This window comes from Novosphingobium sp. SG751A (assembly GCF_013149295.1).
In the GTDB taxonomy this organism is placed as follows: domain Bacteria; phylum Pseudomonadota; class Alphaproteobacteria; order Sphingomonadales; family Sphingomonadaceae; genus Novosphingobium.
In genome coordinates, this window is the sequence record NZ_JABGCB010000005.1 from 225,354 (window position 1) to 337,455 (window position 112,102).

Consider the following 112,102-nt stretch of genomic DNA (forward strand, 5'->3'; position numbering starts at 1 on the left):
TGACGCACCAGATGGTGGTGGATCGCGGCCGTTGCCAGCAGGGCAGGCATCGGGATGCGATCCGGCCCCTGCGCACGGTCGGACAGGATCAGGATGTTGTGATCGGCCAGCACCGCTTCGGTCGCGGCCCAGCACATTTCCTTGATCGCCTGCTCCAGACCTTCTGCGCCCGCCTTGGCATCCCAGGTGGTGTCGACGGTTGCGGTGCGGAACGCGCCGTCAAGCGCGGCTTCCACGCTGCGGATCTTGGCCACGTCTTCGTTGGTCAGGATCGGCTGGTCGATTTCCAGACGCTTGTGCGTGCCCGCTTCCTTGCCCAGCAGGTTGGGACGCGGACCGATCATCGACACCAGCGACATCACCAGTTCCTCGCGGATCGGGTCGATCGGCGGGTTGGTCACCTGCGCAAAGTTCTGCTTGAAATAATCATAGAGCAGACGCGACTTGCGCGACAGCACGGCAATCGGCGTATCGGTGCCCATCGAGCCGATCGGATCGTCGCCATTGCGGCCCATCGGTTCGAGGAACTTGGAAACGTCCTCCTGCGTATAGCCAAAGGCCTGCTGGCGATCGAGCAGCGTGGTGGTTTCCACCGGCAGCTGGGCCAGTTCAGGCTCGACAACATCAAGATCCTTGATGTTGTACTGGGCCGATTCCAGCCATTCTTCATAAGGCTCGGCATTGGCGAGGCTGGCCTTGATTTCCTCGTCTTCGATGATGCGACCCTGTTCAAAGTCGATCAGCAGCATGCGGCCCGGCTGCAGGCGCCACTTGCGCACGATCTTCTCTTCCGGAATCGGCAGAACGCCGCTTTCCGAAGCCATCACCACGATATCGTCGTCGGTCACGAGGAAGCGGGCAGGGCGCAGACCGTTGCGGTCCAGCGTCGCGCCGATCTGGCGGCCATCGGTGAAGGCCACGGCGGCCGGACCGTCCCAGGGCTCCATCAGCGCGGCGTGATATTCATAGAACGCACGGCGCTTGGCATCCATCAGCGGGTTGCCCGCCCATGCCTCGGGGATGAGCATCATCATCGCGTGGACCAGCGGATAGCCGCCCGCCACCAGCAATTCGAGCGCATTGTCGAGGCTGGCCGTGTCGGACTGACCATGCGGGATGATCGGCCACATCTTGTCGAGGTCGGGACCAAGCAGTTCCGACTGCATCGAGCGGCGGCGCGCGTTGATCCAGTTCACGTTGCCGCGAACAGTGTTGATTTCGCCGTTATGCGCGATGAAGCGGAACGGATGCGCCAGCTTCCAGCTCGGGAAGGTGTTGGTCGAAAAGCGCTGGTGAACCAGACCCAGCGCCGAAACGCACAGCGGGTTGGTCAGATCGGGATAAAAGCTGCCGACCTGCGTTGCCAGCAACAGACCCTTGTACACGATGGTACGGGTCGAGATGCTGGGCATATACAGTTCGGTCAGGCCCGGCAGACCATGCTTTTCGGCCAGAGCGGCCAGCGGGTTCTGCGTCTGCTTGCGGATGGCCAGCAGCTTGCGCTCGAAGGCGTCCTGGTCGGCGCAATGCTCACCCCGGCCGATGATGCACTGGCGAATCACCGGCATCGATTCGAGCACAGCCTTGCCCAGACCGTCGATGTTCACCGGCACATCGCGCCAGCCGATCAGGGTCTGGCCTTCCTTGGCGATGAACTTCTCGAAATATTCGACCACGAAATTGCGGCTGCCCTCATCACGGGGCAGGAAGCACATGGCCACCGCATAATCGCCGGGCTGGGGCAGGGTCAGACCTGCGCCCTTTGCCCAGTCGCGCAGCAGCGCATCGGGGATCTGAATCAGGATGCCCGCACCGTCGCCCAGCAAGGGGTCGGCGCCCACCGCGCCGCGGTGGTCAATGTTTTTCAGAATTTCCAGTGCCTGCGTAATAATGGCATGGCTTTTCTCGCCTTTGATATGGGCAACAAAACCTACGCCGCACGCATCGTGCTCGTTACGCGAATCATAGAGGCCCTGGGGCTCTGGAAATCCCATCGATTATCTATCCCAATCTCGCGCCCTCTGCCGTCTCTCTGGCAGGGCGCAACCTGAACCCGTGTATTTGGAGCGCGAATCCCCTGCCCGCGCAGGCGCGGGGGAGATGACGCATCATGCCCCATGGCGTCAGAACGCAGCTTTTGCAACCGCGAAAGGTCACAAATGGCGTATTTGGCGCGTTTCTGACGAAAGGATTTGCCGTTTACGCGCCATTTGTCGGTGTAATCATGCGCTGCGGCAAGGGGTGGGGAAATTATTTAACGTCGCGCAGAGAGGCCAGTGCAGCGCGCAGCGCATCGCCCGTACCATCGGGGGCAGAGGCCAGAGCAGGCTCACAAGTGGTTGTTTTGGTTTCCTGCGAGGCGTTCTGATGGCGCTGCAAGGCGCGGGCGAGCCGTTCGAGCAGCTCAACATGGCTGAGCGAATCGAGCGAGGCCGAGGCAATATGTTCGGCGGCGCTTGGCCCTTCGAGCGTCAGTGAAGGGAAACCCGCGCAGGTCTTGGGTGCGGGCGGCGTGACGGGCGCTGCTGCGATGGGCTCCGCCACGATGGGATCCGCCTCGAGAGTGGCGACTCCGGCGCCCACCATTTCCAGCACAGCCATCTCTACCGGAGCCCGCTCGGCCACCGGCGGCGGCATGGGCGCATCAAAGGCGGTGATCGATTCGGTCACCGGCTCCACCGGGCTGGGGTCGATCTTGAAGAAGCGGAAGGGCTGAATGACCGGCGCTTCGGCCACCGGCTCGACCTTGGTCGGCGCAGCTTTCTTCTGGGCCTCGATGGCTGCCTGCTCCACTTCGACTACCGCCTGCTGCGGCTTCCAGTCCCACGAGGGTTCTTCGGCCGGGGGCGGAGGCGGGGGCACATCATGCAGCACCTGCCACGTTTCAGCCACCGGCGGGGGCGGCGCATAGCTGGGGCCCGATGCCGTTTCGGCCATCTGCGGCCCGGAAGCGGTTGTTTCGGCGGCCGCCTGTTCGGACGGCTCATTGTCGAAACCATGCGCGCCCAATTCGGCATGGGCCTGAATCGGCTGGCGCGCGGGAAAATCGGGGTGAGAATCGGCGCTGCGGCGGCGAAGGGGGGCCGAATCCTGGGCCTTTTCGCGCCGGGCCTGCTGCCATGCGGTCTGCGAAAACGCCTTGCGCGGGGCCAGCATCCGCACCGCCGCCCAGCCCAGCAAAGCGCCCACCAGACCAAAAGCCACCGCCAGCAACAGCCGGGCCGTCGTCCCCAGCGGGGGCGTTGCCATCGGCAGGATCAGGTCGAGCTGCGCGGAAAGCACGATGCGCTCGATCAGTTCTCCGCGAACCGCCAGCGTCGAGAGCGCGAAGGTAGCCGCCAGCCACACCGGCACAACCGTCGCGAACAACGGATGTTGGGTGATGCCTTGCCAGCCCTGTCCCGCAGAAGTGTGCTTCGTTGCCAAAGTCGCGCCCTTACGTCCTGCCCGTTGCGTGTCCGGAGTTTGCTTTCCCCGCGTATTCCGGGGCGAATCGGGGTATCATGCCGCCTCGCTTGCCGAATTTACACCATTAACGGGTGCCAGCATTTGGTAAACATTGAGATAACGCTTGGCATTGGTTGCCCAGTCATGCGCATTTTCCACATGAGCGCGCCCCGCCGCAAGCCTTTGCGGCCAATTTGAGCGATCCGAAAGCAGCCCGGCCAGCGCTTTTGCGCAGGCGGCCGGATCGTCGGGTGTGAACAGGGTGCCCGTTACGCCATCGCTCATCAATTCGCGGTGGCCGCCCACGTCGCTGGCCGCCACCAGCTTGCCCTGCGCCATCGCTTCCAGCGGCTTCAAGGGCGTGACCAGATCGGTCAACCTGCTCTTTTTGCGGGGATAGGCCATGATGTCGCACAGCGCATAGTAACGCTCGACCTGTGAATGGGGCACGCGGCCCATGAAGCGGATTGCATGGGCCGCGCTCGATCCGGCGGCGCGCTCGCGCAGCGCTGCCTCCATCGGTCCGCCGCCCACCAGCAGCAGGCGGGCATCGGGATGGACCGCGATCAGGCCCGGCATTGCGTCGATTAGATCGTCAATGCCTTCGTAATCATAAAAGCTGCCGATAAAGCCGATCACCGGCCCGTCTCCCAGCCCCAGTTCATCGGCCAGTGCCGATTCGCGCGCCACCGGTTGGCCAAACATGGCCAGATCGACGCCATTGGGCATGATGGTGATTCGCGCCGGATCATTGCCCCGCGCGACCAGATCGCCCTTCAGCCCCTGACAGATCGTGACCACCGCGTCCGCACCGCTCACTACGTGGTTTTCCAGGCTGCGGGTCAGCCTATATTTGATGTCGCCCGCGCGCCCGGTGCCATTGCCCACGGCCGCATCTTCCCAAAAGGCGCGGATTTCATAGACCAGTGGAATGCCCAGTTTCTTTGCCACGCGCAGCCCCGCCATCCCGCATAGCGCGGGCGAATGAGCATGCAGCACATCGGGTCGCCATTCGCGGCAAACCTGCTCCACCGCGCGGGAAAAAGCGCCGATTTCGCGCCATTCGCGCAGGCCCGCCGGGCCCTTGGCCTCGCCGCGCGTGCGGTAAAAGGTCAGGCCTTCGGCTTCTTCGCAATCGGGGCCATCGGCATAATGACGCAGCCCCGTGACGCCGCGCACCTCCAGTCCAAGTCCCTCCTGCGCCTTGAGAATAGCGCGGGTGCGGAACGTATAGCCGCTGTGCAGCGGCAGCGAATGGTCGAGCAGGTGCAGGATGCGTGTCATGGCGCATTTCCTAGGTGATAAAGGCTTAACGTCCCGTCAACTGCTGCTTGCTATGGCTTTGCAATAAGGCCTCGACGCCGCCGATTCTTGGCTGGATCCATGAAGGGCGAAGTAAAGGCAAAGAGGGCATCTCTTCGATGATTGACTATTTCTCGATCGCCTTGACTCATGGACTGCTGGTGCTGGTCTGTCTGCGCCTGTTGATGCGCGCCGATCTCGACCGTGACCCCGCGCCTGAGGAAGAAGTGCCATTGGAAGCCGAGCCCGAGAAGAAGGCCAAGTGGAGGGTGCGCCGTGCTTGATCTTTTCCTCACCGGCTTTGTTGGCCTGATCCTGCTGATGGGGCTGCGCCGCCCGTTTATCTGGGTGCTGGCGTTTCTCTATGTCGATATCGTCGCGCCGCAAAAGATCTCCTATGCGCTGCTCACCAATGTCCAGCTCTCGCTGGTGGTGTTCTTTCTTGCGGTGGTCGGCTGGCTGTTTTTCGACAACAAGCAGGGCGCGCGGGTCAGCGGCCGTCAGGTGTTGATGCTGCTTTTGCTGATCTATTGCTATTTCACCACGCAATCGGCCGATTTCCCCGTCGAGGCGGCGGATAAATGGTCGTGGGTGTGGAAATCTCTGGTCTGGGCGATGTTCCTGCCGCTGGCGCTGCGCACGCAATTGCGCATCGAGGCGGCCGCGCTGGTTATGGTCCTGTCGGCCGCCGCGCTGATCCTTGATGGTGCGCTCAAGACCATGGCAGGCGGCGGCGGTTACGGCACGCTCAAGCTGTTCATCAACGATAACAATGGCCTGTATGAAGGCTCGACCATTTCCTGCGTGGCGATTGCGATCATTCCGCTGGCGCTCTGGCTGGCCAAGGACGGCACGATCTTTCCCGCCAACAGCCGGACGCGCCTGTTTGCCTACGGGCTGGCCTTTGCGGGCCTGTTGATCCCGATCGGCACCGAGGCGCGCACGGGCCTGCTCTGCGCGGGTCTGCTGGCGGTGCTGATGATGCGGGCGGTGAAATATCGCTGGCTCTATGTCGGCGGTCTGGCGCTGGCGGCCTTGCTGGTTCAGCCTTTGCTGCCCAACAGTTTCTCCAACCGCATGGGCACGATCCAGAACAACCAGTCCGACCAGTCGGCGGCCACGCGCCTTGCGGTGTGGAAATGGACGATAAATTATGCCGCCGAACACCCCTTCGGCGGCGGCTTTGACGCCTTCCGCGGCAACAAGCTGGAAATCGTGACCAGCGAGGACGATGGTTTCGGCAGCAATTCAACCAAGATCATGGATCAGGGGCGCGCCTTCCACTCGGCCTATTTCGAAATGCTGGGCGAGCAGGGCTGGCCGGGTCTGGCGCTGTGGCTGACGCTGCAGATCAGCGGTTTGATCCAGCTTGAGGGCGTGCGCCGCCGGTTGCGCAAGAGCGAGGCTCCGTCTGACCGGCGCTATGCCGATCTGGCGCTGGCGCTTCAGCAGGGGCACTTCGTCTATCTGCTGGGCGCGGCGTTTGTGGGCATTGCCTTCCAGCCCTTCGTTTACATGCTGATCGCGCTTCAGATCGCGCTGGTGCAACAGGTGCGGCGCAAGACTGCGCCCGTGGCTGTGGTCCATCGTCAGATGCAGGTGCCGGGCAAAATGACGGCAGGCTCACCGACGACTCCCGGCGCCCCGGCCGGCGCCAACTGAACGCCGGAACATGGGGGCGGCGCTGATGGACAGGACGCAGCAGGTCGCCGCCCTGCCCGGCGCGCGGGCGCTTGCGCCCCAGCTTGACGCGCTGACGGGCTTGCGCGGGCTGGCGGCTTGGTATGTCGTGCTGTTCCACACCCGCGTCACGCTGAAGGCCGCGGTGGGACCGATGGCCTATGCCTTGCTCAGCCATGGCTATCTGGCGGTTGATCTGTTCTTCATTCTCTCGGGCTTTGTGCTGTGGCATTCCTGCGCGGAAAATCCGGCCTATCGCGGGGCGCGGGGGATGATGCGCTTCTGGCTGCGGCGGATCGCGCGGATCTGGCCTTTGCATATGGTGCTGCTGGGCGGCTTTGTCGCGCTGGTGGGGCTGCTGGCGGCCACGGGGCGCGATACCAGCTTTTATCGCTGGGGCGAATTGCCGCTTCATGTGTTGCTGATGCAGAACTGGGGCATGACCATCGGGCTGATGTGGAATGAACCGGCATGGTCGATTTCCTGCGAGTGGGCGGCCTATCTGCTGTTTCCCTTTACGGTGATGGCCGCGCCGTGGCGTTATTGGTCTACGCGGGCGCTGGTGGCGCTGGGCTGCGGTTTGCTGGCGGGGCTGTGGGCCTATTTCGCGCTGCATGGCTCGGACGATTATCTGGGATATGAAATCCAGCGCACCGGGCTCATGCGTTGCCTGCTGGAATTCTGGACGGGCAATGTGCTGCGGATACTGTGGGCGCGCTGGCGCGATGTGCCTGATATCTGCACCGGAGCCTGGGCGGCGATGATCGCGCTGCTCGAAGGGGGCGTGGTGCTGCATCTGCCCGAGGCGTCCTATGTGCCGGGCGTCTTTGCTGCGCTAATTCTGGCGCTCTCGCTGGAGGATCGCACGCCTGCGCGGCTGCTGCGTTCAGGCCCGCTGCACTGGCTTGGCGAGATCAGCTATTCGACCTATCTGGCCCACTTCCTGCTGTTTATTGTCTTCAAGATGCTTTTCGTCGGCCCCGATCTGACCGTGGGGCTGGGCAAGCTGGGCCTGTTCCTGATGATCGTGCTGGTGGCCTCGGCGGCGCTCTATCGGCTGGTGGAAAAACCGGCGCAGCATTGGCTGCTGCGCCGGGGAGAAGCGCGTTTAGCGGCCTGACCGGCCCAGCACCAGATCCATGGCCGTGGCAAAGGCCCGCGCATTGTCGGGGTGAACCATCAACAGGTCGCTTTGTTCGCGCGGCAGGCTGTGGACGATTTCCAGCGGCTTGTCCTCGTAATGCAGCGCGTCGAGCCAGTCATAGCTGTTGAACATGCGGATCGGCACATAACCGGCGGCCACGAAACGGTCGAACAGGGCGAGCCATGCGCCATCCTCATCGGGCGTTGCCTCGACGGCCAGCGTCGGGCGGCGGGAAAAGCGGTCGATCTGGTCGAGGAACTGATTGAGCACCGGCACTTCGGCGCCCTCGATGTCGATCTTGATGAACGAGCAATCCGCGCATTCGCTGGCGCTCAGCACCTGATCGAGCGGCATGGCCCGCACCTTGGCCCCGCCGGTGCGATGCGCGCCGGGCAGCAGGCTGGTCATGCCGATGTTGCTCTGCGGCCCTTCGTAAATGGTCAGCTCGCCCGCCTGCGCAGCGACGGCGCATCCGCGCACATCGACATTGGTGGCCCCGTTGCGCGCGCTGTTGGCCCGCCCATATTCGGCCAGACGCGGCAGCGCCTCTATCGCGATCACCCGCCCGTCGGGCCCGGCCAACTGACTGAACATCAACGTATAATAGCCGATGTTCGCGCCAATATCGACGATCACTGTCCCCGGTTCGATCAGATGTTTCATCAGCGCCGTCATATGCGGCTCCCACAGGCCGAAATGCAGGATGCTGGCCTGAATGAGATCGCCCGCCTCGCAATCGAAACTGGCGCCAAACACGGTGGTGGCGCGGCTGCGGGGAAAGAAGCGATTGTACACGCGTTTGTAAAAACGCAGCAAGGTGCGCTCGCCCCAAGGCACGCTGGCAATGGCTTTGAGCACAAGGCCCGGATTGGGTTTTAATTCATTCGCGGCGATGCTGGTGCCGCCCATTGCCAAGGAAACAGCCACGTCACTCTCCTGTTATTAGGTGAGGACGTGGCTATCATGGGGGTATTTACTGGTGTAGACTCGTTAACCATCCCGCATTTTTACTGTGCCGAATCGTAACACGGGCCTTTTTACTTGGAATGGTGTTAAATCAACGCGATGCGTGCGCGGCCATCCATTCCTCAACCACCGGGGCAATTCTTCCGCGCCATTTGCTGCCGTTGAAGATGCCGTAATGGCCCACGCTTTCGGCCAGCAGATAGCGCTTGTTCGCCTCAGGCAGGTTATGCGCCAGCGTCAGCGCGGCGCGGGTCTGGCCGATGCCGGAAATATCGTCGCGCTCGCCTTCCACCGCCAGCAGCGCCGTATCGGTGATCGCGCCCAGATCAATCGGCTTGCCGCGATGGACAAATTCGCCCTTGGGCAGCGAATGTTTCTGGAACACATGCTCGATGGTCTGGAGATAGAAATCCGAGGTCATGTCGCAGACGCTGCGATATTCCTCGTAAAAGCCCTTGGTCGAATCCGCGCTGTCGTCATCGCCTTCGACCAGATGCTTGAACATCTGCCAGTGGCTCATCATGTGCGAATGCAGGTTCATGCTGATGAAGCCCGCGAGTTGCAGGAAGCCGGGATAGACCTTGCGCCCGGCGCCGGGGTAATGCAGCGGAACCTGGGCGATCACATGATGCTCGAACCAGCTGAGCGGCCGGGTAACGGCCACGTCATTGACGCTGGTGGGCGCCTCGCGCGTGTCCACCGGTCCGCCCATCAAGGTCAGGCTCAGCGGACGGCAGGGGTGCTTGTTGGCGCCCATGATTGCCGTTGCCGCATAGGCGGGCACCGAGGGCTGACACACGGCCAGCATATGCGTGTTCGGGCCGATGAATTCGAGATAGCCGATCAGATAGTCGATATAATCATCCAGATCGAAGCGCCCGGCCTCCATCGGCACCATCTTGGCGTCGGCCCAGTCGGTGATGTAAACCACCGCGCGTTCCATCATCCGCGCCACTGTCCCGCGCAGCAGCGTGGCATAGTGGCCGCTCATCGGCGCGACGATCAGCAATTTGGGCGCATCGGCGGGCAGGCCGTCGTGGCTGAAGCGCAGCAGATTGCCGAAAGGGCGGTGCTGGACGATGGCTTCGGTCACGCCATGCGAGACGCCATCGACCGTCACGGTTTCAATGTCGAACGTGGGTTTGCCCCGCGGCATGGCAGCGTGAGAAAAAACATCCAAAGCCGAGGCCATCACCTGTCCCAGACCCAGCGCCGCCATCGGATTGGCCGGATTCGTCAACGTTTCGGCCATGACCGATGCCCAGGCGCTGGCGCCTGAAAGAAGGCTGCGTTGCATTTCATAAGCGTTGTATAACATCAACTTATCCTTTGCGCGGCGTCATAGAGGGGGAATACGCCAACGTCTTGTTGTCATACATATCGCCATATTCCTTCAATGTTGCAATCCGACCATGGCTTAGTATTCAGTAGTCGGAGCAATATGACGGCCTCATCTTGCTAACCATTCTTTGCTTGCCCGGTTCCAAACCGCCTAAAAATCCTATAGGGCGCTGGCCCATGTCTGCGAGCCAAGCTGAAGCCCCCGTTTCCCCCGCCCCCATGGCATCTGGCGCGCCAGATGGCGCTTCTGGCGAGGAGGCCGTTTCCCCCAAGCCGTCGAAGGATCTGGGGCCGCTGCGCATGGTGTGGCGCGCGGCGGTGGCCTATCCGGGGCGGCTGGCGATGGCGGGGGCGGCACTGATCGTCACCTCGGCCACTACGGCCAGCGTGCCTTGGGGTTTCCGGCAGGTGGTGGACAAGGGCTTTTCGCGCGGCAGCGATCCGGCGACCATCGACCGCTGGTTCGAAACCCTGCTGGCCATGGTGGTGGTGCTGGCCATCGGCACAGCGGTGCGCTTCTTCAATGTCTCGTGGCTGGGCGAGCGCGTGGTGGCCGATGTCCGCCTTGCGGTTCAGCGCAATTTGCTGCGTCAGCCCCCCAGCTTCTTTGAGGAAAACAGCCCCAAGGAAATTTCCAGCCGCATGACCGCCGACACGGCGCTCATCGAACAGGTGGTGGGCACGACGGTTTCGGTGGCGCTGCGCAATGCGATCACGGCGATTGTCGGCATTGCGATCCTCTTCTTCCTCGCGCCCAAGCTGACCGGGATGCTGGTGATCGCCATTCCGGTGGTGGTGGGGCCGATTGTGTGGTTCGGGCGGCGTCTGCGCCGCGAATCGCGATCCAGTCAGGACCGCATCGCCGACATCGGCGCGATGGTGACCGAGGTGCTGGGCGCCGCCCGCATCGTGCAGGCGTTTAACCAGGAGACACGCGAGAGCGACCGTTTCTCCGCCGCCGTCGAGCGCAGCTTTGGGACGGCGCTGCGCCGGATCAAGATCCGCTCGACCATGACCAGCGTGGTGACGCTTTTGGTGCTGGGTTCGCTGGTGCTGCTGATGTGGCGCGGGGCGGCGGGCGTGGCCAGCGGCGAGATTTCGGGCGGGATCATCGCCCAATTCGTGCTGACCGGCGCGCTGGTGGCCGGGGCCTTCGGTTCGCTCACCGAGGTTTACGGCGATCTGGTGCGGGCCGCCGGTGCGGCAAGCCGTCTGTCCGAATTGCTCAATGAACGGCCCGCGATTGCGCCGCCCGCCAAGCCGATTGCTCTGCCCAGCCCGGCGCGCGGCCAGATCAGCTTTGAGAACGTGACCTTCCGCTATCCCTCGCGGCCCGAAGTGGCGGCACTGGCCAATTTCGACCTGAAGGTCGAGCCGGGCGAGACGGTGGCGATCGTCGGCCCTTCGGGGGCAGGCAAATCGACGATTTTTCAGCTGGCCGAGCGATTCTATGATCCGCAGGGCGGGGCGATCAAACTGGACGGCGTGCCTCTGACGGGCGCGGATCCGGCCGAGATCCGCCAGCGCATGGCCCTTGTGCCGCAGGAGGGCGTGCTGTTTGCCGCCAGCGCGCGCGACAATCTGCGTTACGGCAATTGGGGCGCGTCGGATGAGGCGATCTGGGAGGCGGCCCGTGCGGCCAATGCCGAAACCTTCCTGCGCGAATTGCCTGAAGGTTTGGACACATTCCTTGGCGAAAACGGCGCGCGCCTGTCAGGCGGCCAGCGTCAGCGCATAGCGATTGCCCGCGCGGTGTTGCGCGATGCGCCGATCCTGTTGCTGGACGAGGCAACATCCGCGCTGGACGCCGAAAGCGAGCGTCTGGTGCAGGATGCGCTCGACCATCTGATGCAGGGCCGCACCACGCTGGTCATTGCCCATCGCCTTGCCACCGTGCGTCAGGCCGACCGCATCGTGGTGATGGAGGGCGGGCGCATCGTCGAGCTGGGCCGCCACGAGGAATTGACCCAGGCGGGCGGACTTTATGCCCGCCTTGCAAGTTTGCAATTTGACGAACGCGCCTTTGCAGGCGAAGCGTGATCTTCCTCTCCCGCCAAAATTAAGGACAATTCATGCCCTTGCTAGTCACCGCCATCCTGCTCGGCATTGTCGAAGGTCTGACGGAATTCCTGCCGGTTTCTTCCACAGGCCACCTGATCCTTGCCGCCAAGCTGTTCGGCTATGACGATGCGCAATGGTCGGTGTTCAACATCGTGATCCAGTTGGGCGCGATTCTGGCGGTGGTGGTGCTGTATTGGCGCACGTTCTGGGCGGTGGGTCTGGGGCTGATTCGCGGCGAAAAGACCGCGATCCAGTTTGTCATCAACCTGCTGGTGGCGTTTATTCCCGCCGTGGTGCTGGGGCTGATCTTTAAAAAGAAGATCGACATTCTGCTTGAAAGCCCGCTGGTGGTGGCATGGGCGCTGGTGGTGGGCGGCGTGGCGATCATCGCCATCGAACGTTTTGCCAAGGGCGGCGATTATGTCGGCATCGGTCAATTGCCGGTGTCCAAGTGCTTTGGCGTGGGGTTGATGCAATGTCTGGCCATGGTGCCGGGGGTGTCGCGTTCGGGCGCGACGATCATGGGCGCGCTGTGCATGGGCATCAACCGTTCGACGGCGGCCGAATTCAGCTTCTTCCTTGCCATCCCCACCATGCTGGGCGCGACCGTGCTGCAATTGGCCAGCCATCGCCATGAACTGGCGGCGGGCACCTCGGCTGTGGGCTTCAGCGAGATCGCGGTGGGCTTTGTGGTGTCCTTTGTGGTGGCGCTGGCCGTCATCAAGGGCTTTGTCACCTATATCAGCCGCCGTGGCTTCACGCCTTTTGCGATCTATCGCATCATTGCGGGCGCGGTGGCGATCTATGCGTTGAGCCATGTGGGGTGATTTGCCAAAAAGACGGATAAGTGTTTCAGCAGGTTTGTAGTATCCTGAGCCGGAAAGGATTCGCGCGATGACCCTGCTTGCCCTTTTGCTTATCGGTGCTGTTGTCGGCCTGTTGACCGGAGCCTTGCTGCGCCGCGTGGGTTTGATCACCCGGCTGGCCGATATGGGTTTTGGCCTGATTGGGGCCTTTGTGGTGGGGGCTATGGGCTCCGGTGCGCTGTTGCAGGGGCTCGACCCCACCTATGCCGCCTTTGCCGCCGCAGGGGCCGCAGGGCTGGTTGTGCTGATTCATGTCGCCTCGGCGCTGCTTCGGCCCGTTCACGCCAAATATTACAAGCGCCGATAGGCAAGTCGCGCTTGACTCTGCGCCCCGGCTAAAGCATGGGGCCACCCTCTTGTTGGGCGGCGCATAAGGTGCCGCTTGGCTCATGTGAATTTTGCCCTGGTTGGCGCGCCGCTGTTTCAGCGATGCAAGGACCGGGTCTGGAATAATTAGGAAAGTGTCATGGCAAAGCCCGCAACCGTCAAGATCCGTCTGGTTTCCAGCGCCAACACCGGCTTCTTCTATGTGACCAAGAAGAACCCGCGCAACACCACGGAAAAGTTCAGCTTCCGCAAGTATGATCCCGTTGCCCGCAAGCACGTGGAATTCAAGGAAGCCAAGATCAAGTAAGATTCGAGCAACATAAGATTCACGGGCGGTTCAAGCCAGCCTCGCTATAAGTGCGGGTATGAACAAAGCTCAGATCTTATCGAATCACTTGGCGCCGCGTCGCAAGATGCTGCGCCTGGCCATGGGGCTGCTGGTTGCGGGACCGGCGGCCCTTTCGCTTGTGGCCCCAACCCCCGTGATGGCCAATGCAGGCGGGGCCGGCGGCTCGGCCGCACATGCTTCGACTCAGGTCGATCAGGCCGTTGCCGCCCTGCGCGGGATCGAGACGCTGCGCGCCAATTTCGTGCAGCGGTCCGATTCCACCGGCCAGCAGGTGAGCGGTGTGCTGAGCCTGAAGCGGCCTGGCAAGATCCGCTTTCAATATCAGCGCGGCTATCCGGTGCTGATCATTTCGGATGGCAAGGCGCTGACCATTGTCGATTCGGAGGTCAAGCAGACCCAGCGCTGGCCGATCGGCAAGAGCCCGATGGGCGCGCTGCTGAACCCGGCCAAGGACGTGGCGCAATATGGCACGCTGCTGCCCAGCCTCGACCCCAATGTCACCAATATCCGCGTAACTGATCGGGGCCACCCCGAATATGGCGTGATGACGCTCAGCTTTGCCCATAAGGCCGGCGCGCCGGGGGGGCTGGAACTGGTGGGCTGGCAGACCATGGACGCGCAGAATCGGCGGACCACGATTATCCTTTCGGGTCACCAATATGGCGTGGATCTGGGCGACGATCTTTTCAAATATCTCGACATCCGGCCCAATTTCCGCCGTTGATACGCTTAAATTTCACACTTGTGACAATCTGCGACAATGCTGGCGATCTCGTTCATAGGGCAGCAAGGCAAGCAGGCCTATACCGGTTTTCGACAAGACGGACGAGCCGGTGGGTTTTCCCCCCTGTTGCCCACCCCTCTCAATGAGATCCGCCTGTCAGCGTGACGAACGCACACACGGACCCTCGCTCCCCATGCCCCCGGGGAGCGAGGGTTTTCTTTTTACCAAATATGAAAATTCGGCACTGCCCCTTTTGCGCATGATGTTCTAAAGCCCTGCGCCATGATCTCTATCGCTACATGGAACATCAACTCGGTGCGGCTGCGTATGCCGCTGGTCGAACGCTATCTGAAGGAGCATGGGCCTGATGTTCTGTGCCTTCAGGAAATCAAGACGGTGGCGGAACTGTTTCCAGCCCAAGCCTTTGCCGATCTGGGCTATACCTATCAGGCGGTGCATGGGCAGAAGGGCTATCACGGCGTGGCGACGGTGTCCCGCATCCCCTTTACCGAGGTGTCGCGCCACGACTGGCAGGCCAATGGCGAGGCACGCCATGTCGGCGTTCGGTTGAGCGACAGCGGCGTGGTTGTCGAGAATGTCTATATCCCGGCGGGCGGCGACGAGCCGGACCGCACGATCAACCCCAAGTTCGGCCAGAAGCTCGATTTCCTTGAACGCATGACGCAATGGGCCGGGGCGGTCAAAGACCCCACGATCATCCTTGGCGATTTCAACATCGCCCCGCTGGAAAGCGATGTGTGGAGCCACAAGGCGCTGCTGAAAGTGGTCAGCCATACGCCGATCGAGGTTGAGACGCTGGCCCGTTTTCAGGCTGCGCATGATTTCGTCGATATCGGCCGCCAGTTGATCGCCGCGCCCGAACGCTATTATTCCTGGTGGTCGTACCGCGCCAAGGACTGGCGCGTGAATGACAAGGGGCGCCGCCTCGATCACATCTGGGGCTCGCCCAGTGTGGCGGCGCAGGCCCGCGCGCATCGCGTGTTCGAGGACGCCCGCGACTGGACGCAATGCTCTGACCACGTGCCGCTGATTACCGAGTTCGATCTGTAATGAGCGCGACGCGGCGGGTTGCGCGGGCGCTGGATGCGCTGCGCCATGGCTGGGCGGTGCGGGTGGGGCCTTGGGTGCTGCTGCCGGCCGAAACCGGCTTTGGGGCCGGGGTGGCCTCGGGTCACATGCTGATTTCCGCCGCGCGGGCGACCACGCTCAAACTGGCCAACCAGCGCGATGCGGCAGAGCCGGAAAGCCCGGTGCTGATTCGCGGGGCTGAAGGGTTTGACCTCTCGCTGGCCCGCGCGATGGGCGATCCCGCGCTCGATCTGGCCAATCCGCTCAAAGGCCCGTTTTTGGCGCAGCCGATTGCCGATCATGACAGCGCGGTGGCTGCGATGGAACTGGCGCGGCTGGCCGGTGTCCTGCCCGCCTTCCTCGTCGATCCCAGTGGGGTGGAGGAGGCGCAGGAGGTTTCCGCCGCCGATCTGGAGGACTGGAAAGACCCGCGCCACCTGAGCATCGCCTCGCGCGCGCGCTTGCCCGTCTCGGTGTGCGAGAGCGCCGAGATCGTCGCCTTCCGCGCGCTGGATGATCTGCGCGAGCATGTCGCCCTCGTACTGGGGCGGCAGAGCGCGGACCGGGTGCCTTTGGTGCGGCTGCATTCCGAATGCCTGACGGGCGATGTGCTGGGCAGCTTGAAATGCGATTGCGGGCCGCAACTGGACGCCGCGCTGGCCGCTATGGCGGATGAGGCGAATGATGGCGGCTGGGGCGTGCTGCTCTATCTGCGTCAGGAAGGGCGGGGCATCGGCCTTGTCAACAAGCTGCGCGCCTATCAGCTTCAGGATCAGGGTTTTGACACGGTGGACGCCAACCAGCGCCTCGGCCTGCCCAATGAGGCGCGCGATTTTCCCGTGGCGGCGCGGATGCTCGAACTCTTGGGCGTGCATGGCATTCGCCTGATGACCAACAATCCGGCCAAGGTGGAAACACTGAAATCGGTGGGCGTGAATGTGATTGAGCGGGTAGCCCATGCCTTGCCCGCCAATCCGCATAATGCGCGCTATCTGGCCACCAAGCGGGACCGGTCCGGCCATTTTCTTTGATGAATTCTCGTCATAGGCTCTATCATCGCACGCTGACTATCGCCGGATTTTGATCGGCGTATGATGCCCGGCAACGAATTGCCGGGAGGATAAGTCATGCCCAAGCTCACCGTGAATGGCGAAAACCGCGAGGTGAAGGCCTCGCCCGATACGCCGCTGCTCTATGTGCTGCGCGGCGAGCTGGACGTGATGACGCCCAAGTTCGGCTGCGGGCTGGCGCAATGCGGGGCCTGCTCGGTGCTGGTCGATGGCGAGGAGGTGCGCGCCTGCATCACGCCGATTTCCGCGCTGGAGGGCAAGGAGGTCACCACCGTCGACGGCCTGCCTGCGCGCTGGAGCAAGCAGAAGGGCCTCGCGCCCAACCCCGACCGGTTGCATCCGGTGCAACAGGCATGGGTCGATGAACAGGTGCCCCAATGCGGCATCTGCCAGTTTGGCATGATGATCAAGGTCACCGAACTGCTCGAACATAACCCCAAGCCCAGCGATGCCGACATCAAGGCGGCGCTGACCACGTCGGGCCCTTCGCCGCATCTGTGCCGCTGTGCGTCCTATGCGGCCATTCTGGACGGCGCGCATCGCGCGGCAAAACTCATGGCAGGGGAGGCGTAATCATGACTCAAGTGATGGAAACCCCCGACCAGTTCGACATTCACGGCGCCTCGCTTTCCCGCCGGGGTTTTATCGGCGCGGGCGGCGTTTTGCTGGTGATGCTGGGCCTGCCTGCCGGCCGAGCGCTGGCTCAGAGCAACTCACTCGACGCCGCCAAACCGGCCAGTTGGATCGAGATCCACGCCGACTCCACCGTGACCATGCGCACCGGCAAATGCGATTTCGGGCAAAGCTCGATCTACACCGCCTATCGCCAGATCGTGGCCGAGGAACTGGGCATGAGCGTCGAGGCGATCACCACGGTGATCGCGGGCGACACCGACCGCACCCCCGATGGCGGCGGCACCTTCGGCCTGCTGCGCAATGCCTCGGTCAATATGCGCAAGGCCGCGGCCTATACGCGCGAGGCGGTGCTGGAACTGGCCGCCCAGCGTTTCGGCGTGCCGCGCAGCGCGCTGACCATTACCAAGGGCGTGATTTCCGGCGGCGGCAAGAGCGCGACCTATGGCGAACTCATCTCCGGCCAGACCCTGCGCCTGACGATCCCGGTCGAAGGCTCGCTGACCGATTTTCGCGGGCTGGTGGTGACGGGCAATCCGCCGATGAAAAGCCCCAAGGATTATACCGAGGTCGGCAAGCCCATTCCCAACCCGATCATCGCGCCCAAGGTTTCGGGCAAAACGCAATGGGTCGGCGATGTGAAGTTGCCGGGCATGCTTCACGCCCGCGTGATCCATCCGGCCACGCTGGGCTCGACGCTGGTGACACCGGGGCGGCTGGACGCGGCGCAGTTTCCGGGGGCCAAGCTGGTTCAGGTCGGCAATCTGCTGGCCGTTGTCTCACCCGACGAATGGCAGGCGGTGATGGCCGCCCAAGCCGTGGCCGCCGAAACGAAATGGAGCGACTGGGCCGCCTTGCCCACCTCCGAAAAACTGGCAGAGCATTTGCGGACCAAGGTGGACTGGAGCATCGTGCCCCCCACCAAGGGCGCGACCAAGGGCGACACCCAAACCCCCGCCGCCAAGCGCCACAGCGGCGCCTATTTCATGCCCTTCCTCAAGCACGCGCCCATCGGCCCCTCGGTCTCGCTGGCCGATGTGCGGCCCGACGGCTCGGTCATGGTCCATACCCATACGCAGAACGCCCAGTTCCTGCGCGCCGCCATCGCCCGAATGCTTTCCACCGGCGAGGACAAGGTGGTGATCCGCACCTATCCGGGGCCGGGCCATTTCGGGCGTTCCAATGGCGGCAATGCGGGGTCTGAGGACGAGGCGGTGCTCTTGTCGCGGGCGCTGGGCGTGCCGGTGCGGGTGCAATGGATGCGCCATGACGATATGGGCTGGTCCACGCAAAGCTCGGCCATGGTGGCCGATCTTGCCATCGGTCTGGGGCCGGACGGGCGGATGCTGACCTATCAGGCCACCCATTCCGGCCCGCCGATGCAGGATGATCGCCCGATCGGCGCTTTGCTGGCCGGATTGCCGACCATTTCCGCGCCCACGCCCGACAATCCCTCGCCGATCCATACGGCCAAGATGGGGATTGCCGACCGCTGGATCTATGGCGCGGTGCCTCATGTTTCCGAGGTCGGGCGCGGCACCTATCAGATTGGCGAGCGCGAATCGCCGCTCAAGGTCGGTCTGCGCGACCATTCGATGCGCACCCCGATCCAGTTCCAGCAGAATTTCCCCCGCGAGGTGGCCATCAGCGAGGCGGCGATGCTGGCGGGCAAGGACGCGCTGCAATTCCGTATAGACCATACCGAGGACCCGCGCGTCCGGGCCGTGCTGGAGCGGCTGCGCGAGGAATCGGGCTGGGACAATCGTGCATCGCCTGCCGCCAAGGCCAAGGGCGCCAAGGTGCTGCGCGGGCGGGGCGTGTCGATGATGCTGCGCGACAATGGCTATTGGGCCTGCGCGGCCTTTATCGCCGTCACCTTCGCCACGGGCGAGGTGAAGGTCGAGCGCATGGTGCTGGTGGCCGATCCGGGCATTGTGGTGAACCCGCTGCAATTGAAGCGTCAGGCGCAGGCCGGGTGCCTGATGGGCATTTCCGAGGCGCTGCATGAAGAGGTCAGCTTTGATACCGGCGCAGTCACCAGCCTCGACTGGTCAACCTATCCGATCCTGACGGCGGCGCAGATGCCCGATCTGAAAGTTGTGATCGCGCCCTATGCCGGGGCCGATGTCTATGGTCAGGGTTCGGAAAGCGCCAATGCGCTGGCCGCGCCCGCGATGGCCGGGGCGTTTCTGGACGCCACCGGGCGGCCTGCACGGCGCATCCCGCTGCGGCCGGACTATGTGAAGGCGATGTTGGCCTAATCCCGATACCGCCCCTAATCCCGATACCGAAGGGCCTCGACCAGCAGGGCGAAAGCCGGCGAGGCCTGACGGCGGCTGGGATAATAGAGGTGGTATCCGGCAAAGGGCGGGCACCAGTCCTCCAGCACCCGCACCAGACTGCCCGATGCCACACTGTCATGCACAATGTCATCCACCGTCATGGCCAGCCCCATGCCCGCCTCGGCGGCCTGCAAGACCATGCTCGATCCGCCAAAGGTCAATTGCCCCTCGACGCGGACATTCATCACCCGGCCCTCTTTTTCAAATTCCCAAGCATAGAGGCCCCCGCTGCTGGCCATGCGCAGGTTGATGCAATTGTGCTGGGCCAGATCCTGCGGGGTCTGGGGGATGGGATGGCGGGCGAAATAGTCGGGCGAACCCACACAGGCCATGCGCAGCGATGGCCCGATGCGCACCGCGATCATGTCGCGCGCAATCGCCTCGCCCAAGCGGATGCCGGCGTCAAAGCGCTCCTCGACAATATCGACAAAGCCATTGTTGATGCTCACCTCGACGTTGATGTCGGGATATTGCGGCAGGATCCGCGTCAGTGCGGGCCAGAGCAGCGTCTTGGCGGCATGTTCGGAGGCGGTGATGCGGATATTGCCCGCAGGCCGCTCGCGCATCTGGGTGATCTCGCCGATCCCGGCGCTGATCTGATCGAGCGCGGGGCCGATTACGGCCACCAGCCGCTCGCCCGCCTCGGTGGGCGAAACCGAGCGCGTGGTGCGCGTCAGCAGGCGCACCCCCATCTTGGCCTCCAGCCGCCGCATCGTGTGGCTCAATGCCGATTGCGACACGCCCAACTTGGCCGCCGCGCGGGTAAAGCTGCGCTCTTCCGACACCACCAGAAAGGCTGCCAGATCGGCCAGATCGGTGCGATCAACCGCCATGCCCGACTTTCCCTTCCCCTTTGCCGTTCAAACCCAGACAGGCATAAGCCGCCATCCCGCCAAAGGCGATGGTCAAGGCCATCGGGCGCGGGGTGCCATCAGCGAAAAAGCTGATGAGGGCCGAGCCGATCATGCCGCTGCCATATTGGGCCGCGCCCATCATGGCCGAAACGGCACCTGCCTGCCGGGGATGCTGGGCCATGGCGCGGGCCATCGAATTGGCCACGATCAGGCCCGAGGCCGCCACAAACACGAAACAGCACAGCGCCAGCGCGACCATCCCGCCCCATCCTGTGGCGGCCACGATGGCCATCGCCAGCCCCGAGGCCGCCGCAAGGCCCACGCCCCAGCGCATCAGCGCCCAGCCGCCATAAAGCGGCAAGAGCCGCACATTGGCCATGTTGGCCGCCATGATGCCCAGAATGCCAAGCCCGAACACCACGCCAAAGGCCTGCGCCGGGACATGGTGATAGGTGATGAAGGCCAGCGGGCTGCCCGCGACATAGGCATAGACGCCCACGTAATAGAAGCCCCCGATCAGCGCGCAGGACAGCACCCGCCGGTCCACCGCCAGACGGCGATAATCGCCAAAGGCCTGTATCAGCCCCCCTTGTGATCGGCGCTCCACCGGCAGCGTTTCCGGGATCGTGGCAAGGCCCAACCCGGTGGTAATGCCCACCGCCACCAGCAGCCAGAAAATCGCCCGCCAGCCCGCCCAGAGCAGGATCTGGCCCCCCAGCAACGGCCCGACCAGCGGGGCAATCGCCATGACTGTAATCAGCGTCGAGAGCATCTGGCCCGATTTTTCCGGGCCATAGAGATCGCGCACCATCGCGCGCGACAGCACCACCCCCGCGCATGCCCCAAGCGCCTGAAGCACGCGCCAGCCAATCACCGCCGCCGCCGACCCGGCCATGGCGCAGCCCGCCGAGCCGATCACGAATAGCACCAGCCCGATGGCAATCGGCCCCTTGCGCCCAAAGCGGTCGCCCGCCGGGCCCCAGAACAATTGCCCGGAGGAAAAGCCCACCAGATAGGCCGCGATGGTCCATTCCATTGCGCCGGGGCCGACATGAAACGCGCGCGCCATCGTCGGCATCGCGGGCAGATAGAAATCGGTCGAGATCGAGGCAAAGCCCATCAGCGCGCAAAGCACGGCCATCAGACGCAGCGGATTCTGGCCTTCCTTGATCCCGACCCTATTGCTCACAGGCCGGTCATCGCTTCGGCCGCCGGGGTATAGCGCGCGCCATGGACCTCGATCCCCGCCAACAGCAGGCCGATCTGGGCCAGATCGGTGGCGGACAGGGTGACATTGGCGGCGCCAAGGTTTTCCTCCAGCCGGTGCAGCTTGGTGGTGCCGGGGATGGGGACGATATAGGGGCGGCGGGCCAGCAGCCATGCCAGCGCGATCTGGGCCGGGGTGGCGCCATGCTGGGCGGCGATGGCCTTCAGGCCGTCGACCAGCGCCAGATTGGCGGCTAATGCATCGGCCTGAAACCGGGGCAGGGTGGCGCGGAAATCGCCCTGCGACACGTCCGAGGTGCTGGTGATCGCGCCGGTCAGGAAGCCCTTGCCCAGCGGCGAATAGGGGACAAGCCCGATGCCCAGCTCATCGCAGGCGTCGAGAATGCCGTTGCTCTCGACCTGTCGGGTCCAGAGCGAATATTCGTTTTGCACCATGGCCACGGGCTGCACCGCATGGGCGCGGCGCAGGGTGGCGGCGGAGGGTTCGCTCATGCCGAAATGCTTGACCTTGCCCTCGGCGATCAGGTCTTTGACCGTTCCGGCCACATCCTCGATGGGCACATTGGGATCGACGCGGTGCTGATAAAACACATCCAGCGCATCGACGCGCAGGCGCCCCAGCGAGGCTTCGGCCACGGCGCGGATGCGGTCGGGGTGGCTGGATGTGCCGCGCATCGCGCCGGTTGCCGGGTCGATGTCGAAACCGAACTTGGTGGCGATCACCACCTTGCCCTTGAAGGGTTCGAGCGCCTCGCCCACGGTTTCCTCATTGGTCCATGGGCCATAGACTTCGGCGGTGTCGAAGAAGGTCACGCCGCGCTCGACCGCCGCGCGGATCATGGCGACGCCATCACCGCGCGAGAGCGTGTTGGCATAGCCGAAATCCAGCCCCATGCAGCCATAGCCAAGGGCGGATACTTGCGGGCCGTTCTGGCCAAGCTGGCGGATTTTCATAAGCCGGTCACTCCGAAAGGGTGGGGTATGACGGAGCCTGTACACCAAACAGCTTATGAGGATTAGTCAGGGGTGGCGGCATGTGGTTATGAACATTGTTCACGAAAGGTGAGGGAGTCTTTCCCACATGCCGCCTTGGAAAATTAAAGCCCCATGATTTTCCGATTGAGCTCGCGATCCTCGCCGCCCGAGGCGAAATCGTCGAAGGCATGTTCGGTGACGGGGATGATGTGCTTGGCGATGAAGGGGGCGCCTTCTGCCGCACCCACTTCGGGGTGCTTGAGCGCGCATTCCCATTCCAGCACGGCCCAGCCGGCATAGTCATATTGGGCCATCTTGGAGAAGATCTGCGTGAAATCGACCTGACCGTCGCCAAGGCTGCGGAAGCGGCCGGGGCGGTTGAGCCAGCTCTGATAGCCGCCATAGACGCCGCTGCGGCCCGACGGGCGGAACTCGGCATCCTTCACATGGAAGCACTTGATGCGTTCGTGATAGATGTCGATAAACTGGACATAATCCAGACATTGCAGCACGAAATGCGAGGGATCATACAGGATGTTGGCGCGAGGGTGGTTGTTCACGCGTTCGAGGAACATCTCGAAGGTCACGCCATCGTGCAGATCCTCGCCCGGATGGAGTTCGAAACCGACATCGACGCCGTTTTCGTCAAACACATCAAGGATCGGCTTCCAACGGCGGGCCAATTCGTCAAACGCATCCTCGACCAGACCGGCAGGGCGCTGGGGCCAGGGATAGACATAGGGCCATGCCAGCGCGCCGGGGAAGGACGCATGGGTGGTCAGGCCCAGGCGCTGCGAAGCCTTGGCGGCAAAGTGCATCTGCTCGACAGCCCATGCCTGACGCGCGGCGGGATTGCCGCGCACATGCTCGGCGGCGAAACCGTCGAATTGTGCGTCATAGGCGGGGTGAACCGCGACCAACTGCCCCTGAAGGTGGGTGGAAAGTTCGGTGATCTCCAGCCCCTTATCGGCCAGCATCCCCTTGATGTCGTCGCAATAGGTCTGGCTCTCGGCCGCTTTGGCCAGATCGAACAGGCGCCCGTCCCAGCTCGGGATCTGGATGCCCTTATAGCCCAGACCCGCCATATAATCGGCAATGGCGGGCAGCGAATTGAACGGCGCGGCATCGCCTGCGAATTGGGCGAGGAAGATGCCGGGGCCTTTGATGGTCTTCATGAAATCGGTTCCTTAAACCGTGAATTTGGTCCAGCCCGCGCCTGCCTGAGACAGGGCCACGGACTGTTCGATCAGCGCCATGCCGCGCAGGCCATCGGCGATGCCGGGGACGAGCGAGCCTTCCTCGCCCCGGATCTGGCGCGCGAAATCGCGATAGAGATTGGCGAAGGCTTCGAGATAGCCTTCGGGGTGGCCGCCGGGGGTACGGCTGGCGCGGACGGCATCGGCGCCAAGGCCGGGGTCGCCCGCCTGCACCAACTCGCTGCGGCCGTCATCGTGATAGATCCAGAGCATGTTCGGATCTTCCTGACGCCAGCGCAGGGCCGCCTTTTCGCCATAGATGCGGATGGTCAGGCCGTTACGCTCGCCCACCGAAATCTGGCTGGCGAGCAAGGCGCCGCGCGCGCCATTGGCAAAGCGCAGCAGGATCTGGCAATCGTCATCGACCCGGCGGCCCGGAACGACCGTGCCCAGATCGGCAAGGATCTCGCTCACCTGAAGGCCGGTGATGAATTCGGCCAGATGGAAGGCATGGACGCCGATGTCCGCCACGCAGCCGCCCACGCCCGAGCGCGCCGGATCGCCGCGCCATTCGGCCTGCTTGCCGGTCTCGGGCTTGGACAGCCAGCCCTGCGGATATTCGACCACAACCTTGCGAATCGCGCCCAGAGCGCCCGCGGCAATGCGCGCGCGCGCCTCGCGCACCAGCGGATAGCCCGAATAGGTGTAGGTCAGCGCAAAGGGCTTGCCCGCCTTTTCCACGATCTCGGCCAGTTCATGGGCCTGTGCCAGAGTGGTTGTCGCGGGCTTGTCGCAGATCACCGCGAAACCAGCCTCCAGCGCGGCCTTGGCGGCGGGCAGGTGCATGTGGTTAGGCGTGGTGATCGCCACGAAATCAATCGGATCGCTGCGCTTGGCTTCTTCGGCCAGCATGGTGGCGATGTCGGCATAGGCGCGCGAGGGATCGATGCGATAGGCCTCGCCCGCCGCGCGCGACTTTTCCGCGCTGGAGCTGAAGGCGCCCGCCACCAGCTCGATCTCGCGGTCCAGCTCCGCCGCTATCCGATGCACCGGGCCGATAAACGCACCCGGACCACCACCGATCATTCCCATCCGCAAGCGGCGCATTTCACTCTCCTTGGAGACAGGCTATCCTGCCTGTCAATAATCAGAATTGCTATTCTGATTTATTCCTCGCCTCGTCCAATCTGTCAAGTCCGACGGCCACGGGCAGGCATGAAGCGCCCGTGGCCGTCATCGACCCGTTAAGCGACGAATTTGGCCAGATAATCGTGGCTGATCTTCATCGAATCGAACCGGTCGCGCGTGAAGGGGGCTTCCTGTTCGACATAGAAATTCTCGACCCCCGATTCCACACAGGCGGGCAGGATCTTGTGCCAGTTGAGCATGCCAAGGCCGACTTCGGCCGGGTCCTGGCTCAGCGCGTAATTGGTCTTGGTCGAGGCCTTGATGTCCTTGAGGTGGACCATCTTGATCCGGCCCTTCAACCGGCGGATTTCGGCCGCCGGGTCCAGCCCGCCTGCCGCCGCCCAGCCCAGATCGAGTTCAAGGAACACCAGTTTGGGGTCCAGTTCGCCCAGCAGCACGTCCCAGCCCGTGGTGCCGCCCTGCGGACGGAATTCCATGTTGTGGTTGTGATAGCCGAGATCGATGCCATAGGGCTTGAGCGCGTGGGCGCGTTCGTTGAGCAACCCGCCCAGACGCTTCCACATGTCCAGACCGCCCGCATCAATCGCGGCAACCAGAGCGGCGCGCATGTCGCCGCCGGGGGCCACTGCGAAATTATCGGGCAGCAAAGGGATCGGCAGAACCGCCTTGCGAATGCCCAGCGTGCCCAGCGCATCGGCGATTTCCTGCGGGCTGCTCATCAGCGTGAGAGAACCGGCGGGCAGGCGCTGAGGCATGCCCATGTGGATCGAGCCAAAGCGGACGCCCGCCGCATCGGCATCGGCCCGCAGGTCCTTGGGAGAGCGGCCATAGAGGCCGGGCAGTTCGAAATCGGTATAGCCGATCGCGGCAAGGCGCTTGAGCGTGCCGCCCAGATCCTTTTGCGCGGCCTCGCCCAGCGCATAGAGCTGGACGCCCAGCGGCTTGTTGATGCGCTTGAACAGCGGCGTGCGCGGGGCGCCAAAGGCTGGAACAGCGGCCGCAAGGCCGGTTGCGCCCATGGCGGCCAACAGGCCACGGCGATTAAGATTGATGGTCATCAGGCGTCCTCCAGAGCCCCGGCCGGTGCGGCCGTTGGCGGGTGAAAAGCAAAGGCCAGAACCAGCGCGCCCAGCGTGGCAAGGCCGGCAGGCACAAGGAACAGCGTGCGGTAATCCACAATCCCGTCAACGCCGGTCAGTCGGGCGACAAGGTTGGGGAACAAGGAGCTGGCCACCATATTGCCGACGCCAAGGATCAGCAGGTTGAACAGGCCCTGCGCGCTCGAACGCACGTCCTTGGGGAAGGCTTCGTCCACGAAGATGTAAACCGTGGCGAAGAAGAAGGCGTAGCAGATGCCGTGCAGCAATTGCACCGCGACGATCGAGGCTACGCTGTCCGACAGGAAGGAGAAGGCGAGGAAGCGCGCGGCGTGGCCCAGAATGCCCACGATCATCGTCTTGCGCCAGCCCAGCTTGCCCAGCACCGTGCCCAGCACCAGCATGGTCAGCACTTCGGCGATCTGGCCCAGCGAGAGGACCACCATCGACAGATTGCCCGCGATGCCCACGCGGTTGGTCAGAAACGCGTCGGCCATCACGAAATAGCCGTTATGCACGACCGAATCGATGAAAGTGACGAAGAACAGCACCGCCACGAAGGGCTTTTTGAGCAGGCCCAGCGCCCGGCGCCATGCCAGCGCATCGACATCATCGCCGCCCTTCTTGGGCGGGGTGTGGGGCAGGGTGAGCGAGAAAGCCGCCAGCACCAGCGAGATCACGCCCGACACGATAAAGATCGAGCGGACTTCTTCCGGCCCCGAATGCGCGCCCAGAATGAACACGAAGGGCCAGGAGGCCATCACCCAGCCCACGGTGCCGCCCGCGCGGACCGTGCCGAAATCCTTGCCTTCCTTCAGGTTGGCAAAGGCGATCGTGTTGGTCACCGACAGGGTGGGCACGTAAACAAGGCTATAGGCCAGATAAAAGGCGAAGAAAGGCATGAAGGCGGTCGAATAGGCCGCGCCCAGCATGCACAGGCCGCCGATCAGATGGCTGGCGGCCAAAAAGCGTTCAGCGGCGAAGTGGCGGTCGGCAAAGTGATTCGAAAAGAAAATGCCCACGACCGAGGCAATGCCCCAGCATGAGCCGACAAGTGCCTGTTGTCCTGCGGAAAAGCCGAGCATCCCCATGTAAGGAAACAATTTCGGCGCCCAAGCCCCCCAGATGGCAAGCTGCAATGCCATCATGATGAAAAGGCTTATTTTTCGGGTCTGCGATGAAGTGGTTGTTGACAAGGCCTCGTCCTCTGTCCCATATTTTTGTAAACGTTGCCAGAACGCAATGGCATCGGTCAAGAATCAAATTTCGGGAAGAGGAGAAGATGAGGATGATCGAACTCGATCGCCGTCACATGCTTGAAGGTCTTGCGGCGCTTATCGGCCTGTCGGCGCTGCCCGCCGATGCCCTTGCGGCTGCTGCGAAAAAGCCTCCTCTGCTGGACGCCCCCACCACCGCGCTGCTGGCCGCCGTCAGCGACACGTTCATTCCGCGCACCGACACGCCCGGCGCTGTTCAGGTCAAGGTGCCCGCCACGGTTGACGCCTTGCTGCGCGACTGGGCCAATCCGGCGCATCGCGCTGCGCATCTGGCCGCGCTCAAGGCCATCGACACGGCCGCCCGCGCCAAGACCGGCAAGCCCTTTGCCCTGCTGACCCCGGCGGCGCGCAAGACGTTCCTGACCGGCTATGATCTGGAGAACTTCTCCAATCCCGATTACTATAAGCTCAAGGACCTGCTGGTCACCGCCTATTACATGAGCGAACCGGGGGCTACGGTCGAATTGCGCTACGAGCATGTGCCCGGCGCGTGGGAGCCTTCGATTCCCCTGACCAAGGATACGCGCGCCTGGGCCGGGCATAACGTCGGCTGATAAGAAATCTTGGGAGAGTAAAATGTTCGACGCCATTGTTATCGGCTCTGGGATGAGCGGCGGGATGGCCGCCAAGGAATTGTGCGAACTGGGCCTGAAGACGCTCGTGCTGGAGCGCGGCCGCAAGATTGAGCATGGCGCGTCCTATAATGACTGGATGCAGCCGTGGGACCTGCCCAATGGCGGGGGCGTGCCTGAGGAAGTGCTGGAAAAGGACTATCCGATCCAGCGCCAGTGCTATGCCGTCAATACCGCGACCCAGCAATATTGGGTCAAGGACAGCCGGCACCCCTATGAAACGCCCGAAAACAAGCCCTTTAGCTGGATTCGCGGTTATCATCTGGGCGGGCGCTCGATCATGTGGGGGCGTCAGACCTATCGCCTGTCCGAAATGGACCTCAGCTCGAACGCGCGCGATGGTCATGGTGTGGACTGGCCTATCCGTTATGCCGATCTGGCGCCGTGGTATGACAAGGTGGAAACCTTCATCGGCGTGTCGGGCGAAAACGATGGTCTGGCCCAATTGCCCGATGGCAAGTTCCTGCCCGTGATGCCGATGACCGATGGCGAAAAGCTGTTCAAGACGGCGGTGGAAAAGAGCTTTGCGGGCCGCAAGGTCATCATGGGGCGCTGCGCCCACCTGACCCAGCCCCAGCCGCACCATATCGAATTGGGCCGCAATCCGTGCCAGTATCGCTCGCTGTGCGAACGCGGCTGCTCGTTCGGCGCTTATCATTCCAGCCTGTCCTCCTCGCTGCCCGCCGCCACGCGGACCGGCAATCTGACGCTGGTGACGGACGCCATCGTGCATTCGATCATCACCGATCCGAAAACCGGCAAGGCCACCGGCGTGCGCGTGATCGATCAGAACACCAAGAAGGCCACGACCTATGAGGCCAAGGTGGTGTTCCTGTGCGCCTCGACCATCGGCAGCGCGCAGGTGCTGCTGCAATCGGCCAATGAAGCCAATCCGCGCGGCCTGGCCAACAGTTCGGATCAGGTGGGCCGCAATCTGATGGACCACGTTTATGGCCCGAGCGTGATGGCGGTGATGGATGGTCCTGAAACCTTCCACCGCGGCCGCCGCCCCAATGGCATCTATATTCCGCGCTATCGCAACCTTGATGGTCAGACCGAGAGCTATCTGCGCGGCTATGGTTATCAAGGCCGGGTGATGCGTCAGGGGTGGCATGGTGTGGCCATGGGCGCGCCGGGCGTGGGCGCCGAGTTGAAGGAACGTATCCGCCATCCGGGCGCATGGATGGTGGGCTTGTCGGGTTTTGGCGAAATGCTGCCCAATCCGGAAAACCGCGTCACGCTGAACGCGACCAAGAAGGATGAATGGGGTCTGCCGCTGCTCAATATCCATTGCGAGCATGGCGAGAATGACAAGGAACTGGGCCGCCGCATTCTGGAGGACGCCAAGGCCATGGTCACGGCCGCAGGCGGTCGCATCATCAAGGAAAGCGGCAAGCTGCACCCGCCGGGCCTTGGCATTCACGAAATGGGCACCGCGCGTATGGGCCACGATCCCAAGACCAGCGTGCTCAACAAGCACAATCAGGCTCATGACGTGCCCAACCTGTTCATCACCGACGGTGCGGCCATGACGTCGAGCGGTTGCCAGAACCCCTCGCTGACCTATATGGCGATGTCGGCTCGGGCGGCCAATTACGCTTCGGAACTTCTGAAAGCGGGCACGATCTGATAGAAGGAATACAGCAAAGCGTGGTCACCATTCGCGATATTGCCAAGCGTGCAGGCGTTTCGGTGGCCACGGTTTCGCGAACATTGCGAGAGCCGGAGGCGGTGCGTCCGGCCAAGCGCGATGCGGTCAATCAGGCGATTGAGGAAATGAAATACGTGCCCAACGCAATTGCCCAGCAATTGCGTCGGCCACGCCATGAAGCGATCATTGTGATCGTGCCCGAAATCGCCAACCCGTTCTTTTCCGAGATCGTGCAGAGCATCGAGAATGTTGCGCATGAACTGGGCTACCGGGTCTTGATCGGCGAGACGCAGGGCAAGCAGGAACGCCTTGATTATTATGCAGAAATGGTCACATCGCGGGTGGCGGACGGGCTGATTCTGCTCGGCTCGCTGCTGCCCTCGGTGGTGCGCGCCACGGTCAAGGCGGGCAAGCCTTTGCCCATGCCTCTGGTGCTGGCCTGCGAAAGCTATGCGGGGCTCAATTGCCCGCATGTGGTGATCGACAATGTGGCCGCCGCCAAGCTGGCGGTGCAGCATCTGATCGAAGTGGGCCGCAAGAAGATCGCCACGATCACCGGGCCGATGGTCAATTCGCTGTGTGCGGACCGTTTGCGCGGCTATCACTCGGCGATGGTTGAGGCCGGATTGACCCCGGAGGCGGGGTGGATCGTCGATGGCGATTTCTCCATCGAATCGGGCCATTCCGCGATGCTGCGCCTGCTCGAACTGGAATCGCGGCCTGATGCGGTGTTCTGCGCCAATGATGAAATGGCGATCGGTGCGCAGCAGGCGATTCAAGAAAAAGGCCTGACGATTCCGGGCGATATGGCCATTGTTGGCTTCGATGATCTGCGTTTTGGCGCCTATGCTTCGCCGCCTTTGACGACGATTCGTCAGCCGACCAATGAATTGGGCGAAACGGCGATGCGGATGATCGACGCCATGTTGCATGATAAGCCCCTTACAGAGCAAAGTGTTGTATTGGCGCATCAGTTGATCGTCCGTCGATCTTCCGGGGCCCAGGAGCGTCTTGCATCGAATAAGTGAAGTGGTTAGAGGATACAGCACAGAAAGCGCGGAGCCAATCGATTGGCCCGGCATCAATGGAGAGGATGGAAAGGGGTTTGCGGCTTTGCGCCGCATTTATTTCCCGAAGTTTTGAAAACGATACCAAGCCTTGCTCTTGTCGCGACGGACGAGGGCTAGGGGGCAGTCCGTAGTAAGTTGTTGCCCAGTTGATAACGTTTTCAACCGATGGCCGCTGTCCCTGACGCTGTATTTACGGTGGCGGGGCGGCAAATTGAATTGCTTAAACAGGAGAGGGATAGGCAATATGAAGTTCGCACACATTCTTGGAGCATCCGTGCTCGCGCTGGCCATTGCCGGCCCTGCCATGGCGCAGGAAACCAAGGTCAGCCCCGACGGCGACATCATCGTGACCGCCACCCGTTTTGAAACGTTGGCGTCCAAGACCCCGATCGCGCTGACCGCCGTTTCGGGCGATGCGCTGCGCACCGCGGGCATCACCAACCCGACCAACCTGGGCGATCAGGTCCCCAGCGTGATGATCAACCGTAACAACGGTCTCCAGATCACCATCCGCGGCGTGACCAGCGCCGACGGCACCGAAAAGGGCGATCCCTCGGCCGCCTTCATGATGGACGGCGTCTACATCGCCCGTCAGCAGGCCCAGGAAGCCAGCTTCTACGACATCAGCCGCGTGGAAGTGCTGCGTGGTCCTCAGGGCACGCTCTATGGCCGCAACACCACGGCCGGTGCGGTCAACCTGATCACCAACCGCCCCACCTTTGACAAGGTGAAGGGCGATGTGAACGTTGCCTATGGCAATTATAACAACACCCAGGCGGGCGGCGCGATCAACGTGCCCGTGACCGACAATCTGGCGATCCGCGCGGCGGTCAACTATGACCACCGTGACAGCTTCCTTAAGGCCGGCGCTGGCCTTTCGGGTCTGAATCTGTCGCCGTTCAAGGATGTGTTCTCGGGCCGCCTTCAGGCGCTGCTCAAGTTCGACCACGGTGAACTGCTGGTTCGCGGTGACTACAACCAGTTTAAGGGCATCAGCTCGAACGCGCTGCCCACCAGCAACTTCTATTCGAACTACATCACCAACACCGTGATGCCGACCTATACGGCCAAGGGTGTGTCGAATTCGCAGCTGCTCACGCTCAATGCGCCGACCGCTGATGGTCTGCCGCAGGCCTATATGGCCAACAACCTGCGCCGCAACAACGCTACCTATGGCCTTGATGTAGACTTCAAGTATGACTTCGGCGCGGTGACGTTGAACTATTTGGGTTCGTATCGCGAATTCAAGCGTCACGAAGGCAATTACAGCTATTATGGTCCGGTCAACTCGGTCAACGTTGGTGGTCTGGCCCCCAACATGTTTGACGGCTGGTACTGGCAGAACAGCCAGGAACTGCGCCTCTCGACCAATGGCACGGGTCCGTTCCGCGCTCAGGCCGGTGTGTACTACTTCAAGGAACGCGCCGACATTCAGTTCTTCATCTATGACCGCACCAATGGTGCGACCGGTCTGCGCTTCACGCCCAGCCAGACCGGCTATGTGTTCGGTTTCCCCCAGCACTATGTGATGTCCTCGTCGGTGGCCGGTTTCGGTCAGGTGACCTATTCGCCCACCGAAAAGCTGCACATCACGGCCGGCGCGCGTTACACCAAGGATGAAAAGGCCCGCACCGGCGCCACCGTCACTTGCGCCTATACCAGCGCCTGCAACACCACGGGCGATGTCATCACCCCGAACATTGCCAAGCGCCAGTATGAAAAGGCCACCTGGAAGGTCGGCGTTGATTACAACCTGAACGCGGCCACCATGCTGTTCGGCACGATCTCGACCGGCTATAAGGCGGGCGGTTTCAACGACGGTTGCGAAGCCGGCACGGCGGCTGGCTGCACGCTGCCCGCCAGCACGCTGTATTATCAGCCCGAAACGCTGACGGCGTATGAAGTGGGCGCCAAGGCTCGTCTGTTCGACAACAAGCTGCGTCTGAACTTCTCGGCCTTCCACTATAACTACAACAACCTGCAGCTGACCCAGGTCGGTCCGTTCTGCGCCGGCGGCACCCAGTGCACCCAGACCACCAACGCCGCTTCGGCCAAGGTGGATGGTATCGAAGCTGAAGCTGCTTATAACATCGTCAAGAACGGCAAGCTCGACGTTCAGCTCTCGCTGCTCGACGCGCGTTACGGCACGTTCTATCCCAATGCCGCGACCTATCCGACGCTGAACCTGGCCAACACTCGTCTGGACCGTTCGCCCACCACCACGCTGACGGTTGGTTATACCCACACCGTGCCGTTGGCCAATGGCGGCGAAATCATTGCCGGTGTGCGTTCGAAGTACTCGTCGAGCTACAACATGCTCGCGCTTTCGATCTACAGCCGCTTCGTTCAGCCTTCCTATACGCAGACCGAAGTCAACGTGACTTATAACTCGCCGAACAAGGTCTATTACGTTCAGGCCTACGGAAAGAACCTGGAAAACAACCTGCTCGTCACCGCCGTCGGCGCGGGCGTGAACGGTACGCTCCAGGTTTCGGATCCTCTGATGTATGGCGTTCGCGCCGGCTTCAAGTTCTGATAGTAATCTAACCCTGACCTGTGGCCGGGCTGTCCTTTGGACGGTTCGGCCACCTTTATGTCTGAAGCCCTTTTTATGGCTCAATCCGGGAGAGAATGTCTTATGCTGCGCAAAACCGTTGTGATGTCATCTCTCCTTGCGCTTGCGGCCCCTCTGGCGGCTCATGCCGCCGCGCCGAAAAAGCCCGCTCCCAGTCAGCCTTCGGTGGAAAGCCGCGGCAAGGCGATCATCACGATCAAGGGCCTGCGTTTTCGCGACCTCGACGGCGATGGCAAGCTGACCCCCTATGAGGACTGGCGCCTGTCGCCTGCCGTGCGCGCCGCCGATCTGCTGGCCCGCATGAGCATCGAGGAAAAGGCGGGCCAGATGCTGCACGGCACGCTGCCGGGCCTTGGCGGCGCCATCGGCCAGTCGAACAAGGGCTATGACCTTGAAGCGGCCGCGCCCATGCTGCGCGAAAAGCATATTTCCAGTTTCATCACCCGCCTGCCGCTGGCCCCGGCCGCGATGGCGGAGCAATCGAACGCGGTGCAGGCGCTGGCCGAGGCCACGCGCCTTGGCATTCCCGTCACGATCAGCGCCGATCCGCGCAACCATTTCCACCATGTGCTTGGCGCGGGCGAGAGCGCGACCGGCGTGACGCAATGGCCCGAACTGCTGGGCCTTGGCGCGCTGGGCGATGCCGCGCGCGTGAAGCGTTTTGCGCAAATCGCCCGCATGGAATATCGCGCCGTGGGCATTCAGGAAGCGCTGAGCCCGCAGGTGGATCTTGCCAGCGAGCCGCGCTGGAGCCGCATCACCGGCACTTTCGGCGCCGATCCACAGGTCGCCAGCGTGCTGGGCGGGGCCTATGTGCAGGGCTTTCAGGGCGCCCCCAATGGGCTGGCCCGCAATGGTGTGATGACAGTGGTCAAGCACTGGGTCGGCTATGGCGCGCTGCCCGAAGGGTTTGACAGCCACAATTATTATGGCCGCATCGCCAAGCTGACCACCGCGCAGCTCGACATGCATATTGCCGCCTTCAAGGGCGCGCTGGCGGCGGGCTCGGCGGGCATCATGCCCACCTATCCGATCATCACCGGCCCCAAACCGTTGGGCAAGGATCTGGAACCTTACGGCGCGGGCTACAGCAAGGTGCTGCTCAACGATCTGCTGCGCGGCAAGCTGGGCTATAAGGGCATCATCCTGTCCGACTGGGCGATCACGGTCGATTGCAACGAGCGTTGCAGCAACCCCACCGCCGAAAACCCCCAACGCCCGCAGGATATTTCCACCGCTTGGGGCGTGAACGATCTGACCGTCGAGCAGCGCTATGCGCTGGGCATCAAGGCGGGCATTGACCAGTTCGGCGGCACGCAGGACGTGGCCCCGCTGCTTTCGGCGATCAAGGACGGGCTGATTACGCCTGCGCGCGTCGATGAATCGGTGCGCCGCATTCTGGTGGCCAAGTTCGAGCAGGGGCTTTTCGACAATCCCTATGTCGATCCGGCCGCCGCCGCGCGGATGATCGCCAATCCGGCCAACCGTGCTCTGGCGGCCCAGACCCAGCGTGACGCGCAGGTGCTGCTGACCAACAAGGGCCTGCTGCCGGTCGCGGGTAAGGGCACTTTGGCCGGCAAGAAGGTCTGGCTGTTCGGGGTCGAGCCCAAGGCCGCGCAGGCTGCGGGGCTGACCGTGGTGAGCGATCCGGCGCAGGCCGATTTCGCCGTGGTGCGCGCCGAAAGCCCGTCCGAAATGCTCCACCCCAACCATTTCTTCGGCAGCCGCCAGAAGGAAGGTCGCCTTGACTTCCGCGATGGCGATCCGGCCTATGACGCGCTGAAATCGGCCAAGGCGGCGGGCAAGCCGGTGGTCTTTGCCATCTTCCTCGACCGTCCGGCGATCCTGAGCAATGTTGTGGACAAGGCCGACGCCATCCTCGCCAATTTCGGCGCCAGCGATGAGGCTGTGCTCGACATCGTGCTGGGCCGCGCCAAGGCCAAGGGCAAGTTGCCCTTTGAGCTACCCTCCAGCATGGCGGCGGTGGAAAAGCAGGACCCTGCCGTGCCCAATGACAGCGAAAAGCCGCTGTTCAAGCACGGCGCCGGTCTTTAACCCCGGCCATGCTCGCGGCTGACATCTGGCTGCTGGGCATCAGCATCGGCGGGATCGCGCTGGCGATCCTGTTGATCGCTCGGCTGGGGCTGCACCCGTTTATCGGCCTGCTCTCGGGGGCCTTGGTCACCGGATTGGCCGCGCAATTGCCGCCTGAAAAACTGGCCCAGACCATCGAGAAGGGCTTTGGCGACATCCTGCGCGGCACCGGCATGGTGGTGGCGCTGGGGCTGGGTCTTGGCGCGATGCTCCAGATCTCAGGCGGGGCGCGGGCGCTGGCCAAGGCGGTGCTGGATCGGACCGGCGATCGCTACGCCACGTTGGGCGGGCTGGTCGCGGCGCTGCTGATCGGCATGCCGCTGTTTTTTGAAACGGGCACGGTGCTGCTCTTGCCGATCATCGCGGCGGGGATGGCGGACAAGGCGCATAGCGGGACTTTGCGCCTGCGGGTGATGCTCTCCACGCTGGCGGGCCTGTCGGTGCTGCATGCGCTGATGCCGCCGCACCCGGGGCCGCTGATTGCCGTGCGCGAACTGGGCGCGGACCCGGCGCGCACGATGCTGTTGGGCCTGATCGCGGCGGTGCCCACCGCGCTGATCGCGGGGCCTTTGCTGGCGCGGATCACCACGCGCGGGGTGGTCACGGAAAACCTGCCTTTGATCGAGCCGGACGAGGGGCTGGCAACACCTGCCTGGCGGGCGCTGATCGTGCTGCTGCTGCCGGTGGGGTTGATCGCGGCGGGGGCCTTGATGCGGATGGGCGGGGGCGAATTGCCGCCCGCCGTGGCGCTGGTGTCCGATCCGGTGGTGGCGCTGTTGATCGCCAATGGGGCGGGGCTGGCGCTGCTGCTGGGGCCGCGCATGGCGGATCGCAGCCTCCAGGACATGATCTGGCGCGAAGCGATGCTGCCTGCGGGGGGCATATTGCTGGGGATCGGTGCTGGCGGGGCGCTCAAGCAAGTGCTGGTCGATATTGGCCTGCCCGCGTTGTTCGCCCGGCTGGCGCAGGCCAATTTTGTGGGGCCGGTGGGGATGGCGTGGCTGGTGGCCGCCGCGATCCGCGTGGCGACGGGATCAGCCACGGTGGCGACGATCACCGCCTCGGCCATCATGGCGGGCGTGGTGGGCGGGCATCAGATCGACCCCAGCCTCATCGTCATGGCCATCGGCGCGGGCTCGGTGTTCTTTTCCCACGTCAATGATCCGGGCTTCTGGCTGGTCAAGGCTTACCTTGGCACCAGCACGCGCGACACGTTCCGCACATGGTCGATGCTGGAAAGCGCGATTTCGGTGGTGGGGCTGGGCTGCGTGCTGCTCCTCGCGCAGGTGGTCTAGGGTTGATTGTCTAAGGACGGGCAAACCGGACCACGCCCGGATCGATCTGGTTCGCCCCGATCACGATCCGCCCGCCCGACCAGTCGCGCACAAAGGCAGGCCCGCGCGGCGCGCCCGGCGCCATTTTCACCGTGTTGCCCTCGATCACCAGCCCGTCGGTGGGATGATCGCGGCTCTCGGCGGACAGGGCGATGATCGTGCCGGGGTTCTCCTTGCGCGGACCCTGCACCATCCAGTTGCCCGAAATCCGCCCGGTGCTGCCTGCGGGCAGGTCGATCAGATAGTTTGAATTGCGCCCCCCGGTGTCGTCGATCACATTGTCGCGGATGTCGACCACGCGCGCGCGCGCCTTGATGTAATGCCCGCCATCGCCCATTTCGAAGCGCGAATTGGTGATCGTCACCCGGTCGTAAAAGTTCAGATAGACCGAATGCGCGCAGGACAGGCCCCGGTCGCAGCGCCCCAGATGGGTGAAGGTCGAATGGTCGATGGCAATCGTCCCGCGCGGATCATTGTTGGCCAGAATACCCTCGTCGCTGTCCTTGAACCAGCTTTGTGTCACAGAGAGATTGCCATGTTCGAGGCGGATGCCCGAGCCGTTGCCGTCCTGATGGCGCATATTGGCAAAGATCAGCCCTTCCACCCGCGAGGATCGCCCGCGCAGCACCAGCGCGGCCTTGTCCTCGCACAGGCGCCCGTCGAAGATGGTCTTGCCCGGCACGGCGGCGACGAATTTGACATCGCCCGCGATCTGCGCCGCGCAATCGCGCCAGCGGCCGGAATCGATGCGGATCGTGCCGGTCTTGTCGCCAATGGCGAAAAGCGCGTCCTGCAGCCGGTTGAACTTCTGCCCGGTCTCGACCACCGTATAGGGGCTGGTCTGCTGATAGGCAGCCTGAGCATGAGCCAGAGCAGGAGCGCATAGCGCGGCGAGCAGGAGGAAGGAGCGCTTCATGGCCCCTGACTTTAACGGGCGCGCGTTAAGATCCGCCCAACGGCCCGTGCAATCGCCACCGGCCAGCGTGCGCAGCGGTCGCAATTCCCGCAGGTGCGCGGCGGGCTCCCCCCGAAATGGCGCAGCAAGACCGCGCGGCGGCATCCCCATGTGCGGATCAAACGCTCCATGGTCCGCCAGCGCGCCTCCTGCCCGCGCTCCTTGCCGCTGGCAATGGCGCGGTGGAGGCCACCTTTCAGATCCTTGTCCTGCCACAGCAGCAGCGCCAGCGCGGGCGCGCCATCGCGGCCCGCCCGGCCCGTTTCCTGATAATAGGCCTCGACCGAGAGCGGGGGCGAGAGGTGGACGATGAAGCGCACGTCGCTCTTGTCCACCCCCATGCCAAAGGCGATGGTCGCCACCATCACTGCGCTGGGGCTTTCGAAAAAGCGTTGCTGATGGGCGCGGCGTTGCTCGGGGCGCATCCCGGCGTGATAGGACAGCACGCGTCGCCCGGTGCCCGAGAGTGCATCGGCGGTTTTTTCCACCTCGGCGCGGGTGCGGGCATAGATGATGCCGGGGCCGGGGTTTTGCGCCAGAACCTTGCGCAATTGGGCCAGCGTGTCGCCGCGCCGGATCGCTGCATAATGGATGTTGGGCCGGTCATAGCCGCCGATGATCTGGCCATCATCGGGAATGGAGAAATGCTCGGTAATATCGGCGGCGGTATGCGCGTCGGCGGTGGCGGTCAGGCAGAGGCGCGGGGCGGGATGGGCGTCGAGCAGGGGGAGCAGGCCGCGATAATCGGGGCGGAAATCATGGCCCCATTCGGACACGCAATGCGCCTCGTCCACGGCGAACAGGGCGATCGGTATGTTCGCCAGCAGCGCGGCGAAATCTTCGCGCGCGGCCCTTTCGGGGGCGACATAGAGCAGGTCGAGCCCGCCTCGGCGCAGCAGGTCGATGGTGCGCCCCTGATCCTCGTCGGCGCTGGTCAATGTGGCGGCGCGCAATCCGTGGGTCTTGGCCGCGCGCATCTGGTCCTGCATCAGCGCGATCAGCGGGCTGATGATGATCGCCGTGCCCGGCAGCAGCAGCGCGGGCAATTGATAGGTCAGCGATTTGCCGCCGCCTGTGGGCATGACGGCCAGAGTATGCCCACCCGCCATGATACGGGTGATGATCGCGCGTTGGGCAGGGCGGAAGTCGTCATGGCCGAAATGCTCACGCAGGGCGGCGTTCAGTTCATCCATTTTCACGGATGACGCGCAGGAAAGCCTCGCCATAGGCATCGAGCTTGCGCGCGCCCACGCCCGAGATCTGCGCCATTTCATGCATCGAACCGGGGCGGTCGCCGGCCATCTGGCGCAGGGTGGCGTCGTTGAAGATGACATAGGGCGGCACCTTGGCCTCGGCCGCCAGATCGCGGCGCAGAGCGCGCAGGGCCTCGAACAGCGGATCGCCGCTGGGGTTGGGCGCGCGGTTGGGGGTGCGGTCCTTGCGCCCCGCGCTGCGGGTGCGCGCCGGGGGCTGGGCCATGGCAAACGCCATCTCGCCCTTCAGGATCGCGCGCGCATCGCCTGCCAGTTGCAATCCGCCATGCTCGGTCGCCTCCAGGCATCCGCGCGCCTGCAAAGCGCGGGCAAGCGGGCGCAGCAGGGCGGCATCCTCGCCCGAGACGATGCCATGGACCGAGAGCGTGTCATGGCCGCGCTTCACAATCAGTTCGTCGGCCGCCCCGGTGAGGACATTGGAGACATAGCCCAGCCCAAACCGCTGCCCGGTGCGATAGATGGCCGAGAGCAATTTGCGCGCCAGCTCCGTCACCTCGATCACCTTGGGCGGGTTGAGGCAATTGTCGCAATTGCCGCAATGCTGGGGCGCATCCTCGCCGAAATGGCGGCGCAGCAGGGCGCGGCGGCAGCCCGCCGTTTCCACCAGCGCGGCCATGCTGTCCAGCCGCGTCCGCTCGCCTGACTGGCGTTCGGGTTCAACCTCGCCGATGCGCTGGCGGGCGCGGACGAAATCTTCGGCCCCCCACAGCATCAGCGCCACCGAAGGATCGCCATCGCGTCCCGCGCGGCCGGTTTCCTGATAATAGGCCTCGATGCTCTTGGGCAGGCCGGCGTGGGCGACAAAGCGCACGTCGGGCTTATCAATCCCCATGCCAAAGGCGATGGTGGCCACCATTACCATATCCTCGGAGGCGACGAAGGCGGCCTGATTGGCGGCGCGCACCTCCGGCGGCAGGCCCGCGTGATAGGGCAGCACCCGGCGCCCGGTCGCGCCCAGCTGCTCAGCCAGTTTTTCCACCCCGGCGCGCGTTCCGGCATAGACGATGCCGGGGCCGGGGACCTCGGCCATCAGCGTCTTGACCTGCGAGAGGGGATTGTCGCGCGGGGCGATGCGATATTGGATATTGGGCCGGTCAAAGCCCGATACGATCAGCCCATCGGCCGGAATTCCCAATTGTTCGAGAATATCGCCGCGCGTATGCGCGTCCGCCGTCGCCGTCAGCGCCAGACGCGGCACATCGGGAAAGGCGTCCATCAGCGGGCGCAGCAGCCGGTAATCGGGCCGGAAATCATGGCCCCATTGCGATACGCAATGCGCCTCATCAATCGCAAACAGGCCGATGCGCGATTGTTCGAGCAGTTCCCGGAAATGCGGCTGGCTGGCGCGTTCTGGCGCGACATAGAGCAGGTCGAGCGATCCATCGCGCAGCGCGGCCATCGTCGCGCCGCGATCCGTGTCGGCGCTGGTCAGGCTGGCCGCGCGGATGCCATTGGCGCTGGCCGAGCGCAATTGGTCGTGCATCAGCGCGATCAGCGGCGAAATTACCACGCAGACGCCCGGCAGCATGACCGCCGGCAATTGATAGGTCAGCGATTTGCCCGCGCCCGTCGGCATCACCGCCAGTGTGGAGCGGCCCGCCAGAATGCGCTCCACCACGTCCTCCTGCACCCCGCGAAAGGCGGAGAAGCCGAAGATGCGGTGCAGGGTTTCAAGCGGATCTTGGAGGGTTTGTGTGGTCACTTTGGACCTATGACAGATGGGGGATTCGAGGGGAAGGGGAAGTGTGCCTCCGGCGGGCAAAGGGCGGGGGCCCTTTGCAATCCCGATACCATCCTCGTGGTGCTATGGATGCGGCCAAGCGCAGGCCCGCCGCGCCGCAGGCAGAAAATATAGCCTGCGGCGCTTTGGTGTTAGAACAAAAGTCAATTAACGGGATTATTAAGGGCCCCGGCCCTTAACCCGCCGGAGGCAAAGTCTAAAACTCAGTCGAGATTGGGCCGCAGCCAGCGGCGGGTTTCCTCGATGGATTGCCCGCGCCGCTCGGCATAGTCGGCCAACTGGTCTTCGCCGATGGTCGCCACGCCGAAATACTGGCTTTCGGGATGGGCGAAGTAGAAACCGCTGACCGCGGCCGTTGGCAGCATGGCCTGCGATTCGGTCAGCACCAGCCCGGCATTCTCGCCCGCTTTCAGCAGATCGAACAGGATCGGCTTCAACGTATGGTCCGGGCATGCCGGATAGCCGGGCGCGGGGCGGATGCCGCGATATTGCTCGCGGATCAGCGCCTCATTGGTCAATTGCTCACCCGCCGCATAGGCCCAGAGGTCGCGGCGGACATGGGCGTGCATGCGTTCGGCAAAGGCTTCAGCAAAGCGGTCGGCCAGAGCTTTCAACAGGATGTCGCTGTAATCATCATGGTCCGCCTTGAAGCGTTCCAGATGCGGTTCGATCCCATGGATGCCCACGGCAAAACCGCCCAGCCAGTCATCTTGTGTGTCGATGAAGTCGGACAGGCAGAAATTGGCGCGGCCCCGGCTCTTGATGAACTGCTGGCGCAGCATGGGCAGGCGCGTGCCGTCGTCGAGCAGAATGTCATCGCCCTCGCGATGCGCAGGCCAGAAGGCGCAGACGCCGCGCGCGGTCAGCCACTTTTCCTCGATGATCCGCCCGAGCATCTTTTGCGCATCGGCATAAAGGCTGCGGGCCGATTCCCCCACCACCTCATCGTTCAGAATCGCCGGATAAGTCCCCGCCAGTTCCCATGCGCGGAAGAAAGGCGTCCAGTCGATATAATCAACCAGATCCGTCAGGCTCCAGTCGTCATAGCGATGCAGGCCGGGCTTTGCCGGGGCCGGGGCCTTTTGCGCGGCGTCGATCACGAAAGCATTGGCCCGCGCATCCGCAATCGAGAGCAGCTTCGAGCCGCCCTTGCCCGCGCGCGCGATCCGCACGGCTTCATATTCATCGGCCGTGGCGGCAATGAAACCTTCGGCCTGCGTGTCCGAGAGCAACTGGCTGGCCACGCCGACCGCGCGGCTGGCGTCCAGCACATGCACCACCGGCCCGTCATAGGCCGGATCGATGCGCAGCGCGGTATGCACCTTCGAGGTCGTCGCCCCGCCGATCAGCAAGGGAATCGTCATCCCTGCGCGCTGCATTTCCTCGGCCACGGTCACCATTTCGTCGAGCGAAGGCGTAATCAGGCCCGACAGGCCGATGATATCGACCTCTTCCTTCTGCGCCGTCTCGATGATCTTGCTCCACGGCACCATCACGCCAAGGTCGATCACCTCATAGCCGTTGCATTGCAGGACCACGCCCACGATGTTCTTGCCGATATCGTGGACGTCGCCCTTGACGGTGGCCATGATGATCCGGCCCTTGGCCTTGGCGCCTTCTTCCTTGGCGGCCTCGATGAAGGGGATGAGGTGGGCCACGGCCTTTTTCATCACGCGGGCCGATTTCACCACCTGCGGTAGGAACATCTGGCCCGAACCGAACAGGTCGCCCACGCGGTTCATACCCGCCATCAGCGGCCCCTCGATCACCTCGATCGGGCGGGCGTGGAGGAGGCGGGCCTCTTCGGTATCCTCGACGATATAGGCGTCGATGCCCTTGACCAGCGCATGTTCGAGACGCTTGACCACATCATAGGAGCGCCATTCCTCGGCCTCCTTTTCCGCCGCCTTGTCCTTGCCCTTGAAGCCTTCGGCCAGAGCGATCAGCCGCTCGGTGGCGGTCAGCTCGCCTTCTACAGGCCGCATCAGGATCACATCCTCGACCGCCTCGCGCAGGGCCGGGTCGATCTGGTCATAGATGTCGATCTGGCCGGCATTGACGATGGCCATGTCCATCCCCGCCGGAATGGCGTGATAGAGGAACACGGAGTGCATCGCCCGGCGCACCGGTTCATTGCCGCGGAAGCTGAAGGACAGGTTCGACAGGCCGCCGCTGATATGGACATGCGGACAGGCCGCCTTGATGTCGCGGCAGGCCTCGATGAAGTCGAGCGCATAGCGGTCGTGCTCCTCGATGCCGGTGGCGACCGCAAAGACATTGGGGTCGAAGATGATGTCTTCGGGCGGGAAACCATTTTCGGTCAGCAGCTTGTAGGCGCGGGCGCAGATTTCCACCTTGCGCTCGCGCGTGTCGGCCTGACCCTTTTCGTCAAAGGCCATGACCACCACGGCCGCGCCGTAATCCATGCATTTGCGCGCCTGCGCGAGGAATTGCTCCTCGCCTTCCTTCATGCTGATCGAATTGACGATCGGCTTGCCCGAAACGCATTTCAGCCCGGCCTCGATCACGTCCCATTTGGAACTGTCGATCATGATCGGCACGCGGGCGATATCGGGTTCCGACGCGATCAGCTTCAGATAGGTCGTCATCGCCGCATGGGCATCGAGCAGGCCTTCGTCCATGTTCACGTCGATGATCTGCGCGCCATTATCGACCTGCTGGCGCGCAACCTCGATGGCCTTGGCATAATCGCCCGCCAGAATCAGTTTCTTGAACGCCGCCGAGCCGGTGACATTGGTGCGCTCGCCCACATTGACGAAGCGGGCGCCAGCGGCGCCGGAATCAGGGCGGGCGGAGGATTGAGTTGTCATCGAAAATTCCAGCGATCAGGCGAAGATAAAGGGTTCAAGACCGGCAAGGCGCGTCACCGGCGTCAGGCCGGGCAATTGCCGCGAGGGCAGGCCGTTCACCGCGCGCGCCATGGCGGCAATATGCGCAGGCGTCGAACCACAGCATCCGCCAAGGATATTGACCTGTCCGGCGTCCGCCCATTCCTTGACCAGACCGGCCGTGGTTTCGGGCAATTCGTCATAGGCGCCCAGTTCATTGGGCAGGCCCGCATTGGGATAGACCATGATCAGCGTATCGGCGATTTCCGACAGGGCCTTGACATGCGGGCGCAATTGCGTGGCGCCGAAAGAACAGTTCAGCCCGATGGTGACAGGCCGCGCATGGCGCACCGCCCACCAGAACGCCTCGACCGTATGGCCCGACAGATTGCGCCCCGACAGATCGGTCAGCGTCATCGAGAGCATGATCGGGATTTCCCGGCCTAGCTTTTCCTCGACATGGCGCACGGCCATCACGCCTGCCTTGGCGTTCAAAGTGTCGAACACCGTTTCGATCAGGATAAAGTCCGCGCCGCCTTCGACCAGCGCCGTCACCTGCTCGGCATAGACATCGACCAGATGGTCCCAGTCGATCTCGCGGAAGCCGGGGTCGTTGACGTCAGGCGAAAGCGAGAGCGTCTTGTTCGTCGGCCCGATGGCGCCCGCCACGAAACGGGGGCGCCCGTCCTTCGCCGTGAACTCATCGGCCACGCGGCGGGCGAGCTTGGCGCTTTCCACGTTGATTTCGCGCACCAGATGCTCCGCGCCATAATCAGCCTGCGAAATGCGGTTGGCGGAAAAGGTGTTCGTCTCAGCAATATCGGCCCCGGCGGCGAAATAGGCGCGGTGGATCGCCTCGGGCACTTCCGGCTTGGTCAGCGCCAGAATGTCATTATTGCCCTTCTGATCGTGGCTCAGGCCTAGTGAACCGGCATAATCGGCCTCGGACAGGCCGTAATTCTGGATTTCCGTGCCAAAGGCGCCATCGGTGATCAGGATGCGCTTGGCGGATTGTTCAAGCAGGGCCTTGCGCGCGGCAGAAGGTGCAAGGCGGGGGGGGATCAGGGACATTTCAGGCGGCCTTTTCTTGGGCGGCATCAGCGTTGCGGGGGCGCACCCCCAGCAGATGGCAGATCGCATAGGACAGTTCAGCGCGATTGAGCGTGTAGAAGTGGAAATCACGCACCCCGCCCGCATAAAGCTTGCGGCAAAACTCGGCGGCAATCGTGGCCGCCACCAGTGCGCGGGCGGGCGGATGGGTGTCGAGCCCGGCAAACAGGCCCTCCATCCACGCCGGGATCGCCGCCCCGCAGGCGTCGGCGAATTTGCGCGTCTGGGCGAAGTTTGACACCGGCAGAATGCCCGGCAGCACCGGCGCGTCAATCCCGGCGGCGGCCAGACGGTCGCGGAAGCGGAAGAAGGTTTCCGGCTCGAAGAAGAACTGGCTGATCGCGCGGGTGGCGCCCGCGTCCAGCTTGCGCTTCAGATTGTCGATATCGGCGTCGACATCGGCAGAATCGGGGTGCTTCTCCGGATAGGCCGCGACCGAAATCTCAAACGGCGCGACACGCTTCAGGCCCGCCACCAGATCGGCGGCATTCTGATACCCTTGCGGATGCGGCACGAAAGGCGCACCCGGCTGGCCCATATCGCCGCGCAGCGCGACAATGTGGCGAACCCCGGCCTCCCAATAGGCCTCGGCCACGGCGTTCACCTCGGCCTTGGTGGCGTCCACACAGGTCAAGTGCGCGGCGGCGGGCAGGCGGGCCTCGGAAATGATGCGCGCCACTGTGCCATGGGTGCGGTCGCGCGTGGTGCCGCCCGCGCCATAGGTGACCGAGACAAAGGCCGGATCGAGCGGGGCCAGCGTTTCCACCACTTCCCACAATTGCGCCATCATCGCATCGCTCTTGGGCGGAAAGAATTCGAACGATACGCGAATATCGCCCGGCAGCCCGGCAAACAGCGGCGCGTCCAGCGCCTTGCGGGCCTCGTTCAGCGCTTCATAGCTGGCGTTCATGCGGAAACCTTTGCATTGCTTGGGGCGGTGCCTGCGTTTTCGGGCAGGCGGCGCCCGGTCCAGATCTTGACGGTCAATTGCCCGCCGTTCAGCGCCAGCGGCGCATCGGCGGAAAATCCTGCGGCGGCAAACCATTGCGCCATCTGCTCGTCGGAAAAGCCGAGTCGGGCATGGGCATGGGTCGTGCGCAATTCTTCATGGGCGTGGGCGGCCAGATCGACGATGGCCAGACGCGCGCCGGGCCGGGCCACGCGGGCGGCCTGGGCCAGCACCAGTTCGGGCGCCTGCGCATAATGCAGCACCTGATGCATCAACAGCGTGTCAAACGCGCCATCGGCAAAGGGCAGCGCGGCAAAATCGCCCTGCACCAGATCGACCTTGCCCGCGGGCAGGTCTTGCAGGCGGGTGCGTGCGATGCGCAGCATGTCGGGGCTCTTGTCCAGCGCCGTCACATGGGCGGCGCGGGGCGCGAAACATTGCGCCATCCGCCCCGTGCCCGTGCCGATGTCCAGCAATTGGCCCAGCGAGGCAGGCAGCAGCCGCGCCAGCGCTTCCTCGACCGGTTCGTCGGGGCTGAGCAGCGAGCGGATCTGGTCCCATTCCCCGGCGTGTCGGGCGAAATACTGGATCGAGGCGGCCTCACGCCCGGCGCGGATCGCGGCCAGTTGGCGGCGGTCCTCGGCGCATTGCGCGGCGAAATCGGCGTCCTCATCCTCGGCGGCGGCCAGCAGGCGGGCGCTGGCGGCGCGCAGTGACGGGCCATCGGCGGCAAAGGGGGCGATCTTGAGGAACACCCAGCTCCCCTCCTTGCGCCTTTCGGCAAGGCCTGCATCGCACAGGATCTTTACATGGCGCGATACGCGCGGCTGGCTCTGGCATAGTACCTGTGCCAGCTCGCCCACGGCCAGCTCCATCGCGGCCAGCAGGCGCATGATGCGCAGCCGCGTGGGATCGGCCAGCGCGCGCAAAAGAGGGTCGATGAGCAGGTTCTGTGTCATGGCTGAGGTGGCATATAAAGATATCTTTATATGATTACAACCACTACCATAATAGGAATATACCTAGCTTGATACACCCTTGCCTTTTGGGCGCGCGGGCCTACCTAATGAGCCCAGTTTATAGCCCCATAACGTGAGGATTCCCATGATTTCGCAACGCCAACGCGCTCTTGCTTTTGCTGTTGTCGCCTCGCTGGCGGTGGCCGCCTGCGGCAGTTCGGACAAGGCGGCCGATGCGGTGACGCCCGAAAACGTGGAAATGCCCGCCGAATCGGCGCTGGCCCCGGTTGATGCCGCGCCTGTGGCTGACTCTGCCGCCGCCGCATCGGCCGCTCCCACCACCACCGAAGGCGTGGCCGCCGCCGCAGGCCAAGCCGCCGCCGATGTGGCCGCCGCAGCCGCAGCAGCCGGCGCCGACATCAGCCCCACCCCGGCGCCCGCCAAGAAGCCCTGATCTTTGATGAAAAAATGGCCCGGCCAAGGGGGATGCCTCGGTCGGGCCAGTTCGATGGCGTGGAGTCAAAGACCACCAGCCCATCGGGTCGCTGAACAAGTGTTAATGTTGGCCCCGGCCCGCCGCATCCCATGATCATGGTATAAAAGAAATTTTATACGTGGCGGTCTGAGGGCAATTCCATGCCCCGGCGCTGGATGCCCAAAGCTGGACTGGGGCTCCGGCCTTGCCTATGACACCGCCATGCCCCGCATCCCCGTCACCCGCTCGATCAGCATCGATGAAAGCGAACTCGTCGAAAGCACGACCCGATCCTCGGGGCCGGGCGGACAGCATGTGAACACCACAGACAGCGCGGTTATCCTCAAATTCGATGTCGCCGCCTCGCCATCGCTGCCCGATGCGGTCAAATACCGCCTCGCCCGCATCGCCGGGTCGCGCATGACCGCCGAGGGCGTGATCGTCCTGCGCTCAGAAGGCTCCCGCTCTCAGTTGATCAACCGGCAGGATGTGCGTGGACGCCTCATCGCCATGATCGTCGAGGCCACCTTTGTCCCCAAGGCGCGCAAGGCGACCAAGCCTACCAAGGCATCGCAAACCCGACGCATGGATGGGAAATCGCGGCGCTCCTCGGTGAAGCAGGGGCGGGGGAAGTGGAAGGAATAGGGAGGCAAAATCCTCACTCCCCCTGATCTTCTTCCTCTTTCTGCTCCCAAACTTTGGTCAGATCGATCCCTTCCTCAAACCCCAATTCCACAAAATCCTCGGGCATGGGCGCCACGGCATGGATCGGCGGCTTGCCCTCGCGCAGGACGGTCAGTTCGACCGCATGGAGCATTGTGCGGCCCGCCCCCGCGCCATCGCCATAGATCGGATCGCCCAGCAGCGCCGCGCCCAGACCTTTTTGCGCATGGACGCGGATCTGGTGCGTACGGCCGGTTTCGGGACGGAATTCGACCAGCGTGAGCCCGTCCACCTCGGCAATCTTGCGCCAGTGGGTGACGGCGGGCTTGCCCTCATGCGAGGCGACCATGCGCCATCCGCCATATTTGCTGGAGGTTTTCAGCAGGTTGAGCGAAATCGTGCCCGATTCCTTGCGTACCGGCCCGTTGACCACGCCAAGATAGCGCTTGGACACCACGCGCGCCTCAAAGGCGGCGCAGAATCGTTTATGCGCCTTGGGGTTGCGCGCCAAGAGCAGGCAGCCCGAGGTGTCCTGATCGAGGCGATGGACCGGCAGCGGCTCGCGCGCAAAGCCAAGGCGCAGATCGGGAAGGAAATCTTCCAGAGCCACGCCGCCCTTGCGCGGACGGTCGAGGGGCAAGCCGGCGGGCTTGTTGACGATCAGCGCTTCGCCGTCTTCAAACAGGATGGGAATGTTCATTCCCACCCCATAGATCATTTGAGGGCCGAAGCAATCCGGGCGAAGGCCTGCGTCAGTTTCGCCTCATCCGCGGCAAAGGAGATGCGGAACCCGGCAAAGCCGCAATGCGCCCCGCCAAAGGCGCTGGCCGCGACAATCGCCACGCCGTTTTCGAGCAGATGCATGGCCAGCGCTTCATCATCGCCAAAGCGCGGCATCAGGGGCGCGGCGTCGATCATGCAGTAAAACGCGCCATCGGGGATCGGGGTGGAGAGGCCGGGAATCGCATTGATCGCCTCGACGCACAGATCGCGCCGCGCGCGGAACCGCTCGCGCCAGTCGAGCAGGAATTCCTGCGGCCCTTCAAACGCAGCCACCGCGCCCGCCTGCGAAATCGAGCAGGCATTGCCCGAGACATGGCTTTGCAGCCGCCCCATCGCCCCGATCAGCCATTCCGGCCCGGCCGCCACGCCAATACGCAGCCCGGTCATCGCATGGCTTTTCGATACGCCCGAAACGGTCAGCACGCGGTGCGCCAGATCGGGGCATTCGACCGCCAGCGTGGCGTGAACCCCGCCATTATACCGCAGCGGCGCGTAAATATCGTCGCTCAGCACCAAGACTTGCGGATAGCGGCGCAGCACTTCGCCCAAGGCCTGCAAATCGGCCGCGCTGTATGTCGCGCCTGTCGGATTGCCGGGACTGTTGAGCAGCAGCCAGCGGGTCTGCGGCGTGATCGCGGCGGCCAGAGCATCGGCCGAGAGCCTGAAGCCGTCCGTCGCATAGGTCGCCACCGGCACTACGCTGGCCCCTGAAAAGCGCACGATTTCAGGATAGGACACCCACCATGGCGCGGGGATCAGCACTTCATCGCCCGGATTGAGCGTGGCCATCAGCGCGAGGAAGATCGACTGTTTCCCGCCCGATGACACCAGCACCTGCGAGGGCGCGACCTTCAGCCCTAGATCGCGCTCATAATGCAGCGCGGACGCGCGCCGCAGCGCCGCCGTCCCCGCCACCGCCGTATAGCGCGTGTCGCCCGCGTCCAGCGCATCCTTCATCGCGGCCACCACATGGGGCGGGGTCGGGAAATCCGGCTCGCCCACCGAGAGCGAGATGATGTCGCGGCCTTCGTCGCGTAGGGCGATGGCGCGGTCGGTCATGGCGTTGGTGCGCGAGGGCTGGATGCGCGAGAGGGCCTGGGAAATGTTCATGGGATGCGCGTTAAGCGCAAAGCTGCGCCCGCATCAAGCCGCGCAGGCCGTTGCCGATAAAGAATCCGTCCTCCAGATCCTCCAGCGTCAATTCCGCCTCACGCGCGCGCCCTTCCTCGATCAGCGTCCGGCGCAAGACCCCCGGCAACAGCCCCAGCGCCAAAGGCGGGGTCAGCAGCATCCCGTCGCGCTCGACAAAGACGCTGGTGAAACAGCCCTCGGTGATCAGCCCGTCATCGCGGACAAAGATCGCCTCCTTCGCGCCCTCGGCCCGCGCCGCGCGCAGGCCCGCGTCATAGAACCAGCGGTCCGATGTCTTGTGCCGCAGCCGCCAGTCGCCCGTGTCCAGCGGGATCGGCAGCGCGATGACCGGCACCGGCCCGTCGCGATCCAGCGGCGCAGGCAACGGCCCGACCTCGACACTGACCGCCCCGCTGCGCCCCAGCACGAGGCGCAGGCGCGAGGGCTTTTCCACCTCGAAACACAGCGCATGGATCGCATTGCGCGCGCCGTGGCGGTCAAAGGAAAAGCCGAGCAGCCCGGCGCTTTCCTTCATCCGCTCCAGATGCGCCTCCAGCAGAGGCACGCCCAGTTCGGGATCGAAGGCCATCGTCTCGATCAGGTCGAAAGCCGCGATCATCTTGTCCGGCGCTGGCTGATGCACAAAACCCCCTTTGACCAGACATTCCCGCCATTCGTCGATCGCGCGCGAATCCGCCACCACCGCCGACCCCACGCCCAGCACCGCCTTGCCATCGGGCGCCAGACGCAGCGAACGGATTGCCACATTGAAAGAGGCGCTTCCAGTGGAATTAAGAGCGTCGGGCGGGTCGATATGGCCTAAGGACCCGCAATAGATCCCGCGAGGGTCGCGTTCATGGGCATGGATCAATTCCATCGCCCGGATCTTGGGCGCACCGGTCACCGATCCACAGGGAAACAGCGCCCGGATCACATCGACCAAAGAGCGCCCTTCCTCAAGCCGCGCCGTGACGGTCGAGACCATCTGATGCACGGTGGGATAGGATTCAATGGCAAAGGGCGCATCGACGCGCACGCTGCCCGCATCGCTGACGCGGGCGATGTCATTGCGCATCAGATCAAGGATCATCAGATTTTCCGAGCGATCCTTGATGCTTTCGACCAGTTCGCGCGCCAGCGCCGCATCGGCATCGGGCGTGGCGCCGCGCGGGCGGGTGCCTTTCATCGGCTTGGCGCGCAATTGCCTGCCCTGCGCCTCAAAGAACAATTCGGGCGAGAGGCTGAGCAGCCAATATTGGCCGTCGAACAGGATGCCGCCATGGCCGCCCCCGCCGCTGCTGCGCAATTGCGCATAGAGCGCCAGCGGATCGCCCGCCCATGGCCCGGCCAGCGGGAAGGTGAAATTGGCCTGATAGATGTCGCCCGCGCGGATCGCCTCGGCAATATGGGCAAAGGCGGCCGAATAGGCCCCCGGCCCGATGGCAGGCACCATGGGGCCGATCCGGGGCGCCGGATCGTGGGCGGCATGTTGGGCCAGCCACCGGGCCACATCATCGCCCGCCATATCCTGCCAGCCATCAAAGGCGCCCATCCACACCAGCGGCCCATCGGCCCCGCTGCGCGCCGCAGCCAGGGGGGCAAGGCGCAGCTCCAGCGCCAACCCTGCCTCATAGCCGAAATGGCCGGCGCAGGCGTAACCCTGTGCGATCAACGCCTCGATCCGCGCCAGCGCCGAGGCGACCTCTTCGGGCCGCCGCGCGATGACGATTTCGCGCGGGTTGGTATAGAGCCTCGCGCGGCCTTCATCTCCGCCCGATGCCCCATTCTGGCGAGCGTCGTCGAGCAGGACAAAGGGCGCGTTACGGCGCCGGTCGTTTCTTATGGAATCTCCCATGATGGGCGGCTTCTAGCGATGTAAGGCCAAGGTTGCAAAAACCCTTTGTCCCTTGGGCATCTGTGTTGCGCTTTCGATGCAGAAAGCGATAGAAATGGCCTAACATCGCATTATATTGAATGAAATAGAGGGGCTGGCCTGTTCGGCCCGGTCAAAATCCGGCCATCATGAACGGGGCCATGAACGGGGCAGGGACGGCCCCTTGGGGGGAGAGCGATCATGCGTCATCATCGGCTTTTTGGCACTGTGCTTTGCGCCGCCATGATGCTGCCCCATGGGGCATGGGCCGCCCCTCATCCTGCGGCGCGCCCGGTTGCCCGCCATCCCGCACCCGCCGCGTCCGCGCCCGTGGTGGCTGCGCCTGTTGCGGCCCCCGCCGCCCCGGCCCAGCCTTTGCCGCCCCCGCCTCCCGCGCCACGCGGGCGGCTGGAGGGCGCGGTCACGCCCGCCTTTTACCGCCTCGACCTCTCCGTCGATCCGGCCAAGGAGCGCTTTTCCGGCCATGTCGAGATTGACGCGCTGCTGCATGGCGCGTCGCATTATGTCTATCTGCATGGGCGGGATCTCAACGTCACGCGGGCCAGCGCGAACGTCAACGGGCGCAAATTTTCTGGCCATTGGAAGCAGGTGGACGATACCGGTGTTGCCCTGCTGACGTTTGACGAGGAATTGCCTGCAGGCCAAGCCACCTTCGCCTTTGACTATGACGCAGCCTTTCAGGACGGGCCGCAGGGCATGTTCCGCGTCAAAGTGGGCGATCAATGGTACAGCTGGACCCAGTTTGAATCGATCGACGCGCGGGCGGCTTTCCCCTCGTTTGACCAGCCCGGCTATAAGCAGCCCTTCACCGTGACGCTGCGCACGCCCAAGGGCATGACGGCGGTGTCCAATGCGCCGGAGGTGGAAACCGCCGACGAAGGCGCCCAGACCATCCACCGCTTTGCCCAGAGCGCGCCTTTGCCCTCCTATCTGGTGGCGATGATGGTGGGGCCTTTTGCCGTGGCCAAGGGCGAGGTGCCGCCCACGCCCCAGCGCGACAAGCCTTTGCCCCTGCGCATCATTTCGACCCAGCAGAACAAGGACAAGCTGAGCTTCGCGCTGGAGAATTCCAAGAGCATCGTCACCCATCTGGAAAGCTATTTCGGCACCGCTTTTCCCTATCCCAAGCTGGACCAGATTACCGCACCCGTCATGCCCGGCGCGATGGAGAATGCCGGGGCCGATCTCTATCAGGACAATCTGCTGATTCTGGACGATGCGGCCACTACGGCGCAAAAGCGCGCCTTCGGAATGGTGGTTGCGCATGAATTGGCGCATCAATGGTTCGGCGATCTGGTTACGCCTGCGTGGTGGGATGACATTTGGCTCAACGAGAGCTTTGCCAACTGGATGGGCTATCGCATCGGCAACGAGTGGCGGGCGGACCTGAACATTGGCGCGGGCGCGCTGGAGGAAGGCTTTGCCGCGATGGGCACCGACGCCTTGCTGGCGGGGCGTCCCATCCATCAGAAGATCGACACCAATGCCCAGATCGACGCGGCCTTTGATTCGATCACCTATGGCAAGGGCGGCCATGTGGTGGCGATGATCGCGGCCTTTATGGGCGATGATAAATTCAAGGCGGGCGTGCGCGACTATATGGCCGCGCATCGCTATGGCAATGCCACCAGCGCCGACTTCTTCGCCTCGCTGGCCAAGGCCTCGGGCGATCCGCGCATCCTGCCCGCGATGCAGAGCTTTACCGATCAGCAGGGCATCCCCCTGCTGACCTTCAGCGGGGGCAAGGGTGAATATTACGCAGTGCAGAGCCGCTATGCCCGGCTGGGCACGCAGGCCCCGCCCCAGAAATGGTCGATCCCCTTTTGCGTGCGGGTGGAAAAGATCCGCCAGTGCCAGTTGCTGGACGGCGAGGCGGCAATCATCAGCATCATCGTCAATGGCGCGATGATCCCCAATGCGGGCGGCACGGGCTATTACCGTTTCGACATGCCCCAGGCCGACTGGGAACGCCTGCTGGCCATTTCGGCGGGCCTGCCGGGCGGCGAGGCGCTGGCCGTGGCCGACAGCCTGTGGGCCAGTTTTCAGGCCGGGCGCGCGCGGCCCGTGCTCTTGCTGCAAATGGCGCGGACCATGGTGAACAACCCCGATTCCTATGCCAGCGCGGCGGCCACCGGATGGTTGCAGACGCTCGAGCGCGCCGGTTTTTACGATGCGCCCGCGCAGGGGGCCTATCGCGCGCTGTTCGCCCGGCTCTATGCCCCGATGCTGGCCAAGGCGGGGTTCAATCCCGCGCTGGGCGCCTATGCGGGCGAGGAGGCCGAGGCCTCGCAGCGGCGCGTGCAACTGGTGCGCAAGATGGCGGGCGTGGCGCGCGATTCCGCGCTGCTGGCCACGCTGGCGGGCGCGGCTGGCGCATGGTTGGGCGGCAACAAGGCGGCGCTCGATCCGGCATGGTATGGCGTGGGCCTTGGCGCATGGTTGGAGGCGCAGGGGCCGGGGCTGACTGCTGCCAAGGTGCTGTTTGAACAGGCGCTGGCTTCGCAGGACCCGCTGTTCCGCCCCGCTGCGCTTTCGGCTCTGGCCGGGGCGGGCAAGGCGGATATTGCGCAATGGCTGCTCGATGACGCCAAGGACAAGCGCTTGCGCCTGTCCGAGCGGGTGCAATTGGTGATGGGCGTGGCGGTGAACGCCAAGACGCGCGACATGGGCTATGACTGGCTGCGTGCCCATGCCGATGAATTGCTCTCGGGCAGCTCGGGCATCTTCCTTGCCTCGCGCCTGCCGCAGGTGTTCGGCACCTTCTGTTCGGTGGAAAAATCCGATGCGATCCAGAAGGATTTCGGCGCCCGGCTGGCGGGCAAGACCGGTGAACTGGAACTGGCCCGCGTCATCGAGCAGGTCCATAGCTGCGGCGTCTTGAAGGACGCGCGCGCCGCCGAGGTTTCCGCCGCGATGATGCGGGCCAAATAATCAGTTAGGAAGCGGCAGCCAGAGCGTCGCCATCAACCCGGTCACCGCGCCGCGATCGTCGATCTGATTATGCAGCGTCAGCCGTCCGCCATGCTGGTCCGCAATCGCGCGGGCCAGCGTCAGGCCCAGCCCCGCGCCGCCAGTGGCGGTGTTGCGCGAAGGCTCGCCCCGCGTAAACGGCTCGAACATCTTTTCAACGTCGCCGCCGATCCCCGTGCCATGGTCCACCACGCGGATCACTGCCCAGCCATGGCCCTCGGCCTCTTCGCGCACCATCGTCACCTGCGCACTGCCGGCATAGCGCAGCGCATTGCCGATCAGATTGCGCAGGGCCCGGCGCAGCCACGTTGCGCGCGCCGGCATGACCAGACGCGGCGCATGGTCAAATTCGACATCATCGCCCATATCCTCATATTCCTCGACAATCGAGGCGACGAGGGCGGCCAGTTCGGTTGATTCGACCGGATCGCTGGGGCGGCCCACGCGGGCCAGCGAGAGAATATCATCGAGCGAGCGGGTGATGTCCTCGATGGTCTTGGCCATCTTGTCGCGCTCGGCATCGTCCTCGACGCTCTCGATCCGCACGCGCAGCGCGGCCAGCGGCGTTTTCAGATCATGCCCGATGGCACCCAGCATCACGTCCTTTTCATTGATCAGCGAGGTGATGCGCTGCTCCATCGCATTATGCGCCTCGATCAGATGGCGCACGTCGGCTGGGCCTTGGGGCTCCAATTGGCCGGTCGATTCGCGGGTCCGGGCGAATTGATCGACCCGGCTGGTCAGCGCCGCCAGAGGCCGCGCGATCCGCCGCAGGATCAGCGCAATCGCGCCCACCAGCACGGCATAGATAAACAGCGTCTGGGCAATCAGCGTGGCCAGCAGCCATGGATCGCGCGCCGGAACGGAGGAGCGCACCACCATCCAGTCGCCGCCATTTTCGGCCTGAGCCGCCGCCACCAGCACATGCCGGGGTTTGGGCGGGGCATGGTCGCCCATCATCGCATAGCGGCGGTCGACGCGCTTTTTCCAGAAAGGGTCATCGGCAATATCGCGCTCGACCACCATCAGATGTTGGGGTTTCAGATCCTGCGAGCCGAGCAGTTCATTGAGACGCTGGGTGATTTCGGGCTTGGCTTCGTCGCCCGCATTAGGACGGAAATCGGCCATGCGCACCGGGCGGGGGCCGCGCGGCATATCGTCGGGTCCGCGCCCAACCATCAGGGGCGGGCCGTCATGGCGGTGCGGCTCTCGCGCCCGTTCTTCGCGCAGGCGCTCGGCGCGCATCATCTCGGCAGGCGGCGGCGGGGGAGGCGGGCCTCCTTCGGGGGTGTCGGCCTCGTCGCGGTGGCGCAGCGCAATGGCCGTGCGCATCGCCAGTTCCTGCGTCACCTGCTGTTCGCGATATTCGGCCTGCGCCTTATACAGCAGGATCGCGCTGATCGTCTGGGCCAGCAACAACGCGCCCGCCAGCGCCAGCATGACCTGTCCGGTCAGGCTGCCCGGTAAAAGTCGGGGCGGCAAAAACCGGCTGGGGGCCCAACGCTTCATGCCTCCACCGTGGGCACCCGGCGCACATCGGCGGCCAGCATATAGCCGCCGCCCCAAACCGTCTGAATCAATTGCGGATTGCGGCTGTCCACCTCGATCTTGCGGCGCAGACGGCTGACCTGATTATCGACCGCGCGGTCGAACAGATGCGCCTCGCGCCCCTGCACCATGTCGAGCAGGCGGTCGCGGTCCAGCACTTGCCTTGGGTGTTCGAGGAAGGCCATCAGCAGGCGAAATTCCACCGAGGAAATCGCCACAATCGCGCCATCGGCGGCAATCAGCCGCCGCTTGAGCGGATCGAGCCGCCAGCCATCGAATTGAAAATCCTCATTGGCCTGCGTTTCGGCCAGCACGCCGCGATGCGTCCGGCGCATCACGCTGCGGATGCGGGCGACCAGTTCGCGCGGTTCGAAAGGTTTGACGACATAATCGTCGGCGCCGATCTCAAGACCCACGATCCGGTCGGTCGCTTCGCCCCGCGCGGTCAGGAAGATCGTCGGGATCGAGCGCGCTTCGGTCAGATGGCGGCACAGCGACAGCCCATCCTCGCCCGGCATCATGATGTCGAGCAACACCAGATCGGGCACATCAAGAGCGATGATGTTGCGCGCTTCAGCCGCGCTGGCCGCCTGCCGGACGGCAAACCCCTGACGCTCCAGATAGGAGGCCAGAGGTTCGCGCAGATCCGGCTCGTCATCGACCAGCAGGAGGCGCAGCGGAGTAATGTCGCTGTCGCTGTTCACTTCACCCTACCTTACAGTCCCGCACAAGGTGGGATACCTTACTGCCCCGCAGGAGGCGGGGGCGGCGGCATATCATGACCGCCATGCTGACCGGGCCCGCCGGGGCCCATCCGGCCCGGACCACGCTTGCCGTCGCGTTCGCCCATATGGGCCTTCATCGCGGCGCGGCGTTCCTCGGGCGTGACTTTGCCATCGTGATTGGTGTCCGCGCTGTCAAACATCTTGAGCGCGGCGCCGACAAAGGCGTCCTTGGTCACGGTGCCGGTGTGATTGGGATCGGCCTGACGCATCAGGCCCATCATCATGCCGCCGCCCATACGGTGCGGACCCATGCGATGATGGCCGCGCGGGCCCTTATCACCGGGGCCGCCGGGCCCCATTTTGCCATCCGGCCCGCCCGGAGGCGGCATATCCTTGTCGCCCATGGGGCCCATGCCTTGCTTCATCCGCTCGCGCATCTTGTCATGGGCGGCTTCAAATTCCTGACGGCTCAACTGGCCATCATGGTTGGTGTCCATGGCATCGAAATGTTTGGCCTCGCGCGCCTCGCGGTCGGCCTTGTCCAGCTTGCCGTCGTGGTTGATGTCCATCATGTCGAACATCTTTTCGGCGTGGGCCTTGGCTTCTGCGCGGGTCATCTCCTTCATGGGGGGCATATCGCGGGGTGGCATGTCGCGGCCCATGGCGTGAGGGCCGGCAGGCGGCGCCGGGGGCGTGGCGGGGGCCTGCGCATGGGCCACCGAAACCGCCATGAGGGCGATGGCGGAAAGCCCGATAGAAAATTTCCTCATCCTAGCGATCCTTACAGTGAACTCTTCTTGGGGGGCAAAAGAGAGTTGAATGAAAGCTGCAACCGTTACCCGTGCCTTGAAGGGGGAGGGGAGAGGCCGGGGCGGCTGCAGCTTTCATGGCTGTTCTATGCCCCGACTGTCGCGCCATTATGCCGGAACCGCCGATTTTTGTCGCCAATTGTCGCGCCATTCTTGCCGATTACGTATTATCCGTCGTCTTGTCCGTCAACGCGCGCGGCCCTGCGTGTTCCATCCGGCCGTGATGAACAGCACCCGCGCCGAGGCGGCCACATTGGCCGTGTGCCACACCCCGCGCGGGTTGATCGCACATTCCCCGGCGTTCAGCGCTACCTCCTGCCGCACCCCTTGCGCATCTTCCTGAATCAGCGTGATTTCACCATCAAGGCACACCACCACCTCCTCGCCCTCGGGATGCATTTCCCATGAATCCCAGTCCTGCGTGAAGCTGTACATGCTGACCAGCCGCCCTTCGGCGCCATCGGCGGCATGGCGCGCGATATAGGGGCCGTACCAGTCCATGCCGGAAAATTCCGGTTCCGCGCAGGCCGTTCCGCCAAGGCCGAGGTGGACCGGATGGGTGGCCAGATTATGCTTCATGGCCCTCTCCAAATCCGGGAGCGAAGACGAAGGCGTTGAGCTTGTTGCCATCCCGGTCGCGGAAATAGGCGGCATAGAAGCCGGGGAAACGCTCGCCCGGCGCGCCCTCGCACGATCCGCCCAGTTCCAGCGCCAGCGCGTGGATACGGTTGACCTGATCGCGGTCCTTGGCCTCCAGCGCGACCATCACGCCATTGCCCACGCTGGCGGGCTGACCGTCAAAGGGCAAGGTGATGCCGATCCCCGCCGGGCCGCCCGGCACGCCCCATGAGATATAGCGCTCATCGCCTCCCATGCGCCCCGCGCCCAGTTCCGCCGCGATGGCGTCATAAAACTCCGCCGCGCGGGCCAAATCCTGCGTGCCCAGTGTGACATAGCCGATCATCTCTGTTCTCCCGATGGTGCCGAGTCGTTTGGCGGGAACAATATGGGAACACGGATGCTCCTGCAAGCATCACCCCAGCGGGGCGCATTGCTCCTTCAGCCAAGCCAGTGCCTCGCCCGACAATTGCGGGGCGATGATGCTTTCCACCCGCGCATGATAGGCGTTCCACCATGCCACCTCGTCGCGGGTCAGCAGGCGGTCATCGACCAGCGCGCGCTCGATCGGCACATGGGTCAGCGTTTCAAAGCCGAAATAGGCCCCTTCGGCCCCGTCCATCGCGCGATCCTCGACCAGCACGAGATTTTCGATGCGGATGCCATAGGTCCCGGTTTTGTAATAGCCCGGCTCGTTCGAGAGGAACATGCCCGCCAGCAATTCCTGCCCCGTGCCCGCCTGTCCGCCGCTGGATTTGGCGATGCGCTGCGGCCCTTCGTGGACCGAGAGGAAGCTGCCCACGCCATGCCCGGTGCCATGGGCATAATCCAGCCCCGCCGCCCAGAGATATTGCCGCGCCAGCGTGTCGAGCTGCGATCCGTTGGTGCCGGATGGGAAAACGGCGCGGGCAATCGCGATATGGCCTTTCAAAACGCGGGTGAAACGGTCGCGCACCTCGTCCGGGGCCGCGCCGGGGCCGATCCAGACGGTGCGGGTGATGTCGGTGGTGCCGTCGGGATATTGGCCGCCCGAATCGACCAGATAAACGCTGGAGGGATCAATCGTCCGGTTGGTTTCCTCGCTGACGCGATAGTGGACGATGGCGCCGTTTGGCCCCGCGCCGCTGATCGTGTCAAACGACAGGTCGCGCAGGTCGCCGCATTCCCGGCGGAACTGGTGCAGCGCCTCGGCGGCGCTCATTTCCGTCACGCTGCCCTTTGGGCCTTCGACCGAGAGCCAGTGGAGGAAGCGCGTGACGGCGGCGCCATCGCGGGCCTGCGCGGCGCGGTGCCCCGCCTGTTCGACCGGGTTCTTGATCGCCTTGGGCAGGACGCAAGGGTCGCGCTCCTCGATGATCTGCGCGTCGGAAAGCGCCTCAAAGATCGCCGCCACGCTGCGTTCGGGATCGACCACCACCTTCTTGTCGGCCAAAGCGCCAAGGGCAGGCACGAAAGCCTCGCGCGGCTGAATGCGCACAGCATTGCCCAGATGGGCGCGCAACTCCGGCGTCACCTTTTCGGGCGCGATGAACAGGTCCGCCGTGCCATCGGCATGTGCCACCACAAAGGAGAGCGCCACCGGCGTGCGCGACACGTCCGTGCCCCGCATATTCAGCAGCCAAGCCACCGAATCGAGCGCGGCAATCACCGCCGCGTCGGCCCCGCGAGCGGTCAGCCATTCGGCCACGGCGGCGCGTTTCGCCTCCGACCCCACGCCCGCCAGCGCGGTGGAATGGGGCGCGGCGGGGGCAAGGCTGCGCTCGGGCTGATCGGCCCACACAGCATCGACCGGATTGCGATCCACCGCCACCAGCGTCGCGCCGCGCGGCTCCAGCGCCTTTTCCACAGAGCGCGCCCACGGGCGGCCATGCAGCCATGCGTCATAGCCGATCCGCGCGCCCAGCGGCGCATGCGCGCCCAGCCATGCGGCGGGGCTGGTGGCCGGGACATTCTGATACTCATACAGTGCGCCATCCACCTGATCGCGCACCTGAAGCGTATAGCGCCCATCGACAAAGATCGCAGCCCGATCGGCCAGCACCACCGCCGTCCCCGCCGACCCGCCAAAGCCCGTCAGCCATTCGAGGCGTTGGGCATAGGCGCCGACATATTCGCTCATATGCTCGTCGGAGATCGGGATGACGAAACCATCCAGCCCTTGCGCGTTCAGTTCGGCGCGCAGGGCAGAAAGGCGGGCGGAATGGGAATTGTTCGGCATTGGGACGCGCTTTCCTTCAATTCCCGCACCACTGTCGCTTGCGGTGGGGGGCTTGCCAACATAGATGCAAGCTATGAGCAATTCCAGCCAGCCTCGCCCCCCGATTGCCGCCAAACAGGCGCATAGTTTCACCCACCACGGCATCACCGTCACCGACGACTATGCGTGGCTGCGCGATGCCAACTATCCCGAGGTGGGCGATGAGGGGATCCTTGCCCATCTGAACGCGGAAAATGCGTGGTTCGAAAGCCGGATGGCCGGGCAGAAGGACCGCATCGACGCTCTGTTCACCGAAATGCGCGCCCGCATCAAGGAAGCCGACAAGAGCGTGCCGCAGAAGGATGGCGATTACCTCTATTGGATCGAATATGAGGAAGGCGCTGAATATAAGAAATGGTGGCGCAAGCCCGTGGCGGGCGGCGATGATGAATTGCTCCTCGACGAGGTGGCGCTGGCCGAGGGCAAGGAATATTTCCGGCTGGGCGCGATTTCGCTCTCGGCCGATGGCAAATTGCTGGCCTGGAGCGTGGATGACAATGGATCGGAGCGTTTCACCGCCCGCATCCGCGTGGTCGCCACGGGCGAGGTCCTGCCCGATGTGATCGAGGGGACGCTTTCCTCGCTGGTCTGGGTCGCGGGCGACAAGGGGCTGGTCTACAGCCTGGCCAATGACAATTGGCGCACGGACAATGCCCGCCTGCACTGGCTGGGGCGCCCCGTGTCCGAGGATGTCGAACTGTATCATGAGGATGACGAGGGTTTCCGCGTCGGCTCCTCGCTTTCGGCCAATGAGAAATGGCTGATCATTTCGACCAGCGACCATGAGACCAGCGAAGTCCGCCTGATCCCGGCGGACGATCCGTTGGCCGCGCCGATTCTGGTGCGCGAGCGGGTCGATGGCGTGGAATATGATGTCGATGAGCGCGATGGGGTGCTCTACATCCACGCGAACGATACGCATGAGAATTTCCGGCTGGCCAGCGCGCCTTTGGCCGATCCGGGCAACTGGACCACGCTGATCACCGGGACGGATGAGTTCTACCTCACCGGCTTTGACCTGTTCCGCGATTTCTATGTGATCGAGGGGCGGGTGCGCGGGCTGGATCGCATCGAATTGCGCTATTACGATGACCCGACTCGGATCGAGCCGATTGAATTTCCCGAGGATTCCTATGAGGCCGGATTGGCCGACAATCCCGAATGGGCGGTGGACCGTTTGCGGGTCAGCTATGAAAGCATGGTCAGCCCGGCCAGCGTCTATGACTATCATCTGGCCGACAAGAGCCTCGAACTGTTGAAGGTTCAGGAGATCCCCAGCGGTTATGATGCTTCGCTTTATGAAACGAAGCGGCTGGAGATCATCGCGCGTGACGGGACGCTGGTGCCGGTCAGCATCCTTTATCGCAAGGACCGTGTGGGCGCCCAGAATGGCGATGCAGGCCCGCTGCATCTCTATGGCTATGGCGCCTATGGCATTGCGATCAGTCCGGGCTTTTCCACCACGCGGCTTTCGCTGGTCGATCGCGGCTTCGCCTATGCCATCGCCCATATCCGCGGCGGCGACGACATGGGCCGCGCGTGGTACAAGGCGGGCAAGCGCGAGGCGCGCGAGAACACATTCAACGATTTCGTCGATGTGGCGCGCGGACTGTGCGACCTTGGGTTTACCGCGCCGGGGCGGATCAGCATTTCGGGCGGATCGGCGGGCGGCGAGCTGATGGGCGCGGTCATCAATTCCGACCCGGGCCTGTGGGGCGCGGTGGTGGCCCATGTGCCCTTCGTCGATGTGCTGAACACGATGCTGGACGAGAGCCTGCCCCTGACGCCGGGCGAATGGCCCGAATGGGGCAACCCCATCGAGGACAAGGCGGCGTTTGAACTGATCCGCTCCTACTCGCCCTATGATCAGGTGAAGGCGCAGGACTATCCGCCGCTGATGGTGACGGCGGGGCTCAACGATCCGCGTGTGACTTATTGGGAGCCGGCGAAATGGGTGGCGCGGCTGCGTGAGCTGAAAACCGACAGCAACGAGCTGGTCCTGAAAACCAATATGGGCGCAGGCCATGGCGGGAAATCGGGGCGGTTTGAAAGCCTGACCGAAACGGCGGAGGAATTTGCATTTATCCTCTGGCAGTTGGGGGTTTGAGTTTAGGGGGTAAGGATGCCTCCGGCGGGTTAAGGGCGGGGGCCCTTAACAATCCCGTTAATGGGGTGGCGCGTGGCTTCGTCCGAAGCACAAAGCCGCCGCGCCGCAGGCTATTAAACCGCTTCGCAGATGGCCTCCCACCTGCGAATCAAGCACCGCCCCATTAATGGCATCGCAAAGAGATGAATCCCTTTGCCCGCCGGAGGCATAATTCCTTTTACCGAAAACCCCTTGCCTTCCTGATGCCTGCCCCCAAATTCCCCCCATGCCCAACCGCTTCACCCACACCTTCACCGCAGGCCCCGATGACATCGACATCATGGGGCACGTTAACAACGCCGTCTGGGTGCAGTGGATGGAGGCGATTGCCACCGCGCACTGGATGCAGGACGCCGCGCCCGAGCATGTTGAGCGCTATGTCTGGGTCGTGACGCGGCACGAGATCGACTATCGCGGCAATATCGCGCAGGGGCAGAGCGTGACCGCCGAAACCTTTATCCCCGAAGGCCCGGTCGGCGCACGCTTTGACCGGCGGATCGACTTTCGCAATGATGCAGGCAAGGTGATCGTTTCGGCGCGCAGTACATGGGCGATGCTGGACAAGGATACGCTGCGGCTGACGCGGGTGTCGGGGGAGATTGCCGAAGCATTTGCGCCGGAGGGGGGCTGGGGCGGTTAAGATATCTCCGGCGGGCAAAGGGATTCATCCCTTTGCAATCCCGTTAATGGGGTGGAGTTAAAGTTCGCCGGGATGCGCTGATCCGCGAAGCGGTTTTAAAGCCTGCAGCGCTGAAATGTTGCGCTCGGGTTGATCCTGCGCGCTGACCTGAAAGTCTAGGGATTGTTAAGGGTCGAGACCCTTAACCCGCCGGAGGCACCTTAAACCCGGAAAACTCAGTCCCGCATCGCCAGCTTAGCGCCATCGAAACGGTCAGCCTTGTTGGCATAGATGAAGCCATAGGTGGGCGAGGAGCGCATGCCCAGCTTGCCGGTGGGGGCGTAGAACACGCGCACTTCCGACCAGTCGCCATTGGCCGAGACGTCTTCAGCCATGGCGCTGCGCTCGATCATGCCGGGGCGCGACCAGTTGGCGTGGTTAAGCAGGACGTGGCGTTCATCGATCACCTTGGAAACCATGGCGACATGGCCCGCGCGCATCGAGTGGGTGGCGCGGAAGGCGAGGACGGCGCCGGCCTTGGGTGCGTTGCCGCGGTCATAGCGGCCCTCGGCCTGATCCCACCATCCGGCGGCGCGGCCCGAAAGGGCGATGCCCGAGACTTCGCGGGCGTAGGGAGCGCATTGCAGCACCTGCGCCGAGGCGGGAACCGAGATGAAAGCGGCGAAAATCAGAGCGATAGCGGCGCGGATCAGCTTTACGTTGAAAAAGGAAACCCGGACCACTGAAAACCCCTTGGCGCTGGATGGCGTCGATGGCCAAGGTGTAGCCAGAGGATTGCAATTAGGGAATGTCCGGAGGCGGCGCTCCATCGTGGCTTAACAACGGTTCATCGGCTTTCGCACCCGCAGCATGGGGATAAGCCGTTAACCGTCACAGCACATTCCCATCCTTATCCCGATAGACCTCGCGCCGCCCGACATGGTTGGCGGGGCCGACAAGACCGTCATTTTCCATCCGCTCGATCCATTTTGCGGCGGTGTTATAGCCCACGCCCATCTGGCGTTGCAGCCACGAGGTCGAGGCCTTCTGGCTCTCGAACACGATGTGGCAGGCCTGACGATATTTGCGCTCTTCGGGGTTGTCGCTGGCGGTGGCTTCCAGATCGTCAAAGCCGAAGCTGCCTTCTTCCGGCTCTTCGGTGACCGAATCGACATAGTTCGGCTTGCCCTGCGCGCGCCAGTGGTCGGCGACATGCTCGACCTCTTCGTCAGACACAAACGGCCCGTGGACGCGCACGATCGGCCCGCTCGACGGCTTGAACAACATGTCGCCCTTGCCCAGCAACTGCTCGGCCCCCTGTTCGCCAAGGATGGTGCGGCTGTCGATCCGGCTGGTCACGGCAAAGCTGATGCGCGTGGGCAGGTTGGCCTTGATGACGCCGGTGATGACGTCCACCGAGGGCCGCTGGGTCGCCATGATGAGGTGGATGCCCGCCGCGCGCGATTTCTGCGCCAGACGCTGGATCAGCACTTCGATCTCCTTGCCCACCGTCACCATCAGGTCGGCCAGCTCGTCGACGATCACCACGATCAGCGGCAGCACCTCGTAATCGAGCTGTTTGTCCTCATACAGCTCCTCGCCCGTCTCGGGGTCAAAGCCCACCGAAATGCGCCGCCCCAAAGGCTTGCCCTTGGCTGCGTTGCTGCGCACCTTTTCGTTGAAGTTCACAATGTTGCGCACGTTGATCTCGCTCATCTGGCGATAGCGGCGCTCCATTTCCTCCACCGCCCATTTCAGCGCGCGCACTGCTTTGGCAGGCTCGGTCACGACTGGACTGAGCAGATGGGGAATGTCCTCATAAGACTTCAATTCCAGCACCTTGGGATCAACAAGGATCATCCGGCACTGTTGCGGCGTCAGGCGATAGAGCAAGGACAGCAGGATACAGTTCAGTCCCACCGACTTGCCCGACCCCGTCGTGCCAGCCACCAACAGGTGGGGCATCGAGGCCAGATCGACGATGATCGGTTCGCCCGCAATGTCCTTGCCCAGAATCATCGGCAGCAGGCCCTTGGCGCCGACGAATTTCTCGCTGGCGATCAACTCCTTGAAGCTGACCATCTGCCGGTCGGCATTAGGCAGCTCGATGGCCATGACGGTGCGCCCCGGCACCGGCGAGACGCGGGCCGAAATCGCGCTCATGTTGCGGGCGATATCGTCGGCAAGGCCCACCACGCGCGCGGCCTTGATGCCCGCGGCGGGTTCCAGCTCGTACATGGTCACCACCGGCCCGGTGCGCACGCCCGTGATCTCGCCCTTGACGTTGAAATCGTCCAGCACGGTTTCGAGCAGCTTGGCGTTGCGCTCCAGCGCCAGCTTGTCCACCTTGGGCGCGCTGTTGGGCGGAGGATCGGCCAGAATGTCGAGGCCGGGCAACTCGCAGGTGCCGAAAAGGTCACCCTGCTTGGCCAGACTGCCCATTTCGGCGGGCTTGGCCAGCCGCGCCGAATCGCTGATCTGCGGCGCCTTGCGCGGGCCTGCCGATGGTTCGTCGGGGGTAAAGGGCAGATCTTCTGCTTCCGCCTCGGCCTCGGGCGTCATGGCTTTGGGCTGGCGTTTTTCGCGGCGGGCGGGGGCCGGGGCCTCCTCGCCATCGGTATGTTTGCGCCGGAAATGCAGCGGCATGGTCAGAACCCAGCCCCAGTCGATCGCAAACACCCGCGTGATGGCCGCGATCCCGCCCACAAAGGCCAGCACGCCCAGCGCGCCCGCAGCCCAGCCCTGCGCCACATCGGGCAGCCATCCGGCCACGCCCCGAATCGCTGCCGCGCCCAGCAGCCCCATGATCCCGCCCGGCGAGGCGGGCAGATTGCCCGGATGCTCGCCAAAGCCCAGCGAGAGCGCCGAGGCCAGCAGCCCCATGCCCAGCACCAGCACGGCGGTGGGCCGCAGCCAGTATTGCTGATGCAGCGGCACGGCCTCCTCCTCGTCGGCATCCTCGGCCTCGGCCACCAGCCAGAGCTGGCGCGCAAAGATCAGCAGCAGCGGCACCGCCAGCCCCGCCATCGGCCCGAACATCAACAGCGCCCCATCGGCCACAAAGGCCCCCGGCCGCCCCAGCCAGTTGAGCACCACTCCGCCCGAAGCCGTCGAGGCCGAAGGGTCGGTCTGATGATAGGTGAGCAAGGCCACCGCCAGCAGCACCGCGCCCAGCCCCAACAGGCCCGCGCCCAGCAATTCGGCGCTGCGCAGCACGCTGCGCCGCAGGATCAGGCGCCATGATGCGCCGCTGTGCTTGATGGGCCTCGAGGCCATGGGGTGCTCGTTTCAACAAAGGGATGGAAATTGCCGGTATAATGCGCCTTTGGAGGAGTCCGCGTCAAGAATTGCGGCATCAATGCGTGGGGGAAAGCCCGTCAATCGCGGCCCAGCGCGGCCATTTCAGGCTCCGCGCGCGCCGCCTGTTCATCCCGCCAAGGGCGATCACCGGCACAAGGCTGCGCGCGGCCAGCAGGCGGAAACGCACCGCCCCCAGCACCGGCGCACCCGGATGGCTGCGCGTGGGAAACACCGGCGAGAGCAACACGCCCGCGCTGCCCCGCACCCGCCGCAGTTCGCGCAAACTATGCGCCGTGGCCAAAGCCTGTCCCGCGCCATAGGCCCCGTCCGCCCCCCAGCGCCGCGCCATTGCCGCATCGCCCGCCAGCACCACCGCCATCCCTCGCCCCCGCGCAATCCGGGCCAGCGCACGGAACCTTGCCTGCCTTTCGGCCTCGGGCAGGTGATAGTGGCGATAGATCAGCCCGCTGCCCCTTGGCATCCGGCGCAGCGCGCGCTCCAGCACGCCATCATTGCGCGCGTCGGAAATCAGCCAGAGCCGGGGCAAAGGGGAAAGGGGCTGGCATGGACGCATCAGCGCGCTATAGCACCGCGCCATGATGGAACCAGATTCTTCGCTTGGTATCGTGCGCGAAAAAATCGCCGCCGCCGCCCGCATCGCCCGCCGCAAGGACAGCGACATCACGCTGATCGCCATTTCCAAGACCAAGCCGGTTGCGGAAATCGAGCCCCTGATCGCGCAGGGTCAGCGGGTGTTTGGCGAAAATCGCGTGCAGGAAGCGCAGGCCAAATGGCCCGAACTGAAAGCCCGCTATCCCGACATCACCCTGCATCTGGTGGGGCAATTGCAATCGAACAAGGCCGAGGATGCGGTTGCGCTCTTCGATGCCATCCATTCGGTCGACCGCCCCAGCGTGGTAACGGCGCTGGCCAAGGCGATGGAGAAGCTGGGGCGCCGCGTCCCCTGCTTCGTTCAGGTCAATATCGGCGCCGAGGAACAGAAGGGCGGCTGCGCTGTGGCTGATCTGCCCGCCTTGCTGGCCCAGATCCGCGAGGCGGGCCTGCCGCTGGCGGGGCTGATGTGCGTGCCGCCCGCCGATATTGAGGCGGCGCCTTTCTTTGCCCTGCTGGCCAAGCTGGCGGCGGATAATGGTCTTTCGGGCCTGTCGATGGGGATGAGCGGCGATTTTGAAACCGCAATTACGCTGGGCGCGACCCATATTCGCGTGGGTTCGGCTTTGTTCGGGGCGCGGGATTAAATCATGAGCGGGCTGATCGTTACCGGCACGGATACGGGCATCGGCAAGACCGTTCTGGCCGCCGGATTGGTGGGCCGCCTTGGGGCGCGATACTGGAAGCCCGTGCAATCGGGGCTGGAGGAGGAAACCGACAGCGAATGCATCGCCCGGCTCGTCCCCGGCGCGACCATCCATCCCGAAGCCTATCGCCTGATCACGCCCGCCAGCCCGCATTGGGCTGCGGCGATTGACGGGGTGACAATTGATCCAGCTCGCCTGACGTTGCCGCAGGGCGATGGCCCGCTGGTGGTGGAAGGGGCGGGCGGGGCGTTGGTGCCTTTGACCGACACCCGCCTTTATGCCGATCAGTTTGCCGATTGGGGCCTGCCTGTGGTGATCGCTGCGCGGACGGGCCTTGGCACGATCAACCACACTTTGCTGACGGTCGAGGCGCTGCGCGCGCGGGGTTGTGCGATTCTGGGGCTGGCCTTCATCGGCGAGGCGGGGCCGGCTGAGGAGGAGAGCATGCGCTTCCTTTGCGCCCATACCGGCCTGCGCCGCCTTGGTCATCTGCCGCGCCTTGCCTTGGTGACGCCCGAAACGCTGGCGGCCGCCATGGCGGATTTCGACCTGTGACGCGCTCGCCCATCTGGCATCCCTTTACCCAGCACGGGCTGGGCGAGCCGATCCCCCTGATCGCGCGGGCCGAGGGGGCCAGCCTTTATACGCAGGATGGCGACCGGATCGTCGATGCTATTTCAAGCTGGTGGGTGACCACGCATGGTCATGCCTATCCCCCCATCGTGCGCGCCATTGCCGAGCAGGCCGGGCGGCTGGATCAATTGATCTTTGCCGGATGGACGCATCAGCCCGCGCAGGATCTGGCCGAGGGTCTGGTGAGCATCACCGGCCTGCCCTACGCCTTCTTCTCCGATTCCGGCTCCACCTGCGTCGAGGTCGCGCTGAAAATGGCATTGGGCCATTGGCGCCATCAGGGGCAGGGGCAACGCCAGCGCATCGCCGTGATGCAGCATTCCTATCACGGCGACACGATCGGCGCGATGAGCATCGGCGAGCGCGGCGTTTACAATGCCGCCTATGAGCCTTTGCTCTTTGCCGTCGATACCGTGCCCTTCCCCTATGCCGGGGCCGAGCAGGCGACCTATGACGCGCTGGAGCGCTTTTGCGCGGGCGGCGATGCGGCGGCTTTTATTGTTGAGCCTTTGGTGCTGGGGGCGGGGGGGATGCTGTTCTATCCGCCCGCCGTTCTGGCCGAGATGGCGCGGATTTGCGTCGCCCATGGCGTGCTCTTCATCGCCGATGAGGTGATGACCGGATGGGGCCGCACGGGCACGATGCTGGCCTGCGATTCTGCCGGGGTGAAGCCCGACATCCTGTGTCTGGCCAAGGGGATCACCGGGGGGGCGCTGCCTCTGGCGGTGACAATGGCCAGCGAGGCGATTTACGATTCGCATTACGCCCCCGACCGGTCCAAGACCTTTTTCCACTCCAGTTCCTATACCGCCAATGCGATTGCCTGCGCGGCGGCCGTGGCCAATCTGGGCGTGTGGCGCGACGAGCCGGTGCAGAGCCGCATCGACACGCTGGCCGCGCGACAGGCGGCGGGGGCGGCGATGCTGGCGAATGTGGCGGGGGTGGAAAATGTCCGCCAATGCGGCACGATCCTCGCGCTGGATTATCGCGTGCCGCAGGGGGGATATCTCTCAGGCCTGCAACCGCGCCTGCTGGCCTTTTTCCGCGAGCGTGGGTTGTTGATCCGGCCCTTGGGCAACACCGCCTATCTGATGCCGCCTTATTCGATCTGCCAAGAGGATCTGACCTCCTGCCATCATGCGCTGGCCGAGGCGCTCGAACTCTTAGCGTAGCATTTCGGCGCGGCGCAGATCCTTGGGCCGCCCGAAACTTTGCAGGATCGCGCGCATTTCCTCGCGAGAGGGCGTGTAAAGCACCGTATCGCCCAGATGATGCGCGATGCGGCTGGTCGGGACCACATTCTGCCACTGACCATCATGGTTCAGGGCAAAGTCGGCCATGAATTCCACCGGCAGTTCGGGTGTATCCCAACGGGCATAGATGCCCGAGCGGAACCGGCTGTCCACCCCGCCCGGCGCGGCGTTCAGTCCCAGCGCGGGCAAGATTTGCGCCGCATCGCCCGCAGAGAGCAGGACATCGAGATCAGCCACCGTGCCCGAGCCTGCGCTGAGCAGGGCGACCGCGCCGCTGCCGATGATCCACCAGGGATCGCGTGCATCGGCCATCGCGCCCGCCACGGCGCGCAAGCTACGTTCCAGTGGCGGGGCGAGGGGATGCATAGGTCTTGTCCTTAATCGGCGTCGCTGCCGTCTTCCTCAACGGCGCGATAGAGTTCCAGTTCATTGCCGCGCAGCGTCACGACATGGAGCAGGTTGGTCGCCCCCGGCGTGCCGAAGGGAACGCCCGCCAGCGCCACCAGCTTGGAGCCCGCAACGCCGAACCCATGGCGCAGCGCCATGCGCTTGCCCTTGGCGATCATTTCCTCGAACGAGCCGATGTCGCGCGTATGGACCGCATGCGCGCCCCACAGCAGCGCCGAGCGGCGCGCGGTGTTCATGCTGGGCGTCAGCACCAGCATCGGCACCGAGGGGCGTTCACGCGCCACGCGGCGCGAGGTCGAACCGCTGCCGGTGAACACGATCACGCCGGTCAGCGTGACGGTATCGGCAATCGCGGCGCAGGCTTTCGCCAGAGCGTCGGCGGTGGTCTGATCCGGGTTGATCTCGGCCAGATGGACGCGCTGGCGGTAATAGGAATCGTTTTCGACCTGCGTGGCGATGCGATGCATGATCGTCACCGCTTCTTCGGGCCACTGGCCCGCCGCAGTTTCGGCCGAAAGCATCACCGCATCCGCGCCGTCATAGACCGCATTGGCCACGTCCGACACTTCGGCGCGGGTTGGCGCCGGGCTCTCGATCATCGATTCGAGCATTTGCGTGGCCACGATCACCGGCTTGCCGCTGCGGCGGGTCAGTTCCACGATCCGCTTCTGGATCGGGGGCACTTCTTCGGGCAGCAGTTCGACGCCAAGGTCGCCGCGCGCCACCATGATGCCGTCCGACAGTTCGATGATGCCTTCGAGCGTTTCAAGCGCGGCGGGCTTCTCGATCTTGGCGATCAGCGCGCCATGCCCGCCCATCAGACGGCGGCATTCGGCCACGTCTTCGGGACGCTGAACAAAGGACAGGCCGATGAAATCCGCGCCATGCTCGATCGCAAAGGCCAGATCGCGACGGTCCTTTTCGGTCAGCGCCGGAACCGGCACCACCGCGTCGGGAATGTTCACGCCCTTGCGGTCCGAAATCACCCCGCCCACTTCGGCGCTGCACAGGATTTCATCCTCGCTGGCGCGGATCACGCGCAGGCGCAGCTTGCCGTCGTCGATAAGCAGGCGCTGGCCCTTTTGCAGGATACCGAACAATTCGGGATGCGGCAGGCACACGCGGTTTTCATCGCCCGGCTCGGGATTGCGGTCGAACGTGAAATGGCCCGAATGGCGGATGACCGCCCGCCCGTCCTTGAACGCGCCCACGCGCAGCTTGGGCCCCTGAAGGTCGGCCAGGATGGCGATGGGCTTGCGCAGCTTCTTTTCAACAGCGCGCACATTGGCGATGGTTTTGGTATGCACCGAATGATCGGCATGGCTCATGTTGACGCGGAAAGCATCCGCCCCCGCACGCACCAGCTTCTCGATCATCTCCGGATCACTGCTGGCCGGGCCAAGCGTTGCCAGAATCTTGACCTTGCGGCCGCGCGGATTGAGTTTCGTCACACCGATTTCTCCCTTTGGGACGGGGTACAGCCTATGGCAAAGGCTGATTGCAAACCCAAGAACAACTCAACCCGGATGGACCCATGAATATGAATGCACAACAAACGATTCCCGATCCGCTCGATGAACTTGATGATGCACATGCCGCCGCCGCCTTTCGTCGGCTGGTCCGCCATCTGCGCCATCGTCATGATGCACAGAATATCGACCTGATGGGCCTCTCCGGTTTTTGCCGCAATTGTCTTGCGGACTGGATCGTAGCGGCGGGTGCTCCGCTCGACAAGGGCGCGGCGCGCGAACTGATCCACGGCATGCCCGCCGATGAATGGAAAAGCCGGTATCAGACCGAGGCGACGCCTGAGCAGATGGCGCGCATGAAGGAGAGCGTGGCGAAGAACGCCCCCGGCCATTGACGGCGGCATTGATCGCAACGCTGGGGATTACTCGCCCCCCGTATTCCCCTTGAGGCTCTGCCCCGCTATCTGGCCGGGCAAATCGATTCTCAACTTTGACCAATTTCGGAGATTTGACCCATGGCTGAAATGGCTGCTGACGAACGCCTGCGCCTGCTGATCGAGCGTATCGAGCGTCTGGAAGAAGAAAAGAAGGGCATCAGCGACGACATCAAGGACGTCTATAACGAAGGCAAGGCCACCGGTTATGACCCCAAGGCGATGCGTCAGGTGGTCCGCATCCGCAAGATGAAGCCGGATGACCGCAAGGAAATGGAAGCGATCCTCGAAGTCTATCTCAACGCACTGGGCATCGACTGATCGATCTTGGTCAGGGGGGCGGATTTCTGCCCCCCGCCTTGCTCAAAGCCTGCATCTCGGCTATCGGCGCTGCCAACTCCACACATAGCGATATGAAGTGATCCATGGCAGGCCATTCCAAATTCAAGAACATCATGCACCGCAAGGGCGCTCAGGATAAGAAGCGTTCGGCGCAGTTCTCCAAGCTTTCGCGCGAAATCACCGTGGCGGCCAAGATGGGTATGCCCGATCCGGACATGAACCCGCGCCTGCGCGCCGCCGTCAACGCGGCCAAGGCCCAGTCGATGCCCAAGGACAATATCCAGCGCGCCATCGACAAGGCGAGCAAGGGCGATGCTGAAAACTATGAAGAAGTGCGCTATGAGGGCTATGGCCCGGGCGGCGTGGCGATCATCGTCGAGGCTCTGACCGACAACCGCAACCGCACCGCCACCAACGTGCGCACCGCCTTTGCCAAGAACGGCGGCAACCTTGGCGCCAGCGGCGCGGTGTCGCATGGCTTTGACCGCCTCGGCCTGATCGAATATCCCGCCAGCGTGGGCGATGAGGACAAGGTGCTTGAGGCCGCCATCGAGGCCGGCGCCGAAGACGTCGAATCGGATATGGGCGATGGGGACGAAAACCCCGGCAGCCACTCGATCTGGGTCGCGGTCGATTCGCTCCACCCCGTCGCGCGCGAGCTGGAAAAGGTGCTGGGCGAGGCCGAAGGCGTGAAGCTGGCATGGCGCCCGCAGATCAAGGCCTCGGTCGATGCCGATGCGGCCGCCACGCTGCTCAAGCTGATCGACGTGCTGGAAGAAGACGATGACGTCCAGACCGTCTGGGGCAATTACGAAATCCCCGACGAGGTGATGGAAAAGCTGGGCTGATCCGGTTTTCCGCGATCCCATAAGGGGCGGGGGGATGATCCTCCCGCCCTTTTGCTTTATAGGGTTGCCATGATAATTTTAGGCATCGACCCGGGCCTCGTCTGCACCGGATGGGGCATTGTCGCCAAATCGGGCAGCCGCATCAGCCATGTCGCCAATGGCCAGATCCGCACCGACAAAGAGGCCTCGATGGCCTCGCGCCTGCTCGAACTGGACACGACCATCGCGCGCGTGATCGAGATCTACAAACCCGACTTCGGCGTGGTCGAGGAAATCTTCGTCAACGTGAACCCGCAATCGACGCTCAAGCTGGGGCAGGCGCGGGGGGCGGCGCTGCTCTCGTTGGCGCGCGCGGGGCTGCCGGTGTCGGAATATCCGTCAAAGGTGGTGAAGAAGGCTCTGGTCGGCACGGGCGGCGCGGCCAAGGAGCAGGTCCAGCATATGCTCAAGGTGCTGTTGCCGGGGGTGCGGCTGGCGGGGGCGGATGCGGCCGATGCTCTGGCCGTGGCGATCACCCATGCGCATCATGTGGGGAGTCATTTGTAGGTTTGTTTTAGGGATTATGCCTCCGGCGGGTTAAGGGCGGGGGCCCTTAACAATCCCGATTTTAGGGTGGCGCTTTGGGGGCGGCCAAGGTTGGATGGCGCGGCGTTGAATTATTAAAGCCTGCGGCGCTTTTCGTGCTGGTCCGCTGCGCCGCAGGCTTTCAAAACCATCCTCCATCCACATCCTCGCCGATCCCACACCACCACAAAACGGGAATGCAAAGGGATGAATCCCTTTGCCCGCCGGAGGCCCCCTTTTACCCTCCCTATCAAAAAATGTTCCCAAATCGTTCCGCTCCGTCTAGGGTGCGCGCATGATTGCGAAACTGACCGGCATATTGGATGACTTCGGTCCCGACTGGGCTGTGATTGACGTCAATGGCGTTGGCTATCTGGTGTTCTGCTCGGGGCGGACGCTGACGGCGCTGGGCATTCGGGGCGATGCCTGCACGGTTTATACCGAGATGCAGGTGAGCGAGACGGACATGCGCCTCATCGGCTTTACAAGTGCGGGCGAGCGGGCGTGGTTCAAGCTGCTGACGGTGGTGCAGGGCGTAGGGTCTAAGGTGGCCTTGGCGATCCTGTCCGCGCTGACAGTCGAGGAATTGCAGCGCGCCTGCGCTGGCGGCGATGCGGCCATGGTGGCGCGGGCCAATGGCGTGGGGCCGAAACTGGCCGCGCGCATCGTCAATGAATTGAAGGACAAGGCGGGCGCCTTGCCGGTTGGTCCCGCAGGCGCGGCGGTTTCGGCAGGCGTGGCGATGCCGGAGGGCAATGTCGCTGGCGATGTCGTCTCGGCCTTGCAGAACCTCGGCTTCAAGCCAAACATCGCCGCCAGCGCCACCGACGCCGCCATCGCCGAACTGGGCGAGGAGGCGGGCGTGTCCGCGCTGATCCGCGTGGCGTTGAAGAAGGCCAGCGCGTGATGGTGCATGCATGACCGATAACCCTCTCCTTTCCGCCCATCGCCAGATCGAGGATATGGACGCCGCCCTGCGTCCGAAATCCTTGGCCGAATTTGTCGGACAGGCCGCCGCCAAGGACAACCTTCGCGTTTTCATCGAGTCGGCCAAGTCACGCGGCGAGGCGCTCGATCACACGCTCTTTTTCGGGCCGCCGGGGCTGGGCAAGACCACGCTGGCGCAGATCATCGCGCGCGAATTGGGCGTCAATTTCAAGGCCACCTCCGGCCCGGTGATCGCCAAGGCGGGCGATCTGGCCGCGCTGCTGACCAATCTTGAACATGGCGATGTGCTTTTCATCGACGAAATCCACCGCCTCAATCCGGTGGTCGAGGAAGTGCTGTACCCCGCGATGGAGGACCGCGCGCTCGACCTGATGATCGGGGAAGGCCCATCAGCAAGGTCAGTGCGGATCGACCTGCCGCCTTTCACGCTGATCGGGGCAACTACGCGCGCGGGGCTGCTGCAAACCCCTTTGCGCGATCGTTTCGGCATTCCGGTGCGGCTGCAATTTTACAGCGTGGACGAACTTGAGCGCGTGATCTCGCGCGGGGCGGGCCTGCTGGGCATCGGCATTGCGGCCGAGGGCGCGCGCGAGATCGCCCGCCGTTCGCGCGGCACGCCGCGCGTGGCCGGGCGCCTGCTGCGCCGCGTGCGCGATTTCGCCCATGTCGCGGGCAGCGAGGTGATCACCCAGGCCATTGCCGACAATGCGCTGACCCGCCTTGAGGTCGATCATGCGGGCCTTGACGCACAGGATCGCCGCTATCTCCATATGATCGCCGACATCTATAAGGGCGGGCCGGTGGGGGCCGACACGCTGGCGGCGGGCCTGTCGGAACCGCGCGACACGATCGAGGAAGTGATCGAGCCTTATCTGATCCAGCTTGGCATGGTGGCGCGCACCGCGCGCGGGCGCTGCCTTAACGACCGTGGCTGGCAACATCTGGGCATGACCCCGCCCGGCGGACAGGGGCCGCAGGGCGGGCTGTTCGACGCCGACGAGGGCGAGTGAGCCGCGATTCCTGTGTCATAACGGGACGGTTGATGGTTAAATCCTGATGAATCCGGGGCAATCCCGATTCAGGACAGTTGCAGCGCCCCCATGCGGTTGTTCCCTTGTCGCTCCTGCATGATCTCTCTGGTGAGGGCAGAATCGCCTTTCGTCCGAATGGATGGAAAGCCTCTGCCGACCACAGGAAAGAGAGATTGTTATGTCGGTTCGTTTGGGGCTCGCCAAAGTTGCCGGTCTGGTAGCAGGCACCGCGCTGATTGGCGGCGGGGCGGTGCATATCGCCGAAAAGGCCAGCAGCAACAAACCGCAGTATGTCAAACACGCCAAGGCCCATAAGACCCCGGTGGTGCGCAAGCAGGTGGTGACCCGCACGGTGGTGGTGCAAAAGGATTGCTGCACCAAGACCGTGACCCGGACCGCGATGGTGACCATGCCGCCGCCGGGCCTGCCCGCCGCCGATCTGACGCCCAATACGCCCGCCCCTGCGCCCAGCCCGCTCTCGGCCGAGCGCGCGCGCGGCTATTACAGCAACTGGGGCTTTGGCGGCGGCTATATCGGCGGCTTCTTTGGCGGGACCAGCGGCAATGTGATTGTGGTCAATTCCAGCGGCTCGACCTCGGGGTCCACCACCACGGGCGGCACCACGACCACCACTACGGGCGGGACGACCACGACCGGGGGCACGACCACCACCACCACAGGCGGAACGACCACCACCACAGGGGGCACAACAACGACCACCACGGGCGGGACCACGACAACCACCGGCGGCACGACCACCACAACGACCACCGGCGGTACCACCAGCACCACGGGCGGCACGCAGGTTCCCGCTCCACCGATGCTACTGCTGTTTGGCGGCGCGGCCGGGGCGATGTTTGCCCGCCGTCGCAAGGGCAAGGCGCAGGCCGCCTAAGCGCGCCATTCGCGAAAAGAAAAGGCGCCGCCGGGATGATCCGGGCGGCGCCTTTTTTATGGCCCCAGCAAGCCTCGCGCCCATAAAAAAGGGGCGACCCGCGAAGGTCGCCCCCTCTTTTGGGCATCAAGCGATCGCTTACGCGGCCAGCTTGCGCAGCACGTACTGCAGGATGCCGCCATTGTTGAAATACTCGATTTCATTGGCGGTATCGATGCGGCACAGCGCGGTGAAGGTGAACTTGGTGCCATCCTTGCGGGTGACTTCCACGGTCACGTCCTGACGCGGCTTCAGGCTGGCAACCCCGTGGATCGTGAACGAGCAGTCGCCGTCCAGACCAAGGCTTTGACGGCTCTCGCCATCCTTGAACTGCAGCGGCAGCACGCCCATGCCGACCAGGTTCGAGCGGTGGATACGTTCGAAGCTTTCGACGATGACCACGCGCACACCCAGCAGGTTGGTGCCCTTGGCCGCCCAGTCACGCGACGAACCGGTGCCATATTCCTTGCCCGCGATCACGACCAGCGGCGTGCCGTCGGCCTTGTGCTTCTGGGCAACGTCGAACACGGCGCCGACTTCTTCGCCATAGCGGCTCATGCCGCCTTCGATGCCGGGGACCATTTCGTTCTTGATGCGGATGTTGGCAAAGGTGCCGCGCATCATCACTTCGTGGTGGCCGCGGCGCGCGCCATAGCTGTTGAAGTCGGCCTTGGCGACCTGACGCTCCATCAGCCATTCACCAGCGGGGCTGTCGGCCTTGATGTTGCCGGCGGGGCTGATGTGGTCGGTGGTGATCGAATCGCCCAGGATCAACAGCGGCTTGGCATCGATGATGTCCTGAACCGGGGCCGGTTCCATGGTCATGCCTTCGAAGTAGGGCGGGTTGGCCACATAGGTGGATCCTGCCTGCCACTTGTAGGTTTCCGAGCCGACGACGTTGATCGCCTGCCAGTGCTTGTCACCCTTGTACACGTCGGCATAGCGCGCGACGAACATCGGACGGTCCATGCAGCCGGCCATCGTGGTGGCGACTTCTTCGTTGGTCGGCCAGATGTCCTTGAGGAACACTTCCTTGCCTTCGTTCGACACGCCGATCGGGGTGGTGGTGAAATCTTCGATCACCGTGCCCTTGAGCGCATAGGCCACCACCAGCGGGGGCGAAGCGAGGAAGTTGGCGCGCACGTCAGGCGAGACGCGGCCTTCGAAGTTGCGGTTGCCCGAGATCACGGCGGCGGCAACAAGGCCGTTTTCGTTGATCGCCTTGCTGATCGGTTCGGCCAGCGGGCCCGAGTTGCCGATGCAGGTGGTGCAGCCATAGCCGACCAGGTTGAAGCCGACATTATCGAGGTGGGTCTGAAGACCGGCCTTTTCCAGATAGTCGGTGACGACCTGCGAGCCGGGGGCCAGCGAGGTCTTGACCCAGGGCTTGGGCTTGAGGCCCAGTTCGTCGGCCTTCTTGGCAACCAGACCGGCAGCCACCAGAACCGAGGGGTTCGAGGTGTTGGTGCAGGAGGTGATCGCCGCGATGGTCACGTCGCCATCACCGATGGTGAAGTCCTTGCCTTCGACCGGAACGCGGGTCTGGGCCTTCTTATAGACATTGGCCATGTCGGCGTTGAACACATCGTCCACTTCGGGAAGCGAGACGCGGTCCTGCGGACGCTTCGGACCGGCGAGCGAGGGAACGACCGTCGAGAGGTCGAGTTCAAGCGTGCTCGAGAAGATCGGCTCGATCGAAGGATCGATCCAGAAGCCCTGCTCCTTGGCATAGGCTTCGACCAGTTCGATCTGGCCTTCGTCGCGGCCGGTCAGACGCAGATAGTCCAGCGTCTTGCCGTCAATGCCGAAGAAGCCGCAGGTGGCGCCATATTCCGGCGCCATGTTGGCCAGCGTGGCGCGATCGGCCAGCGACAGGTCGGCAAGGCCGGGGCCGTAATATTCGACAAAACGGCCCACCACGCCATGCTTGCGCAGCATGTTGGTCGCGGTCAGCACGAGGTCGGTCGCGGTCACGCCTTCGCTCAGCTTGCCGGTGAACTTGAAGCCGACCACTTCGGGGATCAGCATCGAGACGGGCTGGCCCAGCATCGCGGCTTCGGCCTCGATGCCGCCCACGCCCCAGCCCAGCACGCCAAGGCCATTGATCATGGTGGTGTGCGAATCAGTGCCGACGCAGGTGTCGGGATAGGCCACGGTTTCGCCGTTCTGATCAACGCTGGTCCACACCGTCTGGGCGATGTTTTCCAGATTGACCTGATGGCAGATGCCGGTGCCCGGCGGCACGGCATAGAAATTGTTGAGCGACTTGGAGCCCCACTTCAGGAAGTCATAGCGTTCCATGTTGCGGTGATATTCGATCTCCACGTTCTGTTCGAACGCCTTGGGGTGACCGAATTCGTCCACCATCACCGAGTGGTCGATGACGAGGTTGACGGGAACCAGCGGGTTGATCTTCGACGTGTCGCCGCCCAGCGTGGCGATGGCGTCGCGCATCGCGGCAAGATCGACCACGCAGGGCACGCCCGTGAAGTCCTGAAGCAGCACGCGCGCGGGGCGGTACTGGATTTCATTCGACGATTCGCTGGGGTTCTTCTGCCAGTCGACAACTGCCTGAATGTCGGCGGTCGAAACGGTGAAACCGCCGTCTTCAAAGCGCAGCAGGTTTTCCAGCAGCACCTTCATCGAGAACGGCAGGCGGCTGATGTCGCCGAACTTGTCAGCGGCCTTCTTCAGCGAATAATAAGCGACTTCCTTGCCACCGGCGCTCAGTTTCGAGCGGGTGCCGAGCGTGTCCTGTCCGACCTGGGTCATGCGGGCGTCTTCCTCACCTCAATTGGCCCAGAGACGAAAAAAAGACGAAAAGGCGCGTTCAGGCGCGTTCTCGCCCTGCCTTTGGGCGGTTGCAGCATGAGGGCCGATGCGCGTGATTCCGCCCCGCGTCAAGGGCGCGAAAGGTGGAAAAAGGAATGAAGAGGGGCAGGTTGTTGCGATATTGTTGCTATTGCGAATTGTTATCTAAAATAAGTGTAAAAGGCCCCGAGTTTGTCGGAGAAATCGCCGCAAAAGCCCTTTGCCCGGATCAAAGCCCCACCTGTTCGGTATGATCGCCTTTCTGCCCGCCCTCATGTCCGCCGGCGCCCACCCAGCATCCCGCCACCACCAGCGCCGCACCGCCCAGCGTATAAATATCGAGCCTTTCGCCAAACCAGATCCAGCCCATCAGCGCAGCCCAGAGGAAGGCCGAATATTCCACCGGCAACAGGCGATGGGCTGGCGCCCGCGCCCAGCCCCATGACAACAGCATCAGCGACACGAAAGACAGGCCCGCCGCCCCGCCGATATCGCGCCATACTTCTCCCTGCGGTACAGGGGGCAGGCCGACCGCCAGCCCGGCCAGCGCCAGAAACATAGCGGTGAACAGCGACTGGAAGAAAGCGATCTCGGCCGGAGGGGCCATTTGCGCCTGATGGCGCTGCATCACCAGATTGGCGGCATAGAGCACCGCCGAGCCAAGGATGGCCGCCATGCCCTGCCACGCCTGTGGCTCCATCGCGCCCGCGCCCTGCATCCGCCCCAGCCCGATCACGCCCACGCCCAGCAACCCCAGCGCCGAGGCCGCCAGCGCGCGCCGCGTGATCGCCTCGCCCAGCGCGAAACCGGCCATGAACAGCGCGATGATCGGCGCGATGAAGGAAAGCGCCATGCCCACCGCCATCGGCGTGCGCACGATGCCCCAGAAAAAGGCGAAAGCCATCCCGCTGGTCACACTGGCGCGCATCGCATGCATCACCATTCGCCGCCCCGGCCATGCGCCCGGATGGGTGATCTGCCACACCACAATGCCGATCCCCGCCCCGATGATGTTGCGCCACAGCAGGGCGGCGTGAACCCCCGAGACGATCGAGGCCCGCTTCATCAGCGCGTCCATGATGCTGAAAGTGGCAATTCCGCATGCGGCGGCAACAAGGGGAAGAAACAAAGGGCGCGCCATGATCGTTAAGATCCTAGCGGCCTTGCGCCAAGCCGTCACTATGAGAAGGTAAGTCGAGCTTGCGCCGCGCGCGGTGTTCAGCCAACAGACAGGGGTGATACTGAATGGTATGCGACGAACTGTGCTTGGCTGTCGTTGAGTTGAGTGATTTGAGCCGGGCGAAAAGGGGCGTTGAATGATGAAGAACACGCGCAAGCTGATGACGGGGCCGGTGATTCTGGCTTTGGCGACGGGGCTTTACGGGCTTTATCCCGCCATGGCGCAGGATCGGCCCATTGAGGGCAAGCAGGGTCTGGGCAAGCTGCCCAATGTTCGCCCCGCAGGCACGAACACCCCCACGCCCAGCCCCAGCGCATCACCTGGCGCATCCCCCAGCCCGCGCCCCAGCGGCACCCCCACCGCCGGCCCCAGCCCGCGCCCCGTACCGACGCTCTCGCCGACGCCCTCGGCCACACCCTCCGGCACGCCGACCCCGTACCCCACGCCCAGCCCTTCGCCCGGCGCGACGCCAGTGCAGGAAGCTGTGGTCAACTGGAGCGTGGCCGATGCCGGCGATCTGCTGGCTGCGATTATGGCAATTGGCGATGAGGGGCTGTTTCCCGCCGATTATCAACCTGATGCTCTGCGCGCCGCGATCAAGGCCGGGGCAGGGGACGCGCTGGACCAGCAGGCCAGCAAGAGTTTCGCATGGCTGGTCGAGGACCTGCGCGATGGGCGCACGCCGATGACCGCGCGGGTGCAATGGTTCGCCGTCGATCCCGATCAGGATGACAACCCCACCACCGCCCTGATGCAGCGCGCCACCACCAACCATGACGTGCCCGGCACGCTGGCAGGCCTCGCGCCGACCTATCCCGATTATGCTGCGCTCAAAGAGGCGCTGGCCGCCACGCCCAAGGCGCAGACCAAATTGCGCGATGCGATTCGCATCAATATGGACCGCTGGCGCTGGTTGCCGCGCGATCTGGGGCCGGTCTATCTGATCACCAATGTGCCCGAGTTTCAGTTGCGCCTTGCGGTCAACGGCCGCAACATCCGCACCTATCGCACCATCGTGGGCAAGCCGGGCCGCACCGCCACGCCGCAATTGGCCGAAAAGGTCGAGGCGGTGGTGTTCAACCCGACATGGACCGTGCCGCAATCCATCGTCGTGGGTGAGGGGCTGGGCCAGCAATTGCTCGCCCGTCCGCGCGCCGGTTATAAGGTGACGCGGATGGAGGATGGCTCGTTGCAAGTGGTGCAACAGCCGGGCAACGCCAATTCACTGGGCCGGATGAAGATCGACATGCCCAACCCTCATGCGATCTATCTGCATGATACGCCGTCGAAAAAGCTGTTTGATGCCACAGTGCGCGCCTTCTCGCATGGCTGTATCCGCACCGATCGCGCGGTTGAACTGGGCATGACCATGGCGATTCTGGGCGCGGGTATGAGCCAGGAAGATGCCGTCGCCACCTTTGAGGCAGGCAAGTACAAGAAGGTGCCGATGACGCGGACCTTCCCGGTCTATCTGACCTATGTCACCTATGGCCGCGACATCAACGGCACATTGGCCGGCTTTAACGACCTTTATGGCCGCGACGGGCCGGTGCTGGACAGTTTCCGCGCGCCGCGCGCGCTGCACACGACGCAGCGCAAGAGCAATGAGGAAGTGATCAAGTTGGATAACCCGCTGTAATGACGGGATGGCGGCGCGGCTGAAACGATCAGCCGCGTCGTTCTCACGCTTCGCTGATGCGGTCGGCGTAAAGCAGGCGGCCCGCGCCCAGATGGTTCAGCACAAGGCTGAAATCCTCAGGCGCCATGGCAAAACAGCCTTCCGAACGGCCCAGCTTACCGAATTTGGCCAGCATGTCGGGCGCGGCGTACCATGCCGGATGCATCACGATGGCGCGGTCGAACGCATTGGAATTGTCCAGATCCAGCCCGCGCAGCCGCATCGAGGCGCCATATTTGCCCTCATACTGGCCCGCGGTCAGATAGGCCCCGCGCGAGGTGGCAAACGAGCCGACGCTGTTTGAGAATTGCTTGAGCCAGCCGACATGGGCCGGATCCGACCCGCGGCCATGCGCCACCAGATGCGAGCGCACCGAACCGCCGATCATATCGACAAAGTGCAGGCGCGGATCGTGCGAAGGTTTGGTGAAGTCGGCAACCGCCACCACATCGGGCCGCGCCAGCATTGCGCCGACGCGATCACGCTCGCGCATGGCTATGCCCACCACGCGGCGTTCATATTCGGTAAGGCCCGAAGCCTGTGCGGCAACACGCAAAGGAGTGGCCATGGCGACCCCTCCAAGGGCCAGTCCACCCAGCATTGCACGACGGCTCAACACGTTATTCTGATTCGCGATTCCCATGGCTGTTGCAATAGCGCAACGGGGTAAATTTTTCTATTCGCCTGCGATGGAATCACGCGAGTCAGCGGCGAGTTGAGCCAAAGTTGCGCCATCAACGCGCATCACGGTCCATTGTTCCATCGGTTTGGCGCCCATGCGGCGATAGAATTCGATCGAAGGCGCGTTCCAGTCCAGCACGCTCCATTCCAGCCGTGCGCAGCCCCTCTCCTGCGCCAGAGCGGCCAGATGCAGCAGCAAGGCCTTGCCCAGCCCCGAGCCGCGCGCGGCGGGGCGGACATAGAGATCCTCCAGATAGATGCCCGGACGGCCCTCGAAGGTCGAGAAATTATGGAAGAAGAGGGCAAAGCCCTGCGCCGCCCCGTCGATCTGGCCGATGACCACCTCGGCCATCGGGTGCGGGCCGAACAGGTGCTGCTTGAGAGCAGCCTCGTCAAAGCGGACCTCGTGCGAGAGTTTCTCATATTCGGCCAGATCGCGGATCAATTGCGCAATCAGGGGAATGTCATCGGGGGTGGCGGGGCGGATCGAGTTGGTCATGCCGGGCGGTTTAGCCCGATTTGCGATCAGGGGAAGTGTCGGGCGCGATTTTGCAAAAACTTGAGTTGACCCCAAAACTTGAGTTGACCAATGCCGCTCGACTGTGGCAATCGGCCCGCCTGTCTGAGGGGATATGCCCTGTTTCAGGCATCGCAAGCGAAAGCCATGATGCTTTCAATGCGCCTGCGGGTGTAGCTCAATGGTAGAGCAGCAGCTTCCCAAGCTGAATACGAGGGTTCGATTCCCTTCACCCGCTCCAGTCCTCTCATCGCTGACGTTCGTTATCGACTGGACAAACCCCAGAAAACCAAGATATTTCGGCACCATTCGGTCGCTGGTGATCGCTTATGCTCGCTGACAGTCACTCCGCATTGGGGGTATCTTTGGGGGGTATTTCACCAGGGGCCTATTCGGTACCCCCACACCTGGGGGTATTTTGGGGGCCAAGCCCCCGGAATGGCTGGGGTCTATGGCGCTCACGGATATTGCGATCAGGAATGCAAAGGCTGGCGACAAGGCCATCAAGCTGGCGGACGGCGGCGGCATGTTTCTTTTGGTCACACCAGCGGGCGGAAAGCTCTGGCGGCTCAAATATCGCGTGGACGGGCGTGAAAAGCTGCTCTCCATCGGCACCTATCCCGAGATAAGCCTGAGCGAGGCCCGGAAGCGGCGTGACCAAGCCCGTGAGTTGTTGGCCCAGGGGCAAGACCCATCCCGAGAAAAGCGCCGGGCTAAGGTGCGGGCGAAGGCTGAGGCGGAAAACACGTTCAAGGCGCTGGCGGGTGAATTTTGCACCAAGCGCAAGAAGGATGGGCAAAAGGCCTGGGCGCCCGCGACGGCCAAGCGCTGCGAATACCTCCTGAGCCTCTTGGATGGCTCCATTGGCAAATTGCCCGTGGGCGACATTGAGCCAGCCGACATTCTCGCCGCCATCCGAAAGATTGAGGGCAAGGGCAATTTGGAAAGCGCCCGCCGCACGCTCCAACTCGCCAGCATGGTCTTTCGGTATGCGGTGGCCACGGCGCGGCTGGCATCCGACCCCACCCGCGATTTGCGCGGCGCGCTCACCGCCCCCACGGTAACGCACTACGGCGCCATCACCGATGCCAGCCGGGTTGGTGAGCTCCTACGCGCCATTGATGGCTATGAGGGGATGGGTTCGGCCAAGATCGCCCTACAACTGGCGCCGCACGTGTTCGTCCGCCCCGGCGAGCTTCGCCATGCCATATGGGAGGAGTTTGACCTGGAGGCGGCCGTCTGGACCATCCCGGCCGAGAAAACCAAGATGCGCAAACCTCATCACGTGCCGCTGTCCAAGCAAGCGGTTGGCATCTTGCGCGAGGCGCTGCCTCTGTCTGGGCCAACAGGCTACGTTTTCCCCTCTGTCCGCACCCGCGCCCGCCCCATGAGCGAAAACACGCTCAACGCCGGGCTCAGGCGGCTGGGCTACACCAGCGAGGAAATGACAGCCCACGGGTTCCGCGCGATGGCGTCCACCTTGCTGAACGAAAGCGGGAAATGGTCGCCTGACGCGATTGAGCGAGCCTTGGCGCATGGCGACGCGGACAAGGTGCGTGCGGCCTATCACCGGGGGGCGCATTGGAAAGAGCGTGTGGAAATGGCGCAATGGTGGAGCGATCATCTGGACGCGTTGCGCAAGGGCGCGGACGTGCTGCCGTTTAAGGGGCGCTCCGTTCATGGCTAAAGCGAAACAAGGCGGTAAGACCGCCATGAACCGGCACGGGAACGTCCGCATCCCTGTAATTGATCGCGCCCTGTTGGGGACAAAGGAATTTCCCCTCGCGGTTTACAAGGGGGAGAAAGATGAGGCGGGCATGTGGGTTGCTCGCATCAAGGACATACCCGGATACCTCGGATGGGGCCAGACCGAAGCGGAAGCAATTAATTGCCTTTGGCAAGAAATTGGTGACGGGCCGGTATATGATGTGCGGGGTATGCATAGGCTGGCGCCTACTGCTGCCAATATCCGTTATGTTTTGGGCCATGCGAAGCGCGTGGAGGCAGCAAGGGTCCCGGCAGAGGGAACAACAAAATCTGAGGCGTTAGCGGAGACAGCCAAGGCGCAGCACGTTACCCGAAATGCCTTGGACCTAGCTATCGCCACAGGGGCCATGTGGCAAAGGTTGGGAGGCATAGATGCCTATGTTGCCAGCTTGGGCCACGGCCATGTCGAAAATGTGCGGGATTTTGGTTCAAATCCTGAAAGCTTCTTTGAGCGAAATCCTGAGCGCGCCATCTACTTTCTCGCGCGGTTGAAGTTTCCGAAAACCAAGGATTCCTTGGCGGACACGGGCGTGCAAAAATCCTGAAAAGTGAGACGCGCTATGTAGCTGCATAACGCGCAAACCTGCTTAAACCGTGTCTCCGCTCACGTTCGCGCAATCACGCCCGAGCATGAGCGGAGAAATCAATATGAGCACTTTGGCATATGCTGAACCGCAACCTATTGCATACGACCTGGATACGGCGGCTCGCGTTTCCTCACTCGGCAAGACCCGCCTGTATGAATTGATCCAGCAAGGGCGGTTGGTCAGCACCAAAATCGGCAAGCGCCGCTTGGTCATGGCGGATAGCCTGCACCGCCTTATCCAGGAGGGGTGCTAAACCGTGATCTATCAAACCCCCACTGCCAAGGGCGGCAGGGGCTTGGAGACGCTGGCTGGCACTCTCAAGCCTCATATTACCTATGACCCAGATTTGCGGCAAGTCCGCGGTAGCTCCTGTACGTCGTCCTCGGCGGGGATGGTCGCCAGCGCGTGGATTAGCGCTTGCGTCAAACCTGATCTTGAGGGGTACGGTCAATGAGTTTGCACGTCCCTGTCGGCAGCGGATTGCCCCAATCGCAGCCTGAGATCATCATGGTGGAGCACGCACTGACATATGCGGCTCAGGGTGTTCCTGTGTTTCCCTGCCAGCCGGATAAGAGCCCTTACATCAAGGGCGGCTTCAAGGCCGCCTCCAAGGACCCCGACCAAATCGGGCGATGGTGGGCACGGTGGCCCGACGCTTTGATCGGGATGCCCACAGGGGAGCCCTCTGGGATGTGGGTGCTGGATGTGGATGATCCCGCCACTTTTGTGGCGGCTGGCATTGAAATGCCTCCCGCTCGGCTCGCCCGGACCGGTAAAGGCTTTCACCACTACTTCCGATACGACCCCGCCGCGCCGGTTGGGAGTTACGGAAAGGACATGGCCCGGCCCGGGACCGACGTGCGGGGTGATGGCGGTTATGTGATTTTGCCCCCATCCCTCCATCCTAGCGGCCGACGTTACGAATGGGAAAACAGTCTCCCTCCTGCTGCCCCCGGGCCCAATCTGCTTGAGGTTGTGTTGCGGCTGAAAAGCCTGCCTGCCCAACCCTTGTCACCGTCTCCGGCTTTGTTGAACGCTGTCGACGTGGCGGATACCGCCTTGGGGCTCCGTGCGCTGGAATATGCGTGCGAAGGTGTCCGGGCTGCTACGGCAGGCAACCAAGAGTACACCTTGAACAGTATGGCTCTGAAAATGGGCCATTTGGTTCGGGACAGTATGTTGTCACTTTCGACGGCAAGGGATCAACTCGTTGCCGCTGGTTGTGCCATGCCGGCCTATAACCCCCGCGAACCTTGGAGGCCTGAACTTATTGTTAAAAAAGTTGAGCGTGCTCTCGGTGATGGCGCCAGGCTTCCTCAAGCTGCCCTTGGGCATGACGACATTCAGTTTCTGAATTGGTCCGAACTGGCCACATGCACGCCGCAGCGAAAACAGTTTGTGTTGCCGAATTTGGCGCCAGCCGGTGAAGTAACCCTCCTGACCGGGGCGGGTAGTTCAGGCAAGAGTTTGCTGGGGCAGCAATTGGCCACCGCGCTGGCCGCTGGTGTGCAAACTCTGGGGCTCCAGTTGGACCAAGGGACTGCGATGTATTTCACCTGCGAGGATGACCCGCAGGAACTGCATTGGCGCCAACATCGCATCTGTCGCGCTCTCGGGGTCAATATGTCGGACCTGGACGGGCAACTGCATGTGGCCAGCCTGCGGGGGCGCTTGGACAACATCCTGATGGGTGAGACCACGAATGGCCAGGTTGACCTGTCGCCCACCTTCCAGCGTTTGGCGAGCCTGATGCGAGAGAAGGAGGCGAAGCTGGTGGTTCTCGACAACGTGGCCCACCTGTTTGGCGGCAACGAAAACGACCGTAGCGACGTGACCCAGTTCGTGAATGCCCTCAACCGGCTGGCAGGTGAAAGCGGAGCAGCCATCCTCCTTATCGCCCATCCCAACAAGGCGGGTGACAATTACTCGGGGTCCACTGCCTGGCTCAACGCCGTGCGCAGCCAGATATTCCTGGAGCGTGATGCCAACACCGATATTCGGACCCTCAAGCTCGGTAAGGCGAACTATGCGCCCATTGGCGAACCACTGCGTTTTGTGTGGGCGGAGAGTACATTCAAGCTGGAGAGCGAACTGGCCCCCGATGACCTGCGAGCTCTCCAGGCAACAATCCGGGCCAATGCGGAAGATGAAGCCTTTTTGAGTTGCCTCGAAACCTGCACGGTGCAGCGCCGCAATGTGTCCCACCAGCCGGGCAGCAATTACGCCCCAAAAATTTTCGCTGCGATGGCGGGCAATAGGGGCATCAAGGAGAAAGCGTTCAAGTCCGCCATGGAGCGCTTGGTGCATTGCGGTCGGATCGAATTTGACAAGGAACTCTGGCGCGCGGGCAATCGCCACATTAAGCGTGGCATCCGCCTGCGCCCTGTCGTGGAGGCGGAATAACCATGTCGTTAGCCGCTACGCCTGCGTCATACCCCTGCGCCATCGGGGTGCGTCATACGCGCCACCCCCTAGCTAAAACCCGCAGAAATGCTTGCGCCACGACGCGCTACAGGTGCGCCGTACACCCCCCTATACTACGTATAAGGGGGGCGGCCCACTTGAGGCCGCCGCCCGCCCATATGGCTGATGGAAGCCCCGGCCCAGAATGCGCCGGCTTTCTTTGGCCTTCACGCGCGCGAGGCGGCCAGCGCCGCAAAATGACGGAAGCGTCAAAGAGGAGGTGAAGCCATGGGTCGCCATTCCAAACGCACTCCCGCTATCGTGGAGACCATACTGGCCGGGCTGCGGCTGGGCATACCGCTTGCCGAATTGTGCAGGCGCCCAGGGATGCCCACCCCCGAGACGTGGCGGAATTGGTGCAGGGCGGATTATGATCTGGAGGAGGCATATGCGCAGGCGCGGGCTGAAGGGTATGATGCCATATTGGAAGAAGTTGCTCGACTGCTTGCCAGTGGGCCGACAGCCAACACCCGCCGCATACATGCCCTGAGTACGCTTGCTGCGAAATGGTGGCCGGAAATTTGCGAGTGGCTATAGTCTAAGTGTGGGCGCTGCCAACTGCCTCCTTGGCTCGGCTTTAGGCATCGACAGCATTGCCCCTCCCGGCTAAACCTAGGGACGTGCCACGCGACAGGACTGCTGGCCATTGGATGACGTATGCGGATTTCATTTGAAAATTTTGGGAAAGCGGGTCGTGGCGATATCCATATCAACGACCTGACAATTATATGTGGCCCTAACGGATCTGGCAAAACCTATGCAAGCTATGCTGTGTACGGCTGCATAAAGGGGCTTTCTGAAATTTTGGATTTTGACATTGACGAAGATAAATTCAAAGATCTGCTTTCTGGAAAATCTATTGAAATAAATCTAGAAGATATTTTGAAAGATATTTCATCTGTCATTCAAAAAGCTGGATTTTCTTTTGCGAAAAACCTGGATGCTTTTTTTAATGCTCCGGAGGGATTTTTTGAAAATTCTAAATTTTCATTCACAATTGATGAGCATGAAGTTTCCATACCAAGATCCTTTAGCGCAGAGGCTGCCATAAATAAGGCTGTTCGCCTTGATTTTGAGTTGGCCGAAGGTGGGCATAACCTCCAAATCATCTGCACTGGGCAGGTTGATACGCGTTTTCCCCGTCAGGTTCTGCGGAGACTGCTGTGTCAGGTAATCGCGGATTGTCTTTTGGGTGAAAAAATCCCAACCCCCTTTGTGGTAACTTCTGAAAGGACTGGTGTCGCTCTTTTTTACAAAGAGCTCGATATCAACAGAAATGCCATTTTTTCACACATTTCTTCTAGTGATAAAATAGATCCTTTGAAGATATTGCAGGCTATGGGGTCGCGTTACGCCAGGCCAATTCAAGACAATATTGATATTATTAGAGACTATGGCCAAGTTAGTAAAAGAAAGAGTTTTTTGAAGGGAGATAAGAATAAATTTTCCAGCGTTTTCTCTGCGCTTTCGGATCTGGTTGGCGGTTCCTACCGCGGGAATGATGACCAATTGAGCTTTATTCCTAAAAAAGATAAGAATAGGCCTAAGCTATCGGTTCCACTTTATATTTCATCGTCTTCAGTTAAATCTCTTTTTCTGATTGATATTTACATAAATCACCTTGCTCAGAAAGGTGGGATGTTAATTATTGATGAGCCTGAGTTGAACTTACACCCTGACAATCAAGTCAAAATCGCCCGGCTTGTTGCCAGGCTTGTAAATTCCGGCGTAAAAGTTCTTGTCACAACTCATAGTGACTATTTTATAAGGGAAGTAAATAACCTTATTTCCCTTGGTTCCGTGAGCACCGATAGGCGAGAATTCATTATGAAGGAATATGGCTATGTCTCTGAAGACGTTTTGAAAAGTGAGAGTGTCAGCGCATATTGCTCAGTCCCTGGTCGAGGCATTGTCGAGATGGATAAAATGGCATCTGGTATAGATACCAAGATTTTCGATGACATAATCTCCACCGAAAACTTCAAGTCCCAGGATATTTATAGCATTGTCAATGCCTAATCTGGACGCCTCAGTAAAGTCGCTTTTGCGGCCGGAAATTCTCTTGCCTATTAGCCCCATGTTCGGGAGCAATGGGCAGCTAATTTTGAAGGAAAGTGACCGAGGAGCGAAACTTAAAAAATTATCGCTTCGGAATGTCCCGGCGGGAAGTGTGGCCTTTGAGTTAGATCATACCCCAAGCGGACAGCTGAAATCTAAACTGAAAAATGCATTTAAGCAGTTGTCGTGCTTGATAAACTCGCAGCACACTCGAGCGAATAAAAAATGCGATGCTGTTATTTTTGTTCCTATCGACGAAAATTCTATCGACGCATATATAATTGACCTAAAATCATTCAGTCCCGACAAGAGGGATTGCGAAATGCAGCTGGAAAATTCCGAGTATTTTTTGAAGTATATTGAAAATTTACTTAAGGAATATTTCGGAATTAACTCTGTTTTTTCATATAAAAAAATAATAATACAGGCGCAAAATCCTATTCTGTCTAAAAATCCCGCCCAGCAAGCTAATATTGCCAAAAGCATACACGTAAAAAATGGCATAAAATACTGTGAGGTGACGTTGGGTGGGAGGAGTAATTCGGAGGCTATATTCAGCTTAAGTCATTGCAAATGAAAGATCGCGCCTACGTTTCCCTGCCAGCCGCATCCATAACTACCCTAACCGATGCCGACCTGTTCGGCCGGCTGGCAGCACGGCTGCCCTTTGCGCTGGAACCCGCCCAGCGAGCTGCCTGGGAATACCAAATCCAACACTTGCGCGAGCTGGCGGCCCAACTGCCTGGCGCCCATGCGTTTATGGAGTTCCTCATCCCTCGCATGGGGCGGCGGGCGGACCTTATCCTCCTGGTCGACGGCATCGTGTTCGTGGTCGAATACAAGGTCGGCGCACGCCAGTATGACCGCTCCAGCCTCGATCAGGTCTATGGCTACGGGCTCGACCTCAAGCACTTCCACGAAACCAGCCACCACCTGCCGATCGTGCCTATCCTTGTAGCCACACATGCCGCCGGCGATGATGATCGCCCCATCCAATGGGATGATGATGGCCTGGCGCGACCACTTGGCGTCAACGCAGCGGGCCTAGCACCCGCCATACACCACCTTTGCCGCGTCTATGGCGGCCAGCCGGTCAATGCGGCGTCCTGGGAGGCCGGGCGCTATCGCCCCACACCGACGATCGTAGAGGCCGCTCAGGCGCTCTATAGGGGCCATGCGGTCGAGGAAATCTCGCGCTCAGAGGCAGGTGCTGAAAACCTCACCCATACGGCCGACTATGTGGCCAATGCGATCGAGGCAGCCAAGCGCGACAAACGCAAAATCATCTGCTTCATCACCGGCGTGCCGGGCTCGGGCAAGACGCTGGCGGGGCTCAACTTGGCGACAGCACGTCAGCGCGCCCACAGTGACGAGCACGCGGTGTTCCTCTCTGGCAACGGGCCCCTGGTCGATGTGCTGCGCGAAGCGCTGGCGCTGGATGCCGTGGCCCGGGCTAAGGAAGCGGGGCGCAGCACGTCCAAGACGCTGGAGGACCGCAACGCGGCCGCCTTCATCCAAAACATCCATCACTTCCGCGATGACGCCTTGGCCTCGCGCGATGCCCCGGCCGAGAAGGTCGCTTTATTTGACGAGGCCCAGCGCGCCTGGGACGTGGAGCAAACGTCGAAGTTCATGCAACAGAAGAAGGGGCAGATCGGCTTTGCCATGTCGGAGCCCGAGTTCCTGCTGTCCATCATGGACCGGCACGAGGACTGGTGCGCCATCATCTGCCTGGTGGGCGGCGGGCAGGAGATCAACACCGGCGAGGCGGGCATAGAGGAATGGTTGCGGGCGCTGGAACGTAGCTTCCCGCATTGGCAAGCCCATATCTCTGCCAGTCTGGCACATTCCTGCCGGCTGGCCGACGAAATAACCGCGCCGGCGCTGCATCTGGCCACTTCGCTGCGGTCTTTCAGGGCTGAGCGGCTGTCTGATTTTGTCGGCCACGTGATCGCCGGGGATGCCGCGGCCGCCCGCGAGGTTAAGGAGGCCCTGGCCAGCTTCCCGCTCTATATTACACGTGACCTGGGGCAGGCGCGGCACTGGCTGCGCTCCAAGCGACGGGGCGCCGAACACATGGGCCTTCTGGCATCCTCCAACGGCGCTCGCCTCAAGCCGCATGGCGTGTTCGTGAAGGCCAAGATCGAGCCGCCCAAGTGGTTCTTGGCGCCGAGTGACGATGTGCGTTCCTCGGATGCACTGGAGGACGCGGGCACAGAGTTCGACGTGCAGGGGCTGGAGCTGGATTGGACCTGTGTGTGCTGGGACGCCAACTATCGGCGCGCCGGCGATGCGTGGCAGGCCCTACAGTTCAAAGGCACCCGCTGGCAGGCGGTGAATGACGAGGCGCGTAAGGCCTATGTCGCCAATGCCTATCGCGTGCTGCTGACGCGAAGCCGGCAGGGCATGGTCGTGTTTGTGCCCGAGGGCAGCCACGAGGACGCAACGCGCTCGCCGGCTGTCTATGATGGCATATATGCCTTTTTGGCAGAATGTGGGTTTGCCCGCCTGTAAGTGCCCGGTGAAGCTTTCAGCGCAGCTCAGAGCAAGGCCAACAACTCGGCTGGCTCCACCTTGAGCACCGTGGCCACGCGCACCAGCACCAAAAGGCTTGGGTTTCGCCGCCCCCGCTCAATGCCACCCATGTAAGTGAGGTCAATCTCTGCATCCAAGGCCACTTGCTCTTGGGTCAAGCCGAGCTCTTGCCTGCGACGGCGAATGTTTCCCCCAACGATGGCCCGCCAGTCTTGCATGGCCATTAGGTCAAAGATCGGGCATATATTCTCTAGGGATTATAGTCCCTATTAAGGAATTTCGCGTTAGTTGGCCTGACTGCGGCCCGGCGCCGCGCCGCTATGACTGAGGCAAGCCCATGTCGATATTCAGCAAGTCCTCCACCTATGACGCAATGGACGGGGCCCCGCGCCCGCCGCGCAAGCGCTGGACCATCAAGAAAATTCTGTTGGCGGTCTTGGGCGGCTATATGGTGCTGGGCCTGTTCTCCATGATCCATGACCGCCTACACACCCAAGAGGCCGACGCGGCAACCTATCCTATGGCGCCAGCCGCCAGCGCCCGCGATGACGCCTTGGCGTTTCATCGGCAGATTGCGCAAGTCACCATGCAGTGCGATTTTGCCAGCGGCTCGCTCAACGTGGTGATGATGAGCAATGACCCCGTGGCCATCTACCAAGGCGCCAAGGCCGTGGACGCGGACTGCATCGGCATGTCGCGCAAGCTAGAAGGGTTGGTCATTCCCCAAACGCTGGGGCGCGAAGTTGCTCAAGCGTATGCGGCTGCCCTCAAGCAATGCAAGTCCGCCTACCTGGACCGCTGGAGCATGGCGCACTCGCTGGAGGCAGCTCTGGACAGTGGCGGCAAGGTTTCCGCCTTAGCCGACTTGCGGCGCGATATGCGCGATTGGAAGAGCAGCAACAAGGTGTGCGAGGCAGCGTTACAGTCTGCGCCCGCGCCGCTGGGAATTAGCGAGGCTGATTTGTTCGCCGCTCTGGGCAATGGCACGGGAGCGGCACCGGCTGGCGATAATGCCACCGCTCCCTCGGGCTATTATCAGGGCAATCCGACGCCAGCCGAACTGGCTCTCTTGGAGCGCTGGAACAATCTCACCTCTGAATGCCAGGGTGGCGATCATCAGCCGGAAGACCAAGTATGCCGGGCGCGTGACAACGCCCATGAAAGTCTGCGCCAGGCTGGATGGTGCTTTGGGACCGATGACCAGACTTATGCTGAGCGGGTGTGGCAGCGATGCAGTGCGCAAGCCCGACCATGACCAGCCAAATCCCCGACGCCATCTATTACCTGGGCCGTCGCTGCCAGCTCATGGCCACGCCGCTGGAGGCCTACTTTGAACGGGGCGCCGCGCGGCCCGAGCTCGATTGCTCCTATTCAGCCCTGTGGCGCGGATATATCGCCACGTGGCGGCTGGAGGGCGGACAGCTTTTCCTGGTGCATCTGAGGCCGGGGATGGCGGACGCGCCACGGCTGACGATTGTCACGCTCTTCGCCGGACAGGGCCGCAAGGTGTTGGCTTCATGGTTCACGGGGCGCTTGCGCATCCCGGCTGGCCGCTGCCTGGCGTCACTGGATGGTGGCTTTATGAGCGCCCATGAGCATGAGACGCTGGTGGACGTGCTGGAGGGGCGGGTTATTGCCGAGCGCACGTTGGCACTTGCCGCCATACCCATGGCCGCGTGGCCAGCCGAGGTCATGGGCGACGAGTGGGGATAAATTTCGCCTATGTTCGCCTACATTCGGGATTTTTGGGGGTATTATTGGGGGTTCTTCAAAGATGAAGTCGTTTAATAACATTAAATTTCAGCATATTAAATTTTCTATGTGGTTCCCTTCACCGCATATCGCTGCGCCTCATGGCGTTGTTGTGCCCGCCCGCCTCGCGCAAAACAAAACCCCCGGCGCATCGCGCCGGGGGCTCGCTTTACCGTCTGGCTAAGCCTCAGGCCTTGGCCAGACGGGCTTCCAGCGCGGCCTGCTGCTCAAGGATCGCCTCGGGCAGGGCGCCCAGCGCGGCCAGATCGCGGCCATTGCCTTCGGCCTCCTCGCGCCAGCCTTCGGTGCTGACGGTCATCAGCTCGGCGTATTGTTCAGGCGTGATGGACAGGCCCGACAGATCGATCCCGCCTTCGACCGGATGACGGCCGATGACGCTTTCCACCGCATCCGCCTTGCCCTGCGCGCGCTCGATCACCCACTTCACCACGCGGATGTTGTCGCCATAGCCGGGCCACAGGAATTTGCCGCCGCTCTTGCGGAACCAGTTGACCAGATAGATCTTGGGCAGGTTTGCGCCGCCGTTGGCGACCTTGCCGGCCATATCGACCCAATGCTTGAAATAATCGCCCATCGCATAGCCGCAGAAGGGCAGCATGGCGAAGGGATCGCGACGCAGCGCGCCGATCTTGTTTTCCGCCGCCGCCGTGCCTTCCGAGGCAAGGTTGGCCGCAAGGTAAACGCCATGGTTCCAATCAAAGGCTTCGGTGACGAGCGGCACCGAAGTGGCGCGGCGGCCGCCGAACAGGAAGGCCGAGATCGGCACGCCCGCCGGATCTTCCCATTCAGCCGCAATCGAGGGGCACTGCGAGGCAGGCACCGCGAAGCGCGCGTTGGGGTGGGCCGCAGGCTTGCCGCCGGCCGGATCATAGGGCTGACCCTGCCAGTCGATCAGGCCTTCGGGGACGTCCTTGGTGAGCCCTTCCCACCACACATCGCCATCGGCGGTCAGCGCCGTGTTGGTGTAGATGGCGTTGGCATACAGCGTTTCGACCGCATTCTTGTTGGTGTCGATGCCCGTGCCGGGCGCCACGCCGAAGAAGCCCGCTTCCGGGTTGATCGCATAGAGGCGGCCATCCTTGCCGGGGCGCATCCATGCAATGTCGTCGCCGATGGTTTCCACCTTCCAGCCGGGCAGGGTGGATTCCAGCATCGCCATATTGGTCTTGCCGCAGGCCGAGGGGAAGGCGGCTGCCACATAATGCGCTTCGCCCTCGGGCGGGGTGACTTTCAGGATCAGCATATGTTCGGCCAGCCAGCCATCATCGCGCGCCATCACGCTGGCGATGCGCAGCGCCAGGCACTTCTTGCCCAGCAGCGCATTGCCGCCATAGCCCGAACCATAGGACCAGATCTCGCGCGTTTCGGGATAGTGGACGATCCACTTGTCATCGTTGCAGGGCCACACCACGTCCTTGACGCCTTCGGTCAGCGGCATGCCGACCGTGTGGATGCAGGGTACGAAGAAGCCGTCGCGGCCCAGCATGTCCAGAGCAGGCTGGCCCATGCGCGCCATGATCCGCATCGAGAGTACGACATAGGCGCTGTCGGTCAGCTCGACGCCCACCACGCTGCTTTCCGAACCCAGCGGGCCCATGCAGAAGGGCACGACATACATCGTGCGCCCTTCCATGGCCCCGGCAAACAGGCCGTTCAACGTTTCGCGGGTTTCGGCCGGGTCGCGCCAGTTGTTGGTCGGGCCTGCGCCTTCGGGCGTTTCCGAGCAGATGAAGGTGCGGCTTTCCACGCGGGCCACGTCGCGCGGGTCCGAACGGGTGTAAAAGCTGTTGGGGCGCTTGTCCTGTGCCAGACGCACCAGCGTGCCGGCATCGACCAGTTGCGAGGTCAGGCGATCCCATTCCTCCTGCGACCCGTCACACCATACGATATCCTTCGGACGGGTCAGCGCGGCGACCTCCTCAACCCAGTCGATCAGGCGCTGGTTGCGGGTCGGGGCGGTCAGAACCGAATCGGGGGAAAGGGTGTCTTGGGTCATCGCGTTCCTCACCTGTGCCAAATGCAAGTGTAAATTCGAATGCATTGGCTGCATAACATACCTATGCGCTATCAGCACAAGCGCTCCCCGTCGAGGCCTCTTGGGCAGGAAATAGGCGACTGGGGCGTAGGAAACGGCAAATGGCCGAATATTTTTGATCCGATTGGATTTGTGTGCATTGCAGCATGCGCATAACCCAGACAATAACCGCCCCTCGACTGCGGCATTGCAGCCTTTATGTCTGACATAACGCCATTTTTACACGCGATGGCGGCGGTTTGACCAAATCAGTGATTCGGCCAAACCGGAAAGGCGCCGCCTGTCAAAAATCCTTGGGCGCGGGCGTGCCATAGCCGTTGAACAGCGCGTCCACATCGGGGTGGATGCTGCGTGCGCGGGCAATGTCGGCCAGCGCCCGGTTGCGATCCCCCAGCCGCGCATAGGCCAGCCCCCGGCCGTAGAGCGAGCTGACCAGCGTGGGCGCCCGGCGCAGCGCGGCGTCATAATCGCCGATCGCCCCCTTCATGTCGCCCTGCCGGAATTTCACAAAGGCGCGGCTATCGAGATAGGCGGGCGCATTGGGCGACAGGCGAAGCGCGGTGTTGCAATCCTCCAGCGCCGCCTCCAGCCCCACCCCATGCGTGGCGCGCAGCCAACAGCGGCTGTTATAGGCCGTCGGGCTGTCGGCATGGGCCGCGATCAGGGCGTCGGCGATTTTCAGCGCTTCATCCACCCGGTTCTGACGGCCCAGCCATTCCATGCGCAGATTGGCGACATCGCTCGATCCGGGGCTGATCTTGTCGGCGGCGTTCAGATCGCGTTCGGCCGCCTCGAACTGGTGATCCTCGATCGCATAGGCCGCCCGTGCGAGCAGCGCTCTGGTGTTGCGCGGATCCAGCTTGAGCGCGGAGGCCAGATCTGCATCGCGCCTGGCCTTGTCCTGCGGCCCCCATACATTGGCGCGCGAGACATAATGCAGCGCATCGGGCCCATGCTCGATCAGCCAGGACAGATCTTCCAGGGCCCCCTCGCGGTCATCCATCTGGCGGCGCAGATTGGCGCGCAGCAAACGCGCCCGCCCATCGCCGGGCGTGGTTTCCAGCGTCTGGTTGAGCTGCTCCATCGCCTCGGCCTGCCGCCCCAGACTGGCCAGTGCGGCGGCGCGCAGCATACCCACCGGCAATTTAGGCGCCATGGAAAGCGCCTTGTCCAGATCGGCCAGCGCGGCGCCATATTGCCCCGTATCGATCCGCGAACCAGCGCGCACCATCATGCTGCGCAAATCGCGCGGGTTCAGCTCCAGCGCCTTGTCGGCATAGGTGATCGCCTCGGTCTGATGCCCGGCCCGCGCTGCGACAAAGGCCCGTGCGCTCCACGCCAGCCATTGCTTGTCATCCTCGCGGATCGCGGTCTGCGCCTCGGCATCGGCCCCCGCTTCACCGGTCATGGCCAGATTGAGCGCCAATATCGCCCGCGCCGGGGTCAGTTTCGGATCAAGCGCCAGCGCCGCGCGTTCCTCGGCAATCGAAAGTGCATGTTTGTCGCCATCCGACAGCACCGCTCCGCGCATCATATGCGCCTTGGCCAGCGCGGGTTTATTGTCTTTCAGCGCCGCCAGATCGGCGTCGGTGGGGAAATAATCGGTGGGCACGCGGATGAAGGCGCCGGTATTGGCCAGCTTCTGCAACTGATCGCGCGCGCTTTCCGCCTCGGCGGCGGGCAATTCGCGCTTCAGCGAGCGGGTGTCATTCTCCATCTGCACCGTATCGCCATCCAGGCTGACCTTACGGTGGAAGGCATAGATGCCGCCCACCTGCGTATCGTCCGATGTCGCCTGAAGCGTGAAGCCCTTGCCCCCCTGCGGCAGGTGGATCACCTCGCGGTTGGCCCACCATTCGGGGTGATCGACGGCATAGGGCGCATCGGTCTGGATCTCACCCTCACGCGTGGTGGTGAATTTCCAGCCCACCCGCGCATGGTCCAGCTCATACCAGCGCGAGGCGCCTTCGACATACCAGTCCATCTTGGCCGTGCCTTTGAGCGAGACGACGAATTCGCCCTTATCGGCCTCTTCGCGCGCGCTCACCTGCACGGGCGTGATGAAATCATAGGTGTCGCGCCACAATTTCTTCAGCGCTCGGTCCAGATCGCCCGCCGACAGGCCATTATAGCGTTCGCGCATTGCATGGGCGGTTTCGCCGCGATAGCGGATTTCGGCCGTGGCCGGGGCGGGGGCCTCGATCCCCGCGCCGGCATCCAGATCGAGGCTGGTGACCTGCGTGGGCTCGGACAAGGCTTCGGGCACCATCGGCACAAAGCCCGAGCCCTGCGCCGTGGCGGGCAGGCCCACGACATAATCGGGCGTGCGCAACCGATCCAGCCGCGTGTCGCCGATCCGCGTGCCATCCAGCCAATAGGATCGCCCGTCAATCACCGCCTCGGCGATCACATGGTCAAAGGCGGCCATGGTGGGCAGGCGGTTGGCGGTGAAATCGCCGGCGTCGGTGTTGACCAGCACGGGCCGCGCCGCCACGCCCAATTCGCGCAGCAGCGCCAGCAGCAGCGCGGTCTTGCCCTTGCAATCGCCAAAGCGGCGCTGCCATGTCAGATCGACGGGCGCGGGCACGAAGCCGCCATCGTCAATGCCGATGAACAGATAGCGCACCTGCTGCTCGACCAGTTGCAGCGCCATTTCGGCCCGCTTGCGCGGGTCGGCGGTGGCGGCGGCGATTTTGGCGGCTTCGGCCCGCACCGGACTGGTGGGCGACAGGGCGGCGGCCTTGTCGAACAGGTCGGCATAGGTGCGCGATACCGTCTGCCAGTCGGCAAAGTCGGTCAGTTCGACCAGATTGACCGCGCGAAACCGCGATGGCGCCTTGGACGGCGGGCGGGCGGTGGTGACATTGGCCATGTCGGCCACCAGTTCCTTCATCCCGCCCTTTTCCGTCAGCACGGGCTGGACCGCGCCGGGCCATGCGCGCCATTGCGTGGCGCGCGTCGCGGGCCAGATCGCGCGCAGCCGCAGCCGTCCGATCGGCACCCCGTTGGGCGGCCCCACCATCAATTGCGAACGCCCTCCGGTGGCCGGGTCATGGCGCGTGATCGTATAGGCCAGATCGACAATATCGCCCACGCGCACCCCGTCAGGCTGCATCGATGCGGTCAGTTCGCCGTCCAGCGCGGCGCTTTCCATGTTCTTTTCGCGTTGCATCACGGTGATGCCCTTGCCCCGGTCGGGACCATTGCCCAGCAGGTCGATCACCCGCCCATCGCGCCACAGGCGATAGCGGTGGATGGTCAGCACTTCGAGCGAGGGGTCCCATGTCAGTTGCAAGGAGGCTTCGTCCAGCCCCTGCGCGGTGGCGATTTTGTAGATGTCGGCGCTGAACACCGTATCGCCCTTGTCGGACAGGCGGATCTGGGTGTCGTTGAGCAGGCTGATCGTGGCCGCGCCCTCGGCCACGGGCGGGGCGGGGGGAATGGGCGCGTCGATCACCCATTCCTCGGGCGGGGCGATCAGCGGGCGCCGCGCAGGCTCTGCCGCGCCTATGCCCGCCGGGATCATCATCAAAGCCGTCGAGATCAGCCAATTAGCCCGCAAAACCAGTCCCCGTTCGATATTACCGGGGGCAGGCTAAGACCCGCGCAAGGTGAGGTCCAGCGGCAATATGCTGAAAACGGAGTTTAAAGCCCTAGCGCTTCCACACCACCAGCTTGACCATGCTGCCGGGCGTCAGCCGCGTGGTGCCCGCGGGCAGGCCGTTGAGGACCAGAAAGCGTTCCGTCGCATTGTCATTATAGGCCATGCGCGCGGCCATGGAGGAGACCGTATCGCCCGGCCCCGCGCGCGCCACATCGACAATGCGCGGGCGGATCGCGGCGGCCTGCGCGGGACTGATCCGGGTAAAGCCATTGACCAGCGGGGCCAGATCGCCCAGCCCCTGCCCGGCAGGCTGGATCACGGTAAAGGCATAGGCCCGGTCCGCCGCCACCGCCACGGCCACCACGGTCAGATCCATGGTGGTCGATCCGGTATTGCCGCGCACACTGGCGCTCAGGCTGTGCATGCCGTTGATCGCGCCGGGGACGCCCCTGATCTCGCCCACCTGCCCATCCTTGGCGATGGCCTTGAACCGGGCGCGCAGCACAGCATTCAGGTCGCCCTTATAGGCCCCGCCGGTAAAGGTGGCCTGTCCCTGTCCATTGCCGCCCTTGGCGGAGATGGTGACCGCGTCTGATCCGTTCGACATGCCATAGCCGACCGGCACCGTGAAGCGCAGGCGGTCAGGCGGATAGGTGAAGGTCTGGCCCTCGATCACGCCCTGCTGCGGATCGTCATCATAGATCATGCCGCGCAAAGAGAGCAGGAAAGCCTCATTTGCCCTGGAGCCCGGGGGCGCTCCGATCCCCATCTGGCGCGCCCGGTCCAGCGCGCGGGTGACGCGGGCCTCGGGGTTGGGGTGCGACATGGCCCAGCCCGGCGTGTTGCGCGCATTGCCCGCAAGGCGCGATTCCAGCCCGGTCTGCGCCGCCAGCGAGGCCAGCATCGTGGAGGCATAGGCCGGATTATAGCCCGCCTTCTGCATATAAACGCCGCCCAGATCGTCGGCCTCGAATTCCTCGCCGCGCGAATAGGCCATGACATGGCCCATCACCAGGCGGTTGATTCCGGCCTGTCCGATCTGATTGCCCAATTGCCCGATCGCGCCTCCGCCCAGCACGCCGCCCAGCACGGCCTGACCCAACGCGCCCAGCAAGGTCGAGCGCTGTGCCACCTGTTGGCGCTTTTCGGAATGGCGGGCGGCGATATGGCCGGTCTCGTGGCCCAGCACAAAGCCCAGTTCATCCTCGTTGTTCATCAGGGCGAGCAGCGCGCGCGTGGTGTAAACATAGCCGCCCGGAATTGCGAAGGCGTTCTCCACCGGTGAATTGAGCAGGGTGAAGGTGAAGTCGCGCTCGACATTGCTGATGCCTGATTGCCCCGCCACGCGCAGCCCGACCCGGCGCACCATCGCCGATTGCGGCCCGGCATAGGCCCCGCCATATTCGGACACCATATCGGGATGGGCCTTGGCCCCGGTGGCGCGATCATCGGGCGAAATCGCCTGCGGTCCGGGCAGGTTGATCGGAGGCGCCGCCGCCGTCAGCGCCATCAGGCCCGCCGCCATCAAGCCCTTCATTGCCAATCTTTTCATAAACAGCCCCCTGCCCATAGGGGCTAAGGGTTAGCCCAGAGAGAGGCGCTTTCGCAACAGGGGTCGCGCTATTCCCAGTGATTTCAGAGCAACAGCCATGCCCCGACGGGAATGGCCCAGCCGGCGCAGACGCCAAGGATCAGGCAGGCCGCGCGCACCGGCAGCGGCCACGGCTTGATCCGGGCCATCGGATCATCGCCCAGCGGCACGAGGAAGGGTTTGAAGCGATCATCCTGCGCCGGGGCCAGAGCGATGGCCTTGGCAGTCGCCCGTTGGGGATGAGGCACCAAATTGAGCTTTGCGCGCATGTCGGAACGACCCGGTATCGATTGAACAGACCCCCTTCTTGCCCAGAACGGCTGGACATAATGTTAAAGCCTTGCCTAGGGATTCGTAACGAGCGCTTTGGGTGGCGGATGTAATTGTTGCGCGTGGCCCGATAGGCATTTTCCGGCTTGGACGGTGGAGTCGCCGACGGTCTTCTGGTGGTTCTTCCACGGCGCCGGTCGACCCGTTGTTGAGGCAGAGGTCGGGTGAGGATGGACTCCGTCCTGTCGCGATCGTGTGGGGGCTGGGGGCATGTGGACGCTTCGGCCCAAGGGAGTGGTGAGAGTCCGGGGGGCTTTGGCTTCTTCCTTATAACGTAACACCTTCAGGCGCTTTGGCGGAGAGGATCGGAGCGGAGTAAGGGTGTATGCAACGACAGAATTGAGCGAGGCGGGGATCGGGGTAGGTCAGTCTGTTGCTGGGCAGCAGGGCGTGGCGTCGCGCAGAGATCGGGTCGCCTTTTCCTGTGGAAGGCAGGGGATCGACGGTGGCAACGGCGGGCCTGTGCGGGACGACGGATGGCGCGCGGAACCGGTAAGGCGGCGGCTAAAGGTTAACGGCAAAATAGGGTCTATGGTTAACAAGGCGCTGCGATAAAACCGCTGTGCGTCGCGCTTTATCCAAAACGGATGATGTTTTTGCCAAGTCGACTCGACCGGCCTTGCCATCCGGCGTCTGCGCAAGCGGCCGACGGTCTGTCAGGCGGCCCGTTTGGCCGGGAGATGCTGGATTCATCTGCAAATTTTGCTGGGTCGGTGTCCGGCCGGCGCGCCCGGATAGGCTACCCGGCCCTGCGGAAGCGAGGGGCGGGGACAGTTCAGTTATGGTGACCATATTGTGGAAGAGGGCATAAGTGACGCGGGATCGGTTCTATGCTGATTTTCCCTTTTTAAATCAGTGTGTAGATGGAAATTTGGTCTGTCTGATGGATTGGGCGTCGATCCGGGCGGGCTTGCGGAAAAGGTGGCGGGGCATAAGGCTGGTTTCGTATTTAAGTACCTATAAAAATGAGATTTTGTTGTTTATTTGGATCGTGCGGGCGACGGTTGCCTTGATCGGGCAAGGTCGGGCAGGAAATAGTGCAATCCTTTTTAGTGTTGCTAGGTATAAGTAAAAACCAATAAGTAATTCCCGATTACTTCAAAAGGTTCCTGAAAAATCAAGGATTCCCATCTATTTTGGAAGAAGATCATAGTTGACTCAAAATTAAGCCAAGCGTATTCCAACGCCAGATTACGGGCCGCTTGCAGATTGCGCTGCAAGTTGTGCAATGGCACTCACGAATTGCCATAATAATTTTAGGTCACGGTAATCTTCATGCAAGCATAGAGGATGAGCATCATGGCAAGTATCACTGGCACCACAGGTAATGACGTGATCAGCGGTTCGGTCGACACGGATTGGCTCTCGGGCGGTCGTGGCGACGACGCGCTCTCGGGCGGCTGGGGTGGCGACGCGCTCTATGGCGGTAATGGCAATGACACGCTTTCGGGTGGATCGGCTGACGATCTGCTCTCGGGCGGTGCGGGCGATGACAAGCTCTATGGCGGCGACGGCAATGACCTGCTTTCGGGCGGTCTGGGCAATGACACGCTTTCGGGCGGATCGGGCGATGACAAGCTGAACGGCGGCGCCGGAGACGATCTGCTGTCGGGTGGCGACGGCAATGACCGTCTCTATGGCGACGCTGGCAATGACAAGCTGAACGGCGGCGCCGGCGATGACGTGCTGTTCGGCGATGCCGGCGTGGATACGCTGATCGGCGGCACGGGCGCTGACACCTTCGTCTTTGCCGCTGGCGATTCGGGCGTTGGCGCGGGCAACCGCGACATCATCCTCGATTTCGAAACCGGCATCGACAAACTGAACGTCGCTAAGCTGGGCGTTAGCGCAGCCGACGTGACCTTCACGTCCGACCATGGCCATACCATCGTGGGCATCGACACCGATCACAACGGTTCGGTGGACTATGAAATCCAGGTCAACACCGCGATCTCGATCACCGACTTCGTGTTCTGATCGGATTGAGTGGCGGGCTGCGGCCCGCCGCCTGATGCCCTAAATCCCCGGTGTCACCAGCATCCGTGCGAAGTGGCGCCGGGGTTTTTTGTGTTCCAGCCGGGCCGGGCCCGGCGGCGATTTTTATTCCTATACGGGTTTACTCTACCCGAATTGGGTCTTGTTGTTCTGTCGGCGGATCGATTTCTGATGTAAAGTCTAAGAATTACATCAGGATATGACTCGCATCGATGTATGGAACAGGGGGCCCATGAAATTCCCTATATCGGCCTATGGCATGCACCAGTTCTGGCGCAAAAACTATGTGATGCGGGTCAACCTCACGCCGAGGAAGGTTTTCAACACCGCGCGGCGCGTGTTTTCTCTGGTGACGAGCAATCCTGATGTCGGGGGTGTGCCTGTTCACATCAAGGTCGATGTCTCGCCCAATTGCCAGATGCGCTGCCCCATCTGCCTGCACAGCAAATTGAGCCATCCCGAGCGGGTCAGCCTGCCCAAGCCGATGGAACTGCAAACCTTCATGGGCCTGGTCGATCAGGTGGCAGGGCGGACGCTGGCCATGTCGCTCTATAATCTGGGCGAGCCGTTGCTGAACAAGAATCTGGCCAAGATGCTGCGCTATGCCGCCGATGCCAATATCAACACCTATATCACCAGCAATTTCAGCCTGCCGCTGTCCGATGAGGCGATCCGCGAATTGGCGGAATCGGGGCTGACCCAATTGATCATCGCCATCGACGGCCTTTCGCCGGAAACTTTCGGGCAGCAGCGCATTCGCGGCGATCTGGCCATTGTTGAGGATAATCTGCGGCGCCTGGTGCAATTCCGCAAGGGGAAGCATCCGCTGATCACGCTGCAATATCTGGTGTTCGATCATAATAGCCATGAGGTGCCGCTGCTGGAGGATTACCGGCGACGGATGGGCATTGACGATATGCTGGTGTTTCGCGGATCGGATGGGCGCAAGAATCCATGGATCGACCGCTTCGCCCCGCGAAAGGGGTGGCGGCCCTGGCCGAAAAAGCGGATGCCGCTATGCGGCTGGCCTTATCTCTCGGCTTTGGTGGCCACCGATGGTCATGTCTATGGCTGCTGTCATTACCGGATGGAGGAGAACTATCTCCACCGGGATACGGCGCGGCCGTTGGGCAATATTCACAAGCAGAGCATGGACAAGATCTATGCCTCGCCCGCCTATAAAGAGGCGCGCCAATTGTCGGCCGATCCGGGGCGCCATGGGCCCTTGCCGGATCATTTTTGCCATGGCTGCAAGATTTTGCAGGATCATGATGATCGCCCCTGAGCGGCGATAGGCCCGCGCGGCCCTTTTCCCGAATCTGTTGACCGACGCATGCCTGATGCCAGGCATGTTTGCGCCTGTGCGTGGCGAATCCTTGTCGGTCTGACGGCAATATGCCGGTTTTGTGTCATAAAGGGACACTGACGCCTCGGTTTCGGAATAAGTATTCGTGCGTATAATCTATATAAGATGATTCATTTTTGCAGTGGTGTAGTTGTTTTATGTGCCAAAAATGTACGTGTGCTCTCCTAAATTGTTAATGATCGAACGGGTGAAAATTTTTTTGCTTTATCCTTTTTCTGTCTTTCTATCCCTGCCGTCTCTTGGCTAAATTATTGCATTAAAACGATAATAATGAAAAAATTTTGCGCAAAGATGCATACTTTTAACCACCTGTGAAAGTAAAGTTGGCCAAAAATCCGCCAAATCAATAACTGACTATCCTATTAACCTAAGGGTTTAAATCAGCGTTGGGCCATGATGGGTCATTATTCCAACATCAAGTCGATAAGTCCTCAGGGTTGTCGCAAGTCTATCGCGAAAATCTTGCAGGTAATTTTATCGATCTCTATCAAGATTGCGTTATTACTTGCTTCATGACGAATTGTCGCTGTCGAAGAAGAGTAATTTCGCCAAAGATGTTGGAAGGAATTACTTGTGACTTCGACTGTAACCACCCAGGCCGCCACTAATGTTGTTTATATTGCCGCCAATGCCACCGAAGCCGATTTGCAGAAGGCCATCAATAGCATTGCCGACGGCGGCAAGATCGTTCTGGCCCAGAACAGCACCATCGCCATCACCCAGGGCCTCTGCATCGACGTCTCGCAAAAGTCGATCACCATCGACCTGAACGGCAGCACGCTGCAACAGGCAGGCGATTGCACCGTGGTCACCATCAAAGGATCGAGCGACGCTCTGACCTCGGCCACTCTGGCTCCGACCGCCGATGGCAACACCGTGGCCACCTATGCCGGCGCGGGCAGCAATGTGAAGGTGGGCGATTGGGTCAAGGTCGCCGCTGATGACCAGATTTCGAACGATCAGGGCGCCACCACCCACATGGGCCAGGCGATGAAGGTCGTGGCCGTTGATGGCGACCAGGTGACGCTGTCTGGCTCGCTGATCGATGCCGGTTCCTATCAGACCAATGTGCGCGTTGCCGGTATCAACAGCGGCACTGCCGTCTTTGAAAACGGCACGGTGCGCGGCGACCAGACCCATCCCACATGGGAACAGGATCTGGTCGAGATTCGCTCGACGGTGGGCACTGTGGTTTCGGGCGTCACCGTCCGCGACGGCAATTCGATGGGCATCAATTTTGTCGGCTCGGTCAATGGCACGGTGCTGCAAAGCGCGGCGATCAATCTGACCGATGACACCGACAATGGCCACTATGGCTATGGCGTCCACTCGGCCAGCTCGTGGAACACGTCGGTCGATGGCTTCTATGCAGAAAACGTGCGCCATGCCGTCGATGACAATGCCGTCGGCTTTGACGGCTCGGTCAAGGATCCCACCAAATATGGCGCGGATTATGGCCTGACCGCCACCAATGTGGTCGCCTATGCCACCTCCACCTTCGCCTTCTCGTGGCACACCGAAGGGCGCTACGGCTCCTATCATGACTCGGTGGTGATCGACTCCCCTGGCGTGCTGGGCATGCGCGGCGCCTATAACAACGCTTATAATATCAGCGGTTCGGGCAACAAGGACGGCGTCATGTTCTTTGAATATGGCGATGGCGACGGTCGCGATATCGTGGTCAGCAACATCAACCTGATCGATCAGGGCCGCTATGGCATCTACACCCGCGGCGATGTGGTCGGCAATCTGGTCTCCGACTCCAGTTTCCAGACCGCGATCAACAAATTCAACCCCAACGCCCAGACCACGATGAACGACAGCACGCTGACCGTGGCGGCCACCACGACAGGCACGGTCCAGACCGGCACGTCGGGCGATGATCGCCTGCTGGGCAATGACTTTGTCGATACGCTTTCGGGCGGCGCGGGCCGGGATTACATCTGGGGCGGCGTCGGCGCGGACAAGCTGACGGGCGGCGCAGGCGCGGATCGCTTTGCCTATATCGACATCAAGGAAGCGGGCGACACGATCACTGATTTCACCGCCAAGGACGGCGATGTCATCGACCTGTCGGCCATGGCGCATCACTATAACTGGACCGGCGACATTTTCGCCAATGGCTATGTCCGCTTTCTGGCCAGCGGGGCCAACACGCTGGTGCAGGTCGATGTTGACGGCGGCGCGAATAATTTCGTCACGCTGGCCACGCTGACCGGCGTCACCGCTTCCTCGCTGACCGCTTCGGCGGTGTCGCTCGAAACGGTTGTTTCCGATTATGCCACGGCGGCCGCGTTCAACGGGGTCAAGCTGGCGGGCACCACGGGCGATGATGCCTTGGTGGGCGGCGCGGCCAATGATCGCCTCGACGGCGGGGCGGGCAATGACATCCTGACCGGCGGCGCGGGGGCCGATGTGCTGATCGGCGGCGCGGGCTTCAACTATGCCGGTTATCAGACCGCCACCAGCGGCGTGCTGGCCAATCTGCTGACGCCGGGCATGAACACCGGCGATGCGGCGGGCGACACCTATTCCCAGATCCAGGGTCTGATCGGTTCGAATTTCAATGATCAACTGATCGCCAACCATGGCGCGACCAAGCTCTATGGCGGCGCGGGCAACGATTATCTGCTGGGGCTGGACGGTTCGGACACGCTTTATGGCGGCGCGGGCAATGACACGATCTATGGCGGCACCGGCAATGACACGATCAGCGGCGGTTCGGGCAATGACGTGCTGGACGGCGAACAGGGCTATAACACGCTGACCGGCGGGGCCGGGGCGGATGCTTTCCAGTTCTCGGTGGTGGACAATCAAAAGGACATCATCACCGATTTCTCGGGCAAGGATGGTGACTATATCGACCTGTCGGTGCTGGCCTCGATGTATGGCTGGCAGGGCAACCTGCAGACCAATGGCTATGTCCGCTTTGTCGCCAGCGGCAGCGACACGCTGCTTCAGGTCGATACCGATGGCGGTGCCAATAGCTGGACCACGCTGGCGGTGCTGAACGGCGTGTCTTCTTCCTCGCTGACCGCCCCCACGGTCGGCACCGATTATGTCGCCCGGATCTATGGCAATGGCGGGGCGGTCAACACCAGCACCGCCGACGACCTGCTGCCCACCGCCAAGGCGCTGGCAACTGCGGTTACCACCGGGCTCAAGGATATGAGCGGCAATGATCTGCTGACCGGCACCAGCGCCAATGACACGCTGGACGGCGGGGCGGGCAATGATACGCTCAATGGCGGCGCGGGTGATGATACGCTGATCGGCGGGGCCGGTGCCGATGTGCTCAATGGCGGAACCGGCACCGATTTCGCCAGCTATCAGACCGCCACCGCCGGCGTTACCGCCAGCCTGTCGGATGCCGGCATCAACACCGGCGATGCCGCAGGCGATGTCTATGCCCAGATCGAGGGACTGGTCGGTTCGGAATATGCCGATCACCTTTATGGCGGATCAACCGCCACGATCATCTACGGCGGTGGCGGCAATGATTTCATCAAGGGCTATGAAGGCGCGAACAAGTTCTATGGCGACGATGGCAATGACACGCTCTATGGCGGCAATGGCAACGACGTGTTGGACGGCGGCGCGGGCAATGACCTGTTGGACGGCGAGGCCGGTTTCAACACGCTGACCGGCGGAGCGGGGGCGGACACCTTCCAGTTCACCATCAATGATGCCCAGAAGGACACGATTACCGACTTCGTCCATGGCGAAGACATGATCGCGATCAGCCGCGCGGCCTTTGGTCTGGACCATGTGGACACGGCCAATCTGGTGGCCAGCAAGGCGGCGATGACGACCGGGGTTGCGGCCTTCTACTTCGACTCGGGCCTGCATACGCTCTATTTCGATGCCGATGGCAAGGGCGGTGCGGCGGCGGTGGCTGTGGCGACGTTGAACAATGTCGACACCTTCTATGCCTCGGACATTGTGCTGTTCTGATCCGGGTTTGGCGTTAAAAGCAATCGGGCCCCATTCCATTGGGATGGGGCCCGATTTCGTCAGAACTGAAAATAGATGAAAGCGCCATTGCCGCCCAGCGGGGCAAAGAGCACGATCCCCAGCACGCCCAGCAACAGCACGCCCATCTGGCGCATGCACCAAGGATGGCGAAAACCCAGCAGGCTCTGACGCCAGCGCCCCACGCGTTCATAACCGATATGCCATGCCAGCAGCACGGTCAGCGCGAGTAGGGCGGGCACATAGAGCCAATGCGTTTGCCCATGGCCCATGCCCGCCAGCCCTTTAAGAAAGGTGGCCGTGGTGGGGAAATCCTTGGCGCGGAACGGGACCCACGCCAGAATGACGAACATGAAGGTCAGCGCCCAGCCCAGCGCAGATGGCAACCGCCATCCGGCGGGCCTGTGCAGCGTCCAGAACCGGTCGAGAATCTGAACCGAACCATGCAGAGCGCCCCACAGCACGAAATTCCAGCTTGCCCCATGCCACAGCCCGCCGATCAGCATGGTCAGGATCAGGTTCACATAGGTCCGCACCGGCCCCCGCCGATTGCCGCCCAGCGAGATATAAAGATAATCCCGCAGCCAGCGCGACAGCGTCATATGCCACCGCCGCCAGAAATCCTGAATCGAGCGCGCAACATAGGGCATGCGAAAATTGATCGGCAGCCGATAGCCCATCACCCGCGACAGGCCGATCGCCATCATCGAATAGCCGAAGAAGTCGCAATAGATCTGTCCCGCATAGGCCAGCGTGCCCAGCCAGAGCGTGGGCGCATCATACAGGCCCGGTTCGGCAAAGATCGCGTCGGCCGCAATCGCCAGATTGTCGGCCAGCACCAGTTTGGAAAAGGCCCCGGCCAGAAAATATTGAAACCCCATGATGATCAGCGGGCGCGTCATGCGGAAAGGGCGCTGCAATTGCGGCAGGAATTCGGGCGCGCGCACAATCGGCCCGGCGATCAATTGCGGAAAAAAGGCCTTGAAGAAGAGGAATGTGACGATGTCATGCGTGGCCGGTTTGCTGCGCCGATAGACATCGACGACATAGGACACGCCCTGAAAGGTGAAGAAGCTGATCCCCAGCGGTAAGGTGATGGCCAGCAGCGATCCCTTCGTCCCGGTGATGGCATGCAGATTGTCGAGAAAGAAATTGGCGTATTTATAATAGAGCAGCGCCCCCATGTTGCCCGATACGGCCAGCGTGATCCATGCCTTGCGCAGGCGCCGCCCCTGTGCGGCCTCGATAATCAGGCCAAAGCCATAGTTCCAGAAGCTGACCGCCAGCAGCAGCGGCAGATAGCGCCAGTCCCACGCGGCATAGAACAGATAGCTGGCCACCAGCACGATATAGAAGCGCGCCCGGCTGGCCCGCACTGCGGCAAGGATCGCCAGCAGGACGGCGAAGAAGACGACAAAGTCTGTGGAGGTGAATAGCATGACGTCCCTGCGGCCTCTTTATGTGTGATTATTGGGCGGGAGTTGCGGGCGTTTCGGCCGACTGGGCATGGGCAGCATCGGCCTGTTTCATCAGATCAGGCATGCGCGCCGCGATCAGGCGGGCGATCACGCCATGGCCATAGGTGTTGAGATGCCCGGTGCCGATCACGCTGTTTTGAAAACCGACAAAGGGTTGCCCGCTGTGGGCGAATTCGGCGCGCATCCCCTCGCCCAGATCGACGAAGGGCACGCCCGCCCGCTTGGCCGCCACCGGGAAAATCGCCTGCTCCACGGCGGAGCGCGGCTCGAATTCCATCCGGCCGTCAGCATGATAGGTGAAGGCCGGAATCGAGATAAAGATCACCTTATCCCGCCGTTCAGCCTCCACCATCCGCTGTGTCAATTGAGCGGTGATGGCAGCTACAGGGAAATCCTGTGTGTCGGGCTTGGGGGCGGGGGAGGCGCGAAAACCGCGGAGAATATAGGGCAACCATCCGCCGCCCTTGCGCACCCCGGTGACATAGAGATTGGCGCGGCGGGCCAGAAACGTGGCCAGCGCGGAGTGATGCAGCAAAGCGTCAAATGCGCCAGCCAGACGGCCTGGATGCGCAGGCGCGCTCGTCGCCTTTTTGGCCCCCTCCGCCCGTTTGATGAGGGCATCGCGCAGATCGAAAGCATCGCCGCGCGTCATCATCACGACGATGTAATCAGGCCGCACCACAGGCGCCAGACGGCGTACCATCACTCCCCATTCCGCCGGGCCCAACGCATCGCGCCCGCCATTGACCGCATCAATCCCGAGGCTGCTTTCCAGCAGGCTGGTATAATTGCTTTGCCTTGGCACCTGATGGGCCAGCAGCATGGAATCGCCGATGAAGAGCATCCGGGGACCGGTATGGTTCGGCGCGATCTCAGCGTCATTGAGCCCCAGCGAGTTGAGCCGGATTTTCTCAAACCCCTCATTGGCCTGAAACAGCACCGCGTCGGGCTGGTTGGTATAGCGCAGATCGGGATCAGCGATCTGGATCGAGGGCGAGGTGAGGGCGAGGCGGGCGAGAATTTCGCCCGCCAGCACCAGCGCTACGACCCACCCAGCCAGACGCCCCGCCACCCTGGCCGCGCCGGGTTTCACGACATTATGCCGCCCCGGCAGGCGCAGCGGCGGTGAGGCGGCCTTGGCCATGGCGATCAGATCCGCCCGATGGAGGAATATTCGAAGCCCTTTGCGCGGGCGTCTGCGGGGTCGAATACATTGCGCAGGTCGATGAGGACGGGTGTGTTGAGCGCGGC

At 62.8% G+C, this 112,102-nt stretch carries 91 protein-coding genes and 1 tRNA gene (1 of these 92 running past the window's edge); 48 read left to right on the forward strand and 44 right to left on the reverse strand.

The features are described 5' to 3' along the window. The 3 genes from gltB to FHW96_RS08815 form a co-directional block, all read right to left on the reverse strand. Nucleotides 1-1,994, reverse strand: partial view of a glutamate synthase large subunit gene (gltB, locus tag FHW96_RS08805; RefSeq protein ID WP_172340178.1) — the start only. 2,647 nt of this gene lie to the left of the window's left edge; only the first 1,994 of its 4,641 coding nucleotides appear in the window; its start codon is at nt 1,992-1,994; the stop codon falls past the left edge of the window. Nucleotides 1,995-2,250: 256 nt separating this feature from the next. Beyond that, nucleotides 2,251-3,426 carry a hypothetical protein gene (locus tag FHW96_RS08810; RefSeq protein WP_172340179.1) on the reverse strand — a complete coding sequence of 392 codons (1,176 nt, stop codon included), beginning with the start codon at nt 3,424-3,426 and terminating at the stop codon, nt 2,251-2,253. 75 nt (nt 3,427-3,501) lie between these two features. Continuing rightward, nucleotides 3,502-4,731, reverse strand: a complete 1,230-nt coding sequence (locus tag FHW96_RS08815; RefSeq protein ID WP_172340180.1) for a TIGR04063 family PEP-CTERM/XrtA system glycosyltransferase — start codon at nt 4,729-4,731, stop codon at nt 3,502-3,504. A 137-nt stretch (nt 4,732-4,868) separates the two neighbouring features. Here FHW96_RS08815 and FHW96_RS08820 point away from each other — a divergent pair, with 137 nt between their 5' ends. Genes FHW96_RS08820 through FHW96_RS08830 form a run of 3 tightly spaced genes read left to right on the forward strand, consistent with a single transcriptional unit; the run spans nt 4,869 to nt 7,549 of the window. Next, nucleotides 4,869-5,033, forward strand: a complete 165-nt coding sequence (locus FHW96_RS08820) for a hypothetical protein (protein WP_172340181.1) — start codon at nt 4,869-4,871, stop codon at nt 5,031-5,033. Next, a complete protein-coding gene (locus tag FHW96_RS08825) occupies nt 5,026-6,411 on the forward strand; it encodes a DUF5935 domain-containing protein (protein ID WP_172340182.1) in 1,386 nt (461 codons plus the stop codon). Before FHW96_RS08820 ends, FHW96_RS08825 begins: the two co-directional genes overlap by 8 nt. Before the next feature lie 25 nt (nt 6,412-6,436). Continuing rightward, nucleotides 6,437-7,549, forward strand: coding sequence for an acyltransferase (locus tag FHW96_RS08830; RefSeq protein WP_172340183.1), 1,113 nt, complete (start codon nt 6,437-6,439; stop codon nt 7,547-7,549). On the opposite strand, the gene FHW96_RS08835 is transcribed toward FHW96_RS08830, so the two are convergent. Both FHW96_RS08835 and FHW96_RS08840 read right to left on the reverse strand, forming a co-directional pair. After that, a complete protein-coding gene (locus tag FHW96_RS08835; protein WP_172340184.1) occupies nt 7,538-8,500 on the reverse strand; it encodes an FkbM family methyltransferase in 963 nt (320 codons plus the stop codon). The genes FHW96_RS08830 and FHW96_RS08835 overlap by 12 nt on opposite strands. A 130-nt stretch (nt 8,501-8,630) precedes the next feature. Then, nucleotides 8,631-9,857, reverse strand: coding sequence for a polyhydroxyalkanoate depolymerase (locus tag FHW96_RS08840; protein WP_172340185.1), 1,227 nt, complete (start codon nt 9,855-9,857; stop codon nt 8,631-8,633). 200 nt (nt 9,858-10,057) lie between these two features. Between FHW96_RS08840 and FHW96_RS08845 the strand changes: the two genes are divergently transcribed. The 9 genes from FHW96_RS08845 to FHW96_RS08885 all read left to right on the forward strand — a co-directional run bounded on the left by FHW96_RS08845 (nt 10,058) and on the right by FHW96_RS08885 (nt 19,260). Continuing rightward, complete coding sequence (locus FHW96_RS08845) at nt 10,058-11,920, forward strand: ABC transporter transmembrane domain-containing protein (RefSeq protein WP_172340186.1); 1,863 nt, start codon at nt 10,058-10,060, stop codon at nt 11,918-11,920. Nucleotides 11,921-11,952: 32 nt separating this feature from the next. Continuing rightward, entirely contained in the window at nt 11,953-12,768 is an 816-nt protein-coding gene (locus tag FHW96_RS08850; protein ID WP_172340187.1) for an undecaprenyl-diphosphate phosphatase, read from the forward strand. Between the two features lie 67 nt (nt 12,769-12,835). Then, nucleotides 12,836-13,114 (forward strand): hypothetical protein, encoded by a 279-nt coding sequence (locus FHW96_RS08855; protein WP_172340188.1) that lies wholly within the window; start codon nt 12,836-12,838, stop codon nt 13,112-13,114. A 159-nt stretch (nt 13,115-13,273) separates the two neighbouring features. Continuing rightward, a complete protein-coding gene (rpmG, locus tag FHW96_RS08860; protein ID WP_168603399.1) occupies nt 13,274-13,441 on the forward strand; it encodes a 50S ribosomal protein L33 in 168 nt (55 codons plus the stop codon). Nucleotides 13,442-13,547: 106 nt separating this feature from the next. Continuing rightward, nucleotides 13,548-14,207, forward strand: a complete 660-nt coding sequence (locus FHW96_RS08865; protein ID WP_253950828.1) for an outer-membrane lipoprotein carrier protein LolA — start codon at nt 13,548-13,550, stop codon at nt 14,205-14,207. 282 nt (nt 14,208-14,489) lie between these two features. Next, nucleotides 14,490-15,278: an exodeoxyribonuclease III gene (locus tag FHW96_RS08870; protein WP_172340190.1), complete on the forward strand. Its 789-nt coding sequence runs from the start codon at nt 14,490-14,492 to the stop codon at nt 15,276-15,278. Further along, nucleotides 15,278-16,327 (forward strand): GTP cyclohydrolase II, encoded by a 1,050-nt coding sequence (ribA, locus tag FHW96_RS08875; RefSeq protein ID WP_172340191.1) that lies wholly within the window; start codon nt 15,278-15,280, stop codon nt 16,325-16,327. Before FHW96_RS08870 ends, ribA begins: the two co-directional genes overlap by 1 nt. 96 nt (nt 16,328-16,423) lie before the next feature. Further along, nucleotides 16,424-16,939: a (2Fe-2S)-binding protein gene (locus FHW96_RS08880; protein ID WP_172340192.1), complete on the forward strand. Its 516-nt coding sequence runs from the start codon at nt 16,424-16,426 to the stop codon at nt 16,937-16,939. 2 nt (nt 16,940-16,941) lie between these two features. Further along, nucleotides 16,942-19,260 carry a molybdopterin cofactor-binding domain-containing protein gene (locus tag FHW96_RS08885; RefSeq protein WP_172340193.1) on the forward strand — a complete coding sequence of 773 codons (2,319 nt, stop codon included), beginning with the start codon at nt 16,942-16,944 and terminating at the stop codon, nt 19,258-19,260. A 14-nt stretch (nt 19,261-19,274) separates the two neighbouring features. Here FHW96_RS08885 and FHW96_RS08890 read toward each other — a convergent pair whose 3' ends face one another. The 7 genes from FHW96_RS08890 to FHW96_RS08920 form a co-directional block, all read right to left on the reverse strand. Continuing rightward, on the reverse strand, nt 19,275-20,174 hold the full coding sequence (locus FHW96_RS08890; protein ID WP_172340194.1) for a LysR family transcriptional regulator: 900 nt from the start codon (nt 20,172-20,174) through the stop codon (nt 19,275-19,277). Then, nucleotides 20,164-21,384: a multidrug effflux MFS transporter gene (locus FHW96_RS08895; protein WP_371815674.1), complete on the reverse strand. Its 1,221-nt coding sequence runs from the start codon at nt 21,382-21,384 to the stop codon at nt 20,164-20,166. The genes FHW96_RS08890 and FHW96_RS08895 overlap by 11 nt, the downstream gene beginning before the upstream one ends. Further along, nucleotides 21,381-22,376 (reverse strand): aldo/keto reductase, encoded by a 996-nt coding sequence (locus tag FHW96_RS08900; RefSeq protein ID WP_172340195.1) that lies wholly within the window; start codon nt 22,374-22,376, stop codon nt 21,381-21,383. The genes FHW96_RS08895 and FHW96_RS08900 overlap by 4 nt, the downstream gene beginning before the upstream one ends. Before the next feature lie 143 nt (nt 22,377-22,519). Continuing rightward, nucleotides 22,520-23,572 carry a sugar phosphate isomerase/epimerase gene (locus FHW96_RS08905; protein WP_172340196.1) on the reverse strand — a complete coding sequence of 351 codons (1,053 nt, stop codon included), beginning with the start codon at nt 23,570-23,572 and terminating at the stop codon, nt 22,520-22,522. Nucleotides 23,573-23,584: 12 nt separating this feature from the next. After that, nucleotides 23,585-24,700, reverse strand: coding sequence for a Gfo/Idh/MocA family protein (locus FHW96_RS08910; protein ID WP_172340197.1), 1,116 nt, complete (start codon nt 24,698-24,700; stop codon nt 23,585-23,587). A gap of 137 nt (nt 24,701-24,837) precedes the next feature. Then, the gene (locus tag FHW96_RS08915; RefSeq protein ID WP_172340198.1) at nt 24,838-25,800 is read right to left on the reverse strand and encodes a sugar phosphate isomerase/epimerase; all 963 of its coding nucleotides are present in this window, start codon (nt 25,798-25,800) and stop codon (nt 24,838-24,840) included. Further along, nucleotides 25,800-27,035, reverse strand: coding sequence for an MFS transporter (locus tag FHW96_RS08920; RefSeq protein ID WP_256432814.1), 1,236 nt, complete (start codon nt 27,033-27,035; stop codon nt 25,800-25,802). Before FHW96_RS08920 ends, FHW96_RS08915 begins: the two co-directional genes overlap by 1 nt. 92 nt (nt 27,036-27,127) lie before the next feature. Between FHW96_RS08920 and FHW96_RS08925 the strand changes: the two genes are divergently transcribed. From FHW96_RS08925 to FHW96_RS08950, 6 genes are all read left to right on the forward strand, one after another. Beyond that, entirely contained in the window at nt 27,128-27,670 is a 543-nt protein-coding gene (locus tag FHW96_RS08925) for a gluconate 2-dehydrogenase subunit 3 family protein (RefSeq protein ID WP_172340200.1), read from the forward strand. Nucleotides 27,671-27,692: 22 nt separating this feature from the next. Next, nucleotides 27,693-29,378 (forward strand): GMC oxidoreductase, encoded by a 1,686-nt coding sequence (locus FHW96_RS08930; RefSeq protein ID WP_172340201.1) that lies wholly within the window; start codon nt 27,693-27,695, stop codon nt 29,376-29,378. Nucleotides 29,379-29,398: 20 nt separating this feature from the next. Next, nucleotides 29,399-30,427: a LacI family DNA-binding transcriptional regulator gene (locus tag FHW96_RS08935; RefSeq protein ID WP_172340202.1), complete on the forward strand. Its 1,029-nt coding sequence runs from the start codon at nt 29,399-29,401 to the stop codon at nt 30,425-30,427. Nucleotides 30,428-30,713: 286 nt separating this feature from the next. Further along, on the forward strand, nt 30,714-33,005 hold the full coding sequence (locus FHW96_RS08940; protein ID WP_172340203.1) for a TonB-dependent receptor: 2,292 nt from the start codon (nt 30,714-30,716) through the stop codon (nt 33,003-33,005). Between the two features lie 123 nt (nt 33,006-33,128). Beyond that, nucleotides 33,129-35,099 carry a glycoside hydrolase family 3 protein gene (locus tag FHW96_RS08945; RefSeq protein ID WP_172340204.1) on the forward strand — a complete coding sequence of 657 codons (1,971 nt, stop codon included), beginning with the start codon at nt 33,129-33,131 and terminating at the stop codon, nt 35,097-35,099. 8 nt (nt 35,100-35,107) lie between these two features. Next, the gene (locus tag FHW96_RS08950) at nt 35,108-36,433 is read left to right on the forward strand and encodes a GntP family permease (RefSeq protein WP_172340205.1); all 1,326 of its coding nucleotides are present in this window, start codon (nt 35,108-35,110) and stop codon (nt 36,431-36,433) included. Nucleotides 36,434-36,443: 10 nt separating this feature from the next. Here the strand turns inward: FHW96_RS08950 and FHW96_RS08955 are convergent, their stop codons facing one another. The 7 genes from FHW96_RS08955 to FHW96_RS08985 form a co-directional block, all read right to left on the reverse strand. Then, a complete protein-coding gene (locus FHW96_RS08955) occupies nt 36,444-37,388 on the reverse strand; it encodes a right-handed parallel beta-helix repeat-containing protein (protein WP_172340206.1) in 945 nt (314 codons plus the stop codon). An 11-nt stretch (nt 37,389-37,399) separates the two neighbouring features. Next, nucleotides 37,400-38,620, reverse strand: a complete 1,221-nt coding sequence (locus FHW96_RS08960; protein ID WP_172340207.1) for an ATP-dependent DNA helicase RecQ — start codon at nt 38,618-38,620, stop codon at nt 37,400-37,402. After that, entirely contained in the window at nt 38,613-40,403 is a 1,791-nt protein-coding gene (gene recQ, locus FHW96_RS08965; protein ID WP_172340208.1) for a DNA helicase RecQ, read from the reverse strand. The genes FHW96_RS08960 and recQ overlap by 8 nt, the downstream gene beginning before the upstream one ends. A gap of 242 nt (nt 40,404-40,645) precedes the next feature. Next, the gene (gene metH, locus FHW96_RS08970) at nt 40,646-43,273 is read right to left on the reverse strand and encodes a methionine synthase (protein WP_172340209.1); all 2,628 of its coding nucleotides are present in this window, start codon (nt 43,271-43,273) and stop codon (nt 40,646-40,648) included. 15 nt (nt 43,274-43,288) lie between these two features. After that, complete coding sequence (locus tag FHW96_RS08975) at nt 43,289-44,362, reverse strand: homocysteine S-methyltransferase family protein (protein WP_172340210.1); 1,074 nt, start codon at nt 44,360-44,362, stop codon at nt 43,289-43,291. Between the two features lies 1 nt (nt 44,363). After that, nucleotides 44,364-45,311 (reverse strand): methylenetetrahydrofolate reductase [NAD(P)H], encoded by a 948-nt coding sequence (gene metF, locus FHW96_RS08980; protein ID WP_172340211.1) that lies wholly within the window; start codon nt 45,309-45,311, stop codon nt 44,364-44,366. Then, the gene (locus tag FHW96_RS08985; protein WP_253950829.1) at nt 45,308-46,309 is read right to left on the reverse strand and encodes a metalloregulator ArsR/SmtB family transcription factor; all 1,002 of its coding nucleotides are present in this window, start codon (nt 46,307-46,309) and stop codon (nt 45,308-45,310) included. The genes metF and FHW96_RS08985 overlap by 4 nt, the downstream gene beginning before the upstream one ends. Nucleotides 46,310-46,454: 145 nt before the next feature. Between FHW96_RS08985 and FHW96_RS08990 the strand changes: the two genes are divergently transcribed. Both FHW96_RS08990 and arfB read left to right on the forward strand, forming a co-directional pair. Further along, nucleotides 46,455-46,763, forward strand: coding sequence for a hypothetical protein (locus tag FHW96_RS08990; RefSeq protein ID WP_172340212.1), 309 nt, complete (start codon nt 46,455-46,457; stop codon nt 46,761-46,763). Nucleotides 46,764-47,006: 243 nt separating this feature from the next. Further along, on the forward strand, nt 47,007-47,429 hold the full coding sequence (gene arfB, locus FHW96_RS08995) for an alternative ribosome rescue aminoacyl-tRNA hydrolase ArfB (protein ID WP_172340213.1): 423 nt from the start codon (nt 47,007-47,009) through the stop codon (nt 47,427-47,429). 13 nt (nt 47,430-47,442) lie between these two features. Here the strand turns inward: arfB and FHW96_RS09000 are convergent, their stop codons facing one another. The 3 genes from FHW96_RS09000 to pabB are packed head-to-tail and all read right to left on the reverse strand — an operon-like array spanning nt 47,443 to nt 51,216. Continuing rightward, a complete protein-coding gene (locus tag FHW96_RS09000; protein ID WP_172340214.1) occupies nt 47,443-48,147 on the reverse strand; it encodes an RluA family pseudouridine synthase in 705 nt (234 codons plus the stop codon). Between the two features lie 14 nt (nt 48,148-48,161). Then, complete coding sequence (locus tag FHW96_RS09005; protein WP_172340215.1) at nt 48,162-49,340, reverse strand: pyridoxal phosphate-dependent aminotransferase; 1,179 nt, start codon at nt 49,338-49,340, stop codon at nt 48,162-48,164. A gap of 10 nt (nt 49,341-49,350) precedes the next feature. Beyond that, a complete protein-coding gene (pabB, locus tag FHW96_RS09010) occupies nt 49,351-51,216 on the reverse strand; it encodes an aminodeoxychorismate synthase component I (protein ID WP_172340216.1) in 1,866 nt (621 codons plus the stop codon). Nucleotides 51,217-51,435: 219 nt separating this feature from the next. On the opposite strand from pabB, the gene FHW96_RS09015 reads away from it, so the two are divergent. Next, entirely contained in the window at nt 51,436-54,186 is a 2,751-nt protein-coding gene (locus FHW96_RS09015) for a M1 family metallopeptidase (RefSeq protein ID WP_253950830.1), read from the forward strand. On the opposite strand, the gene FHW96_RS09020 is transcribed toward FHW96_RS09015, so the two are convergent. The 6 genes from FHW96_RS09020 to FHW96_RS09045 all read right to left on the reverse strand — a co-directional run bounded on the left by FHW96_RS09020 (nt 54,187) and on the right by FHW96_RS09045 (nt 60,143). Continuing rightward, entirely contained in the window at nt 54,187-55,734 is a 1,548-nt protein-coding gene (locus FHW96_RS09020) for an ATP-binding protein (protein WP_172340217.1), read from the reverse strand. It lies immediately after the preceding gene. Then, on the reverse strand, nt 55,731-56,477 hold the full coding sequence (locus FHW96_RS09025; RefSeq protein WP_172340218.1) for a response regulator: 747 nt from the start codon (nt 56,475-56,477) through the stop codon (nt 55,731-55,733). Before FHW96_RS09025 ends, FHW96_RS09020 begins: the two co-directional genes overlap by 4 nt. A 38-nt stretch (nt 56,478-56,515) precedes the next feature. Next, nucleotides 56,516-57,268, reverse strand: coding sequence for an EF-hand domain-containing protein (locus FHW96_RS09030; protein ID WP_172340219.1), 753 nt, complete (start codon nt 57,266-57,268; stop codon nt 56,516-56,518). Between the two features lie 225 nt (nt 57,269-57,493). Continuing rightward, nucleotides 57,494-57,886: a cupin domain-containing protein gene (locus FHW96_RS09035; RefSeq protein ID WP_172340220.1), complete on the reverse strand. Its 393-nt coding sequence runs from the start codon at nt 57,884-57,886 to the stop codon at nt 57,494-57,496. Next, a complete protein-coding gene (locus tag FHW96_RS09040) occupies nt 57,876-58,271 on the reverse strand; it encodes a VOC family protein (protein ID WP_172340221.1) in 396 nt (131 codons plus the stop codon). Before FHW96_RS09040 ends, FHW96_RS09035 begins: the two co-directional genes overlap by 11 nt. A gap of 69 nt (nt 58,272-58,340) precedes the next feature. Next, nucleotides 58,341-60,143, reverse strand: a complete 1,803-nt coding sequence (locus tag FHW96_RS09045) for an aminopeptidase P family protein (RefSeq protein WP_172340222.1) — start codon at nt 60,141-60,143, stop codon at nt 58,341-58,343. 73 nt (nt 60,144-60,216) lie between these two features. On the opposite strand from FHW96_RS09045, the gene FHW96_RS09050 reads away from it, so the two are divergent. Together FHW96_RS09050 and FHW96_RS09055 are read left to right on the forward strand one after the other, a co-directional pair. Next, nucleotides 60,217-62,289: a S9 family peptidase gene (locus FHW96_RS09050; RefSeq protein WP_172340223.1), complete on the forward strand. Its 2,073-nt coding sequence runs from the start codon at nt 60,217-60,219 to the stop codon at nt 62,287-62,289. A gap of 265 nt (nt 62,290-62,554) precedes the next feature. Further along, a complete protein-coding gene (locus FHW96_RS09055) occupies nt 62,555-62,968 on the forward strand; it encodes a thioesterase family protein (RefSeq protein WP_172340224.1) in 414 nt (137 codons plus the stop codon). Between the two features lie 215 nt (nt 62,969-63,183). Here the strand turns inward: FHW96_RS09055 and FHW96_RS09060 are convergent, their stop codons facing one another. From FHW96_RS09060 to FHW96_RS09070, 3 genes are all read right to left on the reverse strand, one after another. Then, the gene (locus FHW96_RS09060) at nt 63,184-63,690 is read right to left on the reverse strand and encodes a CHAP domain-containing protein (RefSeq protein WP_371815675.1); all 507 of its coding nucleotides are present in this window, start codon (nt 63,688-63,690) and stop codon (nt 63,184-63,186) included. 148 nt (nt 63,691-63,838) lie between these two features. After that, nucleotides 63,839-66,223 carry a DNA translocase FtsK 4TM domain-containing protein gene (locus FHW96_RS09065; RefSeq protein WP_172340226.1) on the reverse strand — a complete coding sequence of 795 codons (2,385 nt, stop codon included), beginning with the start codon at nt 66,221-66,223 and terminating at the stop codon, nt 63,839-63,841. A gap of 79 nt (nt 66,224-66,302) precedes the next feature. Beyond that, nucleotides 66,303-66,845: a thiamine phosphate synthase gene (locus tag FHW96_RS09070; protein ID WP_172340227.1), complete on the reverse strand. Its 543-nt coding sequence runs from the start codon at nt 66,843-66,845 to the stop codon at nt 66,303-66,305. Between FHW96_RS09070 and FHW96_RS09075 the strand changes: the two genes are divergently transcribed. Genes FHW96_RS09075 through FHW96_RS09085 form a run of 3 tightly spaced genes read left to right on the forward strand, consistent with a single transcriptional unit; the run spans nt 66,844 to nt 69,371 of the window. Beyond that, nucleotides 66,844-67,506 (forward strand): YggS family pyridoxal phosphate-dependent enzyme, encoded by a 663-nt coding sequence (locus FHW96_RS09075; RefSeq protein WP_172340228.1) that lies wholly within the window; start codon nt 66,844-66,846, stop codon nt 67,504-67,506. The genes FHW96_RS09070 and FHW96_RS09075 overlap by 2 nt on opposite strands. 3 nt (nt 67,507-67,509) lie before the next feature. Beyond that, entirely contained in the window at nt 67,510-68,121 is a 612-nt protein-coding gene (gene bioD, locus FHW96_RS09080) for a dethiobiotin synthase (protein WP_172340229.1), read from the forward strand. Further along, on the forward strand, nt 68,118-69,371 hold the full coding sequence (locus tag FHW96_RS09085; RefSeq protein WP_172340230.1) for an adenosylmethionine--8-amino-7-oxononanoate transaminase: 1,254 nt from the start codon (nt 68,118-68,120) through the stop codon (nt 69,369-69,371). The genes bioD and FHW96_RS09085 overlap by 4 nt, the downstream gene beginning before the upstream one ends. On the opposite strand, the gene FHW96_RS09090 is transcribed toward FHW96_RS09085, so the two are convergent. Continuing rightward, on the reverse strand, nt 69,363-69,818 hold the full coding sequence (locus FHW96_RS09090) for a hypothetical protein (protein WP_172340231.1): 456 nt from the start codon (nt 69,816-69,818) through the stop codon (nt 69,363-69,365). The two genes, FHW96_RS09085 and FHW96_RS09090, sit on opposite strands and share 9 nt — an antisense overlap. Before the next feature lie 11 nt (nt 69,819-69,829). Beyond that, the gene (pyk, locus tag FHW96_RS09095; protein ID WP_172340232.1) at nt 69,830-71,311 is read right to left on the reverse strand and encodes a pyruvate kinase; all 1,482 of its coding nucleotides are present in this window, start codon (nt 71,309-71,311) and stop codon (nt 69,830-69,832) included. 83 nt (nt 71,312-71,394) lie between these two features. Here pyk and FHW96_RS09100 point away from each other — a divergent pair, with 83 nt between their 5' ends. From FHW96_RS09100 to FHW96_RS09130, 7 genes are all read left to right on the forward strand, one after another. Next, nucleotides 71,395-71,724 (forward strand): DUF1244 domain-containing protein, encoded by a 330-nt coding sequence (locus FHW96_RS09100; protein ID WP_172340233.1) that lies wholly within the window; start codon nt 71,395-71,397, stop codon nt 71,722-71,724. A gap of 120 nt (nt 71,725-71,844) precedes the next feature. Beyond that, the gene (locus FHW96_RS09105) at nt 71,845-72,084 is read left to right on the forward strand and encodes a DUF2312 domain-containing protein (RefSeq protein WP_172340234.1); all 240 of its coding nucleotides are present in this window, start codon (nt 71,845-71,847) and stop codon (nt 72,082-72,084) included. A gap of 104 nt (nt 72,085-72,188) precedes the next feature. Further along, entirely contained in the window at nt 72,189-72,953 is a 765-nt protein-coding gene (locus tag FHW96_RS09110) for a YebC/PmpR family DNA-binding transcriptional regulator (RefSeq protein WP_172340235.1), read from the forward strand. 69 nt (nt 72,954-73,022) lie between these two features. Beyond that, nucleotides 73,023-73,499 carry a crossover junction endodeoxyribonuclease RuvC gene (gene ruvC, locus FHW96_RS09115; protein WP_172340236.1) on the forward strand — a complete coding sequence of 159 codons (477 nt, stop codon included), beginning with the start codon at nt 73,023-73,025 and terminating at the stop codon, nt 73,497-73,499. A gap of 313 nt (nt 73,500-73,812) precedes the next feature. Continuing rightward, nucleotides 73,813-74,424: a Holliday junction branch migration protein RuvA gene (gene ruvA, locus FHW96_RS09120; protein WP_172340237.1), complete on the forward strand. Its 612-nt coding sequence runs from the start codon at nt 73,813-73,815 to the stop codon at nt 74,422-74,424. Between the two features lie 10 nt (nt 74,425-74,434). Continuing rightward, nucleotides 74,435-75,475: a Holliday junction branch migration DNA helicase RuvB gene (gene ruvB / locus FHW96_RS09125; protein ID WP_172340238.1), complete on the forward strand. Its 1,041-nt coding sequence runs from the start codon at nt 74,435-74,437 to the stop codon at nt 75,473-75,475. A gap of 199 nt (nt 75,476-75,674) precedes the next feature. Continuing rightward, a complete protein-coding gene (locus tag FHW96_RS09130) occupies nt 75,675-76,391 on the forward strand; it encodes a PEP-CTERM sorting domain-containing protein (protein WP_172340239.1) in 717 nt (238 codons plus the stop codon). A 138-nt stretch (nt 76,392-76,529) separates the two neighbouring features. On the opposite strand, the gene acnA is transcribed toward FHW96_RS09130, so the two are convergent. Next, nucleotides 76,530-79,202, reverse strand: coding sequence for an aconitate hydratase AcnA (gene acnA / locus FHW96_RS09135; RefSeq protein WP_172340240.1), 2,673 nt, complete (start codon nt 79,200-79,202; stop codon nt 76,530-76,532). 268 nt (nt 79,203-79,470) lie between these two features. Further along, nucleotides 79,471-80,382, reverse strand: a complete 912-nt coding sequence (locus FHW96_RS09140) for a DMT family transporter (RefSeq protein ID WP_172340241.1) — start codon at nt 80,380-80,382, stop codon at nt 79,471-79,473. A gap of 175 nt (nt 80,383-80,557) precedes the next feature. On the opposite strand from FHW96_RS09140, the gene FHW96_RS09145 reads away from it, so the two are divergent. Next, nucleotides 80,558-82,060 (forward strand): L,D-transpeptidase family protein, encoded by a 1,503-nt coding sequence (locus FHW96_RS09145; protein WP_253950832.1) that lies wholly within the window; start codon nt 80,558-80,560, stop codon nt 82,058-82,060. A 43-nt stretch (nt 82,061-82,103) separates the two neighbouring features. On the opposite strand, the gene FHW96_RS09150 is transcribed toward FHW96_RS09145, so the two are convergent. After that, the gene (locus tag FHW96_RS09150) at nt 82,104-82,715 is read right to left on the reverse strand and encodes a murein L,D-transpeptidase catalytic domain-containing protein (protein ID WP_253950833.1); all 612 of its coding nucleotides are present in this window, start codon (nt 82,713-82,715) and stop codon (nt 82,104-82,106) included. 60 nt (nt 82,716-82,775) lie between these two features. Continuing rightward, entirely contained in the window at nt 82,776-83,279 is a 504-nt protein-coding gene (locus tag FHW96_RS09155) for a GNAT family N-acetyltransferase (RefSeq protein ID WP_172340243.1), read from the reverse strand. A gap of 185 nt (nt 83,280-83,464) precedes the next feature. Between FHW96_RS09155 and FHW96_RS09160 the strand changes: the two genes are divergently transcribed. From FHW96_RS09160 to FHW96_RS09195, 9 genes are all read left to right on the forward strand, one after another. Further along, nucleotides 83,465-83,538, forward strand: a tRNA-Gly gene (locus FHW96_RS09160). A gap of 210 nt (nt 83,539-83,748) precedes the next feature. Then, nucleotides 83,749-84,984: an integrase arm-type DNA-binding domain-containing protein gene (locus FHW96_RS09165; protein ID WP_172340244.1), complete on the forward strand. Its 1,236-nt coding sequence runs from the start codon at nt 83,749-83,751 to the stop codon at nt 84,982-84,984. Further along, a complete protein-coding gene (locus tag FHW96_RS09170) occupies nt 84,977-85,609 on the forward strand; it encodes a type II toxin-antitoxin system HicB family antitoxin (protein WP_172340245.1) in 633 nt (210 codons plus the stop codon). The genes FHW96_RS09165 and FHW96_RS09170 overlap by 8 nt, the downstream gene beginning before the upstream one ends. Nucleotides 85,610-85,694: 85 nt before the next feature. Further along, nucleotides 85,695-85,904 (forward strand): helix-turn-helix domain-containing protein, encoded by a 210-nt coding sequence (locus tag FHW96_RS09175; RefSeq protein ID WP_172340246.1) that lies wholly within the window; start codon nt 85,695-85,697, stop codon nt 85,902-85,904. 197 nt (nt 85,905-86,101) lie between these two features. Then, nucleotides 86,102-88,054, forward strand: coding sequence for an AAA family ATPase (locus tag FHW96_RS09180; RefSeq protein ID WP_172340247.1), 1,953 nt, complete (start codon nt 86,102-86,104; stop codon nt 88,052-88,054). 288 nt (nt 88,055-88,342) lie between these two features. After that, the gene (locus FHW96_RS26700) at nt 88,343-88,651 is read left to right on the forward strand and encodes a hypothetical protein (protein ID WP_371815677.1); all 309 of its coding nucleotides are present in this window, start codon (nt 88,343-88,345) and stop codon (nt 88,649-88,651) included. A 120-nt stretch (nt 88,652-88,771) separates the two neighbouring features. Beyond that, the gene (locus FHW96_RS09185) at nt 88,772-90,133 is read left to right on the forward strand and encodes an AAA family ATPase (protein ID WP_172340248.1); all 1,362 of its coding nucleotides are present in this window, start codon (nt 88,772-88,774) and stop codon (nt 90,131-90,133) included. A 58-nt stretch (nt 90,134-90,191) separates the two neighbouring features. Next, entirely contained in the window at nt 90,192-90,749 is a 558-nt protein-coding gene (locus FHW96_RS09190) for a hypothetical protein (RefSeq protein ID WP_172340249.1), read from the forward strand. Then, on the forward strand, nt 90,746-92,686 hold the full coding sequence (locus FHW96_RS09195) for a DUF2075 domain-containing protein (RefSeq protein ID WP_253950834.1): 1,941 nt from the start codon (nt 90,746-90,748) through the stop codon (nt 92,684-92,686). The genes FHW96_RS09190 and FHW96_RS09195 overlap by 4 nt, the downstream gene beginning before the upstream one ends. A 26-nt stretch (nt 92,687-92,712) precedes the next feature. On the opposite strand, the gene FHW96_RS09200 is transcribed toward FHW96_RS09195, so the two are convergent. Further along, on the reverse strand, nt 92,713-92,931 hold the full coding sequence (locus tag FHW96_RS09200) for a helix-turn-helix domain-containing protein (protein WP_172340250.1): 219 nt from the start codon (nt 92,929-92,931) through the stop codon (nt 92,713-92,715). Nucleotides 92,932-93,044: 113 nt separating this feature from the next. Between FHW96_RS09200 and FHW96_RS09205 the strand changes: the two genes are divergently transcribed. Together FHW96_RS09205 and FHW96_RS09210 are read left to right on the forward strand one after the other, a co-directional pair. Continuing rightward, nucleotides 93,045-93,962, forward strand: coding sequence for a hypothetical protein (locus tag FHW96_RS09205; RefSeq protein WP_172340251.1), 918 nt, complete (start codon nt 93,045-93,047; stop codon nt 93,960-93,962). Continuing rightward, entirely contained in the window at nt 93,959-94,420 is a 462-nt protein-coding gene (locus FHW96_RS09210) for a hypothetical protein (RefSeq protein ID WP_172340252.1), read from the forward strand. Before FHW96_RS09205 ends, FHW96_RS09210 begins: the two co-directional genes overlap by 4 nt. Nucleotides 94,421-94,646: 226 nt before the next feature. Here the strand turns inward: FHW96_RS09210 and FHW96_RS09215 are convergent, their stop codons facing one another. From FHW96_RS09215 to FHW96_RS09230, 4 genes are all read right to left on the reverse strand, one after another. Continuing rightward, a complete protein-coding gene (locus tag FHW96_RS09215; RefSeq protein ID WP_172340253.1) occupies nt 94,647-96,476 on the reverse strand; it encodes a phosphoenolpyruvate carboxykinase (GTP) in 1,830 nt (609 codons plus the stop codon). A 322-nt stretch (nt 96,477-96,798) separates the two neighbouring features. Beyond that, nucleotides 96,799-100,044, reverse strand: a complete 3,246-nt coding sequence (locus tag FHW96_RS09220; RefSeq protein WP_253950835.1) for a DUF3857 domain-containing protein — start codon at nt 100,042-100,044, stop codon at nt 96,799-96,801. 124 nt (nt 100,045-100,168) lie between these two features. Continuing rightward, a complete protein-coding gene (locus FHW96_RS09225) occupies nt 100,169-101,671 on the reverse strand; it encodes a M48 family metalloprotease (protein ID WP_172340254.1) in 1,503 nt (500 codons plus the stop codon). An 83-nt stretch (nt 101,672-101,754) separates the two neighbouring features. Then, nucleotides 101,755-101,958, reverse strand: coding sequence for a hypothetical protein (locus FHW96_RS09230; protein WP_172340255.1), 204 nt, complete (start codon nt 101,956-101,958; stop codon nt 101,755-101,757). A gap of 1,381 nt (nt 101,959-103,339) precedes the next feature. Here FHW96_RS09230 and FHW96_RS09235 point away from each other — a divergent pair. From FHW96_RS09235 to FHW96_RS26705, 3 genes are all read left to right on the forward strand, one after another. Next, nucleotides 103,340-104,017 (forward strand): calcium-binding protein, encoded by a 678-nt coding sequence (locus FHW96_RS09235; protein WP_216650834.1) that lies wholly within the window; start codon nt 103,340-103,342, stop codon nt 104,015-104,017. Between the two features lie 250 nt (nt 104,018-104,267). Then, nucleotides 104,268-105,320, forward strand: a complete 1,053-nt coding sequence (locus FHW96_RS09240; RefSeq protein WP_172340257.1) for a radical SAM/SPASM domain-containing protein — start codon at nt 104,268-104,270, stop codon at nt 105,318-105,320. Nucleotides 105,321-105,974: 654 nt separating this feature from the next. Beyond that, a complete protein-coding gene (locus FHW96_RS26705) occupies nt 105,975-109,355 on the forward strand; it encodes a calcium-binding protein (protein WP_172340258.1) in 3,381 nt (1,126 codons plus the stop codon). Between the two features lie 59 nt (nt 109,356-109,414). Here FHW96_RS26705 and FHW96_RS09250 read toward each other — a convergent pair whose 3' ends face one another. Both FHW96_RS09250 and FHW96_RS09255 read right to left on the reverse strand, forming a co-directional pair. Next, entirely contained in the window at nt 109,415-110,812 is a 1,398-nt protein-coding gene (locus FHW96_RS09250) for an MBOAT family protein (protein WP_172340259.1), read from the reverse strand. A 28-nt stretch (nt 110,813-110,840) separates the two neighbouring features. Then, the gene (locus tag FHW96_RS09255; protein ID WP_172340260.1) at nt 110,841-111,995 is read right to left on the reverse strand and encodes a hypothetical protein; all 1,155 of its coding nucleotides are present in this window, start codon (nt 111,993-111,995) and stop codon (nt 110,841-110,843) included. Between the last annotated feature and the right edge of the window lie 107 nt (nt 111,996-112,102).

Coding starts and splice junctions, on each gene's coding strand:
- FHW96_RS08815 (WP_172340180.1), bottom strand. CDS start 4,731: ATGACACGCATCCTGCACCTGCTCGACCATTCGCTGCCGCTGCACAGC.
- FHW96_RS08820 (WP_172340181.1), top strand. CDS start 4,869: ATGATTGACTATTTCTCGATCGCCTTGACTCATGGACTGCTGGTGCTG.
- FHW96_RS08830 (WP_172340183.1), top strand. CDS start 6,437: ATGGACAGGACGCAGCAGGTCGCCGCCCTGCCCGGCGCGCGGGCGCTT.
- FHW96_RS08840 (WP_172340185.1), bottom strand. CDS start 9,857: ATGTTATACAACGCTTATGAAATGCAACGCAGCCTTCTTTCAGGCGCC.
- FHW96_RS08845 (WP_172340186.1), top strand. CDS start 10,058: ATGTCTGCGAGCCAAGCTGAAGCCCCCGTTTCCCCCGCCCCCATGGCA.
- FHW96_RS08850 (WP_172340187.1), top strand. CDS start 11,953: ATGCCCTTGCTAGTCACCGCCATCCTGCTCGGCATTGTCGAAGGTCTG.
- FHW96_RS08855 (WP_172340188.1), top strand. CDS start 12,836: ATGACCCTGCTTGCCCTTTTGCTTATCGGTGCTGTTGTCGGCCTGTTG.
- rpmG (WP_168603399.1), top strand. CDS start 13,274: ATGGCAAAGCCCGCAACCGTCAAGATCCGTCTGGTTTCCAGCGCCAAC.
- FHW96_RS08865 (WP_253950828.1), top strand. CDS start 13,548: ATGCTGCGCCTGGCCATGGGGCTGCTGGTTGCGGGACCGGCGGCCCTT.
- FHW96_RS08870 (WP_172340190.1), top strand. CDS start 14,490: ATGATCTCTATCGCTACATGGAACATCAACTCGGTGCGGCTGCGTATG.
- ribA (WP_172340191.1), top strand. CDS start 15,278: ATGAGCGCGACGCGGCGGGTTGCGCGGGCGCTGGATGCGCTGCGCCAT.
- FHW96_RS08880 (WP_172340192.1), top strand. CDS start 16,424: ATGCCCAAGCTCACCGTGAATGGCGAAAACCGCGAGGTGAAGGCCTCG.
- FHW96_RS08885 (WP_172340193.1), top strand. CDS start 16,942: ATGACTCAAGTGATGGAAACCCCCGACCAGTTCGACATTCACGGCGCC.
- FHW96_RS08890 (WP_172340194.1), bottom strand. CDS start 20,174: ATGGCGGTTGATCGCACCGATCTGGCCGATCTGGCAGCCTTTCTGGTG.
- FHW96_RS08900 (WP_172340195.1), bottom strand. CDS start 22,376: ATGAAAATCCGCCAGCTTGGCCAGAACGGCCCGCAAGTATCCGCCCTT.
- FHW96_RS08905 (WP_172340196.1), bottom strand. CDS start 23,572: ATGAAGACCATCAAAGGCCCCGGCATCTTCCTCGCCCAATTCGCAGGC.
- FHW96_RS08910 (WP_172340197.1), bottom strand. CDS start 24,700: ATGCGCCGCTTGCGGATGGGAATGATCGGTGGTGGTCCGGGTGCGTTT.
- FHW96_RS08915 (WP_172340198.1), bottom strand. CDS start 25,800: ATGACCATCAATCTTAATCGCCGTGGCCTGTTGGCCGCCATGGGCGCA.
- FHW96_RS08925 (WP_172340200.1), top strand. CDS start 27,128: ATGATCGAACTCGATCGCCGTCACATGCTTGAAGGTCTTGCGGCGCTT.
- FHW96_RS08930 (WP_172340201.1), top strand. CDS start 27,693: ATGTTCGACGCCATTGTTATCGGCTCTGGGATGAGCGGCGGGATGGCC.
- FHW96_RS08940 (WP_172340203.1), top strand. CDS start 30,714: ATGAAGTTCGCACACATTCTTGGAGCATCCGTGCTCGCGCTGGCCATT.
- FHW96_RS08945 (WP_172340204.1), top strand. CDS start 33,129: ATGTCATCTCTCCTTGCGCTTGCGGCCCCTCTGGCGGCTCATGCCGCC.
- FHW96_RS08950 (WP_172340205.1), top strand. CDS start 35,108: ATGCTCGCGGCTGACATCTGGCTGCTGGGCATCAGCATCGGCGGGATC.
- FHW96_RS08955 (WP_172340206.1), bottom strand. CDS start 37,388: ATGAAGCGCTCCTTCCTCCTGCTCGCCGCGCTATGCGCTCCTGCTCTG.
- FHW96_RS08960 (WP_172340207.1), bottom strand. CDS start 38,620: ATGGATGAACTGAACGCCGCCCTGCGTGAGCATTTCGGCCATGACGAC.
- metH (WP_172340209.1), bottom strand. CDS start 43,273: ATGACAACTCAATCCTCCGCCCGCCCTGATTCCGGCGCCGCTGGCGCC.
- FHW96_RS08975 (WP_172340210.1), bottom strand. CDS start 44,362: ATGTCCCTGATCCCCCCCCGCCTTGCACCTTCTGCCGCGCGCAAGGCC.
- metF (WP_172340211.1), bottom strand. CDS start 45,311: ATGAACGCCAGCTATGAAGCGCTGAACGAGGCCCGCAAGGCGCTGGAC.
- FHW96_RS08985 (WP_253950829.1), bottom strand. CDS start 46,309: ATGACACAGAACCTGCTCATCGACCCTCTTTTGCGCGCGCTGGCCGAT.
- FHW96_RS08990 (WP_172340212.1), top strand. CDS start 46,455: ATGATTTCGCAACGCCAACGCGCTCTTGCTTTTGCTGTTGTCGCCTCG.
- arfB (WP_172340213.1), top strand. CDS start 47,007: ATGCCCCGCATCCCCGTCACCCGCTCGATCAGCATCGATGAAAGCGAA.
- FHW96_RS09000 (WP_172340214.1), bottom strand. CDS start 48,147: ATGAACATTCCCATCCTGTTTGAAGACGGCGAAGCGCTGATCGTCAAC.
- FHW96_RS09005 (WP_172340215.1), bottom strand. CDS start 49,340: ATGAACATTTCCCAGGCCCTCTCGCGCATCCAGCCCTCGCGCACCAAC.
- pabB (WP_172340216.1), bottom strand. CDS start 51,216: ATGGGAGATTCCATAAGAAACGACCGGCGCCGTAACGCGCCCTTTGTC.
- FHW96_RS09015 (WP_253950830.1), top strand. CDS start 51,436: ATGCGTCATCATCGGCTTTTTGGCACTGTGCTTTGCGCCGCCATGATG.
- FHW96_RS09020 (WP_172340217.1), bottom strand. CDS start 55,734: ATGAAGCGTTGGGCCCCCAGCCGGTTTTTGCCGCCCCGACTTTTACCG.
- FHW96_RS09030 (WP_172340219.1), bottom strand. CDS start 57,268: ATGAGGAAATTTTCTATCGGGCTTTCCGCCATCGCCCTCATGGCGGTT.
- FHW96_RS09035 (WP_172340220.1), bottom strand. CDS start 57,886: ATGAAGCATAATCTGGCCACCCATCCGGTCCACCTCGGCCTTGGCGGA.
- FHW96_RS09040 (WP_172340221.1), bottom strand. CDS start 58,271: ATGATCGGCTATGTCACACTGGGCACGCAGGATTTGGCCCGCGCGGCG.
- FHW96_RS09045 (WP_172340222.1), bottom strand. CDS start 60,143: ATGCCGAACAATTCCCATTCCGCCCGCCTTTCTGCCCTGCGCGCCGAA.
- FHW96_RS09050 (WP_172340223.1), top strand. CDS start 60,217: ATGAGCAATTCCAGCCAGCCTCGCCCCCCGATTGCCGCCAAACAGGCG.
- FHW96_RS09055 (WP_172340224.1), top strand. CDS start 62,555: ATGCCCAACCGCTTCACCCACACCTTCACCGCAGGCCCCGATGACATC.
- FHW96_RS09065 (WP_172340226.1), bottom strand. CDS start 66,223: ATGGCCTCGAGGCCCATCAAGCACAGCGGCGCATCATGGCGCCTGATC.
- FHW96_RS09075 (WP_172340228.1), top strand. CDS start 66,844: ATGATGGAACCAGATTCTTCGCTTGGTATCGTGCGCGAAAAAATCGCC.
- FHW96_RS09070 (WP_172340227.1), bottom strand. CDS start 66,845: ATGGCGCGGTGCTATAGCGCGCTGATGCGTCCATGCCAGCCCCTTTCC.
- bioD (WP_172340229.1), top strand. CDS start 67,510: ATGAGCGGGCTGATCGTTACCGGCACGGATACGGGCATCGGCAAGACC.
- FHW96_RS09090 (WP_172340231.1), bottom strand. CDS start 69,818: ATGCATCCCCTCGCCCCGCCACTGGAACGTAGCTTGCGCGCCGTGGCG.
- FHW96_RS09100 (WP_172340233.1), top strand. CDS start 71,395: ATGAATATGAATGCACAACAAACGATTCCCGATCCGCTCGATGAACTT.
- FHW96_RS09105 (WP_172340234.1), top strand. CDS start 71,845: ATGGCTGAAATGGCTGCTGACGAACGCCTGCGCCTGCTGATCGAGCGT.
- FHW96_RS09110 (WP_172340235.1), top strand. CDS start 72,189: ATGGCAGGCCATTCCAAATTCAAGAACATCATGCACCGCAAGGGCGCT.
- ruvC (WP_172340236.1), top strand. CDS start 73,023: ATGATAATTTTAGGCATCGACCCGGGCCTCGTCTGCACCGGATGGGGC.
- ruvA (WP_172340237.1), top strand. CDS start 73,813: ATGATTGCGAAACTGACCGGCATATTGGATGACTTCGGTCCCGACTGG.
- ruvB (WP_172340238.1), top strand. CDS start 74,435: ATGACCGATAACCCTCTCCTTTCCGCCCATCGCCAGATCGAGGATATG.
- FHW96_RS09130 (WP_172340239.1), top strand. CDS start 75,675: ATGTCGGTTCGTTTGGGGCTCGCCAAAGTTGCCGGTCTGGTAGCAGGC.
- acnA (WP_172340240.1), bottom strand. CDS start 79,202: ATGACCCAGGTCGGACAGGACACGCTCGGCACCCGCTCGAAACTGAGC.
- FHW96_RS09140 (WP_172340241.1), bottom strand. CDS start 80,382: ATGGCGCGCCCTTTGTTTCTTCCCCTTGTTGCCGCCGCATGCGGAATT.
- FHW96_RS09145 (WP_253950832.1), top strand. CDS start 80,558: ATGATGAAGAACACGCGCAAGCTGATGACGGGGCCGGTGATTCTGGCT.
- FHW96_RS09155 (WP_172340243.1), bottom strand. CDS start 83,279: ATGACCAACTCGATCCGCCCCGCCACCCCCGATGACATTCCCCTGATT.
- FHW96_RS09165 (WP_172340244.1), top strand. CDS start 83,749: ATGGCGCTCACGGATATTGCGATCAGGAATGCAAAGGCTGGCGACAAG.
- FHW96_RS09170 (WP_172340245.1), top strand. CDS start 84,977: ATGGCTAAAGCGAAACAAGGCGGTAAGACCGCCATGAACCGGCACGGG.
- FHW96_RS09175 (WP_172340246.1), top strand. CDS start 85,695: ATGAGCGGAGAAATCAATATGAGCACTTTGGCATATGCTGAACCGCAA.
- FHW96_RS09180 (WP_172340247.1), top strand. CDS start 86,102: ATGAGTTTGCACGTCCCTGTCGGCAGCGGATTGCCCCAATCGCAGCCT.
- FHW96_RS26700 (WP_371815677.1), top strand. CDS start 88,343: ATGGGTCGCCATTCCAAACGCACTCCCGCTATCGTGGAGACCATACTG.
- FHW96_RS09185 (WP_172340248.1), top strand. CDS start 88,772: ATGCGGATTTCATTTGAAAATTTTGGGAAAGCGGGTCGTGGCGATATC.
- FHW96_RS09190 (WP_172340249.1), top strand. CDS start 90,192: ATGTTCGGGAGCAATGGGCAGCTAATTTTGAAGGAAAGTGACCGAGGA.
- FHW96_RS09195 (WP_253950834.1), top strand. CDS start 90,746: ATGAAAGATCGCGCCTACGTTTCCCTGCCAGCCGCATCCATAACTACC.
- FHW96_RS09200 (WP_172340250.1), bottom strand. CDS start 92,931: ATGGCCATGCAAGACTGGCGGGCCATCGTTGGGGGAAACATTCGCCGT.
- FHW96_RS09205 (WP_172340251.1), top strand. CDS start 93,045: ATGTCGATATTCAGCAAGTCCTCCACCTATGACGCAATGGACGGGGCC.
- FHW96_RS09210 (WP_172340252.1), top strand. CDS start 93,959: ATGACCAGCCAAATCCCCGACGCCATCTATTACCTGGGCCGTCGCTGC.
- FHW96_RS09215 (WP_172340253.1), bottom strand. CDS start 96,476: ATGACCCAAGACACCCTTTCCCCCGATTCGGTTCTGACCGCCCCGACC.
- FHW96_RS09220 (WP_253950835.1), bottom strand. CDS start 100,044: ATGATGATCCCGGCGGGCATAGGCGCGGCAGAGCCTGCGCGGCGCCCG.
- FHW96_RS09225 (WP_172340254.1), bottom strand. CDS start 101,671: ATGAAAAGATTGGCAATGAAGGGCTTGATGGCGGCGGGCCTGATGGCG.
- FHW96_RS09235 (WP_216650834.1), top strand. CDS start 103,340: ATGGCAAGTATCACTGGCACCACAGGTAATGACGTGATCAGCGGTTCG.
- FHW96_RS09240 (WP_172340257.1), top strand. CDS start 104,268: ATGAAATTCCCTATATCGGCCTATGGCATGCACCAGTTCTGGCGCAAA.
- FHW96_RS09250 (WP_172340259.1), bottom strand. CDS start 110,812: ATGCTATTCACCTCCACAGACTTTGTCGTCTTCTTCGCCGTCCTGCTG.
- FHW96_RS09255 (WP_172340260.1), bottom strand. CDS start 111,995: ATGGCCAAGGCCGCCTCACCGCCGCTGCGCCTGCCGGGGCGGCATAAT.